General features: G+C 37.0%; 76 protein-coding genes, 2 rRNA genes and 3 riboswitches (2 of these 81 running past the window's edge). Of the genes, 21 read left to right on the top strand and 57 right to left on the bottom strand.

Annotated elements, in window-relative coordinates; genetic code table 11:
• The 8 genes from EUC40_RS23880 to EUC40_RS23915 form a co-directional block, all read right to left on the bottom strand.
• Positions 1-6, bottom strand: the 5' portion of a protein-coding gene (locus tag EUC40_RS23880) for a PRK06851 family protein (protein WP_156576769.1). 1,104 nt of this gene lie to the left of the window's left edge; 6 of the gene's 1,110 nt are visible here — the first part of the coding sequence; it begins with the start codon at positions 4-6; its stop codon lies beyond the left edge, outside the window.
• Positions 7-110: 104 nt separating this feature from the next.
• The gene (locus tag EUC40_RS23885) at positions 111-491 is read right to left on the bottom strand and encodes a hypothetical protein (protein ID WP_071710515.1); all 381 of its coding nucleotides are present in this window, start codon (positions 489-491) and stop codon (positions 111-113) included.
• A 229-nt stretch (positions 492-720) separates the two neighbouring features.
• Positions 721-1,947, bottom strand: a complete 1,227-nt coding sequence (locus EUC40_RS23890; RefSeq protein ID WP_001033631.1) for an ATP-binding protein — start codon at positions 1,945-1,947, stop codon at positions 721-723.
• A 146-nt stretch (positions 1,948-2,093) separates the two neighbouring features.
• On the bottom strand, positions 2,094-3,350 hold the full coding sequence (locus EUC40_RS23895; protein ID WP_156576770.1) for an S-adenosylmethionine decarboxylase related protein: 1,257 nt from the start codon (positions 3,348-3,350) through the stop codon (positions 2,094-2,096).
• A 236-nt stretch (positions 3,351-3,586) separates the two neighbouring features.
• Positions 3,587-4,255: a hypothetical protein gene (locus EUC40_RS23900; protein WP_001004289.1), complete on the bottom strand. Its 669-nt coding sequence runs from the start codon at positions 4,253-4,255 to the stop codon at positions 3,587-3,589.
• Positions 4,256-4,394: 139 nt separating this feature from the next.
• On the bottom strand, positions 4,395-4,844 hold the full coding sequence (locus EUC40_RS23905; RefSeq protein WP_156576771.1) for a spore coat protein: 450 nt from the start codon (positions 4,842-4,844) through the stop codon (positions 4,395-4,397).
• Between the two features lie 20 nt (positions 4,845-4,864).
• Positions 4,865-5,383 carry a spore coat protein gene (locus EUC40_RS23910; protein ID WP_156576772.1) on the bottom strand — a complete coding sequence of 173 codons (519 nt, stop codon included), beginning with the start codon at positions 5,381-5,383 and terminating at the stop codon, positions 4,865-4,867.
• Between the two features lie 235 nt (positions 5,384-5,618).
• Positions 5,619-5,858: a helix-turn-helix domain-containing protein gene (locus EUC40_RS23915; protein WP_000993176.1), complete on the bottom strand. Its 240-nt coding sequence runs from the start codon at positions 5,856-5,858 to the stop codon at positions 5,619-5,621.
• 186 nt (positions 5,859-6,044) lie between these two features.
• On the opposite strand from EUC40_RS23915, the gene EUC40_RS23920 reads away from it, so the two are divergent.
• Positions 6,045-6,413: a hypothetical protein gene (locus tag EUC40_RS23920; RefSeq protein ID WP_000235480.1), complete on the top strand. Its 369-nt coding sequence runs from the start codon at positions 6,045-6,047 to the stop codon at positions 6,411-6,413.
• A 190-nt stretch (positions 6,414-6,603) separates the two neighbouring features.
• On the opposite strand, the gene EUC40_RS23925 is transcribed toward EUC40_RS23920, so the two are convergent.
• Both EUC40_RS23925 and EUC40_RS23930 read right to left on the bottom strand, forming a co-directional pair.
• Positions 6,604-7,053: a YkvA family protein gene (locus EUC40_RS23925; protein ID WP_156576773.1), complete on the bottom strand. Its 450-nt coding sequence runs from the start codon at positions 7,051-7,053 to the stop codon at positions 6,604-6,606.
• Between the two features lie 364 nt (positions 7,054-7,417).
• Complete coding sequence (locus tag EUC40_RS23930) at positions 7,418-8,467, bottom strand: NAD(P)/FAD-dependent oxidoreductase (RefSeq protein WP_071710521.1); 1,050 nt, start codon at positions 8,465-8,467, stop codon at positions 7,418-7,420.
• Between the two features lie 332 nt (positions 8,468-8,799).
• Here EUC40_RS23930 and EUC40_RS23935 point away from each other — a divergent pair, with 332 nt between their 5' ends.
• Genes EUC40_RS23935 through EUC40_RS23945 form a run of 3 tightly spaced genes read left to right on the top strand, consistent with a single transcriptional unit; the run spans position 8,800 to position 11,810 of the window.
• Positions 8,800-9,717: an iron-hydroxamate ABC transporter substrate-binding protein gene (locus EUC40_RS23935; RefSeq protein WP_156576774.1), complete on the top strand. Its 918-nt coding sequence runs from the start codon at positions 8,800-8,802 to the stop codon at positions 9,715-9,717.
• 48 nt (positions 9,718-9,765) lie between these two features.
• Positions 9,766-10,806, top strand: coding sequence for a FecCD family ABC transporter permease (locus EUC40_RS23940; protein ID WP_002017353.1), 1,041 nt, complete (start codon positions 9,766-9,768; stop codon positions 10,804-10,806).
• Positions 10,803-11,810 carry a FecCD family ABC transporter permease gene (locus tag EUC40_RS23945; RefSeq protein ID WP_151623604.1) on the top strand — a complete coding sequence of 336 codons (1,008 nt, stop codon included), beginning with the start codon at positions 10,803-10,805 and terminating at the stop codon, positions 11,808-11,810. Before EUC40_RS23940 ends, EUC40_RS23945 begins: the two co-directional genes overlap by 4 nt.
• 40 nt (positions 11,811-11,850) lie before the next feature.
• On the opposite strand, the gene EUC40_RS23950 is transcribed toward EUC40_RS23945, so the two are convergent.
• Genes EUC40_RS23950 through mtnK form a run of 3 tightly spaced genes read right to left on the bottom strand, consistent with a single transcriptional unit; the run spans position 11,851 to position 14,827 of the window.
• A complete protein-coding gene (locus EUC40_RS23950; protein WP_000926562.1) occupies positions 11,851-12,492 on the bottom strand; it encodes an L-fuculose-phosphate aldolase in 642 nt (213 codons plus the stop codon).
• A 52-nt stretch (positions 12,493-12,544) separates the two neighbouring features.
• Entirely contained in the window at positions 12,545-13,591 is a 1,047-nt protein-coding gene (mtnA, locus tag EUC40_RS23955) for an S-methyl-5-thioribose-1-phosphate isomerase (RefSeq protein WP_156576775.1), read from the bottom strand.
• A gap of 9 nt (positions 13,592-13,600) precedes the next feature.
• The gene (gene mtnK / locus EUC40_RS23960; protein ID WP_156576776.1) at positions 13,601-14,827 is read right to left on the bottom strand and encodes an S-methyl-5-thioribose kinase; all 1,227 of its coding nucleotides are present in this window, start codon (positions 14,825-14,827) and stop codon (positions 13,601-13,603) included.
• Between the two features lie 588 nt (positions 14,828-15,415).
• Here mtnK and ahpC point away from each other — a divergent pair.
• Both ahpC and ahpF read left to right on the top strand, forming a co-directional pair.
• The gene (ahpC, locus tag EUC40_RS23965; RefSeq protein ID WP_000924420.1) at positions 15,416-15,979 is read left to right on the top strand and encodes an alkyl hydroperoxide reductase subunit C; all 564 of its coding nucleotides are present in this window, start codon (positions 15,416-15,418) and stop codon (positions 15,977-15,979) included.
• Between the two features lie 14 nt (positions 15,980-15,993).
• Positions 15,994-17,520: an alkyl hydroperoxide reductase subunit F gene (gene ahpF, locus EUC40_RS23970; protein ID WP_016089513.1), complete on the top strand. Its 1,527-nt coding sequence runs from the start codon at positions 15,994-15,996 to the stop codon at positions 17,518-17,520.
• 40 nt (positions 17,521-17,560) lie between these two features.
• On the opposite strand, the gene EUC40_RS23975 is transcribed toward ahpF, so the two are convergent.
• The 3 genes from EUC40_RS23975 to EUC40_RS23985 form a co-directional block, all read right to left on the bottom strand.
• Positions 17,561-18,307 carry a hypothetical protein gene (locus EUC40_RS23975; RefSeq protein WP_156576777.1) on the bottom strand — a complete coding sequence of 249 codons (747 nt, stop codon included), beginning with the start codon at positions 18,305-18,307 and terminating at the stop codon, positions 17,561-17,563.
• Positions 18,308-18,310: 3 nt separating this feature from the next.
• Entirely contained in the window at positions 18,311-18,919 is a 609-nt protein-coding gene (locus EUC40_RS23980) for an SAM-dependent methyltransferase (protein WP_071710528.1), read from the bottom strand.
• A 151-nt stretch (positions 18,920-19,070) separates the two neighbouring features.
• The gene (locus EUC40_RS23985) at positions 19,071-20,186 is read right to left on the bottom strand and encodes a M20 peptidase aminoacylase family protein (RefSeq protein WP_156576778.1); all 1,116 of its coding nucleotides are present in this window, start codon (positions 20,184-20,186) and stop codon (positions 19,071-19,073) included.
• 277 nt (positions 20,187-20,463) lie between these two features.
• On the opposite strand from EUC40_RS23985, the gene nhaC reads away from it, so the two are divergent.
• Positions 20,464-21,885, top strand: a complete 1,422-nt coding sequence (nhaC, locus tag EUC40_RS23990) for a Na+/H+ antiporter NhaC (protein WP_156576779.1) — start codon at positions 20,464-20,466, stop codon at positions 21,883-21,885.
• On the opposite strand, the gene EUC40_RS23995 is transcribed toward nhaC, so the two are convergent.
• Complete coding sequence (locus EUC40_RS23995) at positions 21,874-23,145, bottom strand: transcriptional regulator (RefSeq protein WP_071710530.1); 1,272 nt, start codon at positions 23,143-23,145, stop codon at positions 21,874-21,876. The genes nhaC and EUC40_RS23995 overlap by 12 nt on opposite strands.
• A gap of 93 nt (positions 23,146-23,238) precedes the next feature.
• Here EUC40_RS23995 and EUC40_RS24000 point away from each other — a divergent pair, with 93 nt between their 5' ends.
• Both EUC40_RS24000 and EUC40_RS24005 read left to right on the top strand, forming a co-directional pair.
• Positions 23,239-24,348, top strand: coding sequence for a mandelate racemase/muconate lactonizing enzyme family protein (locus tag EUC40_RS24000; RefSeq protein ID WP_156576780.1), 1,110 nt, complete (start codon positions 23,239-23,241; stop codon positions 24,346-24,348).
• Positions 24,349-24,362: 14 nt separating this feature from the next.
• A complete protein-coding gene (locus EUC40_RS24005) occupies positions 24,363-25,058 on the top strand; it encodes a GNAT family N-acetyltransferase (RefSeq protein WP_156576781.1) in 696 nt (231 codons plus the stop codon).
• A gap of 62 nt (positions 25,059-25,120) precedes the next feature.
• Here EUC40_RS24005 and EUC40_RS24010 read toward each other — a convergent pair whose 3' ends face one another.
• The 5 genes from EUC40_RS24010 to rlmD all read right to left on the bottom strand — a co-directional run bounded on the left by EUC40_RS24010 (position 25,121) and on the right by rlmD (position 31,346).
• Positions 25,121-25,828, bottom strand: coding sequence for a M48 family metallopeptidase (locus EUC40_RS24010; RefSeq protein WP_071710533.1), 708 nt, complete (start codon positions 25,826-25,828; stop codon positions 25,121-25,123).
• Positions 25,829-25,922: 94 nt separating this feature from the next.
• Positions 25,923-26,441 (bottom strand): YehS family protein, encoded by a 519-nt coding sequence (locus EUC40_RS24015; RefSeq protein ID WP_156576782.1) that lies wholly within the window; start codon positions 26,439-26,441, stop codon positions 25,923-25,925.
• A 54-nt stretch (positions 26,442-26,495) separates the two neighbouring features.
• Positions 26,496-28,514: a GAF domain-containing sensor histidine kinase gene (locus tag EUC40_RS24020; RefSeq protein WP_156576783.1), complete on the bottom strand. Its 2,019-nt coding sequence runs from the start codon at positions 28,512-28,514 to the stop codon at positions 26,496-26,498.
• A 181-nt stretch (positions 28,515-28,695) separates the two neighbouring features.
• A complete protein-coding gene (locus EUC40_RS24025; RefSeq protein ID WP_000566679.1) occupies positions 28,696-29,685 on the bottom strand; it encodes a tRNA dihydrouridine synthase in 990 nt (329 codons plus the stop codon).
• A gap of 284 nt (positions 29,686-29,969) precedes the next feature.
• Positions 29,970-31,346 carry a 23S rRNA (uracil(1939)-C(5))-methyltransferase RlmD gene (gene rlmD, locus EUC40_RS24030; RefSeq protein ID WP_156576784.1) on the bottom strand — a complete coding sequence of 459 codons (1,377 nt, stop codon included), beginning with the start codon at positions 31,344-31,346 and terminating at the stop codon, positions 29,970-29,972.
• 121 nt (positions 31,347-31,467) lie between these two features.
• A riboswitch (purine riboswitch) is annotated at positions 31,468-31,569 on the top strand.
• A gap of 202 nt (positions 31,570-31,771) precedes the next feature.
• Between rlmD and EUC40_RS24035 the strand changes: the two genes are divergently transcribed.
• Complete coding sequence (locus tag EUC40_RS24035) at positions 31,772-32,968, top strand: NupC/NupG family nucleoside CNT transporter (protein WP_001200500.1); 1,197 nt, start codon at positions 31,772-31,774, stop codon at positions 32,966-32,968.
• A gap of 50 nt (positions 32,969-33,018) precedes the next feature.
• Here EUC40_RS24035 and EUC40_RS24040 read toward each other — a convergent pair whose 3' ends face one another.
• Entirely contained in the window at positions 33,019-33,726 is a 708-nt protein-coding gene (locus tag EUC40_RS24040) for a hypothetical protein (protein WP_156576785.1), read from the bottom strand.
• A gap of 535 nt (positions 33,727-34,261) precedes the next feature.
• Between EUC40_RS24040 and EUC40_RS24045 the strand changes: the two genes are divergently transcribed.
• Positions 34,262-35,344, top strand: a complete 1,083-nt coding sequence (locus EUC40_RS24045) for a polysaccharide deacetylase family protein (protein WP_156576786.1) — start codon at positions 34,262-34,264, stop codon at positions 35,342-35,344.
• A 116-nt stretch (positions 35,345-35,460) separates the two neighbouring features.
• Positions 35,461-36,690, top strand: coding sequence for an aminopeptidase (locus EUC40_RS24050; protein ID WP_000007358.1), 1,230 nt, complete (start codon positions 35,461-35,463; stop codon positions 36,688-36,690).
• A gap of 40 nt (positions 36,691-36,730) precedes the next feature.
• On the opposite strand, the gene EUC40_RS24055 is transcribed toward EUC40_RS24050, so the two are convergent.
• The 10 genes from EUC40_RS24055 to EUC40_RS24100 form a co-directional block, all read right to left on the bottom strand.
• Positions 36,731-37,054, bottom strand: a complete 324-nt coding sequence (locus EUC40_RS24055; protein WP_000641002.1) for a DMT family transporter — start codon at positions 37,052-37,054, stop codon at positions 36,731-36,733.
• Positions 37,055-37,101: 47 nt separating this feature from the next.
• Entirely contained in the window at positions 37,102-38,553 is a 1,452-nt protein-coding gene (gabD, locus tag EUC40_RS24060) for an NADP-dependent succinate-semialdehyde dehydrogenase (RefSeq protein WP_156576787.1), read from the bottom strand.
• On the bottom strand, positions 38,546-39,913 hold the full coding sequence (locus EUC40_RS24065; RefSeq protein WP_071710540.1) for a sigma-54 interaction domain-containing protein: 1,368 nt from the start codon (positions 39,911-39,913) through the stop codon (positions 38,546-38,548). Before EUC40_RS24065 ends, gabD begins: the two co-directional genes overlap by 8 nt.
• A 115-nt stretch (positions 39,914-40,028) precedes the next feature.
• A complete protein-coding gene (gabT, locus tag EUC40_RS24070; protein ID WP_208814626.1) occupies positions 40,029-41,393 on the bottom strand; it encodes a 4-aminobutyrate--2-oxoglutarate transaminase in 1,365 nt (454 codons plus the stop codon).
• Between the two features lie 154 nt (positions 41,394-41,547).
• Positions 41,548-42,294, bottom strand: a complete 747-nt coding sequence (locus tag EUC40_RS24075; RefSeq protein ID WP_156576789.1) for an HAD family hydrolase — start codon at positions 42,292-42,294, stop codon at positions 41,548-41,550.
• Positions 42,295-42,434: 140 nt separating this feature from the next.
• On the bottom strand, positions 42,435-43,340 hold the full coding sequence (locus tag EUC40_RS24080) for a diacylglycerol kinase (RefSeq protein ID WP_071710543.1): 906 nt from the start codon (positions 43,338-43,340) through the stop codon (positions 42,435-42,437).
• Positions 43,341-43,812: 472 nt separating this feature from the next.
• The gene (gene gatB / locus EUC40_RS24085; protein WP_001047679.1) at positions 43,813-45,240 is read right to left on the bottom strand and encodes an Asp-tRNA(Asn)/Glu-tRNA(Gln) amidotransferase subunit GatB; all 1,428 of its coding nucleotides are present in this window, start codon (positions 45,238-45,240) and stop codon (positions 43,813-43,815) included.
• A gap of 14 nt (positions 45,241-45,254) precedes the next feature.
• The gene (gene gatA, locus EUC40_RS24090; RefSeq protein WP_000051441.1) at positions 45,255-46,712 is read right to left on the bottom strand and encodes an Asp-tRNA(Asn)/Glu-tRNA(Gln) amidotransferase subunit GatA; all 1,458 of its coding nucleotides are present in this window, start codon (positions 46,710-46,712) and stop codon (positions 45,255-45,257) included.
• A 14-nt stretch (positions 46,713-46,726) separates the two neighbouring features.
• Positions 46,727-47,017, bottom strand: coding sequence for an Asp-tRNA(Asn)/Glu-tRNA(Gln) amidotransferase subunit GatC (gene gatC, locus EUC40_RS24095; protein ID WP_000086999.1), 291 nt, complete (start codon positions 47,015-47,017; stop codon positions 46,727-46,729).
• Between the two features lie 141 nt (positions 47,018-47,158).
• Complete coding sequence (locus EUC40_RS24100; RefSeq protein ID WP_001254392.1) at positions 47,159-47,395, bottom strand: YiaA/YiaB family inner membrane protein; 237 nt, start codon at positions 47,393-47,395, stop codon at positions 47,159-47,161.
• Positions 47,396-47,626: 231 nt separating this feature from the next.
• On the opposite strand from EUC40_RS24100, the gene EUC40_RS24105 reads away from it, so the two are divergent.
• The 4 genes from EUC40_RS24105 to EUC40_RS24120 all read left to right on the top strand — a co-directional run bounded on the left by EUC40_RS24105 (position 47,627) and on the right by EUC40_RS24120 (position 50,080).
• On the top strand, positions 47,627-48,109 hold the full coding sequence (locus EUC40_RS24105; protein ID WP_156576790.1) for a MarR family winged helix-turn-helix transcriptional regulator: 483 nt from the start codon (positions 47,627-47,629) through the stop codon (positions 48,107-48,109).
• Positions 48,110-48,185: 76 nt separating this feature from the next.
• Positions 48,186-49,367 (top strand): ArsA family ATPase, encoded by a 1,182-nt coding sequence (locus EUC40_RS24110; protein WP_208814629.1) that lies wholly within the window; start codon positions 48,186-48,188, stop codon positions 49,365-49,367.
• Complete coding sequence (locus EUC40_RS24115) at positions 49,360-49,551, top strand: DUF3926 domain-containing protein (protein WP_071710545.1); 192 nt, start codon at positions 49,360-49,362, stop codon at positions 49,549-49,551. The genes EUC40_RS24110 and EUC40_RS24115 overlap by 8 nt, the downstream gene beginning before the upstream one ends.
• Before the next feature lie 61 nt (positions 49,552-49,612).
• The gene (locus EUC40_RS24120; RefSeq protein WP_156576972.1) at positions 49,613-50,080 is read left to right on the top strand and encodes an HXXEE domain-containing protein; all 468 of its coding nucleotides are present in this window, start codon (positions 49,613-49,615) and stop codon (positions 50,078-50,080) included.
• Between the two features lie 172 nt (positions 50,081-50,252).
• On the opposite strand, the gene EUC40_RS24125 is transcribed toward EUC40_RS24120, so the two are convergent.
• From EUC40_RS24125 to EUC40_RS24135, 3 genes are read right to left on the bottom strand one after another with little or no spacing between them, the layout of a single operon-like run.
• Complete coding sequence (locus tag EUC40_RS24125; protein ID WP_156576792.1) at positions 50,253-51,095, bottom strand: MetQ/NlpA family ABC transporter substrate-binding protein; 843 nt, start codon at positions 51,093-51,095, stop codon at positions 50,253-50,255.
• Between the two features lie 21 nt (positions 51,096-51,116).
• Positions 51,117-51,782, bottom strand: a complete 666-nt coding sequence (locus EUC40_RS24130) for a methionine ABC transporter permease (protein WP_016107417.1) — start codon at positions 51,780-51,782, stop codon at positions 51,117-51,119.
• Positions 51,772-52,791: a methionine ABC transporter ATP-binding protein gene (locus EUC40_RS24135; RefSeq protein ID WP_071710547.1), complete on the bottom strand. Its 1,020-nt coding sequence runs from the start codon at positions 52,789-52,791 to the stop codon at positions 51,772-51,774. Before EUC40_RS24135 ends, EUC40_RS24130 begins: the two co-directional genes overlap by 11 nt.
• 123 nt (positions 52,792-52,914) lie before the next feature.
• Positions 52,915-53,019: riboswitch (SAM riboswitch) on the bottom strand.
• A 232-nt stretch (positions 53,020-53,251) separates the two neighbouring features.
• Here EUC40_RS24135 and EUC40_RS24140 point away from each other — a divergent pair.
• Entirely contained in the window at positions 53,252-53,815 is a 564-nt protein-coding gene (locus EUC40_RS24140) for a cysteine hydrolase family protein (protein ID WP_156576793.1), read from the top strand.
• Between the two features lie 230 nt (positions 53,816-54,045).
• On the opposite strand, the gene EUC40_RS27085 is transcribed toward EUC40_RS24140, so the two are convergent.
• The 7 genes from EUC40_RS27085 to pcrB form a co-directional block, all read right to left on the bottom strand.
• Positions 54,046-54,195: a hypothetical protein gene (locus EUC40_RS27085; RefSeq protein WP_071710549.1), complete on the bottom strand. Its 150-nt coding sequence runs from the start codon at positions 54,193-54,195 to the stop codon at positions 54,046-54,048.
• 185 nt (positions 54,196-54,380) lie between these two features.
• Entirely contained in the window at positions 54,381-55,928 is a 1,548-nt protein-coding gene (pruA, locus tag EUC40_RS24145) for an L-glutamate gamma-semialdehyde dehydrogenase (RefSeq protein WP_000259546.1), read from the bottom strand.
• A 152-nt stretch (positions 55,929-56,080) separates the two neighbouring features.
• A complete protein-coding gene (locus EUC40_RS24150) occupies positions 56,081-56,851 on the bottom strand; it encodes a TSUP family transporter (protein ID WP_156576794.1) in 771 nt (256 codons plus the stop codon).
• Between the two features lie 86 nt (positions 56,852-56,937).
• Positions 56,938-58,134 (bottom strand): CamS family sex pheromone protein, encoded by a 1,197-nt coding sequence (locus EUC40_RS24155; protein WP_156576795.1) that lies wholly within the window; start codon positions 58,132-58,134, stop codon positions 56,938-56,940.
• Positions 58,135-58,150: 16 nt separating this feature from the next.
• Positions 58,151-60,160, bottom strand: a complete 2,010-nt coding sequence (gene ligA / locus EUC40_RS24160) for an NAD-dependent DNA ligase LigA (protein WP_156576796.1) — start codon at positions 60,158-60,160, stop codon at positions 58,151-58,153.
• Positions 60,161-60,175: 15 nt separating this feature from the next.
• Complete coding sequence (gene pcrA / locus EUC40_RS24165) at positions 60,176-62,440, bottom strand: DNA helicase PcrA (RefSeq protein WP_001149614.1); 2,265 nt, start codon at positions 62,438-62,440, stop codon at positions 60,176-60,178.
• Positions 62,441-63,130, bottom strand: coding sequence for a heptaprenylglyceryl phosphate synthase (gene pcrB / locus EUC40_RS24170; protein ID WP_000272075.1), 690 nt, complete (start codon positions 63,128-63,130; stop codon positions 62,441-62,443). It abuts the gene before it with no gap.
• A 337-nt stretch (positions 63,131-63,467) separates the two neighbouring features.
• On the opposite strand from pcrB, the gene EUC40_RS24175 reads away from it, so the two are divergent.
• From EUC40_RS24175 to EUC40_RS24185, 3 genes are all read left to right on the top strand, one after another.
• Positions 63,468-63,845 carry a YgaP family membrane protein gene (locus EUC40_RS24175; protein WP_071710553.1) on the top strand — a complete coding sequence of 126 codons (378 nt, stop codon included), beginning with the start codon at positions 63,468-63,470 and terminating at the stop codon, positions 63,843-63,845.
• Between the two features lie 220 nt (positions 63,846-64,065).
• Positions 64,066-64,911, top strand: a complete 846-nt coding sequence (locus EUC40_RS24180; RefSeq protein WP_000660686.1) for an SPFH domain-containing protein — start codon at positions 64,066-64,068, stop codon at positions 64,909-64,911.
• A 15-nt stretch (positions 64,912-64,926) separates the two neighbouring features.
• Positions 64,927-65,091, top strand: a complete 165-nt coding sequence (locus EUC40_RS24185) for a type II toxin-antitoxin system antitoxin (protein ID WP_001085171.1) — start codon at positions 64,927-64,929, stop codon at positions 65,089-65,091.
• 36 nt (positions 65,092-65,127) lie between these two features.
• On the opposite strand, the gene purD is transcribed toward EUC40_RS24185, so the two are convergent.
• From purD to purE, 12 genes are all read right to left on the bottom strand, one after another.
• Positions 65,128-66,399: a phosphoribosylamine--glycine ligase gene (gene purD / locus EUC40_RS24190; RefSeq protein ID WP_156576797.1), complete on the bottom strand. Its 1,272-nt coding sequence runs from the start codon at positions 66,397-66,399 to the stop codon at positions 65,128-65,130.
• A gap of 75 nt (positions 66,400-66,474) precedes the next feature.
• Complete coding sequence (gene purH / locus EUC40_RS24195; protein ID WP_071710556.1) at positions 66,475-68,010, bottom strand: bifunctional phosphoribosylaminoimidazolecarboxamide formyltransferase/IMP cyclohydrolase; 1,536 nt, start codon at positions 68,008-68,010, stop codon at positions 66,475-66,477.
• 24 nt (positions 68,011-68,034) lie between these two features.
• A complete protein-coding gene (gene purN, locus EUC40_RS24200) occupies positions 68,035-68,622 on the bottom strand; it encodes a phosphoribosylglycinamide formyltransferase (RefSeq protein ID WP_016089553.1) in 588 nt (195 codons plus the stop codon).
• The gene (gene purM, locus EUC40_RS24205) at positions 68,619-69,659 is read right to left on the bottom strand and encodes a phosphoribosylformylglycinamidine cyclo-ligase (RefSeq protein ID WP_071710558.1); all 1,041 of its coding nucleotides are present in this window, start codon (positions 69,657-69,659) and stop codon (positions 68,619-68,621) included. Before purM ends, purN begins: the two co-directional genes overlap by 4 nt.
• A gap of 100 nt (positions 69,660-69,759) precedes the next feature.
• On the bottom strand, positions 69,760-71,175 hold the full coding sequence (purF, locus tag EUC40_RS24210) for an amidophosphoribosyltransferase (RefSeq protein ID WP_042981527.1): 1,416 nt from the start codon (positions 71,173-71,175) through the stop codon (positions 69,760-69,762).
• On the bottom strand, positions 71,160-73,379 hold the full coding sequence (gene purL, locus EUC40_RS24215; RefSeq protein WP_156576798.1) for a phosphoribosylformylglycinamidine synthase II: 2,220 nt from the start codon (positions 73,377-73,379) through the stop codon (positions 71,160-71,162). The genes purF and purL overlap by 16 nt, the downstream gene beginning before the upstream one ends.
• Positions 73,363-74,046: a phosphoribosylformylglycinamidine synthase subunit PurQ gene (purQ, locus tag EUC40_RS24220; RefSeq protein ID WP_000666780.1), complete on the bottom strand. Its 684-nt coding sequence runs from the start codon at positions 74,044-74,046 to the stop codon at positions 73,363-73,365. The genes purL and purQ overlap by 17 nt, the downstream gene beginning before the upstream one ends.
• On the bottom strand, positions 74,043-74,297 hold the full coding sequence (purS, locus tag EUC40_RS24225) for a phosphoribosylformylglycinamidine synthase subunit PurS (RefSeq protein WP_000278823.1): 255 nt from the start codon (positions 74,295-74,297) through the stop codon (positions 74,043-74,045). Before purS ends, purQ begins: the two co-directional genes overlap by 4 nt.
• The gene (gene purC / locus EUC40_RS24230; RefSeq protein WP_001170544.1) at positions 74,290-75,009 is read right to left on the bottom strand and encodes a phosphoribosylaminoimidazolesuccinocarboxamide synthase; all 720 of its coding nucleotides are present in this window, start codon (positions 75,007-75,009) and stop codon (positions 74,290-74,292) included. Before purC ends, purS begins: the two co-directional genes overlap by 8 nt.
• 88 nt (positions 75,010-75,097) lie before the next feature.
• Positions 75,098-76,405, bottom strand: a complete 1,308-nt coding sequence (gene purB, locus EUC40_RS24235) for an adenylosuccinate lyase (protein WP_000625682.1) — start codon at positions 76,403-76,405, stop codon at positions 75,098-75,100.
• Complete coding sequence (gene purK, locus EUC40_RS24240; protein ID WP_156576799.1) at positions 76,402-77,553, bottom strand: 5-(carboxyamino)imidazole ribonucleotide synthase; 1,152 nt, start codon at positions 77,551-77,553, stop codon at positions 76,402-76,404. The genes purB and purK overlap by 4 nt, the downstream gene beginning before the upstream one ends.
• Complete coding sequence (purE, locus tag EUC40_RS24245; RefSeq protein ID WP_000839367.1) at positions 77,550-78,035, bottom strand: 5-(carboxyamino)imidazole ribonucleotide mutase; 486 nt, start codon at positions 78,033-78,035, stop codon at positions 77,550-77,552. Before purE ends, purK begins: the two co-directional genes overlap by 4 nt.
• A gap of 110 nt (positions 78,036-78,145) precedes the next feature.
• Positions 78,146-78,247, bottom strand: a riboswitch (purine riboswitch).
• Between the two features lie 250 nt (positions 78,248-78,497).
• Here purE and EUC40_RS24250 point away from each other — a divergent pair.
• Entirely contained in the window at positions 78,498-78,779 is a 282-nt protein-coding gene (locus EUC40_RS24250; protein ID WP_156576800.1) for a hypothetical protein, read from the top strand.
• 43 nt (positions 78,780-78,822) lie between these two features.
• Here EUC40_RS24250 and rrf read toward each other — a convergent pair.
• Both rrf and EUC40_RS24260 read right to left on the bottom strand, forming a co-directional pair.
• A 5S ribosomal RNA gene (rrf, locus tag EUC40_RS24255) occupies positions 78,823-78,938 on the bottom strand.
• Positions 78,939-78,987: 49 nt separating this feature from the next.
• A 23S ribosomal RNA gene (locus tag EUC40_RS24260) occupies positions 78,988-81,472 on the bottom strand; it runs 437 nt beyond the window's last position.

The raw sequence follows: 81,472 nt of genomic DNA on the forward strand, positions 1-81,472 counted from the left end.
TGTCACTGCACTCACTCCTTCGCAGCATTCTATTTACATAAGCTACAATATGCGAGCAACTTTATTTGGGTGAGTACCTATTTTGTATTACACAAATAAAGCAAAGGTCATTACTGACCTTTGCTTCTATATTTTTTATTTAAATTAAGAAAAAATTGTCCTACCTTAGGACGTACCCAAGCTAAATAATCCTTTTCTTTCTTCTTTGTACAAGCTATCTCTTCCCCATCTACCATTCCGACAAGTTCTAGCTCTAACAGTTGCCTCGTGAATGCTAGCATATTTATGTCTTCAGCCGGATACTCTTCTTTCAATTTCTCCTCAATTTCTCCCAATAAAAAACCGTCACGCATCATTGCTAGTGCATCAATCCAAAGTGGCGGCATTTCATATTTTTCTCCTGTAATTGTATCTTTTACAATATAATTCTTTTGTTCTTTTCGAAATTGAATCGTGTGCAAACATACAGTCGAATTTAATGTTAATTCCATCATACCACCCCTTTCATAATATCTGCATAGAAAAAAGGATGCGCGTGCACCCCTTCTTATCTTTTCATAACACCACTAAACCGTTACATGAGCAATCCATCTCATGTCGATATTTTCCTCCATTATAAACGAAGTATTTTATAAAAAAAACCCTTCTTGAAACATTTTATAAAATGTTTATATTTACACAACAAGAACACTTTTCTGAAAAATCCTTTCTCCAAACACGTTAAATTGTCGGTAAAGAAATTTCTACTTTCGTTCCTACTCCCATACTACTTTGAATCGCGATACTCCCTTGATGTTCCTTAATAATTTTATATGTAATCATTAATCCAAGTCCTGTACCATTCTCCTTTGTTGTGTAAAAAGCTTTGCCGATTTTCTCTAACTTCTCTTTCGCTATACCAAATCCTTGATCTTCAACAGAAATACACAAATATCCTTTCGCTTTTTGATATACACGGATATGAATGTCTCCACCTTCTGGCATTGATTCTATTCCATTTTTCATGATATTTAATAACACCTGTTTTAATTGTTTATCATCACCGTTTATAGCCGGTAAATTTCCCTCTACTTGCAAATGAAATTTTACTCTATACTGCGTTGCATAACTTTCCATTAACTGCACAACATATAGAAGGATTTCTCGTATATTACACCATTCATAATTTGTTGGTTTCGGTTTTCCTAATAGCATCAACTCACTAACAAATCCGTTAATCCTTTCAATCTCTTGTAACATAATGTCGTAGCTCATCGTATCTGCAGGATTTCTTTCTTTTTGCATTTGCGTAAACCCTTTTAAAGCTGTTAATGGATTTCGAATTTCATGCGCAATTGTTGTAGACATAGTCCCAATTACAGCTAAATTTTCCGCCTCTTTCATATTGTTCATCATTTCAACCACTGTACTTACATAAGATTGAAATCGTTTTAATAAAGAATGCGAGATAATAAAAAAGAATGAACATAAAACAAGTGGAATCACAACTTTAATATCTTGTAATATCAAAGTGAAAAATACATACTTTCCAATTACACTAAAGGAAACTACATAAAAATATTTTCTATTCACAAATATCGGTGCAAATAAAATTAAAAATATTTCAACCATATTTCCATTTTCAAACACACGATCGCTATTTAAATAAATCATTAAATTATTAATAAGATCAATGAGCATATATCCAATTAAAAACAAATATTTCACAAAATATACGTAACCTTTTTTTTGAAGATAGATCGAAATAGGAAATAAAGATACTACTAATATATACACACCTATTCCCATACCACCTTCTGGCCATCCTATCCTTGCTTCATTAATGTTCATAGCCGGATACACAAAGTAATATATAACGTCATATAAAAAAAATATAATATAAAATAATAATAAAAATACTTTTAAAGCTTCTCTTTCTTCATAAATCAAGCTTTTAATTTTATTCATATAAATACTCCTTGTGATCAATGCAAAAATAACATTGTACATGCTAACCCCTTAGATTATACGTATGAAATTGCTTTCAGGGCAATATGTAACCTTATAATAGTAAAAAGGAAGGGGATTTCCTCCTTCCTTTTTACTATTATAACTTATATCCACCTTACCCTATCATGTAGCAGTCCATCCGTAAAATTATTATGCCCTATGATAAAATCTTTCATATATAAATTTAAATATTCACCGTACTTACTTTCTGTATTTAATAATAACTCCTCGACATAATAAGCACCCTGCCCAAAGTGATCTAAAAGTAAGCTGCACAAACCCGCATAAATTCCGCATCCTACTTGAAAGTAAGTTGCATTCGTTTTATATTTATGAAAAACTTGGCTGCTATTCATCACGTTATACATATATGTCTCGCTATTTTCATAAACGAGTAACACACCGACTAGATCCTCTCCCGCAACCTCTTCTTCCGCTGGATTAAATACTTTACGATTCCAGTTCCATAAATCTTCTACTTTATCTAAGTTCTTTCTAATTACATTTGTTGTATACTCATTAATTCGGTACAGAAAACCCACTTCCATGTTGAAATTTTTCCCTAAAATTAATACTTCCTCATGCGGCATTAAACAACCATAGAATTCTTTTTCTCCTAATTTCACTTTATACTCTGAAGCATATACATCCTCATAAAAGTAAAGAGGACGATGATGACTCATATACATTGGATAGCTCCAAATCGCTTCGTCTAGAAATCGCTCTACCGCCCATGAAGCATAGAGTGTATGCGGCTTTATAAGTGCTGTATCATTCAAAAACGAAGTATCATGTTCTACAATATAGCATGCACGCGGCTTTTCATTTGGCCGTTCCTTCATGAGTTCAACAACCATCCATTGCACAACACCTGGATTCATACCTGATCCTATAATCGCTTTTGTATTTGTAAATTTTTCTTTCTCCTTCTCAAACCTCGTATATCTTTCTGTAAGCTGAAATCCAAGTAAACTATCGTCCTGATCTACTGCCTCATTTTCCAAAGCTGAATTTATATAAAAGATTCCAAGTTCATTACAACAGCTCAATACCCTAATCGTATCTGCACCCGAAACATCAATAACAACACCTGTTCTTTTTTCTTTTAAATGTTGCTTAAATTTCACTACATCCTGAAGGTCTATTTCGTATAAAAACAATTGATTTTTTAAATTCGGAAACAATTCATCATAATAAGTCCTATCTTTTTGTTTTATATCAACCAAATGAAATGTAACCTTTTTTATCGCTTCATGAATTGGATCTTTTTCATTTACTATCGCTTGATTTAAAATGGATAAAACTGCCTTTGCTGCTCCACCAGCACTACCAAGCAATGTAATATTTGGAAACTGCTCCACAAACAAAACCCCTTTAGTAAATTAGTTGAGCAGTTCTTCCTCAAAAAATAAATTGAATACATCAAAAGGTAGCTCGTACATAGTTTTTATGATGTAGCACAAGAGTTCCTCTTCAAAAATCACACTAACATATTTATATTCAATTCATTTTCTCCCTCATATTCAAGTCTAACTAAACAAATAGGCTCGACCTTTTCTTCTGCATATAAAAGAAAAAGCCAGCCCTTTCAACTAGCCTACGGACAATGGACAGATTTTACATGTTGCATATTTACATATAGTTTTGCATCACGAGCTTTTAATATTTCAATATGCCCTTCATCAATCTTCGCCATTTTTCCAATTTTATTAGATTCCTCACCTAAATCGAATACCATAATTTTCCCAGCCATTTTAATAAGTTGTTCTTCAAACGTTCGAGCTAACGTAATATTTAACGGATTTACAGGGAGTTCATTTTTATTGAGGGAATAAGGAACTTGGTTTTCTTTATACGGAATTAACCACTTCAAGTGTTTTAAAGATATATATACAGTTTTATAAACTGGACTATAAAAAACAATATAATCGTTCATTACACTTGTTACATACCCATGTATTGGGGCATTTCCTGCTACATAAATTTCTGTAAAAATTCCTTTAGAAGTGCTTAATACTTTTCTCAAAGAAATTGAAGGAGATTCTCTCTTAATTACAGAGTCCACATCAGGCTTTAATATTTCTTCATTGTGTCCCCTTAAAAATTTATAATATTGGACATGGTACAAAGATATATATACGTAGTCTTGTCCATTGTAAAGAACAACGATATCATTCCCTACATCAATTAATACTCCTTTAAATCTCTGTTCACCGATTAATTTAACATATATATTTTCTCCAATACTTTTGTTTAACTCATTCATCTATATCCTCCTTCCTATGAATTTCTAAAAAATAATCAGGGCAATGTTCTGTTTAATAGTAAGGAATTCCTTTTCATACTATCGAAATAAGAAATTGTTCTTCTCTTTCCCTCATAATGCCCCTCTTATTTATTAAACATTATTCATCTTCATTCTTTTTACATTTCACTACTTGACTCACGCTCTTAATATGGCAATTAATTATATAAATAACTTCATCGCAGTTTACTAGTGTAATACAATCATGGTGTACTTCACTTAACAAACCTTCCACACATTCTGGGCCACCACGATTAATCTTTATCCACTTATATTTCAAGTCGCGTAATACATCGACAAAAGTATCCTCATCAGAGCAGAAACATGAACTATAGCAATCACCGCATTTACTTTCTTTCACTTTCTTAACTAGACTCTTTACATGTTTCAACTGGTAGTATACTAGTTCTCCCTTAGGTAGTTGCAATGTAAGGTAGTCTTTTCCGAATGATATAAGTGTTCCAACGCGACTTTCTGGTCCGCGAAGGTTTACTTTTACATTCTCACCAACTAAACATTTAATTTGCTCACAGCATAATACGTTCTCCAATTTCGTATCCCCCTTTCGTATTATCTTCTTGATTGTCTTTGTGCACGAGCTCGACCTGAAGAGTTGCTACTACTTTCCTTACTGCCACTATCTTCGCTCTCGTCGCTCTCTCCGCATGCTAAAGCATTATAGTTAACACTTTTAATATGCTTTACTGCAATTAATATAACTTCTTCTTTTACAATTAATGTCACGAAATCACAAGAAACATCTTGTAAAATGCCTTCCACTTTCTCTGGACCACCGCGATTAATTTTCACCCAGCAATATTTGAAGCTTTGAAGTAGCGCTTCAAAGTCTTCTGCACATGCGCAATCTTCCCACTCGCAATCACTTGATCCACATTCTTTCGCATTTTTTGTAATACTTTTTAGATGATTAAGTTGATAGTAATAAAGCTCACCTTTTTCATTCTGTAATACGAAGTAGTCCGGACATACTGATATTATTGTTCCTTTTTGAGATTCTGGACCACCCCTGTTTACTCTCACATAAGATCCAATTAAGTCTTTCAAAAAATCACAATGAAATAAACTCACGAGAAAACCCCTTCCATTAATTTATAAGCTTTTGCACTGATAGTATATGTATCTGTACAGGTTACGTTCTCTATGTTTGTCCTAGCTAGAAAAAAATATGCTTTTAACATGGTAGACTACTACCTATCAAAATTTTAAGAAATTCTGGAGATCCTTAGAATCTTGCTATCTTTAAATAAAAAAATCCCGTATGAAGGTGCATTTCTGCCTATCTTCATACGGGATTTCCAAAACTTTAGTCCTCGTCTTTAACATCCATATCTTCTGGAATTGGTTCGTTTAATATTTCTTCCACTAATTGTTTATATTTCTCCATTTGTTCTAAATGTGTATTGAATTGTTCTTTATTTAATAAATATTGTTCCCCATCGAATAGCGCACGAATTTTCTTTTGCTGAATTAACTCTTCAATATACGATTTTGGTAAATTCAAATACTCCGCAGCCTCTTCTACTGTTATATACAATGCGTTCATTCCTTTATTATTTTTTCATATATACTGTATCTTACTTTACCTTATTTTTGTAAACAAATAAAAAAGATTTTGTAAATACAATTTAAAAAGCAGGTAGATGCATTCCATATATTGTATACTAATAATAGTAAGAATTTTTTAAAATATAGAATGGTATTACCCATTTACACAAAGGAGAGTTAACACATGGCTACTCGTCACATCATTACAATGTTAGAAAAAACATTACAAGTTGAAACAGAAAACACAATTTCTCATTTAACTACATCTTTATCTGATCGTATTCTTTCTCAAAGCGCAGCAATACACGAAAGCAATTGTTACCGTACAATTAGTGAATGGTACAAAAATCATTTCTTATTCCAACAAGATGATTTCCTTTGGGCTAAATACGCTTTCTATGACGCATATTGTGAGGCTATCAAAAAACAAGGACATCTTACAAAACGCGTCCGCCAAATATTAGAATCATTAGCTCGAAAACATGGAAAACAATATATCGCGTCTACATTAAATATGCCATTTCCTAGTGAAAGAGCTAAAGGGACAGCATAATTGAATCCTGTTCCGCGCAAACAAAACATAAATTCATTGTTTTCTAGGAAGATTTTCAAATAAAACGTTCATGTCCTATGAACTGATGAAACCGGTGTTATTATAATGATTGAAAATATAGTAAACAGGAAAACCCCCACTTACATCTCTCGTCATTCGAATAGAGAAGTAAGTGGGGGTCCTAAACATTTCATTCGAAATTACTAACATTATCCTCATTACCCAATTCATTTTTCCACTCTTTAAATTTTTCAATGTCACTGCTCACTTGTTTAATGGCTAAACTAATTATCGCTACATCATCTATTAGCCCTAATCCTAAAATGAAATCTGGGATTAAATCTATTGGTGATACAAAATATAAAATTGCACCTACAATAGCAAGAAGTGATTTCTTCGGAATTTCCCGATACTCCCCTTTTCTCCAACAATTCATCATTTCAAATAACACTTGAAGATTATCCCAAACATCAGTTAAAGCCCCTTTATTATTTTGAGATATTTTCATCCCTTTTTGTATTAAAGTTTGTATTTTACTTTCATCTTCTAAGTATGCACTAGCCCGATTTTGATACTTTTTATTTTCTTTTTCAATTTTTTTACTATCAAGTGCGCCTTTATTATTTTTCTTATTAAACATATATCATACACTCCTTCATCATTTTATTTGTATAATCAAAATATGGAACAATTTCTTTCTGATGAAAGACACATCACTATTATATTTCCAATATTAAAAAGCCAAGACGTTATCTTTTTAGCGTTAGTTCCTTTTACTACTACACCATTAAAATAATTGTAACCCCACTCTTTTAAACTGCACATTATATTTTAGAGATACACGTGATGGTAGTATTACCCATTGTTTAGAAAAGAAACTTGATTTAATTACAACGAACACTGAATTAGACACATTGAGTTTAAAAATAATCGAATGATATTAGTCTATGTAAATAAAACAGAGGAATCTAAGAAGATCCCTCTGTTTTATTTACTATTACAAATTATTTCATCATTTGCTTTATTAATTCTCGATTTCTCTTCTTAAATACTTCATTATGAGAAGAAACCATCCCGTACTCGCTTGCATCTGGTTGAATAAATTGTTTCGCTTTATTCACAGCATTTCCAGCATCTTGGAACGCTCCTGCAATTAAATGTAATTTCCCATCATGCTTTAATATATCTCCAGCTGCATATAATCCATCTACTGAGGATTCACTATTTGCATTCCCTGCAATATAAAAATTATCTATAATCGCAACGTCTAACTCACTATTTTCTAATAATGTAATGTCACGTTCATATCCATGATTAATAATAACTTCATCAATAGGTAAATGAGAAACTTCACCTGTCTCGTGATTCGTTAATTCTACATATTCAATCGCTTCATGATTATCACCAGCAATTAATTTTGTAATCGATGTATTAAAGAAACACTCCGCTGAGCTGTTCATTAGTTGTTTCACTTGCGCTTCATGACCAGATAATTCTTCTTTTCTATATGTTAAATACACTTTTTTCGCGATTGGTTCTAATTCATTTGCCCAATCAACGGCAGAATTTCCGCCGCCGGAAATAATGATTGTTTTATCTTTGAAACGTTTTAAAGATTTAACTGTATAATTTAAATTCGATACTTCAAATCGCTCAGCACCTTCGATTGATAGCTTTTGTGGTTTCAATATACCACTGCCAGTTGCGACAATAACTGTTCTTGAATAATGTTCTTTTCCATCGCTTGCTTTTAATGTAAAAGTGCCATCTTCATTACGAATAATCGATTCTACTTTTGTATTTAATACAACCTCTGGCTTAAATGTTTGCCCTTGCTGTACAAGTTGTTCAATTAATTTATCACCTGTAACTGGCAATAGTCCACCTACATCCCAAATCATCTTCTCTGGATAAACATGTATTTTTCCACCTAGCTGTGGTTGAAATTCTATTATTTTCGTTTTCATCTCTCTGAGTCCACTATAAAAAGCTGAATAAAGCCCTGCAGGTCCTCCGCCTATCACAGTTACATCAAACAATTCTTCTCGATTCATTCGTGCTCACTCCTCAGCTACTAATCATTGATTATCATTCTCAATAAAATATAACCTGTTTCTTCAAAATTTACAATCAAAATTACTATTGACAATACACCTATATAAAATTATATTATTTAAAGAATCAATAGTGATAATCATTATCAGTTTGTTAATAATTAGCAAATTTGAGATTACATCTTCTTTCACTAATATGGTTAATACTATATTGTAAAATCTCATATTCAAGATTTTTAATACACATTTTGCATTACCACTACTCTTTCAAACAGATTACAGTTAAACAAATTATTGTATACACATATCATCTATGTTAAAGGAGAAAGACGATGAAAAAGTTATTTATTTCACTAACAGTTCTTTTCGTTCTTGTTATGAGTGCTTGTAGCAATGGCTCTACAGACAAAAAGAACGATGCAAAAGGTAGTAAATCAGAAACAATTACATACCAATCTGAGAATGGTAAAGTAGAAGTTCCTGCAAATCCAAAACGCGTTGTAGTTTTATCATCATTCGCTGGTAACGTAATGTCATTAGGTGTAAATCTTGTTGGGGTAGATTCATGGTCTAAACAAAACCCACGCTTTGATAGCAAACTTAAAGATGTTGCTGAAGTATCAGATGAAAATGTTGAAAAAATCGCTGAACTAAATCCAGATTTAATCATTGGTTTATCAAATATTAAAAATGTTGATAAGTTAAAGAAAATCGCTCCTACTGTAACATACACTTACGGAAAAGTTGATTACTTAACACAACATTTAGAGATCGGTAAGTTATTAAACAAAGAAAAAGAAGCAAAAACTTGGGTTGATGACTTCAAGAAACGTGCACAAGACGCTGGTAAAGAAATTAAAACAAAAATCGGTGAAGATGCAACAGTTTCTGTTGTAGAAAACTTCAACAAACAGCTTTATGTATACGGCGAGAACTGGGGCCGTGGAACAGAAATTCTATACCAAGAAATGAAATTAAAAATGCCTGAAAAAGTAAAAGAAAAAGCATTAAAAGAAGGTTACTACGCATTATCTACTGAGGTATTACCTGAGTTTGCTGGTGATTACTTAATCGTAAGTAAAAACAAAGATACTGATAACTCATTCCAAGAGACAGAATCATACAAAAACATCCCAGCAGTAAAAAATAATCGCGTATACGAAGCAAACATGATGGAATTCTATTTCAATGATCCACTTACATTAGATTTCCAACTAGACTTCTTCAAGAAGAGCTTTCTTGGTAAATAATACAAACATGAGGAATTCTTAATTTAAGAATTCCTCTTCCTTTATTCTATGAACAGAAAAGATGTGAAACGAATGACAAAAGAACATGACAATACACGTTCTATAGCTTTTACATACAAATTAATTTTAAGCATAATTGCATTCTTTCTTATTTTTATGGTTGCAATGGTATTAGGTGCTGCAGATACTTCAATAAAAGACGTATGGTTAGCACTCACTTCCTCCGCTAAAGGAGACAAAATATCTATTATTCGCGAAATACGTTTGCCACGTGAAGTTGCTGCTATTTTTGTAGGAGCTGGACTTGCTGTTTCTGGAGCAATTATGCAAGGATTAACACGAAACCCACTTGCAGATCCTGGATTATTAGGGCTATCTGGTGGAGCAAATGCTGCGCTTGCACTAACACTTGCTTTCAACCCTTCCATCAGCTATCTTTACTTAACATTAGCTTGCTTTATCGGTGCTGCAGTTGGCGCAATTATGGTATTTGGAATTGGTATGGTGAAAAAAGGCGGGCTCTCCCCTCTTCGAATTGTATTAGCTGGTGCTGCCGTTTCGGCATTTCTACTCGCAATTTCAGAAGGAGTTGGCATTTACTTCAAAATTTCACAAGATGTATCACTTTGGACTGCTGGGGGCGTAATTGGAACAACTTGGAGCCAATTAAAAGTTATTATTCCAGTCATTTCAATTAGTATCTTTATCGCTATCTTACTAGCAAAAAAATTGACAGTTCTTAGTTTCAGTGAAGAAGTAGCTATTGGACTAGGTCAAAAAATTATCTTCATTAAAACCATTTTATTTATCATTATTATCTTACTTGCTGGTGCTTCTGTAGCCCTTGTCGGAAATATGGCATTTATCGGTTTAATGGTACCTCACATGGTACGTCCAATTGTTGGACCTGATTACCGATTTGTTATACCGATGTCAGCAATTGCTGGAGCTTCCTTTATGCTACTTGCAGATACAATCGGACGTACCATTAACGCTCCGTACGAAACACCAGTTGCCGCTATTGTCGCAATTGTAGGGTTACCATTCTTCCTATTCATTGTACGTAAAGGAGGAAAAACATTCTCATGATGCCATCTATTCTAAGAAAACAACGTCTTATTATACTCGCTTTACTTATAGTGACCATCACAACCATTGTAATTGGAATGGGGCTCGGTTCAGCATCTTTATCTTATGATCGACTACTCCCAACGTTAATGGGACAAGGGACTTTTAAAGAGGAGTTCGTTTTATACTCTTTAAGACTACCTAGAATTGTCATTACATTATTAGCTGGTATGGCTCTCGCTTTATCAGGGGCTATTCTACAAGGAATTACCCGAAATGATTTAGCTGAACCTGGTATTCTCGGTATCAACTCTGGGGCCGGTGTTGCTGTTGCTATTTTCTTTTTATACTTTCCAATAGATGTAGGTTCATTTCTTTACTTACTACCTGTCGTTGGATTTATCGGGGCATTTCTAACAGCTGTTCTAATTTACGTATTTTCATATAGTAAATCAACTGGGCTTCAGCCGGTGCGATTAACATTAACTGGTATCGGTTTTGCATTTGCACTATCTGGAACGATGATTGTCCTTATTTCATCCGCAGATCGTATGAAGGTAGACTTTATTTCAAAATGGATTGCCGGAAATATTTGGGGAGATGACTGGATCTTCGTTCTAGCAATGCTCCCATGGTTAATCATATTAATTCCGTTCGTTTTCTATAAAGCGAATCGATTAAACATTTTAGCATTAAACGAACCAGTCGCAATCGGTGTTGGAATTGAAATTGAAAAAGAACGCAGATACCTATTAGTTGCAGCCGTTGCACTTGCCGCTGCAGCTGTTTCCGTAACAGGAGGAATTAGCTTTATCGGGCTGATGGCTCCTCACATCGCAAAATCCTTAGTTGGACCAAGGCATCAAATCTTCATGCCTATCGCCCTTTTAATTGGCGGATGGCTATTGCTATTAGCAGACACAATTGGACGAAATATCGTTGATCCTAATGGCATCCCAGCAGGTATTGTCGTCGCTTTAATTGGTGCACCTTACTTTATGTATTTGTTGCTTAAAAAAGCGTAAAGAAACACCCTCAAGAACTTTTCTTGAGGGTGTTTTTATTCTACTGCTGTCCATATCCTTCAAACTTCTTCGCCAAATTCTCCATCTCATCTTCTGGCAATAACTTCGGTTCTCCGACGCTTTTCGTTTGATAATAAATTTGCGCACAGAACTCAATCTCTTCCGCAACAGTAAACGCCATTTTTATATTATTTGCACCAGCAATTAAACCGTGATTGGCAAGTAACACGGCACGTCGATCAATCATCCCTTCAAAAGCAGCCTCTGCTAATTGCTTCGTACCGAATGTTTCATATGGCGCACAGCGAACATTTGGGCCTGCAAAAGCAATTAAATATGATACAGCAGGAAGCTCCCAGCCCAATGATGCGATCGTCTTTGCGTAAGGAGAGTGTGTATGCACAAGCGCATTTATGTCTTCACGATTTCGATAATAAATAAGATGCATATCTAGTTCACTTGATGGTTTTCTCTCTCCCTCTACTACTTCACCATCTAAGTTTAATATAACTACATCTTCAGGCTTTGTTTCATAATACTCTAAACCACTTGGGCTAATCGCAACAAGACCTTGTTCACGATTGAAAATACTAATGTTACCGCCTGTCCCCTTTGTTAAACCGCTAGAAATCATTTTCTTTCCGTACGCTACAATCTCTTCTCTTTCTTTTTGTAATAACATATATATCCCCCTAAGTATGAAGCTTGTGATGACTGACTTTAGATTTATCTACTTATTGAAATAGCTTTTTTAAATTCTCCGTAAACGGTGCTTTTACAATCCCTTTTTCCGTAATAATCGCTGTTACATTTTCATGTGGCGTAACATCAAATGCTGGATTATATACTTTGCTTTCTTTCGGAGCAGAATATTGTCCGAAGCGATTAATTACTTCAGAGGCATCCCTTTCTTCGATTGGAATTCCTTTTCCTGTTTGTGTTTTTAAATCAATCGTTGGTGTTGGTGCCGCTACATAAAATGGAATGTTGTAGTATTTAGCTAAAATAGATACACCTAATGTTCCAATTTTATTTGCTACATCACCGTTTGCTGCTACACGGTCACATCCAACGATTACCGCATCAATCTTCCCTTGTGACATGACCATAGCTGCCATATTATCCGTAATGACAGTGACGTCAATTCCCGCTCGCTGTAGTTCTAATGCTGTTAACGTTGAACCTTGTAATCTAGGGCGCGTTTCATCAGAATAGATTTTTAAGTCCCATCCTTTTTCTTTCGCTAAGTACATTGGAGCTGTCGCAGTACCATACTTAGTCGTCGCTAACGCACCTGCATTACAATGTGTTAATACTCCCATTCCATCATGGAATAATGTTAATGCATGTTCTCCAATTTGACGGTTAATTTCTTCATCTTCTCTATGAATCTCTTTTGCCTCTTCTAGTAATCTATCTTTCAACTGCGAGATTGATAAGTGAGTATTCGCCGTCGCTATATTCTCCATTCTTTCAAGCGCCCAAAATAGATTTACTGCCGTCGGTCTTGATGTCGCTAAGTATGCACATACTTTTTTTACTTCAGCCATAAATCTTTCTACCGTACTTTCAGCAAATTCCTTTACCCCTAGATACACACCATAGGCTGCTGAAACACCTATTGCCGGTGCTCCTCGTACTTTCATTACTTGAATCGCATCCCAAACACCCTCAGCCGTTTTAAAAGATTCATAGACTACTTCGTTCGGTAATACTGTTTGATCTAATAATACTAAAGCATCCTCTTTCCACTGAATGGGTATTAATTGCTCTGCCATCATCTTCTCCCCTTACTTCGTGCTATGCATTTGTTGTTTTAACGTTTCTACAAAACTGCTACCTGTTTTATATTGATTTGCTTCTAGAATAAATTTCTTCGCGGCCTGAAGACAAATTCGCTCTGCTCTAGCACGTGCTTCATCATTCCCAATATAAGTAATATCCTTTACTTTCGCTAATCCAACAATACGACGAATTAACTCAAGACCTGTCACTGCCGCTGTATCCTCTAATACAGATTGTAAATAAACTTCGTTAAAGCCTTCTTCCTTCGCCATAATCTCTGTCACATGAATATCCCAAGCATCTAAAAACTTCTTCTTAAATAAATCAATTACCTCTACCATTGTAGTTTGTAGCCAATCCATATACGTATCTTTCTCAGCACCAAGCGGCATCGTTGCATCTGCATTCACCCAAGCGAACATTAAATTCGCCATTACATTCCCAATGTCATATCCCATAGGCCCATAAAAAGCAAACTCAGGATCAATAACCTTTGTAGAATCACCTTTCACAAAAACAGAACCGGTATGTAAATCACCGTGGAGCAACGCCTGCGCATTCGTCATAAAAGAAAATTTAAGCTTCGCTACTTCCATACGAAGCTCTTTATCACTATAAATATGCTCCCTAATCCATCCTTCATTTAATTGAAACAACTCGTTACGTTTATTATGGTTTGTAAATGGCTCTGAATATACGAGATCCTCTGTAATCTCACATAATTCAGGATTTATATAACTCTTCACAAGTTCCTTCTTCTCTTTATGATTCATTACAACATCTGATGTTAATAGCAGAGTATTTACCATAAAAGTAGTTAAATCATCTGCAAGCTTTGGAAACATTTGATGATTTATAAGCGCTGTGCGCAATATCGTATGATTTGATAAGTCTTCCATCACGCAACAATTCATCAAACTATCAAACAAATATACATCTGGCACCAGTCCAGGTGCTAACTCACCCTCTAATCGTAAAACATCCGATTCTATACGGATTCGATTCGTCGACAACTTAAACTCATCTGAAATACGAGCTGTATCCCCAGCCTGCTTTACGATGATAGAAATGTTCTCCTTTTCATCCCAAACGCGGAACACATAATTTAAATTGCCATCACCTATTTCTTTACACTGTAACCCCTTTGCCTGTTCAAACTTAGGCACTTTCTCTTTCACATATGCAATCACATCTTTAGCTTCCATTAAAAAATACTTCGTGAACTTAGACATGGTTTCCCCTCCACACTAATTGTAAGCGTTTTCTAAAAGCCGTAAAAAATAGTAGATGAAATGTTTTATCCTATAATATATATTCTTCTTTTTGAAATGTATATCTAGGTTTTATTATATCTTGTTAGTACTTTGAGTCAATGTTTCTAATTATCCTTACAATATACTTCTTAATTATATATTTTGGATGACAAAAATTGTTCACAAAGATTCCGATTCATTTTATTTTATTTATCGCACAATTCTTTGTAAAATAGAAATAAGCAGTTCCTTTCAAATCCAAAACTTCTAAGAAATATTTCCTTCCGAAGAACTTATACTTACACCATATCTCTAACATACACACTACTCTTTCAAACACTCATCGAAAATTTATGGCATGTAAATTACCTTTTTATTCCCTAACACCCTTAATTGAGAATAAATATTAATTAAATTGGTATAAAGTTGGTTTATTCTCTTGACAAAATAACCAATTCTATATGATAATTAATATCGAATTAGAATTATTATAGTTAATTAAAAAATATATTTTATGAGCACACTATTTTTTGATGCTCACAACCAACATTTAGGAGGAATTTTAATATGTTATTAATCGGCACAGAAGTAAAACCGTTTAAAGCTAATGCTTACCATAATGGAGAATTTATCCAAGTTACTGACGAAAGTTTAAAAGGAAAATGGAGTGTAGTTTGTTTCTACCCAGCTGACTTCACATTCGTTTGTCCAACTGAACTTGAAGACTTACAAAACCAATACGCAACTCTTAAAGATTTAGGCGTTGAAGTATACTCTGTATCTACAGACACTCACTTCACTCACAAAGCATGGCATGATAGCTCAGAAACTATCGGAAAAATCGAGTACATCATGATTGGTGACCCAACTCGCACAATCACTACAAACTTCAACGTTTTAATGGAAGAAGAAGGTCTTGCTGCTCGTGGTACATTCATCATTGATCCAGACGGCGTTATCCAATCTATGGAAATCAATGCTGACGGTATCGGCCGTGACGCAAGCATTCTTGTTAACAAAATTAAAGCAGCTCAATACGTACGTAACAACCCAGGTGAAGTTTGCCCAGCTAAATGGCAAGAGGGTTCTGCTACACTTAAACCAAGCCTTGACCTTGTAGGCAAAATCTAAGGAGTTCGATCAAAATGATACTAGATGCAGATATAAAAACACAACTATCCCAATACCTTCAGTTAATGGAGAACGATATTTTACTTAAAGTAAGCGCAGGAGACGACAACGTATCTAAAGATATGTTAGCTCTAGTAGACGAATTAGCTACTATGTCATCTAAGATTACAGTAGAAAAAGTTGAATTAGAGAGAACACCAAGCTTTAGCGTAAACCGCCCTGGTGAAGACACTGGTGTCGTATTCGCTGGTATTCCATTAGGACACGAATTTACTTCATTAGTGTTAGCTTTACTACAAGTAAGTGGACGCGCTCCAAAAGTTGAACAAAAATTAATCGATCAAATTAAAAACATTCAAGGCGAATATCATTTTGAATCTTATATCAGCCTAAGTTGTCATAACTGTCCTGATGTTGTACAAGCTCTTAACGTAATGAGCGTTCTTAACTCTGGTATTACACATACTATGATTGATGGCGCTGCATTCAAAGAGGAAGTAGAAAGCAAAGACATCATGGCAGTACCAACTGTTTATCTAAACGGCGAATCTTTCGGAAGCGGTCGTATGACACTTGAAGAAATTTTAGCTAAAATGGGTAACGGTCCAGATGCATCAGAGCTTTCTGATAAAGATCCATACGATGTTCTTGTTGTTGGTGGCGGCCCTGCTGGTGCTAGTGCAGCAATTTATGCAGCACGTAAAGGCATCCGCACTGGTATCGTTGCTGAGCGCTTCGGTGGTCAAGTAATGGATACTATGGGCATTGAGAACTTCATCAGCGTAAAACGCACTGAAGGTCCTAAGCTAGTAGCAAGTCTTGAAGAGCACGTAAAAGAATACGACATCGATGTAATGAATCTACAACGTGCGAAACGTTTAGAGAAAAAAGAACTTATTGAAGTGGAACTTGAAAACGGCGCTATTCTGAAAAGTAAGAGCGTAATCGTTTCAACAGGTGCTCGCTGGCGTAACGTTGGCGTACCAGGTGAAGCTGAGTTCAAAAATAAAGGTGTAGCATACTGCCCACACTGTGACGGTCCATTATTCATTGGAAAAGACGTAGCAGTTATCGGTGGCGGTAACTCTGGTATCGAAGCAGCTATCGACTTAGCGGGTATCGTTAAGCACGTAACTGTTCTTGAGTTCATGCCAGAATTAAAAGCTGATGCTGTATTACAAGAGCGTCTTAACAGCTTACCAAACGTAACTGTTCTGAAAAACGTTCAAACGAAAGAAATTACTGGTACTGACAAAGTAAACGGTATTTCTTACATCGATCGTGAAACTGAAGAAGTTCATCACGTTGAATTACAAGGTGTATTCGTACAAATCGGTCTTGTGCCAAACACAGACTGGTTAGGCGAAACAGTTGAACGCGCTCGCGGCGAAATCGTAACAGACAAGCACGGCGCTACAAACGTACCAGGAGTGTTTGCTGCAGGTGACTGTACAAATAATCCGTACAAACAAATCATCATCTCTATGGGTTCAGGTGCAAACGCAGCTTTAGGTGCATTTGATTACTTAATCCGTAACTAATAAAAAAGACGCGCTACCAATAGGTAGCGCGTCTTTTTTATTACATTGTATGCAAATGGTCGTCAAATTCCTTCCAGCATATTAAATCATACGGTGGTTCTATATCTAATACTACATTTACATCTTCTGCTACTAATTGTATTCTTTTTTCTGGGTTATCTCTTTTTCCTGAAGGATAAATAGCAAGCTTAATTATTTCCTGCTCTCCATCTTCATAAATCCTTTTCTTTAAGTCTAATTGGTCAATTTGTTCTTTTGACGGAATCACTTCCCCTTCCCAATCACATATTTCAAATAGAGGATATCGATCCCCATACCACTGTTCAATAATCTCAATGACTTTCAGAATAATATACTTCCCCGATACTAATTGGTAACTAACAGCATCACCTGCTTTTAAAGAAGTATTTGCTATAAATCTCTTCGGTACTTTTTTAGCTTGTGGCTGCGGAGAGTGCAACTGTTCCCTAAGTTTATTTAAGACTACTTCACGTTTTCTCTGCAATTTAGGTTCAGCCTTCCACCGGGCTAAATCTTCACCACCCTCTATTATTTGCAATGCCTCCTGTTTAACATTCTCTTGAAGCCTTCCTAACTTCCATTGTATGTAAGCAAATGCTAACCAAAAAACCAGTATTTCTTCATCATCTAGTTCAGTCTGATATTCCTCAATTACAATCCTACTTGCTTCTTCATTTGAATATTCATTTCCTAACAAATCCTTATAAATCAACTGAATATCTTTGGCAATATCCTCTGATAATATCGCTACTCCCCAAGCCCCCATACATTAGCACTCCAATCTATAAACTAAAAACCGCTCATTCCCATTCTTCTCATAAGCACCTGGCAACCTTACTTCCTTCTTCAATTCAAACGCAGTCTGATTCTCCAAGAAGAAAATATAATCTTCAGAAGGGTAGTATAAAATAATATCCACTTCTCTCCCCGTTTCTTCTACCGAAAGCAAAATGTTATTTACTACGTTCATAAACACTTGTACTGAAAACGGATTAAAGAAATAAAATCGGTTATCACGTGGATCAATTTCATATTCCTGTGCTAAACAGCATTCAAACCCAATTTTATCTTTACTGTTTCGTGCCTTTCGCGCATACCGATCACGATTAACCATCGCTTCGTTATAAAACTCTTCATTCATTTCAATTCCAACGGCTGAAGCACCACACTTATGGTGCATGTAAAAGTTTAATCTACCTTTCCCGCATCCAAAGTCTACAATTCGGTCGCTACTTCTTATTTCATATTGATTCAATAACTCATCTAATCCGCTATATGGCGTCGGTTCATATCGGTGATAGTGCATAGACTTGTTAAATCCTTTTTGCTCACCGACTGTTTTTATATTTAAAACTGCATCATAATATTGTTCGTTCATTGATTTTCTCCTATTAAGAAATGGTACTTATTATTATACACCATGAGCTAGAGAGCAATTTTTTATCGACTTAATTGGTACGTGAAATTATATAGGTGATTTTTTCAATATATCGACGTTTCGACAATTCACAACAAAAAACAGGAGCTCTCTAGCCCCTGTCCTCTAACACTTTCAATACCGTTTGTTTCAATATTTCTACCCCATCCATAATACAACTATGATCAAACTTCATATACGGATGGTGTAATCCAGGTTGTAAGTTTGCCCCTAGTCCAAGCATAACTGCTTTTAAATGCGGTCTCTTCACTGTGTAGTAATGGAAATCATCGCTTCCTGTCGTATAGAGTGGTCCTGTACATCTCTCTTCCCCATACACTTCGATAATACCTTTGCGCATATAACGCTCTGCTTCTTCTGATACTTCTGCTCCTGGGGCAAGATCAATCCATTCGTATGAAGTTTTTGATCCCATCGATGCAGCAGATTCTATTATACACTCTATCTTTTTCTTTAATTCTTGTAATAGCACATTACTCTCTGCTCTGACATCTAAACTGAAATGACCGTTACCTGGAATGATATTTAGATTATCACCACCAGCTTGGCACCTCGTCATTTTCACCGAATATGAACTTTGCGGTGGTAACCATATATTTTTCAAACCGATATTAATCATAGAAATGACATCAATCGCATTCACACCTTGGTGAGGTCTTGCTCCATGTGCGTCTTCCCCATGAATTGTCCCCTCTAAAAACCCTGCTGCTCCGTGACGAATAGATGGGGCAGCTTGTTTCAAAGGTAGTTCTTCAATCGGCCTTAAATGAACACCAAATAAGAAATCAGCATCATCCACAGCGCCTTTCTCTACCATCTTTAAAGAGCCATTTCCTTTTTCCTCTGCCGGCTGAAAAATAAATCTAACCGTACCGCTTTTCCATCTCATATTCTTTAATTGTAAAATAAGCCCCATTACAATTGTCATATGAGCATCGTGACCACACGAATGATTCGCCTTAAATTCTCCATTCACTTCTTGCCAAAGTGCATCCATATCAGCACGAATTGCGATAACTGGATTCCCAGTACCAATCTCAGCGATTACACCTGGGCAATCATCAAATATTTTATATGAAATTCCTTCTTCTTTTAAAAAGTTAGTAATATACGCTGTCGTTTCATACTCTTTCCAACTCACTTCAGGGTTTTCATGTAAATGCTGAAAAATTTCCGTTAAACGCTCTTGTAGTTCTAATGTTTTCAAAGCTACATTCTCCTTCCCAAATTCCAAAGCAATCAGGTTAATTATACTTATGAAAAACAGATGTTTTTATGAACATATTGAATTTTAAGAAAAAAGTCAATTGTTTATTTTCAGTTACTATTAATAACTCATTTCCACTCAATTTATACAGAAAGAACATTCGTTATTTTCTGTTTTTTATTGACGCTTACATCAATTTTTAGTTATTATAATTTAATAACGTCTATTTTGCGACAATTCTAAAAAATACAAAACATACATAATGAGGAGGCAGTTTATGAAAAAAGAAATACCTTTTGGAGTAGCAATAATCCCTATTATCATTACAGTTGCAGTTATGATGGTTACAATTGTTGTATTAAAACAAAGCCCTCACGTCCCACTTATTATCGGTACAACCGTTGCTTCTATCGTCGCTTGGCGCTATGGCTACAAATGGAACGATCTTGAAGAAGCAATGTATAAAGGAATTCGTCTTGCATTACCCGCTATCGTTATCATTATTCTTGTAGGTTTAACGATTGGTGCTTGGATTGGCGGTGGAATCGTCGCAACAATGATTTATTACGGTTTAAAACTTTTAACTCCATCACTATTTTTAGTTTCAATTACCGTGATTTGTTCTATCGTTGCGTTAGCAATCGGTAGCTCCTGGTCTACAATGGGAACAATCGGCGTTGCTGGAATGGGTATTGGCCTAAGTATGGGAATCCCAGCTCCAATGGTTGCTGGTGCCATTATTTCAGGCTCTTATTTTGGCGATAAAATGTCACCGCTTTCAGACACAACAAACTTAGCCGCAGGATTAACAAATACAGATTTATTCGCGCATATTCGTCATATGTTATTTACTACAATCCCAGGTTTAATTATTACTCTTATCGTCTATGCGTTCTTAGGAAGAAGCTTCGGCGAGAATAATATTGATGCAAAAAGCATCGATCAAACGTTACAAGTCTTGCAACAAAACTTTGTTATCTCACCTTTCCTATTAATCATACCCGTAGTCGTTATGGTATTGGTCGCTAAAAAAGTACCAGCTATACCAGCTATTCTCGTAGGTATTATTTTAGGATTTCTATCACAAGTCTTTATTCAAGGTGGTTCGGTCTCAGCCTCTGTCGGTGCACTCCAAGCTGGATTTGTCATAGACACTGGAAACAAGCTAGTAGACGAACTATTTAACCGCGGTGGCTTAGATTCGATGATGAATACAGTTTCTATGACAATTGTCGCTATGACTTTCGGCGGAGTATTAGAACATACCGGAATTCTTCGCTCAATTGTAAATCAAATTTTAAAATTAGCGACATCAGCAAAGGGACTTATCGCTTCTACTATCGCATCTTGCTTTGCAACGAACCTTACTTGCTCTGAACAATATATTTCGATTGTTGTTCCTTCAAGAATGTACGCAAATGCATACACTGAAAAAGGACTACATTCTAAAAATTTATCCAGAGCATTAGAAGATGGCGGAACATTAACTTCTGTTTTCGTTCCTTGGAATACGTGCGGTGTATTTATACTCGCAACACTTGGAGTAGGCGCATTCGAATATGCTCCTTATGCTATATTGAATTTCATCGTACCTGTTATCTCCATTATTTACGGCATAACTGGTCTTACAATTACGAAACTATCAGACATTGAAAAAGCAGAACTAATAAAGAAACAAAAAGCTCAACTAGAAGCTTAAAAATAGCGGTAAATTCAGTTCATATATTGCGCGAGGACGCCCTTGTTGATAGGGCATTTCCTCGCCGCAAATATGGGCATACCCATAATCAACTAATTTCTTTAACAACCTTTCTGTTGATCGCCGCGTCACTTGTAAGTACTCAGAAAGATCTGCTGCGGTAAATTTCAATGATGGGTGTGATTGACTAAACTGAATAATTTTTGACAAGTTTGCTGGACTAAGCTTCGTTTCCTTCGCTATTTTCATTAATTCTGGGTTAGCATTTTTCAAACTTTGTACTCTCTGCTCTTTCGGAAATGGACCAAATAGTTCCTTCTCACTAGTTAGTATATAAAAACAATGATCTATTGGATTATTCTTCGCAAAATCTTGAGCGATTTTAGCATTTTGCTCCGCTTCTTTCACAGTTTTCCCGTAACCAAACCCAATAGCTATCCTACCTTCTATACTCATAAATATGTTATCTATCATATTTGTTTTTATACTCGATTCAATATCACCACGAGTCGTATACAAAATAAATGTCATTTCATCAACTTGTTTAAATGAACCACGTAATTCTTTTGAAACTACATTTAATTGTTCAAGCGAGCTTTCTTGTATCTCCATAAAGGATATAATACAAGCACCAACAGTTGCTGAATGGCTTTTTGCTAACTCGGCTTTTATTTTTGCATCTTTTAACCCATGTATAATGGATTGCGTCGGATCTATCATACGCTCTGAAGGGATACCTATTTTTTGAAGCTCATCATAAACAGCGTGAATACTAGTTAAAGCTAGATCCGAATCTCCTGATTGATACTTAGCTACATGGAAATCGATGACTCTATTTATTTCGTCTTTACTCCACAACATATTTTCATAATCCATCACTTGTGGCTTTTCTTTCAAACCAATATCGTGGAATACATTTGTAATAAACGAACGATCTACTAAATCAATTGAAATTTTATGAGGTTGAATGCTTTGATGATATATTATAGAAAGGAGTGAAGATGCAACCGTTGTCTCGTCTTGTTGTAAGTACGTACTTGGAATTCGTAATTGTTCTCTTATTTCTTTTGCCATATAATAAGGTAGGGCACCCGAGAAAAAGATAACATCACAAGGTTTTAAACGCTTTAATATTTCAGAAGATTCAGCCGGATGAAGGTAAATATATGGATCAATCTCTATTTCTTCTAATTTATGAGCAATAGGTAAAAGATTCTCCATAAACTCCTTTGAACCGACAACTGCAATTTTTATTATCATTTTCTCTAACTCCTTATCATTAATTAACGACTATTTAACGTCAACTATATCAAATGTACAAAACTATTGTAAACAGGAAGGGGTCTTTATTCAATGAAAATTACAGCTATTCATCTTTACGCAATTCGTTTACCACTTCGCGATCCGTTTGTTATTAGTTATGGTTCTTATTCTGATATGCCTTCTATTATCGTCAAAATGGAAACTGATGAAGGCATTATCGGTTACGGTGAAGGCGTCGCTGATGATCACGTTACAGGTGAATCATGGGAAAGTACTTTCCATACTTTAAAACATACGCTAGCTCCTGCTCTTATCGGACAAAATCCAATGAATATCGAAAAAATACACGATATGATGGACAATACAATTTACGGTGTTCCAACAGCGAAAGCTGCAATTGATATTGCTTGTTTTGATATAATGGGCAAAAAATTAAATCAACCTGTATATCAATTAATTGGCGGGCGCTACCATGATGAGTTCCCCGTTACTCACGTCTTAAGCATCGCTGCTCCAGAAAATATGGCTGAAGAAGCTGCTTCTATGATTCAAAAAGGTTACCAATCTTTCAAAATGAAAGTCGGTACAAATGTAAAAGAAGATGTAAAACGAATTGAAGCGGTGCGTGAACGTGTAGGAAATGACATCGCGATTCGCGTTGATGTAAACCAAGGTTGGAAAAATAGCGCCAACACATTAACGGCACTTCGTTCATTAGGACATTTAAACATTGACTGGATTGAGCAACCTGTTATCGCCGACGATATTGATGCAATGGCTCATATTCGTTCTAAAACAGACCTTCCACTTATGGTTGATGAAGGGTTAAAAGGTTCTCGTGAAATGCGCCAAATCATTAAATTAGACGCAGCTGATAAAGTGAATATAAAACTAATGAAATGCGGCGGCATATATCCTGCCGTAAAACTTGCTCATCAAGCTGAAATGGCCGGCATTGAATGCCAAGTGGGATCAATGGTCGAATCATCCGTTGCCTCTTCCGCAGGATTCCATGTCGCTTTCTCAAAGAAAATCATTACGAGCGTTGAGCTAACAGGGCCATTAAAATTCACGAAAGACATTGGTAACTTACATTACGACGTGCCATTCATTCGTTTAAACGAAAAGCCAGGACTAGGTATTGAAATAAATGAAGATACCATGCAAGAACTAACCGTCTTTCAAGACGTTGTACGCTAAAGGAGGACTCATACATGACAGTTCTATATGAAGGTGCATTAAAACAAAATAACGAGTCATTTCACGTTACATTACTATCAAGTAAGCATATCGAACAAATTTTATCACTACAAAACGTTGTAGTTGAAGCACTAGAAGATAAAGGTCGTTTACAACCACTCTCACAAGAAGAATTTCAATACATTCTAGAAGGAAACGGCATGATGATCGGTGCCTTTATCGAAAACGAACTCATCGCATTTCGTGCCCTACTCGTCCCTCCTATCGACGACGAGCATTTAGGACTTGATATTGGCCTATCAGAAGGTGAACTACACCGCGTCATCTATCAAGAAATCTCAAACGTTCATCCGAACTGCCGCGGAAATGGTATGCAAAAAATATTAGCGGAAGTCATCATGGACGAACTACAAAAAGAAGATGGAAAGTACGACTATGTTTGCTGCACCGTAGCCCCTTTTAACATTCCGAGTTTGAAGGATAAGTTTGCGCAAGGGATGGAGGTTGCTGCACTGAAAGAGAAGTATAGTGGTAGTATGCGGTATGTTTTTGTGAAGGAATTGCGTAAGGATATAGAAAGAGATTGGTCCGATGTTAAGAGTATTCCGATGAGTGATGCTAGTGGACAGCAGACGTTGCTTTCAGAGGGGTATCGTGGGTATAAGATGGAGAAAACAGACGATACTTTCATTGTGAAGTTCGGACGATAATCTATGTACAAAGAGAACCCTAATTTATTAGGGTTCTACTTTATTTCATCCTAAAATAATAATTACACCGTCATCTTCCAACTCGATAACGCTAACCAGTTCTCCATTTCCTTATAATCAGGCATTATCTTCCCGACAAGACGCCAAAAAGAACGATCATGATTTAAATGAACCATATGGCACATCTCATGAACAACTACATAATCAATTACTCGCTGTGGTGCCATCGCTAACTTCCAATTGAATGTTAACTGTAAATTTGAATCACAAGTACCCCACGTACGACTACTGTCTGTAATACGAATAGAACGCGGTTTTGTTTTGAAGTTACTTTGATGCGCTTTAATGCTCTTCTCTACTAATGCCTTGCACTGCTTATAGTAAAATCGTTTTAAAGCCTGCTGGATTTTCTCATCCTTAAGCTCTTTCACATAAATATGTAACTTCTCTCCTTCAAACACTGCATTATCTTGCGTAATACTTGCATCCTGAGAAATTTGTATCGGATACGTATTTCCTAAATACAAAAAGCCCTCTCCTTGATCATAATCCTTTTCCTGTGGTCCAAGCGCTCGCTCTTGCATTTCCTTACGTGTTTTCTGAATCCAATCCCATTTCTCCTCTAGCAACTGGACTAAGTATTCAACAGGTGTTCCCTTCGGAGCTTGAACTTCCACATTGCCGTATGAATCTACAAAAAGACGCACCGACTTTTTCTTCTTATAAGTTATATGAAAATTAATTGTCTCACCTAAATATGTATGTACCATTTCATCACCTAACGTATTATTTTACAAATAAAAAAGAGTAGGATACAAACGTCCTACTCTACCTATTATATCATTTACTGCTTTAACGAACTCATTACCCTCTATACTTTACACCTAATCCCTTAATGAAATTCCTTGCGTATCTATCGCCGCACTCTTTGTAATTTTTATGACCTTTTTTTCTTAATAGAGCGCCTAACTCTCCTTTTGTTACCGTAACGCCTACGCTATCTAATATATCAAGTACATCTTCACTTGTTAAAGATAGTGCGATTTTCATTTTCTTTAGAAGAAGGTTATTAGCACTCTCTTTGCTTTGTACAGGTGCAGATTGTCCTGGTTTTGGATCTTGCTTTCCTCTTTTTAAAGTAATAAATCCGTTTAAAAATGACTCTAACATCATCATATCGCATGTTAGTACGTACTCATCTTCGATTACATCGTCATTTTCAGATTCATGCTGAGGCGCTCTCTTTATTTTTGTAAGCATATCAACTACGTCTTCTTTCGTTACTTCCATTCCGCCAAGTTTAAAGATTTCCACCATATCGATATCTTTTATATCTAAAGCGTACCTTACTCTTTTTAATATATCGTTATTGCTCATTGCCATTGTTTTTCCTCCTGAAATGTTGATTATGTTTACTTAGGCTTTACTTAAATAAGGTTATTTTTCATTATTTTCATAATTAAATTTAACTAAAAAAGTAGTGCCTTCCGATCCTGTTTGAATTTCTATTTTTGCATTATGACGGGCAGCAATGGCATAACATATGCCTAACCCCAATCCAGTTCCATTATCTTTGGTCGTGTAAAATGGAGTACCCAGTTTTTCTAATACTTCAGGCTTAATACCTTTTCCTTGATCTCGCACTGCAAGCACCACGCAATTTTGACCTTCCTTGTAGGTGCTAATGGCTAGTACTTTCCTTTCGCTCATCGCTTCTAAGCCATTACGGTATAAGTTTATTAATAATTGCCGTATCTCATTGCGATTTAAAAGTAATTCCGGAATGTCATTTGTATCGACTTGAATATATTTATTTTGATTATACGTATCAACCTTTATTAAAGGGATAATGTCGTGAATAATTGCATTTAAATCTAACATCTGCAAATCTGATTTCCTTGTATTACCCATTGATAGAAATTCAGTAATAATAGAATTGGCACGGTCAAGTTCTTCAATCATTAATTTAAAGTACTGATTATGTTTCTCATAAGTGTTCTCTTCTTTTAATAATTGCAAAAACCCCCGTACTGCTGTCATTGGATTTCTAATCTCATGACTGATACCTGCTGCCATTTGCCCTATTAACTCTATGTTGGATAACCTTTTCAATTCCTGCTCATATTGCTTTTTTTCCGTTATATTTTTAAAAATACAACAAATACCATCATCATACGGGTAGGCAATCACTTCGTGCCAATATTCATCAGAGGTAGAAAGAACTTCGAAGTGCACTGTAGTTCGCTCTGACATTGCACGATGAAATTCCTTATACATAACTGTGTCGACGCTACTCCGGAAAATCTCCCATACATTCTTGCCTAATACATCTTTTGCTGTTTTTCTTTGCGGAAAATATTGATGCTTATTTACGTACGTAAATTCCCATTTATTATTCAAAGTAAAGAGTCCATCCGTAATACTTTCAATCACACTTGTAACTTTTTCATTAGCATTTGCTAGTTCTCTCGTTCGTTCTGCCACCATGCTTTCAAGTTGATCCATATATAACAAGTTTGAAAACGTAGGAGCTGTGGCATCAACGATAGATTTTGCCAGTTGAATTTGTGAATTATCGTAATTGTGAGCTTTTCCCTCTTCGCCAACGACGATCGCCCCTAATACTTCTCCCATTGAAACTAATGGAATCATCAGTAAACCCTTACTATCTATATTTTTTGTTTGAATAACCTCTTGGATTTTGGCTTCATAGCTTTTCTCCATCCAATCTGCTTCTGTCCAATCACAGTCCGAGCTTAACTTCGTTGTCTTAATCGTTGTTTTGTCTAGCGGGTCTAAAAGGTGGGCAGCCATGTTTTTGCTCTCTAAAACCTGTCCTAAGTAAAAAAAACATTTATCAAAACTTTCCTGTATCGAGGAACACATTGATAAATCACGGGTAACATTTAGTAACAGCTGCTTCTCGGCAATAAGGTTTTCTTTTTGTTTTAAATTATTTGCGTTTTGAATTGCGACCGCAGCCATATTTACATAAGCTTCAACACTTTGAATTTCTGAATCTGTTAAGTTCATTGGAGTTCCATAATCAAATAGAAAAACCAGACCAAATAACTCTTGCTCAAATGAAATAGGCAGAGCTAATAAGGACTTAATTTTGAACGCATCAACCGGTCTCGGATCCGGCCGATGGTCCTTTGAGGTGTCAGGGATATAGATGGTTTTTTTTGTTTCAATAACTTCTTTTGCCAGTAAGTCTATTTCAGGATCAATGACCTGAGTATCAAGCGTTACGCCATTTATAGTCTCTGGTTTTCCTGCAAACCCTCTAAACGTTCCATCTTCCTGTGGTAAATAAATTCCAACAGCGTTGCACTTAACAATCTCCTCTGATATCGCTACTGTTACACGCTGCAATACTTCACGTAGTTCTAATTTTGTATTTATTATTTTCGTTATATTCGCGAGCCTAGAATATCTCGTCTGATCACTTAACATTTACATAGCCTCCAATTATAGGCACAATAAAATAAACATGATAATATCAGTGAAAATCAAGACCAACCTGTCATTTCAGATTTTCTCCTGTATTCTTTTCTTCCCCTTGTTTTACACAGAATACCTCGCTTACCTATGATACGGTTCAACTTAATAAAGCATCCCCTCTAACTTTCAAAAGTTATACCGTTTCACTATCGCCAGCCTTATCAACACTAGCCTCAAACTTATCCAGCAATACACGCACTTCATCTGTTGATTTCGTGCTCATCAATTGATTTCTTAGTTCAGCAGCTCCAGGGAATCCTTTTACATAAATTTTGAAAAAGCGATGAAGCCCTGTGATTGAACGTGGTAGTACTTCTGCATATTGATCTTGAAGATCAAGCTGTAGTCTTAAAAGGTCTAGATGTTCTTTACTGCTATGCTCTCTTGGCTCTTTTTCAAACGCAAATGGATTCTTGAAAATGCCTCGTCCGATCATTACGCCATCAATGCCGTATTTTTCAGCAAGTTCCAGCCCAGTTTTGCGGTCAGGGATGTCTCCGTTGATTGTTATTAACGTATTTGGTGCAATACGGTCACGTAATTTTTTGATTTCCGGAATTAGTTCCCAATGCGCATCTACTTGGCTCATTTCTTCTCTTGTACGTAAATGAATAGAAAGGTTTGCAATATCTTGTTTGAAAATATGCGTTAACCAATCTTCCCACTCACTTAACTCTTTAAAGCCAAGTCGCGTTTTTACGCTGACAGGTAGTCCGCCCGCTTTCGCTGCTTGAATAAGTTCTGCTGCAACGTCTGGACGTAGAATAAGGCCACTCCCTTTTCCTCTCGACGCTACATTCGGTACTGGGCAGCCCATATTAATATCGATTCCTTTAAATCCGAGCTCTGCCATGCCAATACTCATTTGACGGAAATATTCAGGATTGTCTCCCCATATATGCGCCACCATCGGCTGTTCATCTTCTGTAAAAATCAAACGGCCACGCACACTTTTCATACCTTCTGGATGACAATAGCTATCCGAGTTTGTAAACTCTGTGAAGAATACATCTGGTCGACCTGCTTCACTTACTACGTGACGGAACACAACGTCTGTCACATCTTCCATTGGTGCAAGTACGAAAAATGGTCGCGGTAAATCACGCCAAAAATTATCTATCATTTTAAATTCAAATCCTCTCACTATGAATGCAATTTCAAACTCTCAATTTTAAAATATATGGCCAAATAACAACTGGACATTTATTATTTGTAAAAATCAGCAATAGTTATTTTAACTAAAATCGTTGCTGAATAGTATTTTTATAAAGTGAAACTTTAATCAGTGGTCCCCACCTAACTTCTTTGCTTCCGCTGAATTTTGAGGTGGGGGTCTTACTGCCCATTAAAGCGGGATAAACCAAAAAGCAGGTGGTATAGACTTTTTCTATATCAACTGCTTTTTTATTATACCAACTTAAGCCAAGCCACACACTCCACATGAGTCGTATGCGGGAACATATCAACAGGTTGTACTTCCTGCGTTTTATATCCGCCTTCTTCTAATACTTTTAAGTCACGTGCTAATGTCGCAGGGTTGCATGATACGTATACGACGCGTTTTGGCTTCATGTCAATGATTGTGTTTAGTAATGCTTCGTCACAACCTTTACGCGGTGGATCTACGACCATTGTGTCAGCAATTACGCCTTCTTTGTACCATTTTGGAATGACTACTTCTGCTTCTCCTACTCCAAACTCAGCGTTTGTCATATTGTTTAGTGCTGCGTTTCGGTTTGCGTCTTCGATTGCTTCTGGAACGATTTCAACACCGTACACTTTTTTCGCTTTTTGCGCTAGGAATAAGGAGATTGATCCGATTCCGCAATATGCATCAATTACTGTTTCGTTACCGTCTAATTTTGCGTATTCTAACGTTTTATCGTATAGCACTTTCGTTTGTTCTGGGTTTACTTGATAGAATGAACGTGCTGAAATCGCAAATTTAATGTCACCGATAAAGTCATAAATATATTCTGATCCGTACAATACTGTCGTTTTGTCTCCGAAGATTACGTTTGTACGTTTCGGATTTACGTTTTGAACAATCGATTTTACTTCTGGGAATTTCGCTGTGATTTCTTCAATAATCGCTTGTTTGTTTGGCAATTCTGCAGTACGCGTAATGAAGACAAGCATAATTTCCCCTGTTACTTGTCCATAGCGAGCCATTACGTGGCGAAGTGTTCCTTTGTTTCGCTCTTCGTTATATGCCGAAATACCGTGCTTTTCACAAATACGTTTTACTTCTTGAATTAATGTATCGTTTTCTTCCGCCTGAATTAAACACGATTCCATATTAATGATGTCATGTGTTCCTTGACGATAGAAACCTGCTACAAGTCCGCCTTCACGTTCTCCGATTGGTACTTGTGCTTTATTACGGTATACCCACGGGTTTTTCATGCCAAGTACAGGGTGAACAGGAACATCGCCTAGTCCGCCAATACGCTGCATCACGTCACGTACTTGTTTTTCCTTCGCTTGTAATTGTCCTTCATATGTTAAGTGCTGAAGCTGACAACCGCCGCACTGGTTATATACTGGGCACTCTGCATCTTTACGATATGGACTTTCTGTATGAAGCTTCATTAAACGACCAAATGCGAAGTTTTTCTTCACTTTAATAATTTTAATTTGAGCCTCTTCACCTGGTAAGCCGTTTTTAACGAAAATAGGATAACCTTTTACTTTCGCAACACCGGCACCATCATGTGTTAAATCTTCAAATACTACACCTATAAACTCGTTTTTTTCAACTGGTGGCGTCATTTTTGTACTCATTTTCCGACCTCTCTTTTTCATAACACTGCGTTACATTTTATCATACTTATATGGTCTATTTCTATTGGAAGAAAAAAAGCTATTGACGATAGTTCTCTAGTAATGTTACGCTACTACTAATTTAATACGGACGATGTTACCTCATATATACTTGATAATATGGATCGAGAGTTTCTACCCGGCAACCTTAAATTGCTGGACTATGGGGAAAACTAATGAATATTAGCCTATGTGCAAAAAAGGACTCATATTGATTAGCTTTCTCTCATAGATGAAAGTGAATCCATATGGGTCTTTTTTTATTTTTATTTTTCTAAAAGGTCAGACATCTTACGTATGACATAAAACCTTTCCGTTTTATTTTTAGTAATATAACAAGCGTTTTATGTACAAACTTTATACGAACTTCTGAAAGGGGCAACTACATGCAATATGTAATGAGCATTATCGGTATTCTTGTCGTTTTAGGTTTATGTTTTGCTTTGTCAAACAACAAAAGTAAAATCAACTTCCGTGCAATTGCTATTATGATTGGTTTCCAAATTTTAATCGGTTGGTTTATGTTTGGCACAAAGATTGGTCAACAAATCATTATTTTCATTAGTAAAGTTTTCAACAAACTAATTAAACTTGGTACGACAGGTGTCGATTTTCTCTTTAATGGAATTCAAAGAGATTTTGTCTTTTTCTTAAATGTATTATTAATTATCGTATTTTTCTCAGCACTACTTTCAATCTTTAGTTATTTAGGTGTTTTACCATTCATCGTTCGCATTGTCGGCGGTGCCATTTCAAAAATTACTGGTTTACCACGCGTCGAATCATTCCACGCAGTAAACTCTGTATTCTTCGGTTCAAGTGAAGCGTTAATCGTTATTAAAAATGATTTACAACATTTCAATAAAAACCGTATGTTTATCATTTGTTGTTCTGCGATGAGCTCAGTTTCTGCTTCTGTTACAGCATCATACGTAATGATGTTAGATGCAAAATACGTACTTGCAGCTCTTCCGCTAAACTTATTCTCAAGCTTAATCGTTTGTTCGTTATTAACACCAGTTGATACGAAAAAAGAAGACGAAGTAATTCAAAAATTTGATAGAACTCTATTCGGAGACAGCTTTATCGGTGCAATGATTAACGGTGCGCTTGATGGTTTAAAAGTAGCTGGTATCGTTGCGGCGTTAATGATTGCCTTCATCGGTGTGATGGAAGTTGTAAACTACGTAATTAGCGCAGCTTCAGGTGCAATGGGACATGCTATTACATTACAACAAATCTTCGGTTATATACTTGCTCCATTCGCATTCTTAATGGGTATTCCAGCTCAAGATATTATCCCGGCTGGTGGTATTATGGGTACGAAAATTGTATTAAACGAGTTTGTAGCAATCCTTGATTTAAAAGGTGCAGCTGCAACATTATCTCCACGTACAGTTGGAATCGTTACAGTATTCTTAATTAGTTTCGCAAGTATTAGCCAAATTGGTGCGATCGTTGGTACAATTCGTGCTCTTTCTGAAAAACAAGGAAGTATCGTATCTAAATTCGGTTGGAAAATGCTATTTGCATCAACACTTGCTTCTATTTTATCTGCGACAATCGCTGGATTGTTTATTTAACAAAGAAAATCACCTTTGCTTACACAGCAAGGTGATTTTTTTATTATCATTTAAGAAACTGAGGAAAACTCTAATGCCTCTTCCTTATTAATAATTTCTCCCTTATATTTACCTTTCACCGAAATATCAATAATTGATTTATTTCCTGTTTCCATTTTCCCTAAAGAAAACATATATATTAAGTCATCTTTTTTTAACATCCATTGTTTTCCGTGCCAAGGACCAGTTAACTTCTGCTCTGGCGATGCCAGTATTTCTCCAAAATATTCACATTCTCCTAGAGATGTTTTTACTGTATTCTTCTCCGTATCAATAACTATATATTTAAGAAGCTTTATACTTTCACTTGAAAAAATCTCTACTTCATGATCACTTTTTTTCTTAAATTTAAGCTTTCCATCCTTTGTATTCACCAATTTACTTTGATCAATTGCATTTAGTACAAACTCATACTCTTCTTTTGTAACACCAAAATTAAGATGATATGGAAGACTTTTTTTCTCAGCATGCTCTTCTACGTATTTTAAATACCATTCCATATTATTCGCTAGATGCTCTCTCATTCTTTGACCAATATTCCCTACTTTTTTAAGAGTATCTGGATCCATCTCTAACGTCATAATATCCGCCGTAACTTCCGCGTTCATAAGATGTGCTGGAATATACTCTTCCACACTATTCACCTTACTCACTTCACTTTGACAACCAACTACAAATAGCGATATGAGAAGGATATATACTATTTTTTTATATTTCATTTCTGTTCTCCATTCCGTACATCATTCTTACTTACATTTATAGCGGTTCTTATTATAATCTAAAATCCTTATATTTTAATAAAAATAGCATCTATATGCAAAATTGCATATTAATAAGCCCTTCCTTTACTTTAAAATTAGCTTAAAACATTTACCAAAATATACAAATAAAAAATTAAAATGTTATAATTTGTAAAAAAGTATGTTGGAGGACCTTATGAAAATTCACGCCCTTTTCGATTTTTTACACTTACTAGTCTTGAGCATGAAAAGCTATTATGTATGGGGAATGCCTATCTATGTCTTCATTATTCCTCTTATCTTTGTAGTTGGTTATATTATTATCAATTTGAATAAAAAACGAAAGAATACATCTATTCAAAGCCACTAATCTATCACCCTAATCCCCCTAAAAATCATATTCCCCTCATTTTCTTCAAATGATATGATGAACAAGGGTATATCCCCACCACTCTTACAGCGGTGGGGATTTTAATGTAAATATGCAACATAATACACAATAGAAGGTGATTTTATGAGGAAATACGCAGCAATTGCTTTATGTACATCTGCCATTCTAGCAGGCTGTAATACTAGCAATGTAAGTCAAGAACCTAAAAAAGAGAAAAAGGTTCAAGAAGTTAAGAAGCAAGAAGAGACTATGCAAGAACAAGGTAAAATTTCTTATAATCCAATTACACACGAATCTACAAACACAAGTATTCATATTACAGACATTAAGGATTCTTTAACCGAGGTACAATATACAATTTGGCGCACTGCTGATGGAAAGGAACATGCTAAATCCTTTTCTTCTAAAGAAAAGGAAAAACAATTTCCCCTTCCTTTTGATATAAAAGAGTTTGAAGGAAAACGCGGTGAGTTTCAAATTGAAGCAGCAGGAATAAAAGAAGATGGGAAAACAATTCCACTCACAAAATCTACTATTACTTTCGAGCAAAAAGTTCCTGTTCTCATGTACCATGCAATTGATGATTATCATGGTCAAGGCATTAAAGACCTATTCGTATCACCAGCCAATTTTGAAGCCCAAATGAAGCATTTAAAGGACAATGGTTATACATTACTAACTTTTGAACATTGGGGCGATATAAATAAAGTAAATAAACCTATTTTCGTTACATTTGATGATGGTATGAAAAATAATATGAATGCATTTCGCATTTTACAAAAGCTAAAAGATGATACGTTTAAACCAACAGCAACAGAATATATGATTGTTGATAACGTTGATGCAGAAAGCTCTCTTTCTACATCTGAAATAAAAGAAATGGTTGATTCCGGTATTTTCTCAGTGCAATCTCACACAGCAACGCATGCTGATTTACCGAAAATTACAAACTATGAAGAAGAATTAAAAAGATCGAAAGAAAAGCTAGAAAAAGTAACAGGTAAGCCAGTTATCGCTATTGCTTATCCGTTCGGTCATGTCGATGATAAAGTCGTCGCAGAAACGAAGAAATATTATCAATTTGCAACGACAACGAAGCCTGGACAATTCATTACAAAAGGTGAACCCGATGAATTGCTAAAGATGAAACGTGTTCGTATACACCATGCAACTACTGTGGAGCAATTCGCCTCTTCCATTAAATAAGTGTGGGAGCTCAATGCATGTTGAGCTCTCTTTTTAGTTTATATTTATATATATTTTTAGAATTTTCTTGTATTATATAAAGTAAGAAATCTTTCAAACTAAAGGAGATTATACATATGTCATTTGAACAAACGTTAGAGAAATATGCTGCTCTTGCAGTTAATGTTGGTGTTAATATTCAACCAGGACAAACTTTATCAATTAGTGCACCTCTTGAAGCTGTACAATTTGTACGCCTCGTTACAGAAAAAGCATATAAATCTGGTGCAAAACACGTATATGTGGATTGGAATGATGAGACGTTAACACGCTTAAAGTTCGATCTAGCTCCTGAGGAAGCATTCGCTGAATTTCCATCTTGGAAAGCACATGCTCGTGAAGAATTAGCAAAAGAAGGTGCTGCATTTATGTCTATTTATGCAGAAAACCCTGATTTATTAAAAGGTGTAGAACCAACACGTATCGCGACAGCTCATAAAGTAGCTGGTGAAGCAATGAAAGTATACCGTGATTACGTACAAGCAGATAAAGTAAGCTGGTGTGTCATTTCTGTTCCTACGAAAGAATGGGCTGCGAAAGTTTTCCCTGACGTAGCACCAGAAGAACAAGAAGCAAAACTATGGGATGCTATTTTCAAAGCTACTCGCGCTGATTTAGAAAACCCTGTAGAAGCATGGAAAGAACATGATGAAACACTACATACAAAAGTTGATTACTTAAACGAAAAGCACTATACAGCTCTTCACTATACAGGTCCTGGGACAGACTTAACAATTGAACTTCCAGAAAAACATGTATGGGCTGGTGCAGGTAGCTTAAATGAAAAGAACGTACCATTTATGGCTAACATTCCAACTGAAGAAGTATTTACAATGCCACTTAAAACAGGTGTAAACGGTCAAGTATCTAGCACAAAACCGTTAGCATTTGCAGGTAATATTATTGATAACTTCACGTTAACATTTGAAAATGGACGTATCGTAGACTATAAAGCTGAAGCTGGTGAGGAAGCTTTAAAACATTTAGTAGAAACAGATGAAGGTTCTCACTTCTTAGGAGAAGTAGCTTTAGTACCTCATGACTCACCAATTTCAAACACAAATATTTTATTCTACAATACGCTATTTGATGAAAACGCATCTTGCCACCTTGCAATCGGAAATGCTTATGCATTTAACTTAGATGGCGGTAAAACAATGTCTAAAGAAGAACTTGCTGAAAATGGTGCAAACGCTAGTATTACACATGAAGATTTCATGATTGGATCAGCTGAACTTGATATCGATGGTATTACTGCTGATGGCAGACATGAGCCTATCTTCCGTAAAGGTAACTGGGCGTTTTAATACAAATAAAAGGCTATCTTCCACACCGGAAGATAGCCTTTTATGATGCCGATGAAACCTTAAGCCCAATGACACCCAAAACAATAAAAAGAATACAAAATGCTTGGAATAAGCTAATATGCTCTTTAAAAAAGTACACACTAATAATTGTAATAAGCAATGTTCCCACACCAGACCAAATCGCATAAGCAATGCTTAAATGAATCTTTTTCACAACGATGGCGAACACACTAAAACAAATACCATAAAATACGAAAATAAGTACACTTGGAACGGGCTTTGTTAAACCATTTGATAGTTTCATCGCAATCGTTCCAGCTACTTCAAAAATAATTGTTACAAGTAATAATAGCCAATATATCATACTAGAATCTCCTTCTCTGTTACCTTATAGAGATTCTAGTATACTACTTATAGTCCTAATGAAATATATTTAATTTCTAAATATTCCTCGATACCGAAATGGCCTCCTTCACGGCCAATGCCACTCTCTTTAAAGCCACCGAACGGTGCTTGTGCAACTGATGGAAGTCCATCATTTAATCCGATAATACCGTATTCTAACGCTTCACTAATTTGGAATGCTTGACTAATATCTTTCGTGAAAATATACGCAGCCAAGCCGTATGGTGTATTATTTGCTCTTTCGATTACTTCTTCAACTGTTTTAAATTTCGCAACTGGTGCGACTGGTCCAAATGTTTCTTCAGTCATACAAAGCATCGTATCATTTGCCAACCCAATTACAGTCGGTTGCATGAAATGTCCATCTAATTCTACAATCTGTTGGCCTCCATATAAGAGTTCTCCACCTTTTTGAACTGCATCTTCGATATGTTCTTGTACTTTCGAAACTGCATTCTCATCAATAAGCGGCCCTACAGTCGTTCCATCACCGAAGCCGTCTCCTACTTTCAGCTGCCCTACTGCCTTTTGGAACTTCTCTACAAATACTTCGTATACGTCTTCTTGAACGAATACTCGGTTTGTACATATACACGTTTGTCCTGCGTTACGGAATTTTGAACCAATTACCGCTTCTACCGCTTTATCTAAATCTGCATCATTCATTACGATAAATGGAGCATGACCACCTAACTCAAGCGAAACTTTTTTCATCGTTTGTGCAGCACTAGCCATTAATTCTTTCCCGATTTCCGTTGATCCTGTAAAGGACACTTTTCGAACGCGTCCATCTTCCATCCACGTATCAGCAATTGCTTTCGCACTACCTGTTACAATATTTATTACACCTTTTGGAATGTCTGCTTCATGAGCTAATTCAGCTAATTTCAATGCAGTTAACGGCGTTTGACTTGCAGGCTTCACAACTGCCGTACAGCCTGCTGCAAGCGCTGGGGCTACCTTTCTCGTAATCATAGCAGCTGGGAAGTTCCAAGGTGTAATTGCTGCCATAACGCCAACTGGTTGCTTCATAACTAAAATACGTTTATTCGGATGAGAAGCAGGAATCATTTCACCATATACGCGCTTTCCTTCTTCTGCGTACCATTCAACGAAGCTATTTGCATAATTCACTTCACCAAGTGCTTCTGCAAATGGCTTTCCTTGCTCCTTCGTCATAATCGCTGCGATTTCTTCTTTATTTTCATCAATAAGCGTGAACCACTTTTTTAATTTCACTGCTCGATCTGCTGCTGTTAATTTTGACCATGATTTAAAAGCCTCATGCGCAGCATCAACAGCTTGCTTTGCCTCTGTTACGCCGCCCTTTGGTACAGTTGCAAATATTTCCTTCGTCGCTGGATTATTTACTTCGATTTGCTCTTGTAGTGTAATCCACTCACCATTTATATACATCGCCTTTTTCTCTACATTTACGAACGTCGCTTTTTTATCCAATATTTTCTTCCTCCTCTATAAGTTTCTTTATTTTCCTAGTGGCAGCAGATTGACTTATTTTTAAAAACTCCGCTACTTTATAACTCGATCCATATGTTTTATATGCTTTCAAAATAATATTCCGTTCTACTTCTTCTAACATTTTATAGAGACTTTGACCGGACTGTTCAACCGTTGATTCTTGCATCGCTATTGGCAGATCTTCTATCGTAACGATATCGTCAGCAGTTATAACAATTCGCTCAATCACATTTTCAATTTCTCTATTATTTCCTTCCCAAGGGTAACCAACAAACATTTGCAATGTGCTAGGTGCTAATTTTACATTCCGGCCATATTTCTCGTTAAAGTGTTGTAAATAATGATAAATGAGTGGCAAAATGTCTTCGGTTCTTTCCCGGAGTGGCGGAATTAAAATTGGAATGACATTCAGACGATAATATAAATCTTTCCGGAATGTTCCTTGTTTCACCATCATACTTAAATCTCGATTTGTTGCCGCTACAATTCTAACATCCACTTTTTTTAATTCTCTTCCGCCAATAGGGCGAAACGTTTTTTCTTGCAACACTTGCAAAAGCTTCGCTTGAATTTCAAGCGGCATTTCGCCAATTTCATCTAAGAAAAGAGTTCCTCTATGCGCTACCTCTAATAATCCCTTTTTCCCTTCACGATTCGCACCTGTAAAAGATCCACCTGAGTATCCAAAAAGCTCTGATTCAATTAAATTCGTTGGCAATGCCGCACAGTTAATTTCATAGAAACTTTCATTCTTCCGGTTACTCACTTCATGTAAATGACGTACTAATCGACTCTTCCCTACTCCTGTCTCACCTAAAACGAGAACTGTACTATCTACCACGGATACTTTCTTGATTGTCTCGACTATTTTTTGCATAGCGATACTTTTAAAAATAAGTCCTTCATGTTCATATGTTTCTCTTAATTCTTTTTTATATGTTTTTAATTGATTATCCATTTCCTCGACCTTTTGACGTAATTGATAGAGTTCAGTAAGGTCTCGAGAATAACTAATCACTCTTCTTAAATTTCCTTCATCATCAAAAACGGGCCTTGTACGAACGTGCAAATACTCTCCTGATTTTGTCGTTTGAACAAGTTCAATCGGTCTCTTCTTTTCTATTACTTCTAATGTTGCTGACGGATAAAAGATCTCATCCTTTTGCAATTCTTTCACATGCTTACCTACTAACTCTTTAGCAGCTAATTGATAGTGCCTTTCACATGTACTATTTACACGCACAACGATTCCCTTTTCGTCAGTTACAAAAATTTCGTCAAACGCATATTCAAATACATCTTGTAAATCCATTAACATTCGTTCCTTTTCTGCAACCATCCTAGCCACCCCTAACTTCCAATCCATCGATTCACTTCACTATCTTTATTATAAAGTGAATTTTCTGCATTTTATATAGAGTCAGCTAGAATGTTTGCGATTTATTATTTAGCTTTTAAACATGTGCAGTATTTGCTTTCTCATAACAGACTTGCAATGATTCTTCAATGATTGTTAATCCTTCTTCAAGTTGCTCATCTGTAATAACTAATGGCATTAACACACGAATAACATTTCCATACGTTCCAGCAGATAATAAAAGTAACCCGCGCTTATTTGCTTCTGTACATAAATTAGCTGTTAATACTTTATCTGGTACTTTCGTTTTGCGATCTTGAACGAGTTCAAATGCACACATCGCTCCTAACCCACGTACATCACCGATACAATTATATTTATTTTTCATCTCTTGGAATCGGTTCATGACGACTTTGCCTAATTCTATCGCTCTATCATTTAATTTCTCTTTTTCTATTACATCAAGTACAGCTAATGCAGCCGCACATCCCAGTGGACTTCCTGCATACGTTCCACCAAGCTCTCCCGGTGCAGACTCATTCATAATTTCTTTACGACCAATGACACCACTTATCGGTACACCAGCACCTAACGATTTAGACACTGTAATTAAATCTGGCACGACATCATAATGGTCAATCGCAAAGTATTTTCCTGTACGGCTAAAGCCTGTTTGAATTTCATCTGCTACAAATAAGATGCCATGCTCTGAACAGATGCTTCGTACTTCTTGAACAAATTTCTTACTTGGCACGATGAACCCACCTTCTCCTTGGACAGGTTCCATTACAACGGCTGCAATTGCTTCTGGTGCTACTTCTGATATGAAGAAGTTCTTAAACTCTTCAATGATAAAATCATCATACTGCTCTTCCGTTAATCCTTCTGGACGACGGTATTCATATGGGAATGGCGCTTTATATACTTCTGGAGCAAATGGACCGAATCCAAATTTATATGGTTTTACTTTACTTGTCATCGTCATTGTCATTAATGTACGTCCGTGGAAGCCTTTTGAAAACGCAATAATACCAGGTCTTTTCGTGTATTTACGAGCGATTTTCACCGCATTTTCAACTGCTTCTGCACCACTATTTAAAAATAGTACTTGCTTATCAAAATTCCCTGGTGCTAACGCAGCAAGTTTTTCTGCTAATTCAATATATGGCTCATACATCATGACATTAAATCCAGTATGAATGTATTGATCTACTTGTTTATGGAGCGCCTCTTTAACGACTGGATGACAATGTCCTACGTTAATTGTTCCGATTGCTCCTGCGAAATCAATGTACTGATTGCCATCAACATCTGTTACAAGAGCACCATTTGCAGATTGTACAAACGTTGGGATGCCGTTACTTACTCCTTTTGGTACTATATTTTGGCGGCGTTCTAATAAAGACGCTGCTTTTGGTCCTGGAATTTGTTCATTTACTTTAGCAAATTGTTTTGTGTTCATTGCATACCCCATCCTTTTCTTTACATTGTTTTCTCTTTTTATTGCAAAATATATGCCAACTTTCTTTTCTAGCATTCATCCTATATTCTTTGTATCTAGGCATAAAAAATAAGTCTATAAAGACTCATAGAGAGTCTTTATAGACTTATTTTTCTTACACGTTAGACTTTTCTTGCTCCCAAATAAACTCACCTGCATGAGAAATCAAATCCTCAACAGATTGTACTACTAAATCCGCAAGTGGTTCTAATGTTTGGCGATCCCCTGTACCAGATAGCACTCCGATTCCGTAGCAATCGCCACCGTTTTTAGCTAAATGTAAATCCGTCGGCGTATCCCCAACGATTGCTATTTCACATGTCTCTAAATGAAATTTTTCACAAAAGGATTCTACAATTCTTTTATCTGGTTTTTGTGCCGGAAATGTATCTGAAGCTACAACATAATCAAAAAAGGACTCTAATTGATACTGTTTTAAAAATAATTCTGTCGGTGCGAAATCATCAGCTGTAACAACACCTAAAATAAATCCTCTATCCTTTAAACCTTGTAAAATCCTCGGTAAATCTGCTGTCATTTTCATATAGGAGCGGTGCTCATACATAAGCGAAAACAATTTTTCACTTACCCACTCATGCATCTCCTCTTCCTTAGAAGACGCAATATGCTTACAAAGCCCCTTTGCTACATCAAGGCTTGTTCCAGCCGCTAATGCGCTACTCGGATGGACAAATGTCCCCTCCACACCGATCTCCTTTAGTAAAGCCTGCTGCATTGACTCTGGGAGTTGATATAATTTTATACAGTCCGCTACAAGTTCTTCAGCTACTTTTATCCAAATTGAATGAAAATCCATTAATGTCCCATCTTTATCAAATAGTATTGCTTTTACCTTCTCCATAGCACACCCTACCTCTCGTCTCTTATCTCCTCCAGTGTATCAACAAAGTATGGATATAAAATAAACGAATTGTAAAAATACCATAAAAATCAAACCAACTTCCAATTTACAATTCCTCTATACAAAGAAAAAGGATGCCTTTACAGGACATCCTCTTGATGTTCAGGAACGAATAATTCGAGACAATGGTACATATTTTCAAATTCCATTGGGGCATCCCCACCATATTCACCGTCTAAATTAATCATTAGTTTATCTGGTGAATGGACTTTAATTCGATTCGCTTGTGTATATAATACTTTCGGATTATTAATATGTTCACCGCGTTGTGCTTGCGTTGCTGCTTTAATTAGATCTGCGATAGACCCCTTTTTCAGTACTAATAAATCAAATAACCCATCGTTAATAGATGCATATGGTGCTACCTTTTCAAATCCACCAACTGAACGAGTATTTGTAATTAAAAACATCGTAATTTCTTCTTGTAGTAACTTCCCATCATACTCGATTTCAACGTATGTCGGATGTAATGACGGTAACATTTCGATTCCTTTTAAATAGTAAGCAAGCTGACCTAATACCGTTTTTAACTTACTTGGTACTTCATATGTTAATTCGGTAATACGACCGCCACCAGCAATATTAATGAAATATGTATCATTTGCTCTACCTAGATCTAAAGGAACTGTTTTTCCTTCACAAATAATATCCGCAGCCTCTTCAATAACACGAGGTACACCGATTGCACGCGCAAAATCATTTGTCGTTCCAACTGGAATAATTCCAAACTTTGGACGGTGCTCATGTCCCACTAAACCGTTCACTACTTCATTTAACGTGCCGTCGCCACCAGCTGCGATAACAACATCAAACTTACGATCCGCAGCTTGCCTCGCTGCCACAGTCGCGTCCCCAGGACCCGTTGTCGCATGACAAGATGCTTCATATCCAGCTTGTTCTAATTTTTGTAATACTTCTGGTAAGCTCTTCTTAAATAGCTCACGCCCAGAAGTAGGATTATAAATAATTCTTGCTCGCTTCATCATTTATTAGCACAGGAAATTTCTTTATTCATTGAAAAAGAACATACCGAAACTCCTTTCAGTATTCCTATGCCTACCTCCTCTCATCTTCCTATCCTACTTTTATCCCTCTCAAACAGGCAGTAAGAACCCGATTCGTGTAGCCCATCAAAAGTAAATATTCATTTCGATGGTTTTGTTTTATTTGGCAAAAAAAGTTATGCCCATCTATTTCCTCACAACAATTTACATATAACGAATAATAATTATCTATTATTTCATGAGATGAAAAAAAACCTCTATGTCTAGATTTATCATTATTCCCACCTTTTTGCAACTATCATACCATAGTCACTATACAAACATTTTTTCACTTTTGACAGTTAATCAAACGTTTGTTTAAACGATTTCCCCTCATTTAAACAAACGTTTGATTAACCTAGAAAAACACCCATGTGCGGGTGTTTTTCTGCTTAATCTTTAAAAGTTACTACTATTATCGCTTATTAATCTCTTCAAGTAAGATTTTATTAACAAGCGGTGGATTTGCTTGTCCTTTTGTAGCTTTCATAATTTGACCAACTAAGAAGCCAATTGCACGGTCTTTACCGTTTTTAAAGTCTTCGATAGATTGCTCATTATTATCAAGAATTTCTGTTACAACTTTACGAAGTGTACCCTCGTCAGAAATTTGAACAAGACCTTTCGCTTTAACGATTTCTTCTGGGTCTCCACCTTTTTCAATTAATTCATTAAATACTTTCTTCGCGATTTTCGAAGAAATTGTACCTTTTTCAATTAATTGAACCATTTTAGATAAACCAGCAGGCGTTAATGCAACGTCTTTTAATTCTTTTTGTTGTTTGTTTAAGTATGCAAGCACTTCACCCATTAACCAGTTTGATGTTAATTTCGCATCAGCACCGTCTGCAACAGTTGCTTCGAAGAAATCAGACATCTCTTTCGTTAATGTTAATACGTGTGCGTCATAAGCTGGTAAGCCAATTTCTGCAACGTAGCGAGCTTTACGTGCATCTGGAAGTTCCGGAATAGAAGCACGAACTTCTTCTTTCCACGCATCATCGATGTAAAGTTCAACTAAGTCTGGCTCTGGGAAGTAACGGTAATCGTCAGATCCTTCTTTCACACGCATTAAGATTGTTTTCTTTGTTGCTTCATCATAACGGCGTGTTTCTTGTTGGATGATACCACCAGATAATAATTCTTTTTCTTGACGCACTTGCTCGTGCTCAAGACCTTTTTGTACGTAAGTGAATGAGTTTAAGTTTTTCAGTTCCGCTTTTGTACCGAACTTCTCTTGTCCAACAGGACGAAGGGAAATGTTCGCATCACAACGTAGAGAACCTTCTTCCATCTTACAATCAGATACACCAGTGTATTGAATGATTGATTTTAACTTCTCTAAATATGCATATGCTTCTTCTGGCGTACGCATATCTGGCTCAGATACGATCTCGATTAAAGGCATACCTTGACGGTTATAGTCTACTAATGAACCATCAGCTGTATGCGTTGATTTACCAGCATCTTCTTCTAAATGAAGACGTGTAATACCGATACGTTTCTTTTTACCGTCTACTTCGATTTCAATCCAACCATTTTCACCGATTGGCTTATCAAATTGAGAGATTTGGTAAGCTTTCGGATTATCTGGATAGAAATAGTTTTTACGGTCGAACTTCGTTTCCGTTGCGATTTCACAGTTTAATGCCATTGCAGCTTTCATTGCAAAGTTAACTGCTTCTTTATTTAAAGTAGGAAGTACCCCTGGGTATCCTAAGTCAATTACACTTGTTTGTGTATTTGGCTCCGCTCCGAATTCTGTTGGACTCGCAGAGAAAATTTTCGAATTTGTTTTTAACTCAACGTGAACCTCTAAACCAATAATTGTTTCTAAATTCATCTATGCTCGCCTCCTTACAGACTTGCTTTTTTTGTATGATAGTCTGTTGCTTGCTCAAACGCATGTGCAACGCGGTAAATTGTCGCTTCATCGAAGTGTTTACCAATGATTTGTAGACCAAGTGGCATGTTGTTAGCACCGAATCCACATGGAACAGAAATCGCTGGAACACCCGCTAAGTTTACTGGGATTGTTAAAATGTCATTTGCATACATTGTCATTGGATCATCAACTTTTTCGCCCACTTTAAATGCAGGAGTTGGTGTTGTTGGTCCAATAATAACATCGTAGTTCGCAAATACATTTTCAAAGTCGTTTTTAATTAATGTACGTACTTGTTGTGCTTTTTTGTAATATGCATCATAGTAACCAGAGCTAAGTGCAAATGTACCAAGCATAATACGACGTTTTACTTCATCACCGAAACCTTCACTACGTGTGTTTTTGTATAGATCTAATAAATTATTTACATTATCAGAACGAACACCGTAACGTACGCCATCGAAGCGTGAAAGGTTAGCAGATGCTTCAGAAGAAGATAATAAGTAATACGTTGCTAGAGCGTATTTAGAGTGTGGAAGAGATACTTCTTCCCACGTTGCGCCCATACCTTCTAATACTTTTAAAGCAGCTAGTACTGACTCACGAGCTTCTTCGCCAACACCTTCGCCTAAGTATTCTTTCGGTACAGCAATGCGTAAACCTTTAACGTCGCCTGTTAAACCAGCTAAGTAGTTTCCTACTTCAACGTTTGCAGAAGTTGCATCCATACGGTCAATACCTGAAATAGCTTGTAATAAGTATGCATTATCTTCTACTGTACGTGTAATCGGTCCGATTTGGTCAAGTGAAGATGCGAATGCTACTAATCCGTAACGAGATACGCGTCCGTAAGTTGGTTTTAAACCTACAACGCCGCAATATGCAGCTGGCTGACGGATAGAACCACCCGTATCAGAACCTAGAGAGAATAATACTTCTCCTGCTGCTACAGCTGCTGCAGAACCACCACTAGATCCGCCTGGAACATAATCTAAGTTCCATGGGTTTTTCGTAGCGTAGAAACCTGAGTTTTCATTTGAAGAACCCATTGCGAACTCGTCCATGTTTAATTTACCGATTGTAATTGTGTCAGCAGCTTTTAGCTTTTGCACAACTGTCGCATCATAAATTGGATCGAAGTTTGCTAACATTTTGCTCGCACAAGTAGTACGAAGACCGTTAGTTACAATGTTATCTTTTACACCGATTGGCATACCGAATAATAAACCATTATCTTCAGCACCAATCTTAGCGTCTAATTCTTTCGCTTTCGCGCGTGCGTTTTCTTCATCTAATGTAAGAAAAGCTTTTACGTTATCTTCAACATCCGCAATACGTTTGTAAGATTCTTCTACTAAATCCGTAACGGAAATTTCTTTGTTGTTTAACTTCTTATGTAACTCTGATACCGAATGATCAAATAATGACATCGAAATTCCCTCCTCTATTCTAATACTGCTGGAACACGGATTTGATTATCTTTGTGATCCGGTGCATTTTTTAATACTTCTTCTACTGGTAAACCTTTTTCTGGTACATCTTCACGCATAACATTTTTCATAGTTAATACATGAGTTGTTGGTTTTACATCTGTTGTATCTAATTCATTTAACTGTTCTGCAAATGTAACAATTGCATCTAGTTGTTTTTGAAATTTTTCTGCTTCTTGATCAGTAATTGCAAGACGTGCTAAATGTGCAACGTGCTTTACATTCTCAACGGAAATTCTTGACACGGCTAGGCCACCTCCATAATATATCGTTCAATCTACAATACTATTGATGATACCAAATTTTCAGTACTTCAAGCAAGTCAACACACGGCACTTACTGCATTTTTACATAAAAAAAGAAAGGCAAACGCCTTTCTTTACAAATTAATCTTTATCTAGCGGTTCATTTTTTGGAAATCTTTCATTATCCTCTTCATTATCACGAATTGTTTTCTGTAATACAAAACAAGACATCGTTAAAAATAATGTTCCAATTAAATAATACCCTTTTACACTAAGCGTTTCATCTAACGTATAAATTCCAATTAGCATACCTGAAAGCGCGCAAACAAATGAAGTCCATGCTAAAAACGTGAACGCTTGCGTATTACGTCGTCTCATCGTTCTCCCCCTCGTTAGCTGTACATCCATTATTGATAAGTATATTTACCACAATGGATTTTTATGTAAATTCTAGTTTTATATTTATAAATCTACCATAAAAGAATACTATTTTAAAGTTAGTTTTCTGTCTAATCTGAAAAAACAGTTAAAATTATTGACATTTATTTCAATTAAGCATAAGATAAAAACAAATATTACGAACCTCGAAATATACGGGAGTGGAAATAATTGTTGCAATATGAACATTTTTTAGACTTACTGCTAGATAACGCCAAGAAACTTTTCTATCCTGAAGAATGGGTAAGCCTAGATTTAACACTTTCTAAAACAGAAGTATTTTGTTTACTTTGGATGGAGCGAAATACAGATATTACAATGACAAAAATTGCTGACCTTCTTGATATACCAATGAGTACAACGACAGGTGTTGTAAATCGCCTTGTAAAAAAGGGATATATTGAAAGGTACCGTGATGAAAACGACCGACGCATTGTATTAATTCGTTTAACAGAAAACGGCGTAATGCTCGTTCAAGAAGTAAAACAAAATGCAGCCCATTACTTTAGCCTAGTGACAGAAGCATTATCAGAAGAGGAAAAAGCATTCTTACTACAAATCTTCCAAAAGATTATGAACCACATTGCTACGTCACAGCAAAAAACAGAAGAAAAGGTTTTTACACCTAAAATGAAAAACATTCCGATTGAATAAAAACCCTACTAGGGTTTTTATTCAAAAAAATATTTCGTAACTCGTAATATCCGACACTCGAAATAAAGGGGATAGAATGATGAGGATTATTTTGTATACAGGTAAAGGCGGCGTAGGAAAAACTAGCATTTCAGCAGCAACAGCACTTCAAAGCGCAAAACAGGGATTAAAAACATTAGTAATGAGCACAGACCCAGCCCATAGTTTAGGAGATTCATTTGGTATAAAGTTATCTTCTGAGCCACTAGAAATTCGTAAAAATTTGTGGGCACAAGAAATTAATACAATTTATGAGATGGAAAAAGGCTGGGGGAAATTACAGAAATATATTACACTACTCTTCACTTCCAAAGCAGCTGATGATATTACAACAGAAGAGTTAACGATGTTTCCTGGTATGGAAGATTTAATTAGCCTACTCCGAGTACTCGATTATTATAAACAAAACACATATGATGTTATTATCATTGATTGTGCTCCAACAGGAGAAACATTAGCAATGCTCAGCTTTCCAGACATGCTTGGCTGGTGGATGGAAAAACTCTTTCCTATTAAAAGAAAAGTTTTAAAAGTTGTTCGCCCTGTAGCCCAACCACTTCTTGGTGTCCCCCTTCCAACCGATGATATTATGGACGAATTAACAAATACACTTGAACAGCTCGGAGAAATGAGAGATATTTTATCAAACCGAGAAGTAACAAGTATCCGCATCGTTGTAAATCCTGAAAAAATGGTCATTAAAGAAGCACAGCGCAGCTTTACGTATTTAAATTTATACGATTATAACGTAGATGCCATTATGATTAACCGCGTCATCCCTAACACTGTCACCGATCCTTATTTTCAAGCATGGAAAGATACGCAAAAGAAATATAAAACATTAATTCAAGATAGTTTTGATCCACTTCCTATTTACGAAGCTCCAATGTTTGAACAAGAAGTTGTCGGTTTGTCTATGTTAGAACGTGTAGGAGGCGCTTTATTCAAATCAGATTCTTCTCCTACGGAAGTAAAATTTAACGGCCGCACACAATATGTAAAAAAGGATGGCGATGAGTATATTTTCGTTCTGTCCATTCCCTTCTCAAACAAAAGTGGGCTTGCATTAAATCAAAAAGGTGATGAGCTTATTATTCGGGCTGGTTCTGTGAAACGAAATATCACATTACCCAAAACATTAACCCACCTTTCTATCCAAGGAGCGAAGTTTGAAGATGATGTACTTAACATTCGGTTTGGAGGTGTAGTGCATGCATGAGGAACTACTAAGGAAGATAATCCGTACAAAAATAAAATTCAGTATGCATATATTAGAAGAGTTACCTGCCCCAATCCAACAATCAGCTAAGCAAATACTAAGTATTTTACAAGAGGAGCTTGCTGCTTATCCGACAGAACAAGGGCATCATGAAGATAATTTAAAAAGTATTATAATTGAATGAACATCTCTGGATAGAGGGCCTTTCTAGGCTTTCTATCTCCATATTGGAGTGATGTAAGTTGTTGAAAAAAAATCAAACTATTATGCTTTGGATTATTCCCTTGTTATTTTTCATTCATAACCTTGAAGAATCTTTCCAAATGCCTCAATATCTCGCTAATCAATTTTCAATTCATTTTATAACAACCCAACAATTTTTCATTGCCATTTCCGCATTAACAATCTTTGTTTTACTTATCGTCTTTCTATATCAACTAAACTTCTTGTCTTCTATATACTGGATTATTTTTATACAAGGAGCAATTTTCTTCAACTCTGTTCAACATATTATTTTGTTTTTCATTTACCGTTCCTATAACCCTGGCGTAATATCCGCAGCTTTCATTGTCATCTTTTCTATTTTCTTTTTTTTATCCCAAAACTACTTAATTCATAAAAAGAAATTCGTAATTACACTCACTTTCAGTTTATTTTCTTATCCTGTTATAATTTGGATTACCTTACTATTCGCTAGCTACTTTCATTCATAAAAAAAGACCAGGAAAACTCCTGGTCTATCACTCTACTTAACAAACATTGGATTCTACGTTATACAAAATTGGAAGGTACAGAATTAGGGTTTGTTTTGTTTGTTAAGTAGATTATATGTTGAACGAACTAACAGCGGAGGGGTTCCTTCTGCCAGTCCGTTAAACTCAATCATTATTTTACGATTTTTTCAAGCTCATCGAGTGAAAGATCTACTGAAATAGAACCATCATTTGTTTCTTTCTTAATTGCATCTGTTACTTCTTTTGAATGATATAGTTCAATTACTTTTTTCAGTGTTGGATCATCTTTATCTTTCGTACGAGCTGCGAAAATATTAATATATGGCTTCGCATTTTCATTCTTTGGGTCTTCTAAGAAAATTGGATCCTTCGCTGGATCTAATCCAGCTTGACCAGCAACACCGTTATTAATAACTGAAGCTGCTACATCTTTTAATACACGAGGTGTTTGCTGTGCGATAACCGGTGTAATTTTTAATTTCTTCGGATTTTCAGCGATACCACTTGGATCTCCAAATAGACCAAAGTCTTTTTTAAGCTTTAATAACCCAGCTGCATCAAGAAGTTTTAATGCACGTGCTTGGTTCGTTGGATCATTTGGAATCGCAATTTCTGAACCATCTGGAATTTCATTTGCTTTCTTATGTTTTTCAGAGTATAAACCCATTGGTGCAATTTGCGTTGTACCAACAGCTGTAATATCTAACTTATGCTCCTTCTTAAATTGTTCTAAGAACGCAATATGCTGGAATGAGTTTAGTTCAATATCTCCATCAGCTAACGCTTTGTTTGGCGTCGTGTAATCAGAGAACTCAATCAGTTTAACTTTAATCCCTTCTTTTTCAGCTTTTCCCTTTACAATTTCCCAAGCGTTTCCATCCGTTCCAGTTACACCAATGCGAACTGTTTTCTCTTTTGCTCCTGCATCCGAGCAGCCGCTTAACGCTGAAATCCCTACAATCGCTGATAATGCAAATGCTAAAATTTTCTTCATTTTCTTTTCCCCTCTTCCTTTTTATGATCTGCGTAAAAAGACTTTCGCAAAGTAGTTTCCTAAATTTTGAGCTATCTGTACGAGAATAATAAGTAGAACAACCGTTACGAACATAACTGATGTATCAAAGCGTTGATAACCGTATGTCATTGCTAAGTCGCCAAGGCCACCACCGCCGACAAGCCCAGCAACTGCTGAAAATTCAATTAGACCAACTGTCATAAACGTGACACCTAAGATTAATGGTGCTAACGCTTCTGGCACGAGAATTTCAAAAACAATTCTAAGTGGTGAAGCACCCATCGCTTGCGCTGCTTCAATTACCCCTTTCGGAACAGAAACAAGGTTTGTTTCAACCATTCTAGCAATACCAATTGATGCAACTAACGTCATTGGAAAGATCGCTGCTGCTGTTCCAATTGTCGTTCCGATAACACTTCTTGTTAGCGGACTTAAAGCTACTAAAAAGATAATAAATGGAACTGGACGAATTGTATTAATAATGACATTAAGAATTGAAAAGACCCATTTATTCTCTAAAAAGTTTCCTTTACGCGTTACATATAAAAGTAAACCTAGAGGTATACCGAGAATTGTAGCGAATATAAGGGTTACAATTACCATTAAGAGGGTATCCCCCGTCGCATCTAATATACGAGGCCAAAATATACTCCAATCAACTCGCATGAGCTTCTACCTCCTTAAGCTGCACTTGCAGTCTTAGATGTTGTAATGCTTTTTGGATTTCCTTCTGCTCACCTTGCAGCTCTACAAGAAGATTTCCAAATAGCACATTTTGAAGTTCAATAATATTTCCGTACAGTACATTTACATCAACGTTATAGTTTTTTGCGATATAAGATAGTACAGGCTGTCCTGTCTCCTCACCAGTAAAAGTTAAGCGGTAAATCTGTCCACCATTTTGAATTTTCGCTAGAACACTTTCTGGTAAATGATCATTAATAACAGAACGTACAAAGTTTTGAGTCGTTTTTGTTTTTGGTTGTGTGAACACGTCAAACAGTTTTCCTTCTTCAATTACTTTTCCTTTTTCCATCACAGCTACACGGTGACAAATTTCTTTCACAACGTGCATTTCATGTGTAATAAGAAGAATTGTTAAATTGTACTCTCTATTTACCTTCTTTAATAAGTTCAAAATCTCTGTCGTTGTTTCTGGGTCTAAAGCTGATGTTGCCTCATCACATATAAGGATATCTGGTGATGTCGCCAGCGCTCTTGCAATCCCAACACGTTGCTTTTGTCCACCCGATAATTGCTCTGGATAATAGTTTGCTTTATCTTCTAATCCTACAAACTTCAACAGTTCATTTACTCTTTCTTTTATTTCATTCTTTGGTACTTTCGCTAACTTTAATGGGTAAGCAATGTTCCCAAACACTGTTCTTGAATTAAATAAATTAAAACTTTGAAAAATCATTCCGATTCTCTGTCTTAGCTTCCGTAAATCTTTCGTCGATAATGATGTAATATCTTTATCATCTATCGAAATCGTTCCTGCCGTCGGTCTCTCTAACATATTTACTAAGCGTAACAATGTACTCTTTCCAGCGCCACTAAAACCGATAATGCCAAAAATTTCACCTTTCTCAACGGATAACGTTACATCCTCCACCGCATGAACAGATTGCCCACCTGATTCATACACTTTACTTACGTTGTTAAAAGAAATCATTTTCTTCCCTCCTATATGCTGTAAAAACTTGAAGTAGAGCTTTCGAGGTAAAATAAAAAGTGCTCTCCTTCTTATCAACCATAAAGATAAGAAGGAGAGCACTTATATGTACTCGGTCACATCTTCTCATCTTCCAAGCCTATAAAGGCTTGCTGGAGTTAGCACGGTATTTAAAAACCCGTTGCTGAGGTATCGTAGGGCCAGTCCCTCCACCTCTCTGGATAAGAATGTATCGATTTAATTGTCGTTTAATTAATTCTCATTATAGAACTCAGAATAATGGGAGTCAACATATTTTTTAGAAAAATATTAATTATTTCTTTATTAAAATTTTTAGATTATAAAATATCAATTTTAAAAGTTATGTAAAATTCCCTCTTCGCATATTTTTAAAAAGGATAATCTTCTCTACGAATTGAATAACATTATTTGAATATGAAACTTGGAGGAAGATAAATATATGAAAACAGCTCTTTTACTCGTTGATATTCAAAATGATTATTTTCCACATGGAAAGATGGAATTGCGTAATCCAGTAGAAGCAAGTGAATATGCTAGTCAACTGCTCCAGTACTTTAGAAAGGACAACAAACCTATTTTTCATATCCAACATGTAGCTATAAAAGATGACGCTACTTTTTTTCTACCAAATACAGAAGGTGTACATATTCACGAAAATGTTCGTCCGCTTAGAGAAGAAACGGTTATACTCAAGCACTATCCAAATAGCTTTCGAGAAACGAATCTTCTAGAGCAATTACAACGTTTAGACATTAAACACGTCGTCATATGTGGGATGATGACCCATATGTGTATTGATGCTACCGTAAGGGCTGCCTTTGATTTCGGCTTGCAATGTACTGTTATACATGATGCTTGTGCTACAAAAGATCTTTCTTTTAAAAACGCTACTATACCAGCCGTTTATATTCATAATACAATTTTAGCTAGTTTAAATGGCGTATATGCAAATGTAATGAGTACAGAGGAGTTTTTAGCTACAAAAAAACACTCTCTTCAGTGAGCAAAACCGAAAAGAGTGTTTCTTGTCAAACCATAGATTTTCTTTCAAATTGTATTATACAGGAAATCCTTAAAATGAATACTAAAAAATGTGACTAATGAGTCAACTTTTCTCGTTGTTTTGTTTCTATTTACATGTTTATCCCGCTATTAATAGGGTTTAGCTAGTTCCACTTAACAAACGGTAATATGTGGTAATTGATTCTGATTCAAATTGACTAGTCTTTCCTATTACTTATCTGTTTGTTCTTGTTTCTTTTTCAAATACTCCGCACGCAATTTTTCAATTTGCTGCTTTTTATCAAATTTGACAGGCGTCTGTTTTTCATGAAACTTTGCAACAGCTACCTGGCCTTTGTAATCTAATTGATATTTTCCCACTTTGTTCACCTACTTTTCTTCTCTTTAAAGAGAATCTATTCAACAAATATAATATACCTTATTTTACTGAAATAAACCTTATTACTTAATTAGTTTTTCTACTGATATCTATCTTAATCCACATATAAAAAGTTTTTCAAAAAAAAGAGATCTTCGCAGACTGCGAAGATCTCTTCTACTATTTCTTATAAAGTTTCAGAAGTAGTTTTTGCTTGCATGTGAAGTGCTAAGTAGTCAGGGCCACCAGCTTTAGAGTCTGTACCAGACATATTAAAGCCACCGAATGGTTGGTAACCTACGATTGCACCAGTACATCCACGGTTGAAGTATAAGTTACCTACGTGGAAGTCTTCACGTGCTTTTTCAATATGGTCACGGTTGTTAGTAACAACAGCACCTGTTAAACCGTATTCTGTATTGTTTGCAATTGCAAGTGCATGATCAAAGTCTTTTGCTTTACAGAATGCTACTACTGGTCCGAAGATTTCTTCTTTCATTAAGCGAGCATCTTCTGCAACGTCAGCAACGATTGTTGGTTGGATGAACCAGCCTTTAGAATCGTCTCCTTCGCCACCTGTTAAGATTCTACCTTCTTCTTTACCAATTGCAACATAGCTCATTACTTTATCAAATGCAGCTTGGTCATTAACAGGACCCATGTTTGTACCTAATACAGCTGGGTTATCAACTGTTAATTCTTTTGTTAATTCAACTGCACGATTTAATACGTGATCGTATACATCTTCGTGGATTACTGCACGAGAACATGCAGAACATTTTTGTCCTGAGAATCCGAATGCTGATGCAACGATAGATTTAGCAGCTAATTCAAGATCAGCTTCTTTATCAACAACGATTGTATCTTTACCGCCCATTTCAGCGATAACACGTTTTAACCAGATTTGTCCTGGGTTTACTTTCGCTGCACGCTCATAAATACGGATACCTACATCGCGAGATCCAGTGAAACTAATGAAGCGTGTACGAGGATGATCTACTAAGTAGTCACCAACTTCAGAACCGTTACCTGGAACGAAGTTTACTACGCCAGCTGGTAAACCAGCTTCTTCTAATACTTCCATGAATTTCGCTGCTACTACAGGAGTTGTACTAGCTGGTTTTAGTAATACTGTGTTCCCAGAAACTAAAGCAGCTGTTGTCATACCTGCCATAATTGCGAATGGGAAGTTCCAAGGAGAAATGATAACACCTACTCCTAATGGAATGTAAGAGAAACGATTATATTCAATTGGACGGCTTTCTACTGGAATACCGTCTTTTAATTTCAACATTTGACGAGCATAATATTCCATAAAGTCGATTGCTTCTGCTGTATCAGCATCTGCTTCATTCCATGGTTTACCTGCTTCTTTTACAAGAATAGCAGAGAATTCATGTTTTCTACGACGAACGATTGCTGCAGCACGGAATAAAATGTCTGCACGCATTTCTGGTTTTGACTTTCTCCAAGTTTGGAATGTTTCATCCGCTACTTGCATTGCTTTTTCAGCTAACTCACGGCTTGCTTTTGAAACGCGACCAACAAGTTCCTCTTTATTTGCAGGGTTTACAGAAACAATCTTGTCTTCTGTAGTGATTTTTTCTCCCCCAATAATTAATGGATAGTCTTGTCCAAGATAAGATTCTACTTTCTTTAAACCTTCTTCAAACGCTAATTTGTTCGCCTCTACTGAAAAATCTGTAAATGGCTCATGTTTGTATGCTACTACCATCCTTTTAGCCTCCCCTTAGAAAAACGTTTACATTTTACAACATTATTCTACACGATAATTTAGATTTATTCAAATATTCCTAGACTTATATTTTAAAAATTAATTAATTTTTAAAATATAATAAAAAAATAGAGTTATACATACGTATAACTCTACAAAATATGAGTATATTCCAAAATGTTTTTTCCAATCAATAAAATAGTTACTAATAAGAATAAAGTCCTCACATATCCAACACCTTTTTGAACGGCAAACTTCGATCCAAAATAAGCGCCAAAAATCATCGATAATCCCATGATAATACCGTATTCAAAATGAATTATGTCTAAAAATAAAAAAGTAATTAAAGATACGATGTTACTAACAAAGTTCAAAGGTTTTCCAGATGCTGCCGCTTGAATAAAATCCAAACCGATTAATAAAAATGCAAAAATTAAAAAGGAGCCTGTTCCTGGTCCAAAAAATCCATCATAAAACCCTATCATTAAAATAACAAAGAAAAATATTAATGTTTTCCTTTTCGTCATCTTTTTATAGGTAGATACACTTCCCCAATCCTTTTTCGCAATAATATAAATAGCAATAAATACCAACATCACAAGTACTAATGGACGTAAAATATCTGGTGGAATAAATTTTACTACTAAAGCACCTGCAACTGCTCCAATAATAGTTAACGGGATTAACTTTCCTACAATTTTAAAATCTACCTTTCCTGATCGAATAAAATAAATTGTACTCGTAAACGTCCCCATCGTTGCAGCTAATTTATTCGTTGCAATCGCAGAAGCTGGCGGCAAACCAACAAACATAAGTGCGGGAAGTGAAATTAACCCTCCCCCTCCAACAACTGAATCAATAAAAGCTGCTAAAAAACCAAATGCAATTAATAAAATAATGACTTGAAAGCTTAACTCATCCATGACCTTCCCCCTTATTTTTAACATTTTAAATTATAACAAAATTCCTCAAGAAAAAAAGCTGTTCCCCAAGGGAACAGCTCTCCTATTTAATCTAAAATTTTCACAAATGGTTCATCTTGCTTCGCTTCACGTATAATTATAGCTTCTGGACGTTCTACAGATTTAATCGTTACTTGTACTTTCATATAATTCGGGAAGTATTCCGTAACAAGCCCTGCAACATATTGTGTAAAAGCAATTATGTCAGCTTTCCCATTAAATTGGACAGGAATGTCCAGCTTCATTTCTTTTAATTCATCATCTTTATACATACCAGTACCGATAACAGCTGTATAGTCGCCTTGGAAATAATCGCTTAGTTTTGCTTTAAAGTTTGATACCCTTGCAAGATCTTCACGTTTATTATCTGTTTTCGCTTGTTCAGATGGGAATAAATAATATTTCTCATTAATTTGTTTCCAATCTTCAACCGTTTCACTACCTTTTTCCACATTCGCATAAGAAACAAAATTACCTGGCACAAGTGAAGATTTTGGAGATTGACGATAAATCGCAAATGTAATCGGAACATTTTTTATTTCGGGCTTTTTTTGGTGCATAACTTTCAAGATTTCTTGCGCCATTTTTTTCCCTTCAGCTAACAATTTTTCGTCCTCGATTTTAGCTTCACGTGGATAACCGTGCTCTTCCTCGTAATAATGAACCGAATTCATCGCTAAACCAACTACAATTCCACCAAGTTCAACATCTTTCTCGCCTTTTTTCACATAATAATCATGCTCTAAAATATTTGAAATATATATTGGATTTTTTTTGTTTTTTACTTCTAGTGATTCGGATCCTTCACCTAACGCTGGATTTAATCCTATGTTCGGAAATTTAACCGCATCTTTTTTTAATTTTGTCTCTAGTTCCTTTTGCTGAGCATCTGTACGCTTTCTTTTAACAAGCATTTGTACAGTTTGGGTATCTAGAGCACTTCCACCTTTAAAGAAATAATCTTTCGTACTAAAGGAATCTTTCGCAATACGCATTAATCCTGTTTCAAATTCATCTACATCAAGGCGACTATTTAATCCTTGTACAACTAAACCACGTGCAGATCCTGCATCAAATGGAACAGTCGTCTTATAATATTCATCCGAAATAGAGTATTTTGGGACGATCGCTTGCTCTTTTGCTTTCCCCGATTTCTCAACCACTTTTTCATCTTTGTCGGCACCTATACTACACCCACTTACAAGTAGGCTAAGGCTTAATACCGCTAATGCTATTTTTTTCATGGTAAGTTTGCACCTCTTACTTATTTAGCTCTTGTAAGAACCTCTCTTCATTCCAAACCTCAACATTATGTTTCTCCGCTTGTGCTAATTTCGAACCTGCTGCTTCACCTGCAACGACTAAATCTGTACTTTTACTAACACTTCCCGTTACTTTTCCACCTAATGCTTCAATCTTCTTCTTCGCTTCACTTCGTCCCATAATTTCTAACTTACCTGTTAAGACAACCGTTTTTCCTGCGAAATAAGATTCAACATTTTGTAAATCCGCACTCTTTATACCTTTGTATGTCATGTTCACGCCATACTCTTTAAACTGTTGCAATAACTCTAATACGTCTTCATTATCAAAATATGTCACAACAGATTGAGCCATTTTTTCACCAATTTCATTAATTGCTTTTAGTTCTTCTTCCGTTGCTTTCACAAGCCCATCCATTGTTTCGAAATGCTCCGCAAATGTACGTGCTGCTTTCGCTCCAACGTGGCGAATTCCAAGACCAAATAATAATCGCTCTAACGAGTTTTCTTTAGAATTCTCAATTGCTTGTACTAAATTCGTTGCTGATTTTTCACCGAATCGTTCTAGCTGTAATAATTGTTCTTTCGTCAATGCATATAAATCTGCAAACGTACGAATATAATCTGCATCAAAGAGCTGTGTGATAACACGCTCTCCAAGTCCGTCAATATTCATTGCATTTCTTGAAACGAAATGAATTAATCCCTCGCGAATCTGAGCTGGACAAGTTGGATTTATACAGCGAAGTGCTACTTCTTCTTCTAAACGAACTAGTTCACTCTCACATGCTGGGCAATGCGTCGGCATATGGTATTCATCTTCCTCACCAGTACGCTTATCAAAAATAACGTTCACAACTTCAGGAATAATATCTCCAGCCTTTTTCACAACAACGTAATCACCAATTCGAATGTCTTTTTCGCGAATTAAATCCTCGTTATGTAAAGAGGCACGACGAACGATCGTACCAGCCACTCGTACTGGCTCTAGCTCTGCAGTCGGCGTTACAACTCCTGTGCGGCCCACACTTAATTCAATCCCTGTTAATCTCGTTACAACTTCTTCAGCCGGGAACTTATAAGCAATCGCCCATCTCGGACTCTTTGCTGTAGTTCCTAAATTTTCTTGAAGAGCAACATCGTCTACTTTTATAACGATTCCATCGATCTCATAATCAAGGTGCGGACGTTTTTCTTGCCATTCTTCTACATAAGCTATAACCTCTTCAATTGTTTCACATGTGCGGCGATTTGGATTTGTCTTAAATCCAAGTTCACCTAAGAAATCAAGTGATTCACTATGCGATGGGATCGTTTTTTCTTCTACATTCGCAAGACCGTACACAAACATAGATAGGTTACGCTTTGCTGCAATTTTCGGATCCAGTTGACGTATTGAACCTGCTGCTGCATTACGCGGATTCGCAAATACATCTTCACCATTTTGCTCTTTTTCTTCATTTAATTTAACAAATGAACGCTTCGGCATATAAGCTTCGCCTCTTGCTTCTAACGTTACTTCTTCATTTAAACGAAGCGGGATAGCTTTAATCGTTTTTAAGTTTTGGGTAATATCTTCACCCGTTATACCATCACCACGCGTTGCACCTTGAATAAAGCGTCCTTTTTCATAATGAAGTGAAACGGCAAGTCCGTCAATTTTCAATTCGCATATATATCTTACATTCGCATCATCAATTCCTTGACGTACTCTTCGGTCGAAATCACGTAAATCTCCTTCGTTAAATGCATTTCCTAAACTTAACATCGGTGACTTATGTGTTACTTTTTCAAATATATCAAGAACCGTCCCCCCAACACGAATGGAGGGAGAGTCTTCACTCATAAACTCTGGATTCTCTGCTTCTAATTTTATAAGCTCCTGCATATTACGGTCATACTCCGCATCAGAAACCGAAGGATTGTCTAATACGTGATATTGATAATTAAATGTGTTTAACAAATCACGCAGTTCTTCTATACGTTTTTTTGCTATCTCTTTTGACATACCCTCATTCCTTTCCTATTGTTTCGTCACAGGTGCAAATTTTGCTAATAAACGTTTAACACCAATTGGGCTTGGGAACGCAATATCTAATTCTTTTGCATCACCTTCACCTTTTACACTGACAACTGTACCGACTCCCCATTTCTGATGAGAAGCTTTATCTCCTACTGCCCAACCAATTTGCTCGCCACCTGTTGTCTTAACAGCCGGACGTACGAAAGCCGAACGAGAACGTGTCGTTCCAGTGCTTGTCGCCATTGCACCTGTCGTTCTTCCTTTTGCCTTTGCCCCAAACGACGTCTCACGCTTCGGCGCTGTTTCATTTAATGGTTCCACTAGCTCTGCTGGGATTTCAGTAATAAATCGAGATGCTGCATTCATACTTGTTCTACCGAATAAAGTACGCATTTGTGCATTAGATAAGTACAACTCTTCTTCTGCACGAGTAATACCTACATAAGCAAGGCGACGCTCTTCCTGCATTTCATCTTCTTCCATAAGGGAACGAGTATGCGGGAATATTCCTTCCTCTAGACCAACGATAAAGACAACAGGGAACTCTAGCCCTTTTGCTGAGTGCATCGTCATTAAAATAACTTCCTCACCTGCAGTTGGATCCTCATCTACACGATCAATATCAGCAACAAGTGCTAAGTCTGTTAAGAATGCAACTAGGCTCTTATCTTCGCTTTGAGATTCAAATGTTTGCGTAACAGATAAAAACTCATCTAAGTTTTCTAGACGACCTTCCGCTTCTAAAGTACGCTCGTTTTTCAACATATCGCGATAGCCTGTTTTTTCAATAACTTCTTCTACTAATTCTGTAACAGATAAATACTCTTGCATATTTACCCAGTTGTGTAATAAACCTGCGAATTCTTTCACTGCCTTTGTAACCTTTGCACTTACTCCAACATGCTCAATCTCATCGAATACAGCCGTTAATGAAATTCCATTTTGTACACCGTAATTAATAATTTTATCTATAGAAGTCGCACCAATTCCGCGCTTTGGCACGTTAATAATACGTGCGAAGCTAATCTCATCATCTGGATTCCCAATTAAACGCAAATACGCCAAAATGTCTTTAATCTCTTTACGATCGTAGAACTTCGTACCGCCGACAATTTTGTAAGGAATATTAGATTTCAGGAAAATCTCCTCGACCATACGAGACTGGGCATTCGTACGATATAACACTGCAAAATCAGTATATTTTCGTTTCCCCATTTGAATATCGTCACGAATTTTTTTCGCAACAAAGTATGCTTCGTCTTTTTCCGTTGCAGCACGATAATACGAAATTTTGCTTCCAACTTGATTGTCTGTCCATAATTTCTTCGGTTTACGATTCGTATTTTTTTCAATTACAGCATTTGCTGCATTTAAAATATTTTGGGACGAACGATAGTTTTGTTCTAACAGAATAACTTGCGCATTCTCATAGTCTTTTTCGAATGACAAAATGTTAGAAATGTCCGCACCACGCCAGCGATAAATAGACTGATCTGAGTCACCTACAACGCATAAATTTTTAAAACGTGCTGCTAAGTGTTTAACAAGAAGGTACTGCGCTTTGTTCGTATCTTGATACTCATCAACGTGAATATATTGGAACTTACGCTGATAAAACTCTAGTACTTCTGGAACACGTTCAAATAGTTGAATCGTCGTCATAATTAAATCATCAAAGTCTAATGAGTTATTTTTCAGAAGACGTTTTTGATATTCTGTATATACATCACTCGTTAATTTTTCATATGGATCAGCGATTGTAATTTTTTTTGCATATTTATCTGCAGACAATAGTTCATTTTTTGCATTACTAATACCTGCTAAAATAGAGCGCGGCTCAAACTTCTTCGGATCAATATTGCGCTCTTTCATAATTTTTTTGACCACAGTTAACTGATCACCTGCATCTAAAATCGTAAAGTTACGATTAATTCCAATGCGGTCAATATCACGTCGTAAAATACGTACACACATAGAGTGGAACGTAGAAATCCAAATATCTTCTGCTTCTGGTCCGACAAGTGTATCAATACGCTCGCGCATTTCACGAGCAGCTTTATTTGTGAAGGTAATTGCTAGCACATTCCATGGCGCCACACCTTTTTCACCAAGTAAATACGCAATACGATGTGTTAGTACACGTGTTTTACCACTACCTGCGCCTGCCATTAATAGAAGTGGGCCATTCGTTGTTTGTACTGCTTTTTGTTGCTGTGGATTTAAACCGTTTAATAACTTATCTGTCATACTCATATACGCCTGCACCTACTCTCCTTTTACTGCTTTAACTGTTTTTAACGCAGCTTTTATATCATCATAAATAACATTTCCAACAACTACTGTATCAGCATACTGCGCCATTTCTTTCGCTTGTTCTGCATTAGAAATACCACCGCCATAATATAGCTTAGCTTGTTTCAATTCTTCTTTTACATTTTTAACAAGTTCAATATCACCATACGTACCGCTATATTCTAAATAGAATATCGGTAAATGTAATAGCTTGTCTGCTAAACGCGCATATGCGATAACATCATCTTCTGTTAAATCACATTTTGCATCTGTAAGCTGGGCTACTTTCGCTTCTGGATTTAAAACACAATACCCTTCCATGAAAATCTCGTCCCAGTCCATAATATCCCCAAATTCTTTCAACGCCTCATGATGAACCCCTGTTACCCACTCCACTTTTCGGCTATTTAAAACGCTTGGGATGTAATAAAAATCAAATCCCGGTGTAATTGCTTCCACATCAGAAACCTCTAACACACAAGGAACTGCATATCTACGAATGCTAACTAGCATGTGCAATACATTATCAATTGTTATACCGTCACTGCCGCCTACAATAACAGCGTCCGTTCCAGACTCACAAATCATTTCTAAATGTTCATCGCTTAACTCCTTGTTTGGGTCAAGCTTAAATACATGTTTCCACCCGGAAATATCGTACATGAAAACACCCTTTCTTTTTTCAAGTTATATATTCCTGTTCAAAATAACAGTTAATTTTCATCTGGATTTTTGTAACTTCATCTTAAATATTTATTTAAAACGGAGATTTAATTTCGCGATTTCCTCTTCCTTATTTTTCTAAACGAGAGGGTTTAATTTTGAACTTCCTTTTACGCATTCTTTCATTATAACAAAAAAAGCTACTTACACACACGCTCATTCCAACATCTTTTTCAACGTCAAATGTTGGATTACATATCAGCAAAATCACACGGGATACTAATAAGAGAAATAGTATTTACTATTTCGAAGTTCATCAAAAAGGAGTGTGTTTCTAATGAAGCAAAACATCGGTACAATCAATGCTCTAATTCGAATTACACTCGGACTTATCCTCTTCGGTTGTAGTACCGCTAAACTCGTACGCAAACCGTGGTGCACTTGGTCTAAAGTTTTACTATGGATTGGTGCAATGAAAGTTGCTGAGGGAATTGTTCGTTTCTGCCCTATTGCTGAAGTATGTAAGCTTGGAAAATATATGAGTATGGGCGCATTTAAAATACCTAGCATGAATTTTGCTGAAAAAGGACATGCTAAAGAAGAAGTGAGTCAAACTTCCAATCATGACAAACCACAGTCAAATGGAAGTTATGACGCTTCTGACAAAGAGATTGAGTCAGCGATTGAAAATATAATCCTGGCAAAACCGCTTTGAATCATTTGTCACGATGCAAGATGCTCTCAAAGGGACTTAGCTGCTGCAGTGGGCGGTTAAGTCTTCTTTATTTTAACACAAAATAGAACGTATATTCTGTTCCGTGCCCTTGAAATATACATAACAGATGTCGATTAATAAAATTCAGAAAATTAGGTGTATCCCTCTTGCATAAAATGATATAAAAGTGATATCATTTTTATATCAAGGAGGCGATCATATGAAAGAAAAACAAGTATTTTATGTAAATGGTTTTCTCGGTATTATCGGGATTTTAATTTTAGCTGCTATCGGTGTATTTTTCCTTGTACAAGAAATTTTCATAGGAGCAGCATTAACGATTATTTTAGCCGCGGTTCTCGCTACAGGTATCGGTATCGTTCAGCCGAACCAAGCGAAAGTCATTACGTTCTTCGGTAATTATTTAGGAACAATTCGTCAAAACGGTTTATTTTTAACGATTCCATTCGCATTCCGTCAAACTGTATCTTTACGTGTTGAAAACTTTAACAGTAAGAAATTAAAAGTAAATGATGTTGACGGAAATCCAATTGAAATTGCAGCCGTTATCGTATATAAAGTTGTTGATTCTGCAAAAGCAATGTTCGGCGTTGAACATTATGATCGATTTGTAGAAATTCAAAGTGAAACGGCAATCCGCCACGTTGCAACGAAATATCCTTATGACAATTTCCAAGATGAAACCAGCGTTACATTACGCGGAAATACTGAAGAAGTCTCTGAGGAGTTAAAACGTGAGTTAGAAGCACGTCTTGAAATTGCTGGTGTAGAAGTATTAGAAACTCGTTTAACACACTTAGCCTACGCAACAGAAATTGCCCATGCAATGCTACAACGTCAACAAGCGAAAGCAGTATTAGCTGCTAGAAAAGAGATTGTTGAAGGTGCTGTTAAGATGGCGAAAGATTCAATCCATATGTTAGATGAGGAAGGCGTACTTGAATTAGATGACGAGCGTAAAGCAAATATGGTAAACAACTTATTAGTTGCCATCGTTTCAGATAAAGGTGCGCAACCAGTCATTAATACAGGAAGCCTATACTAAGGGCTATAAGCAATTATGGCGAAAAAGAAAAGCTTTCCATTACGGATTGATCCTGAATTACACGCAGTCATCGAAAAATGGGCAAATGATGAGTTTCGTAGCGTCAATGCACACATCGAGTATTTACTTCGAGAAATGGCAAAGCAAAAAGGTAAATTGAAAAAAGATAAAGATGCATAAAAATCCCGCTGAGAAATCAGCGGGATTTTTCACATATTAATTTTTCGTCATCTCATGCCCAATTGCACGATATCCTATATCACTTCGATAAAATAGGCCATCACTCTCAATTTTACCGATTTCTTTATATACTGTATCTTTTGCTTCTTGTAAACTATTCGCCTTACAAGCAACAAATAGGACACGACCACCGTTTGTCACAAAGTCACCATGTTTCATTGCTGTACCCGCATGGAAAACAATCACATCTTGCAGCGCATCTAATCCGTTAATAATGTCACCTTTTTTATACGCTTCTGGATATCCTTTAGAAGCCAGTACAACACCAATTACTGCTTCTTCTGACCATTGTAACGTTAGTTCACTTTCATCTAATACAGCGTTACATACATCAACTAAATCATTTTCTAAACGAGGTAAGACTACTTCCGTTTCAGGATCACCAAAGCGCGCATTAAATTCAATTACCTTTGGACCATCATTTGTTAAAATAAGCCCCGCATATAAAATCCCTGTAAATGAACGATTTTCTGCAATCATCGCTTTAGCAGTTGGATGTAATACTGTTTCAATTGCTTCTTGAACTGCTGATTCTGGAATTTGTGGTACTGGAGAATATGCACCCATTCCACCCGTATTTGGACCTTTATCGCCATCAAAAGCTCGTTTATGATCTTGAGCAATTACCATCGGATGTACAGTTGTTCCATTCACGAATGCCATTAATGAAAATTCTTGTCCATCTAAAAATTCTTCGATAACGACCTTCTTACTTGCTTCACCAAATTTTACATCTTGTAGCATTTCTTTCACAGCCTGTAATGCCTCTTCAAGCGTCATTGCTACTGTTACACCTTTACCAGCAGCTAAGCCATCAGCTTTAATAACGATTGGCGCACCAACCTTTTGAATGTACTGTACTGCTTCTTCATAATCTGTAAAAGTTTCATATGCTGCAGTTGGAATATCATACTTTTTCATAAGCTCTTTTGTAAAAGCTTTACTACCCTCAATAACAGCAGCCGCTTTATTTGGACCAAATACACGAAGTCCCTCTTCTTTAAAACGATCAACGATTCCATTCATAAGTGGAATTTCTGGTCCAACGAAAGTTAATTCCACATTATTCTCTTTAGCAAATAAGACTAATGCATCAAAATCATTTTCATCAATATCAACTGGTGTTGCAACATCTCGCATACCTTCATTACCTGGTGCTACATACACTTTTTCTACCTTTTCGGATTGTGCAAACTTCCAAGCTAATGCATGCTCACGCCCACCGCGGCCAATTACTAAAACATTCATATTTCATCCCCCAATAATTAAATAAGTACAAACTAGAAGCTATGCTCCTAGTTTGTTTTTTCTAAAATTACTCTATTAGTGTTTGAAATGACGTACGCCAGTGAACACCATCGCAATCCCATACTCATCTGCCATTTTAATAGAATCTTCATCACGGATTGATCCACCTGGTTGGATGATTGCTGTAATTCCCGCTTTTGCTGCTTCTTCTACTGTATCTGGCATTGGGAAGAAAGCATCAGATGCAAGTGCGCTACCTTGCGCTTTTTCACTAGCTTGTGTGATTGCAATTTTCGCAGAACCTACGCGATTCATTTGCCCTGCACCTACCCCAATTGTCATATCATCTTTTGCTAAAACAATTGCATTTGATTTCACATGTTTTACAACTTTCCAAGCTAGTTTTAAATCTTTCCACTCTTGCTCTGACGGTTCACGTTTCGTTGGAATTGAAATTGTACTTTCATCTAATGATAACGTATCTTCTTCTTGAACAAGAAGTCCTCCTTGTACAGAAGTTAGTTTTTTACTTGCACTTGTTGCTTTTTCAATATTTACAGTTAGTAAGCGTAAGTTCTTCTTACTTTGCAATACTTCTAAAGCTTCTTGTGAGAACGAAGGAGCGATAACAATTTCTAAGAAAATTTCATGTAACTTTTCAGCTGTAGCTTTATCAATTTCACGATTTGCTGCAATAATACCACCAAAGATTGATACTGGATCTGCCTCATAAGCGCGTGTGTAAGCTTCATGAATATCAGTTCCTACTCCAACACCACATGGATTCATATGTTTTACCGCTACTACTGCTGGTTCTGTAAATTCTTTTACGATGCTAAGTGCTGCGTCTGCATCATTGATATTGTTGTAAGATAATTCTTTTCCGTGCAATTGTTCTGCATATGCAACTGAAGAAGTTGCTGCGAATGGTGCTTTATAGAAAGTTGCCTTTTGATGCGGGTTCTCGCCATAACGTAAGTCTTGTTTTTTCTCAAATGTCACAGTTAATGTTTCTGGACTTTCTTCACCCATTTGCTCTGTTAAATAGTTAGAAATTAGCGCATCATAAGCTGCTGTATGACGGAATACTTTCGCTGCTAATTTACGTTTCGTTTCTTCTTTTACTTCGCCGTTCTCTTTCAATTCTGCTAACACAACATCATAATCTACTGGATCTACAATGACAGAAACAAATTTATGATTTTTCGCAGCAGAGCGAATCATTGTCGGGCCACCTATATCAATATTTTCAATTGCATCAGCAAATGTTACATCAGGCTTAGCGATTGTTTCTTTAAATGGATATAAGTTTACAACAACAAAATCAATTGCTTGAATACCTAATTCATTCATTTGCGCTACATGCGTTTCATTATCACGAACTGCTAATAGACCACCATGAATATTTGGGTGTAATGTTTTTACACGGCCATCCATAATTTCGGGGAAACCCGTTACTTCAGAAATACCAATTACTTGTAAACCGTTCTCTTCTAGTAATTTTTTCGTACCGCCTGTTGAAATAACTTCGATCCCTTGTTCAAGTAATCCTTTAACAAATTCTACTACTCCTGTTTTATCTGAAACACTTACTAATGCACGCTTTTTCATTGACCCTTCACCCCTAGTTGTATGTTAGTTAACAGTTGGTTCTTTCACAGACTGAACAATTTGATTCACTGTATTTACGTATAATTTATGTTCAACTTGTTGAATTTTCTTTTGTAAGCTTTCTCTCGTATCCCCTTCAGAAACAACTACTGCTTCTTGCGCAATAATTGGACCTGTATCCATACCTGCATCTACATAATGAATCGTTACTCCAGTAACTTTCACACCTGCTTCTAACGCTTGACCGACAGCATCTTTTCCTGGAAAACTCGGCAGTAATGATGGATGAATATTAATAATCTTCCCACCGTATGCTTCTAGTAACGTCGGCCCGATTAAACGCATATAGCCAGCTAAAATAACATAATCAATCTCATATTCTTCTAGCTTCTTTAATATCTCTTTTTCAAACGCTTCTTTTGACTCATATGCTTTCGCTGAAAAAGCGAAACATGGAATATGATGATAATGTGCCCGTCCAACAGCACGTGCTTCTGGTTTATCACATACTAATAAACTAATATCGGCGTCTAATCTTTTTTCTTCTACCGCATTGATAAGAGATTGAAAGTTAGAGCCACTCCCAGAAGCAAAAACTGCTAATCTACTCATAGTGCCGCTCCCCCATTAAAGGTAACGCCAGTCCCTTGTACAGTACGTCCAATAATACTAGCTATTTCTCCTTGCTCTTCAAGAAGACGAACGATATCTTTTGCCTCTTCTTCCTTCACTGCTACTACCATACCAATACCCATGTTAAAAATATTGAACATTTCTTTCTCTTCTAGTTTTCCAACTTCTTGAAGCAAACTGAAGATCGGTTGAATTTTCCAAGATCCTAATTCAATTTCTGCACCGATTCCTTCTGGCAACATACGTGGAATATTTTCAATGAACCCGCCACCTGTAATGTGTGCCATTCCGTATACTTCATATTTCTTCAATAGTTCTAAAATAGGTTTGACATAAATTTTCGTTGGTTTTAATAATTCTGCACCAAGAGGTAGTTCTAAGCGTCCGTAAATACGATCTAAAGATAGTTCTCCATCTTCTAGTAACACTTTTCGTACTAAAGAATAACCGTTACTATGAATACCGCTAGATGCTAAGCCAATTAATACGTGACCCGCTTCAATTTTTTCACCTGTTACAATTTTCTTTTTATCAACAATTCCAACTGTAAAGCCCGCTAAATCGTATTCCTCCGTAGAATACATTCCTGGCATTTCAGCTGTTTCTCCACCAATTAATGCACAACCGGCTTGGCGACAACCCTCTGATATACCTTTGACGATGTTTTCAATTTTACTAGGTTCAGCTTTACCACAAGCAATATAATCAAGGAAGAAAAGCGGTTCTGCTCCTTGGACAACAATATCATTTACACACATTGCTACCGCATCAATACCAATTGTGTCATGTTTATCTGCCATAAAAGCGAGCATTAATTTCGTTCCCACGCCATCTGTTCCAGATACTAATACAGGTTCTTCTAATGCAAATTTTGATAGATCAAACATACCCCCAAAACCGCCTAAACCGCCTAGTACTTCTTTTCTCATAGTTGTTTGTACGTGTTTTTTCATGCGAGATACCGCTTCATATCCAGCTTCAATATCTACTCCTGCTTGCTTATATGCATTCGCCATCGTTATTTACACCTCGTCTTTTAATTTCTCCCCATCCAGGACGGGCTATTTTAAGAAAGAAGCCAGCTTCTACACCAAATCATGTAGAAGCTTTTCCTTCTTATTTCATACTTTCTAAAAGCTCTTGCTCATAATCATAAAGAGCTGTCGGATAGTCCCCATTAAAGTAAGCCATGCATAGACCTCCATATTTCCCTTCATATGGACGTCCAATTGCATCTACTAATCCATCTTCACTTAAAAATGTTAGTGAATCCGCACCGATCATTTCACGGATTTCTTCTACTGTATTATTTGCCGCAATCAATTCTTTTCTCGTTTGAATATCAATGCCATAGAAGCATGGATACTTAAGAGGTGGTGAAGCAATTCTTACGTGAACTTCTGTCGCTCCAGCCTCACGAAGCATGCGAACAATTCGTTTGCTCGTTGTTCCTCTTACGATAGAATCGTCAATCATAACCACTCGTTTCCCTTCAACTACACCTCTTACTGCTGAAAGTTTCATCTTAACCCCTTGCTCTCGTAGTTCTTGAGAAGGTTGAATAAACGTACGGCCAACGTAACGATTTTTAATTAATCCTAACTCATATGGAATGCCCGTTGCCTCCGCATAACCAATTGCTGCTGAAATACTCGAGTCTGGCACACCAGTAACAACATCAGCTTCAATAGGAGCTTCCGCCGCCAAACGTTTTCCCATATTTTTACGCGCTGCATGAACGTTAACACCAGCGATGTTAGAATCTGGTCGTGCAAAGTAAATGTACTCCATACTACAAATTGCATGTTCTACGTCGTTTGTGAAACGATCTACGTGAATTCCTTCATCATTAATGATAAGTAGTTCACCAGGTTCTACATCACGAATATATGTCGCACCTACTACATCAAAAGCACATGTTTCAGATGCTACAACGTAAGCATCACCCATCTTTCCAATTGACAGAGGACGGAATCCATTCGGATCTAATGCAACAATCATTTCATTTCCAGTTAGTAAAAGGTATGCAAACGCACCTTTCACTTTATTTAGAGCCTCTTTTACACTTTCAATTAACGAATCTTTCGTACTACGTTTAATAAGATGTAAAAGCACTTCTGTATCTGAACTTGTTTGAAAAATACTTCCCTCTGCCTCTAATTCGCGGCGAAGCATTTTTGCATTAATTAAATTCCCGTTATGAGCTAATGCCATACTATGATCAGAAAAACGGAATAGTAATGGTTGAACGTTAGCAACTTCACTTCCACCAGCCGTCGCGTATCGTACATGCCCGATTGCTGATTTTCCGTTCAATCCTTCTAGCTCACCTCTTGAAAACACTTCTGATATTAAACCTAACCCCTTGTGACCGATGATTTTTTCCCCATTATTTACAACAATGCCTGCGCCCTCTTGTCCACGGTGCTGTAAACTGTGCAATCCGTAGTACGAAACTTGTGCTGCATTTTCATGCCCCCAAATTCCAAAAACGCCACATTCTTCATTTAACCCCTTTATTTCAGCAAGCATGGGATTGCCCCTTTCCAAGCCTTTCTCATTTCATCTACATTTGCTGTAAGCAATACTTCATTTTCTTCATTATGAATTGTTACTTCATTTGTATTTGTTACTTCTCCAACTTGAGTTGCTTCAACCATTTTCTCGAATGCTTCTTTATTTTCACGTTTTACAGTTATCACGAAACGAGATTGTGATTCTGCAAATAATGCGGCTGTTGCTTCACCGTCTAATTTCACAGTAGCACCTAAACCTTTAGCACCAATTGCACTTTCTGAAACTGCAACTGCTAATCCACCTTCAGCAACGTCATGTGCAGATTGAATAAGGCCAGCTTGAATTGCTGCTAATACTTGTTTTTGACGTTTTAATTCTACGTCTAGATCGATACTTGGTGATTGGCCGAAAATTTTGCCGTGAATCATTTTTTGCAATTCACTTCCGCCAAACTCAGCTTTCGTCTCTCCGATGACATAAACTAAATCGCCAGCTTGCTTAAATTCTTGTGTTGTTACATGTTTTAAATCGTGTACAAGACCGACCATCCCAACTGTCGGTGTTGGATATACAGCTTCGCCACTACGTTCGTTATACATTGATACGTTTCCGCCGATAACTGGCGTTTGTAATGTGCGACAAGCTTCACTCATACCGTCTACTGATTTTTCAATTTGCCAGAAGATCTCTGGTTTTTCTGGATTACCGAAGTTTAAGCAATCTGTAATTGCAAGTGGCTCTCCTCCAGAACATACAATATTACGTGCTGCCTCTGCTACTGCAATTTTACCGCCCACTTCTGGATCTAAATAAATGTAGCGAGAGTTACAATCTGTCGTCATTGCTAATCCTTTTTCTGTACCGCGTACACGTACAACTGCTGCATCTGAACCTGGTGTAACAACTGTGCTTGTGCGCACTTGGTAATCATATTGATCATAAACCCACTCTTTACTTGCAATCGTCGGTTGTTGTAATAAAGCGAATAACGTTTCTTTATAATTTTCTACTTTTGGCGTTTCCATTTTCATTGCTTGGAATTCAGCAAAGTATGCTGCTTCTTTTGATGGCTTATGGTAAATTGGAGCTTCTTCTGCTAAAGCATCCGCTGGAACTTCCGCCACCTTCTCGCCTTTATGGAATAAACGAAGCATTTTATCTTCTGTTACTTTCCCCATCGTAACGGCTGCAAGACCATACTTCTCAAATAAATCTACTATTTCTTGCTCTCTACCTTTTTTCACAACAATTAACATACGCTCTTGTGATTCAGATAGCATCATTTCATATGGTGTCATTCCTGTTTCGCGCTGTGGTACATCATCTAAGTACATTTCAATACCCATTCCTGCTTTACTTGCCATTTCTGCAGAAGATGATGTTAAACCAGCTGCACCCATATCTTGAATTCCAACAAGTGCATCCGACTGAATAAGTTCTAAGCAAGCTTCAATAAGAAGTTTCTCCATAAATGGATCTCCTACTTGAACTGCTGGACGCTTCGCTTCTGAGCTTTCAGATAACTCTTCAGATGCGAATGTTGCACCGTGAATACCATCACGACCAGTTGATGCTCCTACGTACATTACTGTATTTCCAGCACCGTGCGCTTGCCCTTTTTTAATGTCTTCGTGGTTAATTAAGCCTACGCACATTGCATTTACAAGTGGATTTCCTTCATAACATGGATCAAACTGTACTTCGCCACCAACAGTCGGAATACCGATACAGTTACCGTATCCAGCAATCCCTGCTACTACTTCTTCGAATAAATATTTCACACGTGGTGATTGTAATTCGCCGAAACGAAGTGAGTTTAATAGAGCTACTGGACGTGCTCCCATAGAGAATACGTCACGGATAATACCACCAACGCCTGTTGCTGCTCCTTGATATGGTTCAATAGCTGAAGGATGGTTATGGCTTTCCATTTTAAATACAACCGCTTGATTATCACCGATATCTACAATTCCAGCACCTTCCCCAGGCCCTTGCAAGACGCGTTCACCTGTCGTTGGAAACTTACGAAGAACTGGTTTTGAATTTTTATAACTACAATGTTCAGACCACATTACAGAGAATAATCCTGTTTCTGTATAATTTGGCAGACGGCCCAAAATCTTTTCAACCATGGCAAACTCTTCGTCTGTTAGCCCCATTTCCGCATATATGCGCTCTTCTTTAATTTGTGTTGGATTTGGTTCAAGCATTAACGACATATGTTTCCCTCCACTGTTTTAAGATAGATTGAAAGACTTTTAACCCTTCAGCACCGCCAAGTAATTCATCTACAGCACGCTCTGGATGTGGCATCATACCAAGTACATTTCCTTTTTCATTTACAATACCAGCAATATCTGAAACGCTTCCATTCGGGTTTTCTACGTAACGGAATGCGATTTGATTATTCTCTTCTAATCTTTGAAGAGTCTCTTCATCACAATAGTAATTCCCTTCACCATGTGCGATTGGAATATTGATTACTTCATCTTTTTCATATTGTGATGTAAACATCGTTTCATTATTTTCAACGCGCAACTGAACAGTGCGACACATAAATTTTAAGTTTTCGTTTCTCATTAATGCTCCTGGTAGTAACCCTGACTCAACAAGAATCTGGAATCCATTACATACACCTAAAATTGGCTTTCCTTGCTCAGCAGCTTTTTGCACTGCTTTCATTGCATTCGCGAAGCGAGAAATAGCACCGCAGCGTAAGTAGTCACCGTAAGAGAATCCACCTGGTAATAGAATTGCATCATATTCATCTAAATTCTCTGTATCGTGCCAAACGTAATCTACTTCTTCGCCAAGCTCATCTTTAATTGCATGGAACATATCGACATCACAGTTCGAACCTGGAAATACTATTACTGCAAATTTCACTGTGCGACAACCTCCTCAACTTCATAACGGAAGTCTTCCATTACAACGTTTGCTAGTAACTTTTCACACATTTCTTTTACCTTGCTATCTAGATCAGATACTGATTTATCAATTGTTAATTCCATATACTTTCCAATTCGAACATCTTGTACTTCTGTGAACGAAAGACTATGAAGTGCTCCTTTTACTGCTGTTCCTTGTGGATCTAATACACTTTCTCTTAACGTTACATATACCTTAACTTTATACATGTGAAATTCCCCCTAAACGTTTTAAAATCTCTTCATAAGCATCTGTTAAATTTCCAAGATCACGACGGAATACGTCTTTATCAAACTTTTCATTGCTCGTTTCATCCCATAAACGGCAAGTATCTGGTGAAATTTCATCTGCTAAAATGATTTCTCCCTCTTCAGTTACACCAAACTCTAATTTGAAATCTACTAATCTTACACGACAGCTTGCGAAATGATCAATCAACACTTGATTGATTTGTAGAGCCATATCTCGTAATACGCTTACTTGCTCTGGCGATGCAACGTTTAATACACGAATATGATCTTCCGTTACAAGCGGATCTCCTAAATCATCATCTTTGAAGTAAAATTCTACGATTGGTTCTGCAAGTACAGTTCCCTCTTCCATTCCTAATCTTTTTGAAAGACTTCCTGCAATTACATTTCTTGTGACAACTTCTAAAGGAATAATACTCACTTTTTTAACAAGTTGTTCTGTTTCAGATAGCTTCTCAACAAAGTGTGTTTTAATTCCTACTTCTTGTAACTTTCTGAACAATAAAGTTGTAATCTCATTGTTCAAACGACCTTTTCCTGTAATCGTCTCTTTTTTCTCCCCATTGAAAGCAGTCGCACTATCTTTGTACTCTACCCAAACCATATCTGCTGATTCTGTACGATAAATTCTTTTTGCCTTACCTTCATACAGCAATTCTAGCTTTTGCATTTCGCAAGCCCCCTGTAGTTTGAAAAATGTGAATAATGTTTTTATAAAGAATGGCACAGAATGACTCTATTCTGTGCCATATGAAATTTTACGCTTCGTTTAATCCAAGGCGTTCAAAGATCGTATCAACGTGTTGCATATGATGCTCATAGTTGAAGCATTCATTAATTTCTTCTTGTGTTAATTTGCTTGTAATACGCTCATCAGCTTCTACAAGTTCTTTAAATTGTACTTGTGTTTCCCAAGCTTCCATCGCTTTAGGCTGTACGATATCGTAAGCTTCTTCACGTACCATACCTTTGTCGATTAACGTAAGCATTACGCGCTGAGAATAAATTAAGCCGTATGTTCTTGTCATATTGCGTTTCATATTCTCTGGGTATACAGTTAAGTTTTTAACGATATTACCAAAGCGATTTAACATGTAATTTAACGCGATTGTTGCATCTGGTAAAATTACGCGTTCTGCTGAAGAGTGAGAAATATCACGCTCATGCCATAATGGAACATTCTCATAAGCTGTCATCATATAACCGCGGATAACACGAGCTAAACCAGTCATGTTTTCAGACCCAATTGGATTACGCTTATGCGGCATTGCAGAAGAACCTTTTTGACCCTTTGCGAAAGCTTCTTCAACTTCACGTGTTTCACTCTTTTGTAAACCACGAATCTCAACTGCCATCTTTTCGATAGATGTTGCGATTAATGCAAGTGTTGACATGTAATGAGCATGGCGATCACGTTGCAATGTTTGTGTTGAAATTGGTGCTGCTTCTAATCCTAAGTTTTCACAAACATATTTTTCTACGAATGGATCGATATTTGCGTATGTACCAACCGCACCAGATAATTTACCAACGCGAACTGTATCAGCAGCTTGTTTGAAGCGCTCTACGTTACGTTTCATTTCTTCATACCAAAGACCAAGTTTTAAACCAAATGTTGTTGGTTCTGCATGAACACCGTGTGTTCTTCCCATCATGATCGTGTATTTATGCTCTTTTGCTTTGTTAGCTAAAATGCTTACAAAGTTTTCTAAGTCTTTTAATATGATTTCATTCGCTTGTTTTAAGATGTAAGATAACGCTGTATCTACTACGTCTGTAGATGTTAAACCGTAATGAACCCATTTACGTTCTTCGCCTAATGCTGGTGTTTCTGATACAGCACGAGTGAATGCAACTACGTCATGACGTGTTTCTTTTTCAATTTCATAAATACGATCAATATCAAATGATGCATGCTCACGAATTTTTTTAACATCTTCTTTTGGAATATCGCCAAGCTCAGCCCATGCTTCACAAGCTAAAATCTCAACTTCTAACCACGCTTTAAATTTGTTCTCTTCCGTCCAAATGGCACCCATTTCTGGGCGTGTATAACGACTAATCATCTTTTTCCCTCCAACAGTTGTTCTTGATGGTCCCAAATATGCAAACTCTTCGCTTTTTCTAGAGCGACTTCAATATTATCATTTAAAATATTAACATGCCCCATTTTCCGCTGCGCTTTTGCTTCTTCTTTTCCATACAAATGTAAATAGCACCCGGTTAATCTATTCACTTGTCTTAGGACCCCTTCTATATGTTCGCCTAAAATGTTTACCATGACAACTGGTTTTAACAAATTTGTTTCTCCAAGAGGTAAATTACAGATTGCTCGAATATGTTGACCGAATTGACTCGTTTCACATGCATCCTGTGTATAGTGTCCTGAATTGTGAGGTCTTGGTGCTAATTCATTAATATAAATCTCACCATCAGCTGTAGCAAACATCTCTACCGCTAGTGTTCCCACAAGTTCCAGTTCATCCGCAAGCACTTTTGCATAAGCAATTGCTTTTTGAGAAAGTTCTTCTGTAATGCGAGCCGGAACGATGGATTCATGCAAAATGTTATTTACATGGATATTTTCCGCTACCGGAAATACTTTCGTTTCACCACTTACACTACGAATTACAATAACTGATACTTCTTTTTCAAAAGGCACCCATTTCTCTAAAATACACTCTGCTGCATTCGCAAGCTTTTGCGCTTTATCAACGTCAGCCTCACTTCTTAAAACAACTTGCCCTTTCCCATCATATCCACCTGTCGTTGTTTTTAAGACGGAAGGATATGATAGCTCAGCGATTGCTTCAGTAAGCTGCTCTTGCGTTTGAACCAATCTATACGTTGCTACTGGTAACCCCGCTTTTTCAATTGCATTCTTTTCAGTAAAACGATTTTGTGTTTTACTTAACAACTGACTGCCTTGCGGTAAGTAAGCATGTTTTTCAAGCCATTGTAAACATCTATAATCAATATTCTCAAATTCATATGTGACAACATCACTAATCTCTGCTAAATGCTGAATTGCTTTTAAATCGTCATACGGTGCAACAATTTCAATATCAGCAACTTGTGCACATGGTGAGTTTTTTGTAGGATCTAAAACAGCAATTTTATATCCCATCTCTTTAGCTGCCAATGCCATCATTCTTCCTAGCTGGCCGCCTCCAATAATACCGATTGTTTTTCCAGGTAAAATGATTCTCGTCATACTAGCTCACTACCTTCGCGCACATCTTTTTCAATTGCTTCTCTTCTCAATTCTAATGCATCATGTATGTCATCATGGAATGATCCAAGTATTTGTGCAGCAAGTAAACCAGCATTTGTTGAACCAGCCTTACCAATTGCAACAGTTGCAACTGGAACCCCTCCTGGCATTTGGACGATGGATAATAATGAATCTAAGCCGTTTAACGCTTTTGATTGAACTGGAACTCCGATTACAGGAAGATTCGTCTTCGCTGCAACCATTCCTGGTAAATGCGCTGCTCCACCAGCTCCAGCAATAATAACTTTCAATCCACGTTCACGAGCCGTCTCTGCATATTCAAACATATAATCCGGAGTCCGATGAGCGGATACAACTTTTTTCTCATACGGTATATTTAATTCATCTAAAATGTCACAAGCATATTTCATTGTTTCCCAGTCTGACGTGCTTCCCATTATGACTCCAACTAGTGATTTCATATTAGAATCCCCCCGATTCAAATAAAAAAAGCCTGAAATAGAACAGTTTCTCTTTTACTATGAGAGAAAGTGCTCTACTCAGGCATAAGTATCCCTTGTGAATAGAAAAATACCGAGTGACTTTCCCTCATAGTCTAACGAATAACGGTCGTTAGGTAGAGACTTGCAGGCCATATCCCCGCGATTATATGAGGTCTTATATATTATTGTTTCTATGGCTATATTAACAATATTTCATAAACAATGTCAACAAATAATCGAATGTTTTTTTATTAGCAACTCGTAACGTTCGTGTTTTAGTTATATTCAAAAGAATAATTGTAACTATATGCAAGAAGGATAAGTAATTAGAATATATATTTCTAGAGATCTATCGTACACATAACGGTTTGTATACTAATTCCGCATGTTTTCATATAAAGCATATCGTTTATATTCATTTTATTTATAAGGAGAACAATAATGAAAAAAATAACTACATTCTTTTCATATTTATTTCTTTGCATTGCAATCATTGCTGTTATAATTGAATACTTATTTATATCATCCCACTTTTTTTACTCTCATTATTTAAAATACATACTTGTAGTAGAAATAACATTTCCTATCATAGGGATGATTTTAGGAGCACTCGGAGAATCCGGAAAACAAAAAATCATTGCTATTACTTTGAATAGCCTCGTTTTCATTCTTTTTTCTTCTTTAGGATTATTAAATCTATGGATTATGACATTTGGCAAATAAAAATAAACACAAAAAAACCTAAGTCGAATCGACTTAGGTTTTTGCTTGGCGACGTCCTACTCTCACAGGGACAAGGTCCCAACTACCATCGGCGCTAGAGAGCTTAACTTCCGTGTTCGGTATGGGAACGGGTGTGACCTCTCTGCCATCATCACCAAACTATGAAGGCATATTCCTTCAAAACTAGATAACATTTGCTACATATTATATGGTTAAGTCCTCGATCTATTAGTATTCGTCAGCTCCACATGTCACCATGCTTCCACCTCGAACCTATCAACCTGATCATCTTTCAGGGATCTTACTAGCTTACGCTATGGGAAATCTCATCTTGAGGGGGGCTTCATGCTTAGATGCTTTCAGCACTTATCCCTTCCGCACATAGCTACCCAGCTATGCCCTTGGCAGAACAACTGGTACACCAGCGGTGCGTCCATCCCGGTCCTCTCGTACTAAGGACAGCTCCTCTCAAATTTCCTACGCCCACGACGGATAGGGACCGAACTGTCTCACGACGTTCTGAACCCAGCTCGCGTACCGCTTTAATGGGCGAACAGCCCAACCCTTGGGACCGACTACAGCCCCAGGATGCGATGAGCCGACATCGAGGTGCCAAACCTCCCCGTCGATGTGGACTCTTGGGGGAGATAAGCCTGTTATCCCCGGGGTAGCTTTTATCCGTTGAGCGATGGCCCTTCCATGCGGAACCACCGGATCACTAAGCCCGACTTTCGTCCCTGCTCGACTTGTAGGTCTCGCAGTCAAGCTCCCTTATGCCTTTGCACTCTACGAATGATTTCCAACCATTCTGAGGGAACCTTTGGGCGCCTCCGTTACACTTTAGGAGGCGACCGCCCCAGTCAAACTGCCCACCTGACACTGTCTCCCGGGTCGATAAGACCCGTAGGTTAGAATTTCAATACAGTCAGGGCGGTATCCCACCAGCGCCTCCACCGAAGCTAGCGCTCCGGTTTCAATGGCTCCCGCCTATCCTGTACAAACTGTACCAAAATTCAATATCAGGCTACAGTAAAGCTCCACGGGGTCTTTCCGTCCTGTCGCGGGTAACCTGCATCTTCACAGGTACTATAATTTCACCGAGTCTCTGGTTGAGACAGTGCCCAAATCGTTACACCTTTCGTGCGGGTCGGAACTTACCCGACAAGGAATTTCGCTACCTTAGGACCGTTATAGTTACGGCCGCCGTTTACTGGGGCTTCAGTTCAGAGCTTCGCTTACGCTAACCCCTCTCCTTAACCTTCCAGCACCGGGCAGGTGTCACCCCCTATACTTCGCCTTACGGCTTCGCAGAGAGCTGTGTTTTTGCTAAACAGTCGCTTGGGCCTATTCACTGCGGCTTTCCGTTAAGAAAGCACCCCTTCTCCCGAAGTTACGGGGTCATTTTGCCGAGTTCCTTAACCAGAGTTCTCTCGCACACCTTAGGATTCTCTCCTCGCCTACCTGTGTCGGTTTGCGGTACAGGCACCTTTTATCTCGCTAGAAGCTTTTCTTGGCAGCGGGGAATCAAAGACTTCGCTCCATAAGGAGCTTCCCCATCACAGCTCAGCCTTCACGATAAGCGGATTTGCCTACTTATCAGCCTAACTGCTTGGACGTGCACAACCAATCGCACGCTTCTTCTATCCTTCTGCGTCCCTCCATTGCTCAAACGATAAAGAGGTGGTACAGGAATATCAACCTGTTGTCCATCGCCTACGCCTGTCGGCCTCGGCTTAGGTCCTGACTAACCCTGAGCGGACGAGCCTTCCTCAGGAAACCTTAGGCATTCGGTGGACGGGATTCTCACCCGTCTTTCGCTACTCATACCGGCATTCTCACTTCTAAGCACTCCACCAGTCCTTACGGTCTGACTTCACTGTCCTTAGAACGCTCCCCTACCACTGATACCATTGGTATCAATCCGCAGCTTCGGTGGTGTATTTAGCCCCGGTACATTTTCGGCGCAGAGTCACTCGACTAGTGAGCTATTACGCACTCTTTAAATGGTGGCTGCTTCTAAGCCAACATCCTAGTTGTCTAAGCAACTCCACATCCTTTTCCACTTAATACACACTTTGGGACCTTAGCTGGCGGTCTGGGCTGTTTCCCTTTTGACTACGGATCTTATCACTCGCAGTCTGACTCCTAAGGATAAGTCATTGGCATTCGGAGTTTGACTGAATTCGGTAATCCGATGAGGACCCCTAGTCCAATCAGTGCTCTACCTCCAAGACTCTTACACTTAAGGCTAGCCCTAAAGCTATTTCGGGGAGAACCAGCTATCTCCAGGTTCGATTGGAATTTCTCCGCTACCCACACCTCATCCCCGCACTTTTCAACGTGCGTGGGTTCGGGCCTCCATTCAGTGTTACCTGAACTTCACCCTGGACATGGGTAGATCACCTGGTTTCGGGTCTACGACCACGTACTAAACGCCCTATTCAGACTCGCTTTCGCTGCGGCTCCGCCTCTTCAGCTTAACCTCGCACGGGATCGTAACTCGCCGGTTCATTCTACAAAAGGCACGCCATCACCCATTAACGGGCTCTGACTATTTGTAGGCACACGGTTTCAGGATCTCTTTCACTCCCCTTCCGGGGTGCTTTTCACCTTTCCCTCACGGTACTGGTTCACTATCGATCACTAGGGAGTATTTAGCCTTGGGAGATGGTCCTCCCAGATTCCGACGGAAT

Origin of the sequence: Bacillus luti (assembly GCF_009739945.1) — a bacterium.
Classification (GTDB): domain Bacteria; phylum Bacillota; class Bacilli; order Bacillales; family Bacillaceae_G; genus Bacillus_A; species Bacillus_A luti.

Coding starts and splice junctions, on each gene's coding strand:
- ahpC (WP_000924420.1), top strand. CDS start 15,416: ATGTTATTAATCGGCACAGAAGTAAAACCGTTTAAAGCTAATGCTTAC.
- mtnA (WP_156576775.1), bottom strand. CDS start 13,591: ATGATGGCAGAGCAATTAATACCCATTCAGTGGAAAGAGGATGCTTTA.
- purN (WP_016089553.1), bottom strand. CDS start 68,622: ATGAGTAGATTAGCAGTTTTTGCTTCTGGGAGTGGCTCTAACTTTCAA.
- ahpF (WP_016089513.1), top strand. CDS start 15,994: ATGATACTAGATGCAGATATAAAAACACAACTATCCCAATACCTTCAG.
- EUC40_RS24040 (WP_156576785.1), bottom strand. CDS start 33,726: ATGAAATATAAAAAAATAGTATATATCCTTCTCATATCGCTATTTGTA.
- EUC40_RS24155 (WP_156576795.1), bottom strand. CDS start 58,134: ATGAAAAAAATAGCATTAGCGGTATTAAGCCTTAGCCTACTTGTAAGT.
- pruA (WP_000259546.1), bottom strand. CDS start 55,928: ATGGTAGTAGCATACAAACATGAGCCATTTACAGATTTTTCAGTAGAG.
- EUC40_RS24005 (WP_156576781.1), top strand. CDS start 24,363: ATGACAGTTCTATATGAAGGTGCATTAAAACAAAATAACGAGTCATTT.
- gabT (WP_208814626.1), bottom strand. CDS start 41,393: ATGAACACAAAACAATTTGCTAAAGTAAATGAACAAATTCCAGGACCA.
- EUC40_RS24000 (WP_156576780.1), top strand. CDS start 23,239: ATGAAAATTACAGCTATTCATCTTTACGCAATTCGTTTACCACTTCGC.
- pcrB (WP_000272075.1), bottom strand. CDS start 63,130: ATGTACGATATTTCCGGGTGGAAACATGTATTTAAGCTTGACCCAAAC.
- EUC40_RS24080 (WP_071710543.1), bottom strand. CDS start 43,340: ATGATGAAGCGAGCAAGAATTATTTATAATCCTACTTCTGGGCGTGAG.
- EUC40_RS24045 (WP_156576786.1), top strand. CDS start 34,262: ATGAGGAAATACGCAGCAATTGCTTTATGTACATCTGCCATTCTAGCA.
- purF (WP_042981527.1), bottom strand. CDS start 71,175: ATGCTTGCTGAAATAAAGGGGTTAAATGAAGAATGTGGCGTTTTTGGA.
- purH (WP_071710556.1), bottom strand. CDS start 68,010: ATGAAAAAGCGTGCATTAGTAAGTGTTTCAGATAAAACAGGAGTAGTA.
- EUC40_RS24055 (WP_000641002.1), bottom strand. CDS start 37,054: ATGATATATTGGCTATTATTACTTGTAACAATTATTTTTGAAGTAGCT.
- EUC40_RS24125 (WP_156576792.1), bottom strand. CDS start 51,095: ATGAAGAAAATTTTAGCATTTGCATTATCAGCGATTGTAGGGATTTCA.
- EUC40_RS23915 (WP_000993176.1), bottom strand. CDS start 5,858: ATGAACGCATTGTATATAACAGTAGAAGAGGCTGCGGAGTATTTGAAT.
- mtnK (WP_156576776.1), bottom strand. CDS start 14,827: ATGTCTAAGTTCACGAAGTATTTTTTAATGGAAGCTAAAGATGTGATT.
- EUC40_RS24075 (WP_156576789.1), bottom strand. CDS start 42,294: ATGGAGAAGGTAAAAGCAATACTATTTGATAAAGATGGGACATTAATG.
- EUC40_RS24065 (WP_071710540.1), bottom strand. CDS start 39,913: ATGGTTGCAGAAAAGGAACGAATGTTAATGGATTTACAAGATGTATTT.
- EUC40_RS23950 (WP_000926562.1), bottom strand. CDS start 12,492: ATGTTATTACAAAAAGAAAGAGAAGAGATTGTAGCGTACGGAAAGAAA.
- purS (WP_000278823.1), bottom strand. CDS start 74,297: ATGTATAAAGTTAAGGTATATGTAACGTTAAGAGAAAGTGTATTAGAT.
- EUC40_RS24180 (WP_000660686.1), top strand. CDS start 64,066: ATGAAAGAAAAACAAGTATTTTATGTAAATGGTTTTCTCGGTATTATC.
- purM (WP_071710558.1), bottom strand. CDS start 69,659: ATGGCGAATGCATATAAGCAAGCAGGAGTAGATATTGAAGCTGGATAT.
- EUC40_RS23945 (WP_151623604.1), top strand. CDS start 10,803: ATGATGCCATCTATTCTAAGAAAACAACGTCTTATTATACTCGCTTTA.
- EUC40_RS24035 (WP_001200500.1), top strand. CDS start 31,772: ATGCAATATGTAATGAGCATTATCGGTATTCTTGTCGTTTTAGGTTTA.
- EUC40_RS23935 (WP_156576774.1), top strand. CDS start 8,800: ATGAAAAAGTTATTTATTTCACTAACAGTTCTTTTCGTTCTTGTTATG.
- purK (WP_156576799.1), bottom strand. CDS start 77,553: ATGACGAGAATCATTTTACCTGGAAAAACAATCGGTATTATTGGAGGC.
- rlmD (WP_156576784.1), bottom strand. CDS start 31,346: ATGAGTACAAAAATGACGCCACCAGTTGAAAAAAACGAGTTTATAGGT.
- EUC40_RS24135 (WP_071710547.1), bottom strand. CDS start 52,791: ATGATTTCTTTTAACAACGTAAGTAAAGTGTATGAATCAGGTGGGCAA.
- EUC40_RS24130 (WP_016107417.1), bottom strand. CDS start 51,782: ATGCGAGTTGATTGGAGTATATTTTGGCCTCGTATATTAGATGCGACG.
- EUC40_RS24050 (WP_000007358.1), top strand. CDS start 35,461: ATGTCATTTGAACAAACGTTAGAGAAATATGCTGCTCTTGCAGTTAAT.
- EUC40_RS24015 (WP_156576782.1), bottom strand. CDS start 26,441: ATGGCAATGAGCAATAACGATATATTAAAAAGAGTAAGGTACGCTTTA.
- EUC40_RS23900 (WP_001004289.1), bottom strand. CDS start 4,255: ATGAATGAGTTAAACAAAAGTATTGGAGAAAATATATATGTTAAATTA.
- EUC40_RS24020 (WP_156576783.1), bottom strand. CDS start 28,514: ATGTTAAGTGATCAGACGAGATATTCTAGGCTCGCGAATATAACGAAA.
- purD (WP_156576797.1), bottom strand. CDS start 66,399: ATGAATGTTTTAGTAATTGGCCGCGGTGGGCGTGAGCATGCATTAGCT.
- EUC40_RS23885 (WP_071710515.1), bottom strand. CDS start 491: ATGGAATTAACATTAAATTCGACTGTATGTTTGCACACGATTCAATTT.
- EUC40_RS23930 (WP_071710521.1), bottom strand. CDS start 8,467: ATGAATCGAGAAGAATTGTTTGATGTAACTGTGATAGGCGGAGGACCT.
- EUC40_RS23980 (WP_071710528.1), bottom strand. CDS start 18,919: ATGAACGAACAATATTATGATGCAGTTTTAAATATAAAAACAGTCGGT.
- gatA (WP_000051441.1), bottom strand. CDS start 46,712: ATGTCATTATTTGATCATTCGGTATCAGAGTTACATAAGAAGTTAAAC.
- gatB (WP_001047679.1), bottom strand. CDS start 45,240: ATGAATTTAGAAACAATTATTGGTTTAGAGGTTCACGTTGAGTTAAAA.
- purE (WP_000839367.1), bottom strand. CDS start 78,035: ATGAAATCACTAGTTGGAGTCATAATGGGAAGCACGTCAGACTGGGAA.
- nhaC (WP_156576779.1), top strand. CDS start 20,464: ATGAAAAAAGAAATACCTTTTGGAGTAGCAATAATCCCTATTATCATT.
- purB (WP_000625682.1), bottom strand. CDS start 76,405: ATGATTAGTCGTTATACACGCCCAGAAATGGGTGCCATTTGGACGGAA.
- EUC40_RS24025 (WP_000566679.1), bottom strand. CDS start 29,685: ATGATAGATAATTTTTGGCGTGATTTACCGCGACCATTTTTCGTACTT.
- EUC40_RS24250 (WP_156576800.1), top strand. CDS start 78,498: ATGAAAAAAATAACTACATTCTTTTCATATTTATTTCTTTGCATTGCA.
- EUC40_RS23920 (WP_000235480.1), top strand. CDS start 6,045: ATGGCTACTCGTCACATCATTACAATGTTAGAAAAAACATTACAAGTT.
- EUC40_RS24150 (WP_156576794.1), bottom strand. CDS start 56,851: ATGGATGAGTTAAGCTTTCAAGTCATTATTTTATTAATTGCATTTGGT.
- EUC40_RS24115 (WP_071710545.1), top strand. CDS start 49,360: ATGCATGAGGAACTACTAAGGAAGATAATCCGTACAAAAATAAAATTC.
- EUC40_RS24140 (WP_156576793.1), top strand. CDS start 53,252: ATGAAAACAGCTCTTTTACTCGTTGATATTCAAAATGATTATTTTCCA.
- EUC40_RS23925 (WP_156576773.1), bottom strand. CDS start 7,053: ATGTTTAATAAGAAAAATAATAAAGGCGCACTTGATAGTAAAAAAATT.
- EUC40_RS23940 (WP_002017353.1), top strand. CDS start 9,766: ATGAACAGAAAAGATGTGAAACGAATGACAAAAGAACATGACAATACA.
- purC (WP_001170544.1), bottom strand. CDS start 75,009: ATGCAAAAGCTAGAATTGCTGTATGAAGGTAAGGCAAAAAGAATTTAT.
- EUC40_RS23975 (WP_156576777.1), bottom strand. CDS start 18,307: ATGGGGGCTTGGGGAGTAGCGATATTATCAGAGGATATTGCCAAAGAT.
- EUC40_RS24100 (WP_001254392.1), bottom strand. CDS start 47,395: ATGAGACGACGTAATACGCAAGCGTTCACGTTTTTAGCATGGACTTCA.
- purL (WP_156576798.1), bottom strand. CDS start 73,379: ATGTCGTTAATGCTTGAACCAAATCCAACACAAATTAAAGAAGAGCGC.
- EUC40_RS24185 (WP_001085171.1), top strand. CDS start 64,927: ATGGCGAAAAAGAAAAGCTTTCCATTACGGATTGATCCTGAATTACAC.
- EUC40_RS24175 (WP_071710553.1), top strand. CDS start 63,468: ATGAAGCAAAACATCGGTACAATCAATGCTCTAATTCGAATTACACTC.
- EUC40_RS23995 (WP_071710530.1), bottom strand. CDS start 23,145: ATGATAATAAAAATTGCAGTTGTCGGTTCAAAGGAGTTTATGGAGAAT.
- EUC40_RS23890 (WP_001033631.1), bottom strand. CDS start 1,947: ATGAATAAAATTAAAAGCTTGATTTATGAAGAAAGAGAAGCTTTAAAA.
- EUC40_RS24110 (WP_208814629.1), top strand. CDS start 48,186: ATGATGAGGATTATTTTGTATACAGGTAAAGGCGGCGTAGGAAAAACT.
- EUC40_RS24010 (WP_071710533.1), bottom strand. CDS start 25,828: ATGGTACATACATATTTAGGTGAGACAATTAATTTTCATATAACTTAT.
- ligA (WP_156576796.1), bottom strand. CDS start 60,160: ATGTCAAAAGAGATAGCAAAAAAACGTATAGAAGAACTGCGTGATTTG.